Origin of the sequence: Flexivirga oryzae (genome assembly GCF_014190805.1) — a bacterium.
GTDB classification, from domain to species: domain Bacteria; phylum Actinomycetota; class Actinomycetes; order Actinomycetales; family Dermatophilaceae; genus Flexivirga; species Flexivirga oryzae.
In genome coordinates this window covers 458,779-572,012 of record NZ_JACHVQ010000001.1, presented here as the reverse complement: position 1 = coordinate 572,012, position 113,234 = coordinate 458,779, and the positions used below count along the sequence as shown (strand labels likewise).

The window sequence follows — 113,234 nt, the reverse complement described above, 5'->3', positions numbered from 1 at the left end:
TCCAGCGTGCGTGGGGCGGGGTGGCCGTAGTCGTTGCCGGCGCCGACGCTGATCACCGCGAGCGGCGCGTGCACGAACCGCTCCAGCGCCGGGTCCTGGTTGGCCGAGCCGTGGTGCGGCACCTTGAACACGTCGACCGACGGCGCGTTCGGCAGGGCCCGCAGCTGCCCCAACAGCGTTGCCGCTGCTTCCTTCTCGATGTCACCGGTCAGCAGGATCCGCAGTCCGTGGGTGCGCACGTCGAGGACCACGCTGTTGTTGTTCTGGACCGATCCGGCTCGGATCAGCCGGCTCGGGCCGAGCACCAGCGCGTGCACCTCGCCGAGGTCGAGGACGTCGCCGGTGGCAAGGGTCCGCACCGGCAGGTGGTGCTGGGCGGCGAGGCTGCGCACGAGTGGCTCCTCGGTCGCCTCGGCGTCGGTGTCGGTGGTCGTTCGCGCGGAGAGCGGCGTGACGTAGACCGGACCGACCTCGCGGCCGTCGAGCACCCCCGCGAGTCCGCCGACGTGGTCGGCGTGGAAGTGGGTGAGCACCACCGCGTCGACGACGCCGATCCGCAGCCGGGTCAAGCAGGCGTCCATCAGGCCGGGGTCGGGTCCGGCGTCGACGACCAGGGCGTGTCCGGGTGCGGTGGCCAGCACTCCCCCGTCGCCCTGGCCGACGTCGCAGGCGACATACACCCAGCCGGCCGGTGGCCACGCCGTGACGGGCGTCGGCGCCCAGGCGGCCGCTGCGAGCACGGCCCCGGCACCCGCGAGGTAGGGACGGACCCACAGGTGCCGCAGCAGCCACACCCCCGTGAACAGTGCGAGCAGGGTCAGCACCGCGAGCAGCAGCGCACCGGCAGCACCGTCCGGCCAGGGCAACGTGCCCATCGGTACACGTGCGCAGGTGTGCGCGATCCAGGCGATCCCCTCGGTGGGGATCGCCGCGAGCCAGGCGGGCACACGGGCGAGCGCCGTGCTCACCGGGGCGACGAGCACGGTTGCGACACCGCACATCGTCGCGGGTGCCACCAGGGGTGCTGCCAGCACGTTCGCCGGTATGCCGATCAGGCTGACCGAGCCCTGCAGCAGCACGATGACCGGCGCGCACATGGCCTGCGCGGCCATCGGTATGGCGACTGCCTCGGCCAGCGGGCTCAGCCGCCGGGGTAGCCAGCGGGCGATCCGGTCAGCCCACGGCCGGGCGAAGAAGAGCAGCCCGGCGGTGGCGAGGGTGGACAGAGCGAAACCGTAGGAGGCGGCCAGCCACGGGTCGATCGCCAGCAGCGCCAGGACCGCGGCGGCCAGCACCGGCGAACCCGCCGCGCGCCGGGAGGCCGACATGCCCACCAGCCCGATGAGGCCCATGACCGCGGCCCGGATCACCGACGGCTCCGGCCGGCACAGCAGGACGAACAGACCGAGCACGACGGCGGCAGCAACCAGCCGCCAGCGGCCCCGCAGATGCAGCCAACCGGCGAACCACATCGCCGACATCAGCACGAGCGTCACGTTGGAGCCGCTGACCGCGTTGAGGTGGGTCATACCGGTGGCGCGCATGTCGTCGTTGAGATCCGGCGGCAGCCGGGAGGTGTCGCCCATCACCAGGGCGGGCACGAGCCCGCGCGCATCCGCGGGCAGGCCGTCAGTGGCGACGCGGGTGTCGCGGCGGAACACCTCGACGCCGTCGAAGAGCGGTCCGGCGCCGCCGATCAGCCGCGGCGGCCCACGCACCGTCAGCACCGCCTCGACGTCGTCGCCCGGCTCGGCCGGTTGCAGCCGCCCGGTGAAGGCAACGCGCTGGTGCCAGCGCAGGGCCAGCCAGTCCTCGTCGGCGAGCACCAGCACCGGGGTGCGCGGCGTGCTGCGCATGCCCCGGCCGATGACCTGGCGGACCGACACCTTGGTGATCACCAGGCTCCGGTGGCCGGTCAGACCGGCGCCCACGACCCGTGGATCGGTGCTCAGCACCGCCTCGACCCGGACGATCGCGTGCTTCGCCGCGAGCTGGTCGACCGGGCCGGCCCGCCGCACCATCAGGTGGCCCGCAGTTGCCGCCGAGGCGAGGGCGACCGCCGCCCCGGCAAGGGCGCAGGTATCCAGGACCCGGACGCGCCGGTCCGGGTCGAGGTCCGGGTCGGCGTCAGCGCGCCGGCGCCACCGCGACCGCACCGGACCGAGCACGAGCACCAGCGCCGCCACCAGTCCGACAGCGGCGATCGTCCAGCACCAGCCGGCACGCAGCCGCAACGCGACGAGCGTGACCGGCCACGCCACGGCGGCCGCCGTGAACAGCCGCAGATCCACCGGCGCTCAGCCGACACTGACCAGCGGGCGCAACTGGGCGAGCGTCTTGTCACCGATGCCGCTCACCTCTGCCAACTCGTCGACGCTGCTGAACCGGCCGTTCTCGGTGCGCCATTGCAGGATGTGCTGCGCCGTGACCGGGCCGACCCCCGGCAAGGTCTCCAAGGTCTGTTCGTCGGCGGCGTTGAGGTCGACCACGGCCGCGGAGGTCGTGGCCACGGACCCGGCGGATCCCGCTGCACCGGCCGCTGCCGCCGGCGCGGTGGTCGGATGTTCGCCCGGTTTGGGCACGACGATCTGCTCTCCGTCGGCGACGACCCTGGCCAGGTTGATCGCTGCGAGGTCGGCCCCTGGCAGCGCCCCACCGGCGGCCGACACCGCGTCCTGGACCCGCGACCCCGCGTCGACGTGCACCACACCGGGACGGCGCACCTGTCCGACCACCTGCACCACGAGCGTCGTCGGCGACGCGGGCACGCTGGACGACGCCGCCCCGAACCCCTGGCGCGCGGCTGCTGCAGGAGTGCCCGCGACGCTCTGCGGCGCCACCAACGTACTCGCTGCTGACGGTGACACCGGGTGGGGCTGCGCCGCGGCACGCGCCCACAGGACACGCCCGCCAAAGACCAGTGCGGCAACGAGCACGAGGATGACGGCGCCGATCACCGCCAGCCGGCTGGGCGCGACCTGCGCACCGAGCAACGGCTCGGGCGGGCGCAGCAGCGGCTCGCGCGGCCGCAACTCCTCGTGCCGGCCGGACGCCGCGTGCCGTGCCTCCCGGCGCGTCCCGCTATCCCGCTCGGAGCGCCGGGTGGCGGCGACCCGACGCGGTAGGTCGGCCACCCTCGAGCGCGGCTCGTCGAGCACGGAGTCCTCGGTCGGCACCCAGCCCGGAGCACGCCGCACCGCCTCGAGCTCCTCGAGCACCGCGGCCAGCCGGTCGGGTGTCCCTGCCTCCCCACGTGAGCCTGCCATACGCGGAACGTTAAGCGCGGCAGGCGGGTTCGTGCAGGGCCGGCATACCCGCCTGTGGACAACGCGAGGGATGTGGACGAACAGCGGCGTTCGGGTGAGCGAGCCTCAGTCGAAGGAACCGACGATGCGGCTACGCCCGCGCAGACGCGGCGTGATCGCCACCGCCAGCGTCCCGGGACCGACATGCGCACCCACCGCGGCACCGAGCTCGACCAGCAGCATCCGGCGCGCCTCGGGCAGTTTGTCGGCCAGCTCCTCCAGCAGCTTCTCGGCCCGGTCCCGGGAGTCCAGGTGGTGCACCGCCACGTCGACACCGTCCAGTTCGTGCGCCCCGTGCATCTCGTCCACCGCGTCCACGGCGAGCTGGGCGAGCCGAGCCAATGCCTTGCTGGTGGTGCGCACCCGCTCCAACGGCTCGATGTGCCCGTCCCGCACGGTCAGCAGCGGTTTGATCGCGAGCGCCGAACCCATCATCGCCGACGCCCGGCCGATCCGGCCACCGCGCCGCAGGTGCTCCAGCGTGTCGACGTAGAAGACCGTGGTCGACGAGCTCGTATGACGCCGCGCCGCCTCCGCCACCTGCGCCGCGTCTCCGCCCGCTGCGGCGGTCTCGGCGGCCGCAATGACTCCGAAACCCATTGCCATGCCGATGGTTTCGCTGTCGATCAGCTCGACCGGGATCTGTGTTTCACGTGCCGCGAGCTGGGCGGACGACAGGGTCGCCGACATCTGCGAGGACACGTGGATCGAGACGATGGCGTCGTGCCCGGCCTCGGCGAGCGAGGCGTACAGGTCGGCGAAGACCGCCGGTGACGGCCGCGACGTCGACACCGGGACGAAGTCGCGCAAGGCGTCGGCGACCTCCTCCGCGGAGACACCGCGCCCTTCGTCATACGACACCCCACCGATGGCGAGACGCATCGGCACCACCGAGATGCCGTGGGTGGCGGCGATCTCCGGCGGCAGATATGCCGTCGAATCCGTCACCACCGCGACGCTCATTTCCGGGGCCCCCGCAAAGTATCGGAGCGACTCTGCGGGGTCCCCACGAAGTATTCGGAGGAGCGCAGCGGAGGAGAAACTTCGTGGGGTGCAAGGAGCGGAGAACTTTGTGGGGTGGACATGGAAATTATCCGACCACCAGGTTCACGAGTTTCGGGGCCCGCACGATCACCTTACGGATCTGCTTGTCCCCCACCGCGTTCCGGATCTTCTCGCTCTGGCGTGCCAGTGCCTCCAGCTCGTCGTCGGCGATGTCCGGCGGCACCTGCAGCCGGTCGCGGACCTTGCCCTGCACCTGCACGACGCAGGTGACGGCCTCGTCGACCAGCAGCGCCGGGTCCGCGGCGGGGAACGCCTCGAACGCCAGCGACGACTCGTGGCCCAGCCGCGACCACAGCTCCTCGGCGATGTGCGGCGCGACCGGCGCGGTCATCAGCACCAGTTGTTCGACGACCGCACGCGGTGAGCCGGCGCCCGCGGACTCCTTGGTCAGCGCGTTGTTCAACTCGATCAGCTTGGCGATCGCGGTGTTGAACTGCAGCGAGTCGTAGTCCTTGGCGACGCCGTCGGCGGCTTTGGCCAGCGCCCGGCTCAGCTCCGGCGACGGCTCGGCGTCGCTTACCCGCACCTCACCGGTGTCCTCGTCGATCACGTTGCGCCACAGGCGTTGCAGGAAGCGCTGGGCGCCGACGGCGGCCCGGGTCTCCCAGACGCGGGACTGGTCCAACGGACCCATGGACATCTCGTAGACCCGGAAGGTGTCCGCACCGAACGTCGCGCACATCTCGTCGGGCGTGACGACGTTCTTCAGCGACTTGCCCATCTTGCCGAACTCGCGCGAGACCGGCTGCCCCCGCCAGGTGAAGGTCATCGACTCACCGTCACCGTGCTCCTCGACCTCGGCGGCGGGCACCGGCTGGCCGCGGTGGTCGCGATAGGCGAAGGCCTGCACGTACCCCTGGTTGAACAGCCTGCGGAACGGCTCCTCGGAGCTGACGTAGCCCAGGTCGAACAGCACCTTGTGCCAGAAGCGTGAGTAGAGCAGGTGCAGCACCGCGTGTTCGACGCCACCGACATACAGGTCGACGCCACCGGTGTCGCCCGGTGTGGAGTTCGGGCCCATCCAGTAGCGCTCGCACTCGGCGTCCACGAATCGCTGCGTGTTCGCCGGGTCGGTGTAGCGGATCTCGTACCAGCACGAACCCGCCCAGTTGGGCATGGTGTTGGTCTCGCGGCGGTACTTGCGCGGGCCGTCACCCAGGTCCAGCTCGACCTCGACCCAGTCCTCGGCGCGGTCCAGCGGCGACTCCGGCATCGACTCGGCGTCGTCCGGCTCGTAGGTCTTCGGCGAGTAGTCCGCGACCTCGGGCAGCTCGACCGGCAGCATCGACTCCGGCAGCGCGTGCGCGACGCCGTTCTCGTCATACACGATCGGGAACGGCTCGCCCCAGTACCGCTGCCGGCTGAACAGCCAGTCACGCAGCTTGTAGGTGACGGTGCCGCGGCCGGCACCACGCTGCTCCAAGTAGTCGATGACGATCTGCTTGGCCTCGTCGATCTCCTTGCCGTCCAACGAGATCGAGTCGTTCGACGAGTTGATCTTGGCGCCGGCGCCGGTGTATGCCGTGTCCTCGTCGTGCTCCTCGGACGGTTGCACGGTGCGGATGTAGGGCAGGTCGTACTTCTTGGCGAAGTCCCAGTCGCGCGGGTCCTCTCCGGGGACCGCCATGACTGCGCCGGTGCCGTAACCCATCAGCACGTAGTCGGCGATGAAGACCGGGATGCGTTGTCCGGAAACCGGATTGGTCGCGAACGCACCCGTGAAGACACCGGTCTTGGCCTTGGCGTCCTCGGTCTGCCGCTCCAGCTCCGACTTGCGCGACGCTGCCAGCCGGTATGACGCCACGGCCTCACGCGGGTTCGCCGCACCTCCGGTCCACGCGGCCTCGGTGCCCTCCGGCCACGCCTCGGCGGCCAGCGCGTCGACCAGCGGATGCTCCGGGGCCAGCACCATGAAGGTGGTGCCGAAGATGGTGTCCGGCCGCGTGGTGAAGACCTCGATCCGCTCGTCGGCGCCCTCGACGGGGAACTGCACCGCGGCGCCCTGCGAGCGACCGATCCAGTTGCGCTGCATCGACTTGATCGACTCCGGCCAGTCCAGCCGGTCCAGGTCGTCGATCAGCCGGTCGGAGTAGGCGGTGATCCGCATCATCCACTGCGGCAGGTTGCGCTGGAAGACCGGCATGTCGCCACGCTCGGTCAGGCCCTCGTTGGTGACCTCCTCGTTGGCCACGACGGTGCCCAGGCCAGGCGCCCAGTTGACCGGCACTTCCTTCTTGTACGCCAGCCGGCGGTTGTCGACCGCGTCGCGGCGCTCGTCCTCGGTCAGCTGCGCCCACGGCCGGCCGTCCGGGGTCGCCACGTCGCCGGACTCGAAGCCGGCGACCAGCTCCGCGATCGGGCGGGCCTTGCCGGCACGCTCGTCATACCAGGCGTTGTAGATCTGCAGGAAGATCCACTGGGTCCACTTGTAGAACTCCGGGTCGATCGTCGCGAACGCCCGGCGCTTGTCGTGCGACAGGCCCAGCTGCCGCAGCTGCCGGGTGTAGGTCTGGATGTTGTCCTCGGTGGTCTTGCGCGGGTGCTGTCCGGTCTGCACGGCATACTGCTCGGCCGGCAGGCCGAACGCGTCGAAGCCCATCGTGTAGAGCACGTTGTTCCCGGACATCCGCCGGTAGCGGGCGTAGACGTCGGTCGCGATGAAGCCCAGCGGGTGACCGACGTGCAGGCCGGCCCCGCTCGGGTAGGGAAACATGTCCTGCAGGAAGAACTTCGGCCGGCCGCCGATCGCCTCCGGGTCGGCCCAGGGTCCGGCCGGGTTCGGCGCGTGGAAGACGCCCTGCTCCTCCCAGCGGTCCTGCCAGGCGCGCTCGATGTCGTTCGCCAGGGCCGCCGAATAGCGGTGCGCGGGCTGCTCGTCGTTCATTTCTCGTCGTCCTTTGCGTGCAAAGTGAGCAAGTGGTGCGCGTCGGACCCGCCACATGAAAAGACCCCTCGTCGCAGGGAGGGGTCAGCCGCGTCGAAGTCCGCCTGGCGTCAACGCGGCCGGCCAAGAAGAAGCAACTGCCGCACGACGCACAGGTTACCGCACGGCGCCGGGGCAACGACAAAGGTCCGGCACCGCCGCATGGGCGGGTGCCGGACCTTGTGCGTTGAGTGCCGAGACTCAGGCGTCGAGACCGTTCACGGCCTTCGCCAGCGCCGACTTCTTGTTGGCGGCCTGGTTCTTGTGGATGACGCCCTTGCTCACGGCCTTGTCCAGCTTCTTGGACGCGGTCGCGAGGAACTCGGTGGCCTTGGCCTTGTCGCCGGCCGCAACGGCCTCGCGGGTGTGCCGGATCCAGGTGCGGAGCTCGGACTTGTAGGCCTTGTTGCGCTCAGTGCGGATCGCGTTGGTCTTGATCCGCTTCATCTGCGACTTGATGTTTGCCACGTGTTACTTCCTTGGTCGAGTCTATAGGTCTGATGTCAATGAGGGTTGACGCACGCAACCGGCGGATGGAGCGTGGGGACACTCGGGCGATGCCGTCTGCGTGATGGTGCTTCGCATGCGCGCACGACCAGAGCGCGCACGCAGGATCCAAAGTTACCAGCGGCGCGTCATTCCGCCCAAATCGGCGGTCGCTACCCGTTGCGCTCGGCGGTGATGGTCATGATGGCGCGCTCGAGGGCGTAGACCGGGTCCCGGCCGCCGCCCTTGACGTCGAAGTCGGCTGCCGCCACTGCCTGTATGGCGCGACCCAGGCGCTCCCCGTCCCAGCCCTTCGCGTCACGCCGCGCCCGGTCGACCTGCCAGGGCGCCATACCCAGCTGTTTGGCCAGCTGCCCCGACCCGCCACGCCCGGCGGTGGCCACTCGCGCGATCTGCCGCAGCTGGCTGGCCAGCACCGCCACGATCGGCACCGGGTCCAGGCCGGACGCGAGCGCGTGCCGGGCCAGCCGGAGCGCCTCGGGCAGGTTGCCGGCGATCGCGGCGTCGGCGACCCGGAACCCGGTGGCCTCCACCTTGCCGCCGTGGTAGCGCTGCACCACGTCGGCGGTGATCATGCCCTCGGTGTCGTCGACCAGTTGCTTGCACGCCGAGGCGAGCTCGCGCAGGTCCTTGCCGACCGCCTCCAGCAGCGCCCGCACGGCGTCGGGCGCGATCTTGCGGCCGGCGCTGCGGAACTCATTGGTCACGAACGCCGACTTGTCCCGGTCGCTCTTGATCGCCGGGGCGTCGATGACGCGGGCACCGTTCTTCTTCAGCGCGTCCAGCGCCTTCTTGCCCCGCACGCCGCCCTTGTGCTGCACGATCAGCGTCGCGCCGTCCAGACCGGCGCCGACGACGTCGACCACGTCGGCGACCAGCTCCTCCCGCGCCTCGTCCAGGTCGCGGACCAGCACGATCTTGCTGCCGCCGAACAGGCTCGGGCTGGCGTGCAGTTGCAACTCGCCGCTCTCGTAGCTCGCCGCCTCCAGCCGGATCAGCTCCGCGTCGGGGTCGCTCTCGCGCAACAGCGCGATGGTGCTGGTCGCGGCACGCTCGGCCAGGATCTGCTCCGGGCCGCTGATCAGCACCAGGGGCGGGACGTCCGTCATACCCCTCACCGTAAAGTGCCGCCATGACAAATCCCCACCCGAGGGAGCCGCAGTCCTACGTCTTCACCGCGTCCTGCGACGACCGGCCGGGCATCATCGCGGCGATCAGCGCCGAGATCGTCCGGCACGACGCGAACATCGACGAGTGTCAGCAGTTCGGTGACGCCCAGACCGGCCGGTTCTTCATCCGGGCCCGCGTGCACGGGCCGGTCGAGGAGGACACGCTGCGTGCGTCACTCGCCCCGGTCGCCGACCGGTTCGGTATGACGTGGGGCCTGTTCCCCGCCGGCCAGCGCACCCGGGCGCTGGTGCTGGTGTCCAAGCTGGGGCACTGCCTCAACGACCTGCTCTACCGGCAGCAGGTCGGCGCACTGCCGATCGACATCGTGGCCGTCGGCTCCAACCACCTGAAGTTCCAGAAGCTGGTGTCGGGTCAGGACGTCCCGTTCCACCACATCCCGGTCACCAGCGGGACGAAGGACGCCGCCGAGGCCCGGCTGCTCGACCTGATCGACCAGACCGGCGCCGACCTGGTGGTGCTCGCCCGCTACATGCAGGTGCTGTCGGCGGACCTGTGCGAGCGTCTGGCGGGGCGCGCGATCAACATCCACCACTCGTTCCTGCCCAGCTTCCGCGGTGCCCGCCCCTATCACCAGGCGCACCAGCGCGGGGTGAAGCTGATCGGGGCGACCGCGCACTACGTGACCGCGGACCTGGACGAGGGGCCGATCATCGAGCAGGACGTCGAGCGGATCGACCACGGCTACTCCCCCGCCGACATGGTCGTCGCCGGCCGCGACGTCGAGGCGCAGGTGCTGGCCCGGGCGGTCACCTGGCACGCGGAGCACCGGGTCTTCCTGAACGGCTCCAGCACGGTGGTCCTCAGGTAGATCCGACGGCGACCCCGACGGTCGGATTCACGGTTGACGGCCGAATTCGGCCGTCAACGGTGAAACGGACCGTCAGACTCACCCCGCGACCGGATCCGAGTGACCCGTCAGCGGGACGCGGCGAGCAGTTCGTCCCCCAGCGCGGTGCGCCAGTACAGGACCTCCCGGCCCGACCTGCGCTTCGCCACCAGCCCGGCGTCGAGCAGCACCCGCAGGTGGTTGCCCACCGCGCCGACCGGCAGCCCGCTCGTCGCCGCCAGCCCCGAGGTCGTCTGCGGCACGTCGAGCCCGCCGAGCAGCCGGGCCCGGTTGGCGCCGATCAGCCGGTCGACGCCACCGGGCCGGCTCGCCCCCGTGTCGGCGAGCGCACCGCTGACCGGGTAGTAGACCGCGTAGCGGTCGAACCCGTCCCACCCCACCCAGCTGCCGTTGGCGTGCGACGGCACCAGGCTCAGCTGCGCCGACGGCGCCAGCTGACGCGTCGGCAGGTCGTGGTCGTTGACCCGCAGGTGCCCGTCGGACCATTCGCGCCGCTTGCCGAGGTCCTGCAGCACCCCGGCGAACCCGTGCTCGGCCAGCCGGTGCGTGCGCGTGACGATGTCGGCTCGCAGGATGCGCTCCCGGCGCGGCCAGTCGGTGGCGATGGTGTGTGTCCAGGTCCACTCCAGCAGGCCGAGGACGTCGGCCCTGACACCGGCCGACTCGAGGACGGGCGGGAGCACCGACGGCGTCGAGACCCGCAGCTGGGCGATCAGTTGCTGCTCGGACAGGGCGCTGATCTGACGCAGTTCGTCCTCGATCGTCGGGGACGTCGACGGCGGCGGGATCGACACGAAGTCGGCCAGCCAGCCCGGTCGTTGGTAGTGCTCGAACACCGCTCTGCGGCCCGGGTACTCGCGCAGCATGGCGTCGAATGCGGCACGGTGCCGTAGCGCGAACACCGGGTCGACGCCGGCACGCCCCGGCGCGAGGTTCTTCAGCGCACCGACCACCTCGGCCATCGGCGAGGTCGCGAACCGCAGCCGCGCCAGGACATCGCTCGGGATCGCCCACAGGCCCATGTTTCGCCTCCTCGCGAATCATTTGGTCCTCGATGCACAGCCTCGCACAGTGATCACCGTGACCACATATCGAAGCCTGTTCGCGTTGCGGGAGTTCCGCGTGCTGTTCGGCGCCCGGCTGTTCACGATGACCGGTGTCGTCGTCGGCGGTCTGGCGCTCGGGACCGTCATGTATGACGCAACCGGCTCGGCGGTGCTCACCGCGCTGGCGATGTTCGGCGGTCCGCTGATCCAGCTCGTCACGAGTCACTTCCTGCTGGCGTCCAGCGATCTGCTGCGCCCGCGCGCCGCCCTCGTGCTCGCCAGCAGCGCGGCCGCGATCACCGACCTCCTCCAACTCATCCCGCATCTGCCGTGGGGCGCCCGATTCGCCCTGTTGGCAGCCGAATACGTCATTCTCGCGGCGACCGGTGGCACCGTCACGGCCCTGCTGTCCGACACCGTGCCGGCCGAGTCGTTCGTGCTCGCCCGGGCCACCATGAACATCACCACGGGCGGCATCCAGGTGCTGGGGAACGCCGTGGGAGCGCTGCTGCTGTTGTCCTTCGCACCGGTCGACCTGTTCGCCATCTCCGCGGCGGCCCTGCTGTTCGCCGCCGCCATCCTGCGGATCAACCTGGCCGATCACCCGCCACGCGCGAAGGGACCGGTCGTCGCGCGGACCCGCGCCGTGAACCGGCTGCTGCTCGGCTCGCCGGTCGTGCGGCCGGTGCTGCTGATGGGCTGGATCCCCAACGGCCTCATCGTGGGCTGCGAATCGCTCTACATCCCCTTCGCGCCACGGCACGCGGGCTACCTGTTCGCCGCCGGCGCGGTGGGGATGCTCGCCGGCGACATCGTGGTCGGGAGGTTCCTGCCGGAAGCCGTCCGGCAGCGCCTCATCGTGCCGTTGCGGCTGCTGTTGGCGGTGCCGTTCCTCGTCATGTTCACCGATCCGCCCGTCGTCGTCGCCGCCCTCGCCGCGCTCGTCGGCGCGTTCGGTTACACCGCGTCGCTGCCGCTGCAGCAGCGGATCGTGCACCACGTCGACGACGGCCAGAAGGGTCAGGCGTTCGGCCTGCTCAGCAGCGGCATGATGGCCGGCCAGGCAGTGGGCGCGCTGACCGCGGGCTTTGTGGCACAGGCACTTTCGCCCGCAACCGGAATGGGCGTCATGGCTGTGCTGTCGATCGGCGCGACCTGTCTGCTTGCGCCGCCGCTGCGCAGGTCCGCGCTGCGTCCGGGGTCCCGGCATCGGCAGACCAGCACGGTATGACGGACCGGCGCGGCGCGCCGATCAGTCCTGCGTGCCGGCCTTCTGCCCGCGCGGCACCACCATCGGGATACCGGTACGCGGGTCGGCGACCATGTCCGCGTCGAGGCCGAACACCTCCTGCAGCAGGTCCGCGGTGAGGATCTGCACCGGATCCCCTTGCGCCGCGATCCGACCGCCGCGCATGACGACCAGATGGTCGCTGAACCGCACGGCCAGGTTGAGGTCGTGCAGCACCATCGCGACCGTCGCGCCGCGCTCCCGGTTGAGGCGGCAGACCAGGTCGAGCACGTCGACCTGGTGCGCGAGATCGAGGTAGGTCGTCGGCTCGTCGAGCAGCACCAGGTAGGTGTGCTGGGCGAGGGTCATGGCGATCCAGACCCGCTGCCGCTGGCCGCCGGACAGCGCGTCGACCGGGCGGTCGGCCAGGTCGAGGATGCCGGTCCAGCGCATCGCATCGGTCACGATGTCCTCGTCGCCGTGCGACCACTGCTGGAACCACCGCTGGTGCGGGTGCCGGCCACGCCCGACCAGATCCCGCACGAGCAGGCCCTCGGGCGCGATCGGGCTCTGCGGCAGCAACGCCAGGGTGCGGGCGAGCTGCTTGGCGGACCGGGACCCGATCGGCGCGCCGTCCAGCAGCACCGTGCCCGAACTCGGCGTCAGCAGGCGTGAAAGTGTCCTCAGTAGAGTCGATTTGCCGCATCCGTTGGGGCCGATGATCGTGGTCACCTTGCCGTCGGGGATCTGCAGCGAGACGTCGTGGACCACGGGGTCCTCGCCGTACCCGACGGTGACGTGATCGGCGTGCAGCCGACCGTTCGCCGACTGCTTCACCTCGTGTGCCTCCACAGTGGTCTGGGTCATGCGGGGTCCCCGCGAAGTATCCGGAGGAGCGTAGCGGGGGAGGAACTTCGTGGGGTTCTCATGCGGAATCCTTCTGGGTGCGGATCAACAAGTAGATGAAGTAGGGCGCGCCGACCAGGGAGGTGACGACACCGACGGCGAGTCCGGTGAACCACAGCCGGGTGATGACGTCGGCGGCCAGCACGAGTGCGGCGCCGGTGAGCGCCGAGGTGAGCAGCGGCGGGCGGGACGTGCCGGCCAGCCGCCGCGCGATCTGCGGGCAGACGAACGCGACGAAACCGATGGGCCCGACAGCGGAGACGGCGACCGCGGCCAGCAGCACGGCGCACAGCAGCGCGATCGCCTGCGCCCTGCCCGGGCGGACCCCGAGCGCGTGCGCGGTGTCGTCGCCGAGCTCGACGATGTTGAGCGACGAGCCCTGCCAGAGCGCGACCGGCGCGACGACGACGATCACCGTCAGCAGCCAGAGCGCGTTGGTGCCCGTCACGCCGTTCAGCGAGCCGGACAGCCAGACCTGCGCCGACGCGGCGGTCTGCAGGCGGGCGGCCACCAGTAACCACGAGGTACACGCGGTGAGCGCGGCCGCGATGCCGATGCCGACCAGCACCAGCCGCCGCCCGTCGAGCCCCCGGCGCCAGCCGGCGGCATACAGGAAGACGGTGGCGAGCAATGCTCCCCCGAAGGCTGCGAGGGGTATGGCGAGATCGGCCGAAACCCCTGACGGCGCAGCGGTGTCCGTCGCGGCGAAGAGCACGATGTAGCCGACCGCGCCCGCGGCGGCACCGGCGTTGACGCCGATCACGTCGGGGCTGGCCAGCGGGTTGCGGGCGATCGTCTGGATGAGGGCACCCGACAAGCCCAGGGCGAGGCCGGCGAGCAACGCGACCGCTGCCTCCGGCAGCCGCACGTCCCGCACGATGAACGCGTTCACCCCGGAGCTGTCGCCGAGCAGCGCTCGCACGACGTCGACGAACGGGATCTTCAGGTCGCCGTAGGCGAGGTCGACGACCAGCAGGACGGCGACCAGCACGGCGGCCACCACCGAGCACAGCACGGCCCGCGGGTGGAGCCGCCAGGAGGTGGGGCCGACGCGGACGGCGGGACGCAGCCCCTCAGTTCTGGCCGCGCTCATAGCTGGATCAGCCTTGCGCGCCGGACCAGGATGACGAACGCGGGACCGCCGACCAGCGCCATCACGATGCCGACCTGCACCTCCGCGCCACCGGCCATGACCCGGCCGAGGATGTCGGCGAGGGTGAGCACGATCGCACCGATGAGGCCCGAGTAGGGCACCACCCAGCGGTAGTCCGGGCCGCAGACGAAGCGCGCCACGTGCGGGGCGACCAGGCCGAGGAAGCCGATCGGACCGCAGGCGGCCACTGCCCCGCCGGTGAGCAGCATCACCGCGCAGACGCCGAGGAACTTGTGCAGGCCGGGGCGCACCCCGAGGGCTCGTGCGGCGTCGTCGCCGAGTTGCAGCAGGTTGATCGCCGGGGTGCAGATCGCGGTGAGGACCACGCCGACCGCGATGAACGGCAGCACCTGCCAGAAGACGTCCAGCCCGCGGCCGCTGGCCGAGCCGACCACCCAGAAGCGGTACTGGTCGAGGGTCGAGACGTTCGAGGTGATGATCGAGGTGATGATCGCCGAGGCCAGCGCGCTGACTGCGGCTCCGGCCAGTACCAGGGTCAGCGGTGACGGCCCGCCGCGCACCGCGCTGATGGTGAAGACCAGCCAGGCGGTGAGGCCGGCGCCGAGCAGGGCGAACCAGCCGTACGCCACCGGTGAGCTGATGTGCAGCCAGAAGATCGCGAGGACGACCGCGAGCGAGGCGCCTTCGGAGACACCGAGCAGGCCGGGGTCGGCCAGCGGGTTGCGCGACTGGCCCTGCATCAGCGCCCCGGAGAAGCCGAGCGCGAGGCCGACGACGAGGAGCAGCACGGTCCGTGGCAGGCGCAGGTTGTGGATGATCGCCGACGCCTGGGAGCCGTCGGAGGAGAAGAGGACCTGGATCGTCTTGGTGGACGTGATGCCGACGTTGCCGATCATCAGGCTGAGGATGCCGCAGACCAGGACCGCCACCAGCAGCACCAGCACGATCCGCCACGATCCGGTGCGGGCCTTCGAGCCCCTCGAATCCGCTTGCGCTGGAGGCGGATCCGCCGACTCGGTCTTCTCCAGGATTGTCACACGTTCTCCATCACAGGACGGTCGTTCTTCCGGGGTCGGTCGCGGGCACTTTCGGAGCAAGGTTAGCCTTACCAAAGCTTGGGCGCGAGCCCGGCCCGCCATACCCGAACTCTCAGGAGCATCATGAATCTCTCCCGCCGCGGTGTCCTCACCGGTTGCGGAGCCCTCGGCGTCGGTATGTTCCTCGCCGCCTGCAACAGTGGCTCCGAGTCCTCCCCGGCCGGCACGACCGGCGCCTCGAGCGGCGGCACCGACGGGTCGGCCTTCCCTGTCACGGTCAAGCACAAGTACGGGACCACGACCGTGAAGTCCGCGCCGAAGCGGGTGGTGTGCGTGGGGCTGTGCGAGCAGGACAGTCTGCTCGCGCTGGGCATCGTCCCGGTCGCGGTCACCGCCTGGCTGGAGGCCGCGAAGGGCGAGATCTACCCCTGGGCCATGCCGAAACTCGGTTCGGCACCGCTGCCGAAGGTGCTGTCCTCGGAGAAGCTCAACATCGAGCAGATCGCGGTCCTGAAACCCGACCTGATCGTCGCGATCTACTCCGGAATCACCCAGTCCGAGTACACCAAGCTCAGCCAGCTGGCACCGACCGTGGCTCCCGCCAAGGGCTACCCCGACTACGGCACGCCGTGGAGCACGTTGACCCAGATGGTCGCCGACGCCATCGGCAAGCACGACGAAGGGGCGACACTCGTCAAGAGCGTCCAGGCCAAGCTCACAGCGGCCAAGAAGGCGCATCCGCAGTTCGTCGGGAAGACCGCGATCGTCGCGACGACCTACGAGGGCGCCTACCTCTACGGCCCCGACGACCCGCGTTCGCAGATCCAGCACGCCCTCGGCTTCACCTACCCGGCGAAGTTCAAGGACATCGGCGGCACATCGTTCGGAGGCTCGATCAGCGCCGAGCGTGCCAAGGAGATCGATTTCGACGTGGTGGTCTGGCTGGCCAGCGAGGCCGACGTCAAGACCAAGCTCGGCGGGCTGTACGAGCAGACCAGGGCCTTCAAGCAGGGCCGGACCATCTACATCCCGAGCTCGATCAGCGACAGCAAGAAGAACAGCACCTACGCCTCCGCGTTCACCATGGTGACTCCGCTGTCGATCCCGTGGCTGCTCACGCGGTACGTGCCGCAACTGACGGCGGCCGTCGACGGCAATCCCGCCACGAAGGTGAAGGTCGTCGCCGAATGAGCACCGCGTCCCGCCGCTCCCTGCTCGGAGCGCTCGGTGGTGTCTCGGCCGCAGCGCTGCTCGCCGCGTGTGGTTCGGACGGCTCCGGATCCGGGTCACCCGGCTCCGGCGGCACCACGACGGCAACGGGTGCCTTCCCCGTCACCGTCGCGCACAAGTACGGCTCCACGACGGTGCGCTCGGCGCCGAAACGGGTCGTCTGTGTCGGACTGGTCGAGCAGGACACCCTGCTCGCGCTCGGCGTCGTCCCGGTCGCGATCACGCCGTGGTTGCCGACCGGCGACGAGGGCTACCCGTGGGAGCAGCCGAAGCTGCACGGCGGCAGCCTGAAACAGCTGCCGAGCACGCTCAACATCGAGAAGATCGCGGCCACCAGACCGGATCTGATCATCGCGATCTACTCCGGGATCTCCGCCGGCGACTACGCGCGGCTGAGCAAGATCGCGCCGACCATCGCGCAAGCGAAGGTGTATGCCGACTACGCCGTCCCCTGGGACGTGGCCAGCCGGACGGTCGCCGACGCGATCGGGCGGCATACCGCGGGCGGACAGCTCGTCACCAAGGTCAAGGGCACGCTGGCCGCGGCGAAGAAGTCCCACCCACAGTTCGCCGGCCGGACCGCGGTGGTGGGCACGGTCAACGGCGACGGCGGCCTCAACCTCTACACCCAGGACGACCCGCGCATCCAGATCCAGCGGGCCCTCGGGTTCCGGTATCCCACCGGTCTCCGGCCCAAGTCCGACGAGAGCTTCTTCACCACCCTGAGCCCGGAGCGGGCCCGCGAGGTCGATTTCGACGTCGTGGTGTGGCTGGCGAGCCAAAACCAGGTGCGCAAGGCGACGGGCGGGCTGTTCGAGCAGACCAAGGCGGCGCAGCAGGGACGGGTGATCTACATCCCGCAGACCGACCGCTCGGACGCCACCCCGCCGTACGCGGCCGGGTTCAGCTTCGTCACACCGCTGAGCATCCCGTGGACGCTCCATCGGTACGTGCCGCAACTGGTGGCGGCCGTCGACGGGAAGACCACCACCGAGGTCCCCGCGCCGACCACCTGATCCGTCAGCCGATCCCCAACTGCACCAAGCGGTTCCGTACGTCGTCGAGCGGTTTGTCGAGGTGCTCGGCGAGCTCTTCGGGGTCGAGGCCGAGGTCGGCGCCGTCGCGCAACTCCTCGTCGTCCTCCGGGCTCCAGCCGGGCGCCGGTGGTGCCGGTGTGACCTCGACAGGCTCGGCCGCCGCAGGGGGCTCGGCCACCGCGACAGGCTCCGGTGTGACCTCGACAGGCTCGGCCACCGCAGGGGGCTCGGCCACCGCAGGGGGCTCGGCCACCGCAGGGGGCTCGGCCACCGCAGGGGCCTCGGCCACCGCAGGGGGCTCGGCCACCGCAGCGGCGGTCTCGTCGAGCCGCTTCAGCGCCTTGAGCACCAGCGCTCGGTCGGTGGTGGGCCAGAACGGCGGCAGGGACTTCTGCAGGAAACCGGCGTAGCGGGCGGTGATCATCCGGGTGTCGAGGAAGGCGACGACACCGCGGTCGTCACTGCTGCGGACCAACCGGCCGGCGCCCTGCGCGAGCCGCAACGCCGCGTGGGTCGCGGACACGGACATGAAGCCGTTGCCGCCGCGCCGGGCGATCTCCTGCGAGCGGGCGGAGGCCAGCGGGTCGTCCGGCCGGGGGAACGGGATGCGGTCGATGATCACCAGCTGACAGGACGGCCCGGGCACGTCCACCCCCTGCCACAGCGTCAGCGTGCCGAACAGACAGGTGCGCGGGTCGGCCGCGAACTGCCCCACCAGGGTGCGGATCTGGTCGTCGCCCTGGCACAGGACGGGCAGCTCGTCACCGAAGCGCACCCGCATCTCCTCGGCCGCCGCCCGCGCCGCGCGCGTCGAGGAGAACAGGCCGAGGGTGCGACCACCGGCGGCGCGCACGAGGGTCTCGATCTCGTCCATGGCCGCTGTCGACATACCGTCCCTGCCGGGTGGCGGCAACTGGGAGGCGACGTACGCGATCGCCTGCCGCGGGTAGTCGAAGGGTGACCCGACGTCCAGGCCGGTCCACTGTGGTCCGCCCTCACCGCGCAGGCCGAGTGTCCCGGCGACCGAGTCGAAGGAACCACCGAGCTCGAGTGTCGCCGATGTCATGATCACCGTGCGGTCGCCGAAAACCTTCTCCCGCAACAACATTGCCACGCTCATCGGGGCGACGCGCAACACGGCGCCGCGGCGCGGATCCTGGGACACCCAGGCAACGTCGAGCTCGCGGCCCTCCAGGATGCGGTCACAGTTGTCGAAGATCTCGTCCACCGCAGCGCGCGCGACCTGCCGGGACGCGTCGTTGTCGTTGGGTGACGCGGGTTTCAGCTCGCTCTGCACCGAGCGGGCCGCGTCGCGCACTCGCGTCAGCGCGAGCCCCAGGTTGTCGGGTATGCCGAGCAGGCGACCCTCCTGCATGCCGCCGAGCAGCTCCTGCAGCATCTCACCTGCCTCGCGCATGGCCGACGCGTCCGCCATCCGCCCGCACCGCCGCGCGGCCGTGGAGATCATCCCGCCGGTGACCTCGTCAGTGATGGTCGAGGTGACCCGGTCGACCAGTTCGTGTGCCTCGTCGACGACCAGCAGGTCGTGCTCGGGCAGCATCTGCCGGCCCTCGAAGGAGTCGATCGCCATGAAGCTGTGGTTGGTGACGACGACGTCGACCTCCTTGGCCGCGGCCCGCGATCGCTCCACGAAGCACTCGGTCACCATCGGGCACTTGGAGCCGAGGCACTCCTCGGCGGACACCGACACCTGGCGCCAGGCGCGCTCGCTGACACCGGGAACCAGCTCGTCGCGCTCGCCGGACTCGGTCTCCTGGGCCCACTCGCGCAACCGGACGACCTCCTCCCCGATCCGGCCGGCCGCACGATCGACCTCACCGACCTCGAGCAGGGTGTCCTCGTCCTCGGGGTATCCGCCTTCGATCTTGTGCAGGCACAGGTAGTTCCGCCGGCCCTTGACCAGCCCGAAGGTCGGCCGCCGGCCGAGGATCGGCTCGACCGCATCGGCGATGCGGGGCAGGTCACGGTCGACGATCTGGGCCTGCAGGGCGAGAGTCGCCGTCGCGACGATCGCCGGTCGCCCGGCCTCCATCGCGTGCCGGATCGCCGGCACCAGGTAGGCCAGCGACTTGCCGGTGCCGGTGCCCGCCTGGACGAGCAGGTGGGTGCCGCTGCGTGCCGCCTGATCGACGGCGCGCGCCATCTTCTGCTGGCCGGGCCGTTCGGTGCCGCCGACTCCTCCGACGGCAGCTTCCATCAGTGCGTCGAGGTCGGCTGGCATCCCCCCAGCGTATGCGGTCGACCAGTCGAGGTTGCGGTGGTCCACAGGTCGGTGTCCCGCGACCGCAACGGCTACCGTGGGGTGAGCTCGGCGATCAGGACGAGAGGTGCCGTATGCCGCCGCCGGCGTGTCCGATCCACCCCGCGCTGCGCGCACTCGTCACGCGCGTGGCGCCCTACGACAGCACGCACCGGGTGGACGAGGTGCACGTGGGCCTGCCCGGCCCGTCCGCGACCTTGATCGGCTCCTTCGACGAGCCGCTCGACATCGGCCGGCTCGCCGAGCCCGCACGCCACGCACAGCACTGGCTGTCGGTCAGTGGGCTGGACACCCGCCCGGCACTGATCCGCACCAACGGTCGCCTGCACGGCATCCAGTTCGACCTGACACCGCTCGGCGTGCGTCGCCTGATCGGTGTGCCGATGGCTGCGATCGCCCGCGACATCGTGCCGCTGACGGGCGTCGCCCCGGCACCGTGGGCGCCCCGGTACGAGCAGCTGCTGGGCCTCGCGGACGATGTCGCGCGGACCCGGGAGGCACAGCGGCTGCTCGTCGCGCACCTGGACCGGGACCAGTCGCTGCCGGACGACCTGGACCACGCGTGGCGGCTGCTGCGGGCAGCCGGTGGCGACCGGACCGTCGCGTCCCTCGCCGACCATCTCGGGTGGAGCAGACGTCATCTGGTCACCCGCTTCACCGCCGAGTTCGGGCTCTCGCCCAAGGAGGCGGCCCGCCTGTTCCGCTTCGACCGGGCGCGATCTCTCGCGGCCCGGGGACGCCCGCTGGCGGCGGTCGCTGCTGACTGCGGCTTCGCCGACCAGCCGCACCTGACCCGCGAATGGCGCTCGATGGCCGGGCGCAGCCCGAAGCAGACGTTGCGCTCGGACTACACATTTCTTCAAGACGTCGAGTCGGCCGTCGACGGACACTCGGGGCATGAGTAATCGAACACTGTTTCACAGCCTGGGTTTTCGGGACGTCCCTGCCGCCGTGCGGTTCCTCGAGGCCGTCGGGTTCGTCGAAGCCGTCCGCTACACCGACCCGGACGACGACTCGCTCCTGGTGCATGCGCAGTACAACTGGCGCGACACCGGCGGCGTGATGTTCGGCCAGATCGCATCGCGCAACGACTCCGAGCGAGCGGTCGAGTCCGCCGGGCACGGCCAGTGCTACTGCGTCGTGGAGCAGGCGGCCGACGTCGACCGGATCCACGAGGCCGCACTCGGCGCCGGCGGTCGATCGGTCCGTGCTCCGCAGGAGCCGCCGTACGGCGGGAGGATCTGCGCCGTGCTCGACCCGGAGGGCAACCAGTGGAGCTTCGGCACCTACGCGGATGCCTGAGCGGACGGCGTCGGCCCGCTACTCGGTCGCCAGACCCCGGCAGATCAGGTAGGAGACCAGGGCCGTCCAGCCGGTCTGGTGCGTCGCACCCAGGCCGGAGCCGTCGTCGCCGTCGAAGTACTCGCTGAAGGTCGGATGTGCGTCCCACAGCTGCCCGCTCGGGTACCACCGGGGCGTGCCGGGCCGCCGTCCTGACTCGCCGGCCCGGAAGAGCTGCACCAGTCGTTGCATCAGGTCCGTGGTGATCTCGGCCAGGCCGCGCTCGCTCCCGGAGCCGGTCGGATACTCGATGCGGGCGTCCGGGTAGGCGTCGGCGTACGTCTGCAGCGCGTCGAGCAGCAGGAAGTTGACCGGGAACCACACCGGCCCGCGCCAGTTGGAGTTGCCGCCGAAGAGGTCGCTGTCGGACTCGGCCGGGTTGTAGCGCACCGAGAACTCGCCCCCGTCGACGTCGAGCGTCAACTGCTCGCGGTATGCCGCGGAGAGTGACCGAATCCCGTGCGGCGACAGGAATTCCGCCTCGTCGAGCATCCGGGTCAGCAGCCGGCGCCGGCGATCGTCGGGCACCAGCGCCATGGTGATGCGGGAGTCGTCGTGGCGTTCGTGGTGGCGCAGGACGTCGGCCAGCCCGGTGTCGCGGCGCTCCAGCCAGTGCACCTCGTCGAGCAGGTCAGGCAACTGCTCGACGACGATCGGGTGCACCGACTCGACCGCGACCAGCGGCAGCAGCCCGACGAGCGACCGGACCGGCAGCCGCTCGCTGGACCCGTCCGGATGCACGATCGCGTCGTAGTAGAAGCCGTCCTGCTCGTCCCAGAGCGAGATGCCGGTGCTGCCGAAGTCGGTCATCGCGCGGGCGAGCCGCAGGAAGTACTCGAAGAAGGTCCGGACCGTCGGACTCCAACTGTGCTCGTGCCGCGCCAGTTCGACCGCGATCCGCAGCATCGACAGCGAGTAGAACGCCATCCAGCTGGTCGCGTCCGACTGCTCCAGCCGCATCCCGTCCGGCAACGGTTTCGACCGGTCGAACGGACCGATGTTGTCCATGCCGAGGAACCCGCCCTCGAACAGGTAGGACCCGTCGGCGTCCTTGCGGTTGACCCACCACGAGAAGTTCATCAGCAGCTTGCTGAAGACACTGGCGAGGAACTCCAGATCCTGTTCTCCCGCAATCGAATAGACCAGCCAGGCGGCCCACGCGTGCACCGGCGGGTTCACGTCGTCGAAGTTCCACTCGTACGCCGGCAGCTGACCGTTCGGGTGCTGCGCCCACTCCCGCACCATCAGCGCGATCTGGTCCTTGGCGAACTCGGGATCGACCAGCGCCAGGGGCACCGTGTGGAAGGCCAGGTCCCAGGACGCGAACCACGGGTACTCCCACTCGTCGGGCATCGAGATCACGTCGGCCAGGTCCAGGTGGGCCCACCCGACGTTGCGCGCACCGGCCGCCCGCCGCTGCGGTGGCGGCGGCGGACCGGCCGGGTCACCCTCCAGCCATTCGCCCACGCCGTAGCGGAACAGTTGCTTGCCCCACAGCAGGCCGGCGAACGCACGACGGGCGATGTGCGCGTCCTCGGCGCCCGCCGAGGCCGGTATGACGGCGCGGTAGAACTCGTCGGCCTCGGCCGCTCGGGCGGTGACCGTCGTGTCGAAGTCGGTGAAACCGGCGGAGGACGCCGGGTCGACGTGGGCCGGTGACCGGTCGGTGCCGGGTGCGATGCCGGTCAGCCGCAAGCGCACCGTGCGGGTCTCCCCCGGGCCGACATCCGCGAGCTGCCACCAGAACGCCACCTTCGTGCCGTGGTCGGCGCGGGTGGCGGTGTCGTCGCCGTGCACGATCGCCCTGTCGATGCCGTTCTTCGGGCAGTCCGTCCGCGCTTCGGCACCCCAGAGTCCGACATTGTCGGTTTCGTTGTCGCAGAACAGGATCCGTGGATCGCCGTCGGCTTCGAGTCGATAGCTCCCTAGCCAGGCGTGCTCCAACCGGACGGTGCCGTCGACCAGCTTCATCGTCGGCGTCCGGTCGTCGCGGCCGAACGCCCAGGTGTTGCGGAACCACGCCTGCGGCACCAGGTGCAGGGTGCTCGCGTCGGGTCCGTGGTTTGTCACGTCGATGCGCATCAACAGGTCGGTCGGGGTCGCCTTCGCGTAGGTGACCGACACGTCGAAGAAGCGATCGTCGGCGAATACGCCCGTGTCGGTGAGCTCGAACTCCGAATCGGCCCGGGTCCGTGCGGCATTCGCCGCACGCAGCTCGTCATACGGGAACGCGGCCTGCGGGTAGCGGTAGAGCCAGCTCGCGTAGGAGTGCGTCGGCGTCGCGTCGGTCGGCCACCAGACCTCCTTGACGTCCTCGCCGTGGTTGCCCTGCGCGTTGGTGAGTCCGAAGTAGCGCTCCTTGAGCCGGTCGTCGTTGCCGTTCCACAGCGCGACGCCCAGGTTGAGGAAGCCGAAGCGGTCGCAGACCGCCGCCATACCGTCCTCGCCCCAGCGGTAGGCACGGCGATGTGCCTCGTCGAACGGCAAGTAGTCCCAGGCGTTTCCGTCCGCCGAGTAATCCTCACGGACGGTGCCCCACTGGCGCGCGGAGACGTACGGCCCCCACAGGCGCCACGGGTCGTCCGCGGTCGGCGAGGCTGCGATGCGTGCGTGTTCGGCGGTCGGTTGAGAGCTCACCCGCCCGATCGTGCCAGGTCAACCTGACTTCGTGGGGCGACCTATACGGCGAAGTCGGCCAGCTCGGCCTGCAGCGTCGGGGTGACCTTGGCGTGCACATGGGTGCCGTCGGCGGTGTGCTCGCTGGAGAGCACCTCGCCGTGATCGTGGATGCGCGAGAGCAGGTCGCCACGCTGGTAGGGCAGCAACAGCTCCATCCGGATCTCCGGGCGCGGCAGCTCCTCGGCGACCAGCTCGGCGAGTGCGTCGAACCCTTCACCCGTGCGCGCGGACACCGCGATCGAGTGCTTCTCGGCACGCAGGATGCGGTCGACCACCTCCGGGTCGGCAAGGTCCGCCTTGTTGACGACCACGACCTCCAGGACGTCGTGCGCGCCGACGTCGGCCAGCACCGTCCGGACGGCGGTGATCTGCGACTCGGGGTCGGGGTGCGATCCGTCGACGACGTGCAGCACCAGGTCGGCGTCGGCGACCTCCTCCAGGGTGGAGCGGAACGCCTCCACCAGCTGGTGCGGCAGCTCCCGGACGAAGCCGACCGTGTCGACCAGCGTGTAACCGCGGCCGTCGATCGTCTCGGCCCGCCGGACCGTCGGGTCGAGGGTGGCGAACAGCTGGTTCTGGACCAGCACCCCGGCACCGGTGAGCCGGTTGAGGATCGAGGACTTGCCGGCGTTTGTGTAACCGGCGATGGCGACCGACGGCACGTGACCGGCGCGACGCGAGCCGCGTTTGGTGTCACGCATCGTCTTCATACCCGTCAGCTCACGCCGCAGTTTGGCGATGCGGGAGTTGATGCGGCGCCGGTCCAGTTCGATCTTGGTCTCACCGGGACCACGCGAGCCCATGCCCTGGCCACCGGCGGCCTGGCCACCGGCCTGCCGGGACATCGACTCACCCCAACCACGCAGCCGCGGCAGCAGGTACTGCAGCTGGGCCAGCTCGACCTGCGCCTTGCCCTCCTTGGACTTGGCGTGCTGGGCGAAGATGTCCAGGATCAACGCGGTCCGGTCGATCACCTTGACCTTGACGACGTCCTCCAGGCCGCGGCGCTGGCTGGGTGTCAGCTCCGTGTCGGCGATGACGGTGTCGGCGCCCTCCTCGATGACGATGTCGCGCAGCTGGGCGGCCTTGCCGGAACCCATCCAGGTGCCCGGGTCCGGCTTGAGGCGGCGCTGCAGCACGCCGGCGAGCACGGTGGAGCCGGCGGTCTCGGCGAGCGCGGACAGCTCGCGCAGGGAGTTCTCCGCCTCCTGCGCGGTGCCCTCGCCCCAGACACCGGCCAGCACGACACGTTCCAGGCGCAGCTGGCGGTATTCGACCTCGGTGACGTCCTCCAGCTCGGTGGACAGCCCCGCGACGCGGCGCAGTGCGGCGCGGTCCTCGCGGTCGAACTGCTCGCCGTCATACGACTCCTCGATGAGGAAGCCGTCGGCGTCATACCTCGGGTCGTGGTCGGTGCCATCCGCCAGGGCTGCGGCGCGACCGTCGAGCACGTGTGAACGGGCGGTCATTGCGCCTCCGTCGGTGTTGCGTTCTGTCATGTTCCCCTTATCGTCTCAAGGTTCAACACACGGAGCGAACGCATTAATCCGCCGGCCCGTCGCCCAGCAGGCCCAGCAGCCGGAACGCGGCCTCGAACTGGTCCCGCACCTCGACCACCGTGCCGCCGTCCGGACCCTGCGCGGTGACCTGCTGGGCGTGCAACTGCGGCGTCAGGTGGTAGACGTGCGGCGACACCGGACCGGGCGACTCCGGGTACTCCTGCGCGGCGACGCCGACCATCCAGTTGAGCGCCTGCACCACGGGGGCGCCGACCAGCAGATGGACCAGCAGCAGATGACGGTTGGGTACGGCTACCAGCGCCCCCGCCTGCGGGAGGTGGGCACCGACCCGGGCGAGCAGGTCGGGCAGCACCAGCAGCCGGCTCGCGCCGAAGAAGTCCTCGCTGAGGAACACGTGGACGTCCCCGCCCGGCTCGTCACCCACGATGCGGTGTTCCGGCAGCGGCAGCGCCCGCAGGTTGCGCCGGGCCAGCGCCCACGGGTCCGGCACGTCGACCCGGCCCGGATCGAAGAACTCCACGACGATCTCCGGCCGGTCCTCGGCCAGCAGCGCCACCACGCCGGGTAACGGTTGCGGGGCGTCCTCGCGCCGCGCCTCCTCCGGCAGGTCGGCGACGATCCGCAGCTTGGCCAGCACCCGCTCGGGGTCCGCCTGGTCGTTCCCCTCCCGTTCGCGCTGCCAGTGACCCATCAGCAGGTCGAGGTGCCGGCCGACCAGGGCCGGCCACTCGGCATACGGCAGTCCGGAGGCCTGCACCGCCAGGTTGTGCAGGCCGAGTTGCCGGCCGTCCGCGAGCCGTAGCGTGCCGCGGTCGACCAGCGCCTCAGTGCCGCGATCGGCCAGTTGGTTTCGCACCATCCGGCCCAGCTCACGCGCCTGGTCGGCGCTGAGCGTCGGCAGATCCGCGTCCCGCGGCCCGCCGGCGTCCGGTTCGTCCTGCTTCTTCCCCCACCCGAAGATCCCCATGCCCGCCATCCTGCCGTATGGCGCTGGGGTAGCCTCCCGGACGGTGAGCGACCACTACTTCTCCGCGACGCCCGCGAGCGCCGACGAGCGCCGCACGATCAACGTGCCGCTGGCCGGCCGGACCCGTGCGGTGCAGGTCGCGCGAGGGGTCTTCTCCGCCGAACGGATCGACCAGGGCACCGGCGTGCTGCTGCAGCACGCGCCGCAGCCCCCGGCGGCCGGAACGTTCCTGGACCTCGGCTGCGGCTGGGGCCCGATCGCGCTGACGCTCGGGCTGCGCTCCCCGGACGCGCAGGTGTGGGCGGTCGACGTCAACGAACGCGCCCTCGATCTGACCCGCGCCAATGCCGAGTCGCTCGGCCTGACCAACCTCCACGCGGTCGTCGCGGACCAGTTGCCGGACGACGTGCGGTTCGACCTGATCTGGTCCAACCCACCGATCCGGGTGGGCAAGCAGGTGCTGCACGACCTGTTGCGCGAGTGGTTGCCGCGGCTGACCCCGGACGGTGTCGCCTACCTGGTGGTCCAGCGCAACCTCGGGTCGGACTCGCTGCAGCGGTGGCTGATCGACCAGGGCTTCCCCACAGAGCGTTTCACCAGTGTGAAGGGTTTCCGGGTGCTGCGGGTGTCGGCCGCCGGAGGGTGACCGGTCACCGTCGGCGCCGGCCGGACCGCTCGTTGCCGTGCTTGTAGTTGCCGGTCAACCGGGCCATCAACTCCTGCGCGTCGCCCGACTCGACGTCCTCCAGGAAGTCGGCGGCGCGGCGGCCGCGCAGCGTCGTCGCCGGCCGGCCGTGGTGGGTGATGAGCACCTCCGTGCCCCGGCGCTGATAGTCGAATCCCTGCGGTGTGCCCATGCAGGGACCGTATGTCGTGACCGGCCGCCCGTGCGCGCGATTATTCGGGGAGGTCGACGGTCCCGGTGGCCACGATCTCCGCGGGGCCGGACAACAGGACGTGCTCACCGTCCAGCCGCACGCCGAGTCGCCCACCCGGCACGTCGACCCGCCAGTCGAGCTGGCCGGCCGGCCGGCCGGCCCACCACCAGGTCGCGACGACCGCCGCGGCGGCGCCGGTGCCACAGCTCTGGGTCTCCCCCACGCCGCGCTCGTGGACCCGCATCGCGATGTGGCCGGGGCCGACGGCGCGGACGAACTCGACGTTGCTGCCGTGCTCGGGCACCGGGTCGACCCGCGGCGGGTGGGTGAGGTCCAGGGTGCTCAGGTCGAACTCGGGTGGCAGCGCCACCACGTTGTGCGGGTTGCCCATGTCGATGCTCAGTGCGGGAAGCGGGTCCGGCATGCCGACCGCCTGCACCACGCTGTCGGAGCCGCGGCCGGCCGCCTCCTGCTCGCGGGCGAGGCGCCATACCCCGAGGTCGACCTGGAAGCCGTTCTCCACCACCGTCATCCGCTTGACACCGTCACGGGTCGCGATGTCGAACGCGTCGCCGCCGGCGAGCTCGTGCTCGAGGAGGTACTTGGCGAACACCCGGGTGCCGTTGCCGCACATCTCGCCGACCGAGCCGTCCTGGTTGCGGTAGTCCATGAACCACTGCGCGTCGCCCGCACCGGCGCGGACCTCTTCCGGCGCGTGCTCCACCGGCACGACACGGATCACGCCGTCACCACCGACACCACCGCGGCGGTCGGCGAGGAAGACGACCTCGTCCGGCCCCAACTCGGGGGTGCCGTCCAGCGCCGGCACCAGCACGAAGTCGTTCTTCGTGCCGTGTCCCTTGGCGAATCCGATGGTTCTCACCCGACCATCCAAGACCATCGGCGGCCTCCGCGTCATCTCGTGTCAGGGCCTGGACGAGACGTCCGTTGCGCGCACGACCGCCAGCGACTGCTCGAACAGGTCCGGCGCGTCGTACTCCACCCAGTGGATGCGGGTGTCGGGACGGAACCACGACCGCTGACGCTTTGCGAACTTCCTTGTCAAAGCTGCTGTTTCGTCCTTCGCCTGTTGCTCGGTCAGGACACCGTCGAGCTGCTGCAAGGCCTGCGCGTAGCCGATCGCCCGGCTGGCGGTGCGTCCTTCGCGCAGCCCGTGCCGGTCGAGTTCACGCACCTCGTCGAGCAGCCCGGCCCGCCACATCCGGTCGATGCGGGTGGCGATCCGGGCGCGCAGCGTCGGCCGGTCGATCCGCAGCCCGAGCAGCACCGTCGGGGCAACGAACTCGCGCGTCGGCATGGTCGCGCTGAACGGCTGCCCGGTCAGCTCGATCACCTCGAGCGCGCGCACCACCCGCCGGCCGTTGGCGGAAGGGATCTGCGCGGCCGCCTTCGGGTCCATTGCGGTGAGTTCCCGGTGCAGCGCATCCGGTCCGAGCTGATCCAGCCGCTCCTCCCAGCGCGCGCGAACCGCTGCATCGGTCGGCGGGATCCGCAGGTCGTCCAGCGCCGCGCGCAGGTAGAGCCCGCTGCCGCCGACGAAGATCGGGACGTTGCCGCGTTCGCGGATCGCTGCGATCGCTGCCCGCGCATCCCGTTGGTATGCCGCGACGCTCGCCTCGTCGCGCACGTCGAGGACGTCCAGCAGGTGGTGCGGGACACCTTCCCGCTCGGCGACCGTCAGCTTCGCGGTGCCGATGTCCATCCCCCGGTAGAGCTGCGACGCGTCCGCATTCACGACCTCCCCACCCACGGCGTGCGCCAGCGCGACACCCAGGTCGGACTTGCCGGTCGCCGTCGGTCCCACGACGGCGACGATCGGGAGCGGAGTCGTCATACCGGCCAGTGTGGCAAAGCCGCCGGCGCTCCTACGATGGCCCGGTGACGTCCGAGCCCACGACCGACCTCCTGCGCGCGCGGCTGACCGGGCCCGCGCTGCACCGGGCCCTCGACTACTTCGCCGTGCAGGACCCGGACCGTGCGGACTTCCGCACCGCCGCCCGGCTCATCCGGCAGGACCCCGCCGCGCTGGCTCGGGTGCGCGACGTGGTGGCGCAGCTGCGAGCGGGCATGGGGCGCATCCTCACCATGCAGCAGGCGTTCCTCCCGGCGGTCTTCGACCCGCAGGATCCCCGCGAGCCGGTCGAAGCACGCTTCTTCTACCCGGTCGCGTTCGCGGCGACCCTGCCGGACGTGCTCGCGTTCCACCGCTCGCGCGCCGTCCCGGACTCCGCCTCCCGTGCCGTGCTGGCCGACCTGGGTCGCCACCTGCGGGTGTTCGAGCGCACCTTCGGGCACACCGGGCTGCACGTGCAGAACTGGTTCACGCTGCACCTGCGCGGCATGATCTACGACTTCGGTCGCCTGCAGGCGAACCTGCAAACGCTGGACTTCTCGCCCGAGCAGGTCCGCGCCGCCGGCGTCCCCGTCGTTCCGGGATCAGTGGTGGCCGGCATACACATCCCGGACAGCGGTCCGCTCGCTCCGTCCGCCGTGGACGCGTCGCTGGCCCGACTCCGCCCGTTCTTCGACCGGCACTTCCCGGACTTCGGGCCGCTCACCACGGCGGTCTGCAGCAGCTGGCTGCTCGACGAACAACTCCTGCAGCTGGCGCCGGACACCAACATCGCGCGGTTCTGCGCCCGGTGGGAGCCGATCGGCGAACCCACCGACGGCGACGAGTCGGTGCGCAATTTCGTCTTCCGCCGGCCGGATGCGGACCCGGCCGAACTCACGGCGACCACCAGCCTGGAGCGCGCCCTGCTGGCGCACTGGGCGTCCGGCGGGCGGATGCAGGTGCGGTCCGGTTGGCTGAAACTGCCGGCCCCGGTTCCATCCGACGGATGAGTGCGCGACAGTGGAGGTATGAGTACCGAATCCGACGACTACGACCTCGAGGAAGAAGAAGTGGCGACCGAGGAGGGCATGCCCCTCCTGCCGGACCGGGACGACTGGAACCGGCCGATCGAGGACTTCGAACCCGACGAGGACTGACCGTCCCACTGCGCGCCTGACCGACCGCCTCGGCCCGTGCGGTGATCGCACCTGCGATGTCGCCGACGCGTTGACCTTCAGCCTGGTTGAGGGTCCAGGCTCGGCGGTATGACGAACGCGTTACCCGGGCGGGCAGGCCGCCGATGAGCGTGCTGGTGCATCTGTGCCGTTCCTGCGGACACCATCAGGAATGGCATTCCCCACGCTGCGCGGGCTACACCTCGTGCCGGTGCTGCCGTGCGCAGACCTGCGATCCGCATCCGGAACCTGTTCTGCTGCAGACCTTCTCGTTCCCCGGGTGGCGCCCGGAACCCGTTGTCGAACCCGGTACCGTCCGCAACCCCCGCTCGATGCATGCCAGCGAGTGCTGTGCATGTGACGCCTGCGTGGCGGCATACGGCCGGTTGACCGCGGTCGCCGCATCGGCGTGACCCCGGCGATCACTGTCGGGAATTCAGTTGCCACAGCTGCATTTTGCGCACACTCTTGGGACGTGACCTCGTACCTCGCACCGACCCATACGCGTGCCGCCGCCCCTGCGCGCGGCGCGCGCTTCGCGCTGCCCAGTTGTCCGGACCGCGAGTGCACGAAGCGACCCGAGCGTGTCCTGGGCGAACAACGCCTGCAGGAGAACACCGCCTGACCGACCACAGACTTCACGATGCGGCGTCGGTCCCTGACCGACGCCGCATTTGTATGCTCAGCAAAGGATTTCATCATGGAGAAGATCAACAACCGGCTCTTCAACTGGGCCTCGCTGCTCGAGGACAACACTCGGCAGCAGGCCGAGACGACGGCGAGGATGCCGTTCATCCACCCGCACGTCGCGCTGATGCCGGACGCCCACCTCGGCCTCGGCGCCACCGTCGGTTCGGTCATTCCGACGCTCCGGGCGATCATCCCGGCAGCTGTCGGAGTGGACATCGGCTGCGGCATGATCGCCGTGCGGACCCAGTTCACGGCCGGCGACCTGCCGCAGGACCGGTCCGTGGTGCGGCGGAGCATCGAGCGGTCGGTCCCGCTGTCGGCCGGCGGTCACAACCAGCGGATCACCCGGGAGCACACGCAGCTCCGGCTGGCCGAGCTGGCCTCGATGGCGGAGCGGGCCGGTTTCGACCCGGCGTCATACACCGGGAAGTGGGACGTGCAGCTCGGTTCGCTCGGCTCGGGCAACCACTTCATCGAGATCAGCCTGGACGAGCAGGACCGGGTCTGGCTCTTCCTGCACTCCGGGTCGCGGGGTGTCGGCAACCGGATCGCCCAGCGGCACATCAAGGTGGCTCGGGAGCGGTGCGAGCAGTGGTGGATTCCACTGCCGCACAGGGACCTTGCCTACCTGGTGGAGGGCACACCGGAGTTCGACGCCTACCTGCGGGAGCTGCGGTGGGCCCAGCACTTCGCGCTGCTCAACCGGGAGGAGATGATGGACCGGGTCGTGCACGACGTGTCGCACTGGATCGGTGAGCCGGTGGTGGAGCAGGAGCGGATCAACTGCCACCACAACTACACCGAGCGGGAGCGGCACTTCGGCAAGGACGTCTGGCTGTCCCGGAAGGGCGCGATCAACGCCGAGGCCGGTCGGCCCGGGCTCATCCCGGGCTCGATGGGCACCGCGTCATACGTGGTGGTGGGCAAGGGCAACCCGCTCGCTCTCAACTCCTCGCCGCACGGTGCCGGCCGGGCGTACTCGCGGTCGGCCGCCCGGAAGACGTTCACCGTCGACCAGCTGCGGGCGGCAATGACGGGCATCGAGTACCGGGACACCGACGCGTTCCTGGACGAGATCCCGCAGGCGTACAAGGACATCGACGTGGTCATGCAGGACGCTGCCGACCTGGTCGAGGTGCGGCATACCCTGCGGCAGATCGTCAACGTCAAGGGCGACTGACCCCCTGACCGACAGGCTCACAAACCCACCGACAGGCTCAGTAGATCGGGCGATTTCTCGCGATTCGGACCCGATCTACTGAGCCTGTCGGCCATTGGTGGGCCTCTCGTCAGTAGGACATCCCGAGGCGCTGCTGTACGTCGGTGAGGGTGCGGTCGGCGAGTTCCGCCGCGCGCGAATTCCCCTGGTGCAGCACATCTTCCAGGTATGCCGGGTCGGCGACCAACTCGGCGCGTCGCTTCCGGTGCACGGCCAGCCCGTCGTTGACCGCGGTGGTGAGCGCGTCCTTGAGCCGCGCCGCTCCGCCGTCGCCGATGCGGTCCACGATGGTCTCGGGCGTCTCACCGGTGAACAGGCCGGTGGTGCGCAGCATGCTCGACACCTCCGGCCGGTGGTCCGGGTCGTAGCTGATGACGCGTTCGGAGTCGGTGCGGGCCTTGCGGATCCGGGTCGCCGTCTCGTCGGCCGTCATACCCAGCGCGATGCCGTTGCCGCGGCTGGTCGACATCTTGCGACCGTCGAGCCCGGGCAGCACCGGGACCTGGGTGAGCAGCGCGTCGGGCGTCCGGAAGTACTCCTCGCCACCGGCATACCGCTGGTTGAAGCGGCGCGCGATCGCCCGGGTCTGCTCCACGTGCGGCAACTGGTCACGCCCGACCGGCACCACGGTGCCGTGGACCGACAGGATATCCGCCGCCTGGTGCACCGGGTAGGTGAGCAGCAGGCCGGACAGCGGCCGCCCGTCGGTGGCGTCCAGCTCGTCCTTGACCGTCGGGTTGCGACGCAGCTCGCCGTCGGTCACCAGGGACAGGAAGGGCAGCATCAGTTGCCCGATCGCCGGCACGGCCGAGTGCGCGAAGATCGTCGACCGGCCGGGGTCGATCCCGGCCGCCAGATAGTCGGCGATCTGCCCCAGGGTCGCGGCCCGCAGATCTCCCGGCCGGTCACGGTCGGTGATGACCTGGTAGTCCGCGACGAGGATGAACGTGTCGATCCCCTTGTCCTGTATGGCGACCCGCGACTTCAAGGTCGCGAAGAGGTGCCCGATGTGCAGCGGGCCGGTCGGCCGATCACCGGTGAGGACCCGCAGCTTCTCCCGGCCCGGCGCGTGCGGGTCGTCGATCAGCCGGTGGATGGTGTCGCTGCGCGCGACGCTGGCGGCATACGACGCATCGGCGTGCGTGTCGATGGTCTCGAGTGTTGTCATGAGTAGTGCTCCTTCGGGTGGATGCCCGGCCGGAGCGCCATACGAGAAGAGCCGCCCGACCGGGCGGCTCTGTGCAGGAAAACGGGTTTCGTCAGTGGGCCGCCGGAGAGGGCGGCCACCACGCGGTGCTGACGGAACGCATGCGTCCAGGTTAACGCACGGTGCGCCGGGCCGCCCGCGCGACCAGCACGGCGACGACCAGTGCGACAACCAGAAAGGCCCCGATGTACGCAACCTCGGTGCCCCAGCCGCCACCGCTGAACGCCAGGCCGGCGCAGGCGCCCAGCACCGAGCTGCCCAGGTAGTAGGCGAAGAGGTAGAGCGAACTCGCCTCGGCGCGGTGCTCGCGGGCCAGTAACCCGACCCAGCCGCTGGCGATCGCGTGCGCCGCGAAGAAGCCCGCGGTGAACAGCAACACCCCCACCAGGACGACCGGGAGGTCCGACGGCAGCGTCAGCACCAGCCCCAGCAGCATGACCACTTCCGAGGCGAGCAGGACCCGCGACCGACCGAATCGCTCCGCGATCCGTCCGGCCACCGCAGCGGTGACCGTGCCGGAGAGGTACATCAGGAAGATGGCGCCCACCACCGCGTCGGGCAGGTTGAACGGTGCTGCGGACAGACGGAATCCGAGCATGTTGTAGAGGGAGACGAAGCTGCCCATGAGCAGCAGCGCGGTCGCGAAGAGGCCGAGCAGCGCGGGAGAGCGCAGGTGCTGGGCGATCGCCCGTGAGGTGGCGTGCAGACCGACCGGCTGCGGGCTGAAGTAGCGCGAGGGCGGGGCCAGCCGGACGAAGACCACGGTGAAGGCGAGCGCCACCAGCGCGGCGGCCTCCAACGCCCAGCGCCAGGTGCCGAGGTCGAGGGTGAAGGACGCGACCAGCCGGCCGGCGAGACCGCCGATCGTGGTGCCCGCGATGTAGCGCCCCATCGCCGCGCCGAGGTGCCGCCGGTCGACCTCCTCCGCGAGGTAGGCCATGGCGGTGGCCGGCACCCCGGCCAGGGCAACCCCTTGCAACGCGCGCAGCAGGACCAGTACGGCCATCGACGGCGACAACGGCAACACGAGACCGATGAGGGCCGACGCGACCGCCGAGACGGTCATGACGGTGGTGCGGCCGAAGCGTTCGGACAAGGCACTCGCCGGAATGATCGCGAGCGCGAGCAGTCCGGTGGTCGCGCTCACGGTCAACGCGGAACCGGCCGGCGACACGGCGAAGTCGGCCGAGATCGCGGGGAGCACCGCCTGCGCGCAGTACATCGCGACGAAGGTCGTCATACCCGCGGCGAAGAGCGCTGCCGTGATCCTGCGGTAGCCGGCATCGCCGCGGCGATAGCCGAGGTCCACCGGTGGCTGGAGGATCGTCCGTGCGGTCACCGATCCAGGATCACGCATCCCGCTTCAATTCGGAAATGTATGTTTCCACGTCTGCTTATGATCTAGATGCATAATAGAGGCATGCGCGACCTGGTCTGGTGGTTCGTGGTGCTCGCCGAGGAGGAGAACGTCACCGCGGCCGCCGAACGCCTGCACATCCCCCAGCCGACGCTCTCCCGCCGCCTCGCGCGGCTCGAAAAGCACTTGGGCACGACACTTTTCGATCGATCCGGCAAGCGGCTGCGGTTGAACGCCGCGGGCCGGGTGTATGCCGAACACCTCCGTCGCGCCCACACCGAGCTGGCCGCCGCCGAGCAGGCGGTGCACGAGCTCGCGGCGAGCGGACCGCGCGTGGTCCATCTCGGTTTCCTGCACTCGTTCGGCACCTGGCTGGTGCCGGAGCTCATCCAGCGGACGCGCTCGGTGGATCCGGGGCTGAGTTTCGACCTGGTGCAGGACGCCGCCGAGGTCATCACCGCCAAGGTGGTCTCCGGCGAGGTCGACCTCGGGATCGTGTCACCGCGTCCGCGCGACGTCCCGGTGAGTTGGCACCGGCTGCTGCGCCAGCAGGTCCACCTCGCGGTCCCCACCACGAACCCGTTGGCCCGGCGGCGCTCGGTCGCCTTCAGCGAACTTCGAGATGCCGAATTCGTCTCCATGGCAAAGCGGTTCGGGATGCGACGGCTGCTGGACGAGGCCTGCGAGGCCGTCGACTTCGAACCACACATCACTGTCGAGTGCCAGGAGCTGGACACCGTCGCCGGTCTGGTCGCCGCCGGCATCGGCGTCGCGCTGCTGCCCGACTCCCCCGACCGGCGGCTGCCCTCGGGGGTCACCACGCTCCGGGTCACCGGAGTCGACGCCGCGCGTGATGTCGGACTCATCTGGGCGCGTGGAGCCGGTCTCTCCGAACCGGCCAGACGGGTCCGAGAGCTCGCGACCAGCCGGTGACCGCACCGGGCCGAAATCCCGGTTGACAGCGCCACCCGACTATTGAGAGTGTTCTATCGATAGAACACTCTCAATGGAGCCCTGATGACCAATCGCCTGGACGACGTCGAACTCGATGCACGGGGCGCCCGAGCCCTGGCCCATCCGGTCCGGCTGGCCATCCTCGCCAGGCTGCGCTCGGGCGGCCCGTCGACGGCGAGCCGGCTGGCTCCGCACGTCGGCGCGAGCCCGTCGGTGACCAGCTGGCACCTGCGGCACCTGGCCGAGCACGGCCTCGTCGAGGACGACCCCGGCGACCACGGTGGCGGTCGCTCCCGATGGTGGCGAGCCGTCGGTGCCGGCTTCCGCTTCCAGGTCGACCCTGCGGACCCCGGCCCGGGTCTCGCGCTCAGTGACGCGATCGAGGCATCCGAGGCCGGGCTCGTCGAACGGTGGCGCAGCTCGCGTGCGCGGCTGCCCCAGGAGTGGCTCGCGGTCTCCGGTCGCTACAACACCCGCATCCGCGCGACACCGGAGGAGATCGCTGCGCTGGACGACGCGATCGAGGCACTGCTGGCCCCGCTGGCCACGCGCCCCGCGTCCGAGCGTCCCGCGGACGCGCGACCGGTGCGGATCCTTCGATACACCATGCCGGAGGCGGCTGACGATGACGATGACCAGCACGGATCAGACTGACACCACACGCATCTGGCACGACCGGGGGTTCCTCACCTACTGGACCGGTTACACGGTCTCCGCGCTCGGCGACCAGGTCTCCGCCCTTGCGCTGCCACTGGTCGCGGTTCTGGTGTTCGATGCCTCGGCGGCGCCGGTCAGCCTGCTGACGGCACTGCTCTGGCTGCCGTACCTCTTCTCCCTGTTCGTCGGCACCTGGGTCGACCACCACGGGCGCCAACAACGCCTGCTCATCGCCGCGGACCTGTGCCGCTGTCTCGGCGCGGTCGCCGTACCCACGGCATACGCACTGGGTGGTCTGACCCTCGCCACGCTCTACGGATGCGCCGTCGTCCTCGGGTCCGGCAGCGTGCTCGGCGGTTGCTCCGGGCAGAGCTTCTTCGTCCGCCTCGTGCCGAAGACGCAGTATGTCGAGGCACATTCGGTGCTGTCGAGCACCCTGTCGCTGGCGGCGCTCATCGGTCCGGCCGTGGGCGGCGTCCTGGTCCAGGCGATCGGCGCCGCGGACGCGATCACCGTCGACGCGGCGACGTTCCTGGTGTCGGCCGTCGCGATCAGCCGGGTCCGCACCCGGATGCCGGCCGCCGGGCCGTCAACGGCGGACGGGTCCTACGGCCGGCGGCTCGGCGAGGGCGTCCGCTACCTGGTGCACCATCCCTACCTGCGCGCCAGCCTGATGGCGTCGACCGCGATGAATCTCGGCGACTTCACCGCGCAGGGCGTGCTGATCCTCTTCGCGAGCCGCAACTTACAACTGTCGCCGGGCAGCATCGGTCTGGCACTGAGCGTCGGTGCCATCGGCGGGCTGACCGGCGCACTCACCGCCCGCCGGTTCGCCGCGCTGGTCGGCACCGGGCGCGCCATGGTCGTCGGCGGGGGCCTCAGCGTCCTCCCGTACGCCACGCTCGCGGTATCGCACGGCCCGACAACGGGTTTCGTGTGTCTGGCGGGCGGGGCGTTCGTGGCCGTGTGGGCAGTGATGCAGTTCGACATCAACAACAACTCGGTGCGTGCCACCGTCACCGACGACGCCATGCGCGGACGGGTCGCCGGCGCCTACTCGACGATCAACTACGGCTCGCGCCCGGTCGGCGCGCTGCTCGGCGGGCTCATCGCGACGGTGGTCGACATCCGCGCCGCGTTCGTCGTGGCTGCAGTATTCGGGCTCGTCTCGGTCGCGCTGATGCTGCGCTCCCCGATGGCACGGGTGCGGTCGGTCGAGTCGGCCGCCGAACTGGTCGGGTAGGTCAGTTGCACCCGCACGCGTCGGCGACCTGGACCGGCGCGGGTGCGCCGATCCTCGGCATACCCAGCGCGACGGCCGGTTTGCGGGTCGCGCCGTCGGCGGCCTGCTCCTGCAACGCCGCCCAGGCGTCACCGCCACGCGTCGGACGCACCTGCCACCCGCCGCCCTCGACCGCCGCGTCCGCGACGAGGTGATGCGGGGCGCCATACGTCACACCGACCGTGACCAGATCACCCGGGCGTGGCCGCTCGACGCCGTCCGGCACCGCGAAGTGCACCAGTCGGTTGTCGCGGGCGCGGCCCGACATCCGGTGGGTCTCGGCGTCCTTGCGGCCCTCCCCCGGCGACACGAGCACCTCGACGGTGCGCCCCTCGAGCTCCCGGTTGCCCGCCCAGGAGACCTCCTCCTGCAGCTCGATGAGCCGGTCGAAGCGTTCCTGGACCACGGCCTTGGGCAGTTGGTCGGGCAACTCGGCGGCCGGGGTGCCGGGGCGGATGGAGTACTGGAAGGTGAACGCCGACGAGAAGCGCGCCGCCCGGGTCACCCGCAGCGTCTCGGCGAAGTCCTCCTCGGTCTCGCCGGGGAAGCCGACGATGATGTCGGTGGTGATGGCGGCGTCCGGCATCCTGTCGCGCACCCGCTCCAGGATGCCGAGGAACTTGGCCGACCGGTAGGAGCGGCGCATCGCCTTCAGCACCCGGTCGGAGCCGGACTGCAGCGGCATGTGCAGCGACGGCATGACGTTGGGCGTCTCGGCCATCGCGTCGATCACGTCGTCGGTGAACGCTGCCGGGTGCGGGGAGGTGAAGCGGACCCGCTCCAGACCGTCGATCTCGCCGCAGGCGCGCAGCAGCTTGCCGAACGCGAGGCGGTCGCCGAACTCGACGCCGTAGGTGTTGACGTTCTGCCCGAGCAGGGTGATCTCGACGACGCCCTGCTCCACCAGCGCCCGGATCTCGGCGAGCACGTCGCCGGGGCGCCGGTCCTTCTCCTTGCCGCGCAGCGACGGGACGATGCAGAAGGTGCAGGTGTTGTTGCACCCGACTGAGATCGACACCCAGCCGCTGTATGCCGAGTCGCGTCGCGTCGGCAGCGTCGAGGGGAAGACCTCCAGCGACTCACGGATCTCGACCTGCGCCTCGGCGTTGTGCCGGGCGCGCTCCAGCAGCACCGGCAGCGATCCGACGTTGTGCGTGCCGAAGACCACGTCCACCCACGGCGCGCGCTGCACGATGTCGCCCTGGTCCTTCTGCGCGAGACAGCCGCCGACGGCGATCTGCATACCGGGATGTGCGTCCTTCGCCGGGCGCAACTGCCCGAGCTGGCCGTAGAGCTTGCCGGCGGCGTTCTCCCGCACCGCGCAGGTGTTGAAGACCACCACGTCGGGGTGCTCCGGACGGTCGGCGAACGCGACCGCTGCGCGGTCGACATACCCCGCCGTTTCCAGCAATCCGGCGATCCGCTCGGAGTCGTGGACGTTCATCTGGCACCCGTGGGTGCGCACTTCGTAGGTCTTCACCGTGGCAGTCATGACCTCCCAAGGGTACGATGCCCGCTCCCGCCGCCCGGAATCGCCGGTGTGCCGGGGGTTGCTCAACGGCCCGGCGGGCGCGGGTACGGCGGGCCGCTCGGGTAGCGCCGGCGCACCATGTCCTCGGGCCGCGGGCGTGGCGGCCGCTGCGGATATCCCATCGCCATGCAGCCGGCGACGATGCCGGCCGCCGCCAGTCCCAGCAGCACGATGCCGGTCGCCCCGATGACCAGCTCATCGACAAAGACCTCGGAGCAGGTCGCTCCCCCGACGACCGCAGCACCGGCGCTGCCGAAGATGAGCATCACCGGTCCGCTCCTGAGCCCGCTGAGCGACAGACCGAACCCGACGAACGCGTAGATGACGGCCAGCAGGCACGCACCCATGAGCAGCACGACGAGGAACTCCAGCATGATCATCATGTCGGCGTCGGCGTCCTTGTGGGCCTGGTAGTAGGCGTCGGAATTGATCCGGTGCAGCCAGTGGACGCCGCCCCAGACACCTGCCGCGAACGTCACGGCGCACAGCGCGTGCAACACCGCCGACGCGGTCCACCACCTGCGGCCGGGACGCACCGGCTCGACCATCGGCCGGACGGGCTGATTCATGACGCTGACGCTAGCGGCGCAGACCGCCTCGGAACAGGTTTTCCACAGGTAACGGTCGGGCGTCTTTCAGAAAACCTTGCCCGGGTTGAAGATGCCGTGCGGGTCCAGCGCCGCCTTGACCGCGCGCTGCATCGCCATGACCTCCGGCCCCAGTTCGCGCGCGGCGCCCGGCATCTTCAGCAGGCCGACGCCGTGTTCGCCGGTGACGGTGCCGCCGAGCTTCAGGCACTCGTCGATGATGCGGTCGAACGCCTGCTGCGCCCGGACCCGCTCGTCGTCGTCGTCGCGGCCGGCGACCATCAGCGGGTGCAGGTTGCCGTCACCGGCATGCGCGACGCTGGCGATGGTGATGCCGACGTCCTGCGAGATCTGCTCGATGCGACGCAGCATCTCCGGCACGTGCTCCTTGGCGACCACGATGTCCTCGGTGAGCAGCGGGCCCTTGCGCTCCATCGCCGGGTAGGCGAGCCGGCGCGCGGCCATCATGGCGTCCGCCTCCTCGGCGTCCGCGGTCTCCGCGACGAAGGTCGCTCCCCCGGTCTCGAAGGCGGCAACCATCTCGGCGGCGGCCGCGGCACCGGCCTCGCCGGGCTCGTCCACCTTGCCGATGAGCACCACGTTCGCCTCGGATGCCAGACCCATGTTGGTCATCTCGTCGACCGCTTCCAGGCAGATCCGGTCGACGATCTCCAGCGCCGCCGGCGTCAGCCCGCGCGCCGCGACGTCCCGCACGGCGACACCGGCGTCGACGATGCTGTCGAAGTAGCCGAGCACGGTGCGGCCCGGGTCGGGCAGCGGCCGGAGTTTGACGGTCACCTCGGTGACGATCCCGAGCGTGCCCTCGGAGCCCACGAAGAGCGCCGCGAGGTCGAGACCGGCCACGCCTTTGGCGGTCCGCCGCCCGAGCCGGACGATCTCACCGGTGCCGGTGACGACCTCGAGGCCGATCACGTAGTCGCGGGTGACGCCGTACTTCACGCAGCAGACGCCGCCGGCGTTGGTGGCGACGTTCCCGCCGATCGTCGACCACGGCGAGCTGGCCGGGTCCGGTGGGTACCACAGGCCGTCCGTCGCCACGGTGCTGCGCAGATCGTCGTTGACGACGCCGGGCTGCACGACCGCGATCCGCTCCAGCGGATTGACCTCGAGCACCGAGTTCATCTTCTCCAGGCTGACGACCACGCAGCCGGCGACGGCGTTCGCGCCGCCGGACAGGCCGGTGCCTGCTCCGCGCGGGACCAGCGGCACGCGGTGTTCCAGCGCCCATCGCACGGTTCGCTGTACGTCGTCGGTGCTCGTCGCGCGGACCACCGCCAGCGGCGCGCTGTATGGCGCCCACTCCGCCTCGTCGTGCACGTAGGACCCGACGACGTCGGTGTCGGTCAGCACCCGGGAGCGGTCGAGCAGGGCGATGAGTTCGTCGATGGCGGACACGCGGGGTCCTCGCGAAGTATCGGAGCGAGGTACGAGCGGAGAACGTCGTGGGGTGCTCATGGCCTCACGCTAGACCGCGAGCGGCTAGACCGCGAGCGAGGGCCCGGCTCCGCGCGGTATCAGACTGAGACCCGGCGCGCCCCGTCACATTCGCGGCCCGCCGCCCGTCGTCTCCGCGGAACCCGCACGACCGAGGAGCGATCGACGCCATGACGACCACCGACACCCTGCCCCGCAGAACCCGGAAGACCATCCCCCACCATCGGCGCCTGACCCTGGCCGTGATGTGTCTGGCGGCGTTCATCATCCAGCTCGACGTCACGATCGTGAACATCGCCCTGCCCCGCATCCAGTCCGGGCTGGGGCTGGCCGCGGGGACCTTGCTGTGGGTGGTGAGTGCCTACGCGCTGAGTCTGGCGGCGTTCGTGCCGGTCGCGGGGGCGCTCGGTGACCGGTTCGGCCACCGGCCGGTGTTCCTCGTCGGGGTCGGGGTGTTCGTCGCCGGCTCGGCGGCGTGCGCGCTGGCCCGCGACGGTGTCGAACTCGTGGTCGCCAGAGCGATCCAGGGGGCGGGCGGCGCGTCGATGCTCGCGCTGACCTTGTCGATCATCGCCACCGCTTTTCCTGCGCGGTCGCGGGCACGGGCCATCAGCACCTGGGCCGCGGTCGGTGGCACCGGTTTCGGTGTCGGGCCCGTGGCGGGTGGCCTGCTCCTGTCGACGGCCGGTTGGTCGGTGGTGTTCTGGGTGAATGTGCCGGTCGGGCTACTCGTGCTCGCCGGCGCCACGGTCACCGTGCCGCGGTCGCGGCGCAGCGAGCACCCGCTGGATCGGCTCGGTGCCGTCTTGTGCGCGGTGGGTCTGGTCGCCGTGACGTACGGGCTCAGCCGGTCGGGCGGACACCCGTGGACCGCACCGTCCGTCGCGGGTCCGTTGCTCCTCGGCCTGGTGGCGCTCGGCTGCTTCGCGGGGTGGGAGCGGCGGGCCGCCCACCCGATGGCACCACCGGCGCTGGTGCGCATGCCCGGCTTCGCCGCGGCCGCCACCGTCTACCTGATGGCGTATGCCGCCTTCGGCGGGATCCTCTACTTCGCCACGCTCTTCTGCCAGGACGTGGCCGGCTGGTCGGTGCTGCGCACCGGGCTGTCCTGGCTGTTCATGAACATCCCGTTCCTCGGCATGGCGCAGTTCGGGGGCGCCGTGCGCGAGCGCTTCGGCGCGCGCACGCTGGTCGCGGGTGGCTGCCTCCTCGCCGGATTCGGGGCCGCGCTGCTGACGCTGGCGAGCACGCCCGGCCCGTGGGCGGTCGTCGCCGTGGCGTTCGTCCTCTCCGGCGCCGGTTTCGGGGCGTTCGTGCCGGTGCTGACCCATGTGGCGATGGGTGCGGTGCCGCCGCCGCTCACCGGCATCGCGTCCGGCCTGCTCAACACGGCCCGCCAGGTGGGCACCGCCGTCGGTCTGGCCCTGCTGGGGTATGTCGCGGCCGACCGCACCCTGGCCGCGTGGCGGCGGCATACCTCGCCCGGCACCGCCGGCCAGGGCGCCGACGTCGTCGCCGGCCGGGTGAGCTCGGTCGGCCGCACGCTCGGTCCGGCATACCACCAGGCTGCGGTGACATCCTTCGAGCAGGGCTTCCACTGGGCGGTCGGGGTCGGCGCCGGCCTGCTGGCCGCCGGTGCGCTGGTCGCCTGGCGCACCTTCCCGCGACGTGACGGAGGAGCACGCGGATGAGCACGGACCAGGACTGGCTCGCGGAGCAGTTCGAGAGCAATCGTGCGTACCTGCGCGAGGTCGGCTACCGGTTGCTCGGCTCCCGGGCCGACGCCGAGGACGCCGTCCAGGAGGCCTGGCTGCGGCTGAGCCGGTCCGACACCGGGGCCATCGACAACCTGGCCGCCTGGCTGACGACCGTCGTGAGCCGCATCTGCCTGGACCGGTTGCGCGAACGCACCACGCGTCCCGAGCAATTGGTTGGTGTCGAGCTGCCCGAGTTGGTGCTGACATCGGCCGGCGAGGAGCGCGGGGAGCAGCCGGCCACCGGACGCCGGGCGGTGGACCCCGCCGAGGAAGCGGTGCTCGCCGACGCGGTCGGGCTCGCGCTCGTGGTCGTGCTCGACGCGCTGTCACCGACGGAGCGGGTGGCGCTCGTCCTGCACGACATGTTCGGTGTGCCGTTCGACCGGGTCGCGCACCTGCTGGACACCTCGCCAGCAGCCGCACGGCAACTCGCCAGCCGTGGCCGGCGACGCGTCCGGGCGGTCGAACCCAGCCGGGCGGCTCCGGCGCCGCGGGCGCAGCGGGCCGTCGTCGACGCCTTCTTCGCGGCCGCCCACGACGGCGACTTCGACGCGCTGCTCGGCCTGCTGCACCCGCATGCCGTCCTGCGCGCGGACGGTGGCGATGCCCGAAGCAGTGCCTCCGCGATCGTCCGCGGCCGGGACGCCGTCGCGCGGCGGGCGGCGATGTTCGACCGTCCGGGCGCGACGCTGCTGCCGGTGCTCGCCAACGGGCGGCCGGCGGTCGTCGTCGTCGAGGGCGGGGCCGCGGTGTCGGTGATGGTCTTCACCGTGGCGCTCAGCACCGCGACGGATCCTCGCATCCGGCAGGTGGACATCCTGCTCGATCCCGACCGGCTCACCCGGCTCGACCCGACGGCTGTTGTCCCGTCGATCGAGTCCTTTCCGGCGTCCGACGCCGGCCCGATCCGCATCTGATCGCGCGCACCCGCCTCGCTCTCAGCGCGGTATCAGGCTGAGGCCGATCGCGGTGAACAGTCCTCCCGCGACGCGGTCGATGGCGCGCTGCAGCCGCCGGTAGGCCGCGACGACCGGCCGGGACCCGGCGCACCAGCTCACGATCGCGAGCCAGCCGATGGCCATCAGGAGCATGGCAACCAGGACCGCACCGCGCATCACCGCGCTCTCGTGGTGTGGCATGAGTGTGGCGAACAGCGCGCCGAAGAAGACCAGGGCCTTGGGGTTGGCCAGGTTGGTGAAAACACCGAGCCGCCAGTACTTTCCGGACGTGGGCGGCTGCTGCGGTGCAATGTCCGCGGCCGCCGCACGGGAGGACCACAACACGTGCACGCCGTACCCGATCAGCAGGACGGCGCCCACGCCGCGCACGACGAGGTAGAGGTGCTCGTAACGCGCGAGCAACGCGCTGAGCCCGCACATGGCGAGAGTGGCCCAGCAGGCGATGCCACAGACGACTCCGAGACCGACGCGCAGGCCCGCGGAGCGGCCCTGGGCGGCCGAGGTGCGCAGCACGGCGAGGAAATCGGGCCCGGGACTGGCAACGGCGACCAGCCAGGCGAGCAACAGCGGAACGAAAGCAAACATGCGGATCACCCGATCACTGGGGAGGCGATGATGACCGTGAGCTCCGCGGGTGCGGACCCGGTCCGGTAGGAGTGCGCGACGTCACCGGGGAACGCCAGCAGGTCCCCCTGGCCCAGCTCGACGAGGCCGTCGGCGGGCCCGGCGGACAGCGTGCCGGAGGCGACCATGAGGTGCTCGAGGGTGCCGGTGGCATGCGGCACACCGTCGAAGCCGGTGTGCGGGGGCAGCCGTAGCCGCCAGATCTCGACCTGGTGTCCGCCACTGACCCGGCGCAGCAGCTCCCGCTGCGGCCCGTCGGCGACTGCTTCGGTCGCCCGCACGAGCTGCGGCCGCTGCAGGGTCGTCTCGACCAGCAGGTCGGCGAGCGGTATGCCGAGGGCGATCGCCACGGCGTCGAGCGTGTCGATGGTCGGATTGGACCGGCCGGACTCGAGCGACGACAGGGTGGCCTTCGACAGGTTGGACCGGCGGGCGAGCTCGGCCGCGGACATGCCGCGCTGCTCGCGGCGCAGCCGGATCTGGGCACCGACCGAGGCGGAGATGGTGGATCCGGCCGTCGTCATTCGTTCACTATATCGAACACAACGATCGATATGTCAAGGCACAGGTCAGTCCGGCTGGTGCTCCGGGGCGTCGGCGATCGCCTCGCGGATGACCGACCAGGCGGTCGACGACGAATAGCCCTTGCGGGCGAGCATCCCCGCCAACCGGCGGGCCTGCACGGTGGCGTCGAGACCGTGCATGGACCGCAGCTTCTTGTCGGCCAGTGCCCGCGCCCGGTCCCGCTCGCTCTCGTCGTCGATGGCGTCGAGCTGGTCGCGGATCACCTCGTCGTCGACGCCCTTGCGGCGCAGCTCCTGGGCGATGGCCCGCCGGGCGAGCCCGCGCTTCGCCTGCTGGGAACGCACCAGGGTGCTCGCGTAGGCCTCGTCGTCGACAAGGCCCACCTGCTCCAGCCGGTCGAGGACCGCCGTCGCGACGTCGTCGGCGCAGCCGCGTTCGCGCAGCTTGTCGGCGAGTTGTTTGCGGGTGCGGGGTGCCGCGGCGAGTTGCCGCAGCACGATGGTGCGCGCGACCTCGTGGGGGTCGGCATCCGGGCCGCCGCGGTCGGCGGGTGGTTCGCGATCGTTGCGGGCCTGCCGCGCGGTGCGACGTCCTCGCCCAGCGGCTGTTTCGGTGCTGTCGCCCGAGCCGGCCCACGGGCCGACGATGACGTCTGCCGGGTCGATGAAGTCCGGCAACGAATCGGATGCGCTGTCAAAGGGATTCATGGTGCTGGCGGATCACTTCGTCCTCGGTGGAGCTGCACGTCTCGAGGGACCGGACGCCCGAAGCGGACCTCGGGTGGCCGGTCCCCCGAGACGATGATCAGAAGTCGACCGCCGTGACGACGCCGCCGTCTTCGGTCGTCTCCTCGGTCTTCGGGCCGACCCCGAGCTTGTCCTTGATCTTCTTCTCCAGCTCGTCGGCCAGGTCGGGGTTGTCCTTCAGGAAGTTGCGGGCGTTCTCCTTGCCCTGGCCGAGCTGGTCGCCCTCGTAGGTGTACCAGGCGCCGGCCTTGCGCACGAAGCCCTGCTCGACACCCATGTCGATCAGGCCGCCCTCGCGGGAGATGCCCTGGCCGTAGAGGATGTCGAACTCCGCCTGCTTGAACGGCGGGGACACCTTGTTCTTGACGACCTTGACCCGGGTGCGGTTGCCGACCGCGTCGGTGCCGTCCTTGAGCGTCTCGATGCGCCGCACGTCCAGCCGGACGGAGGCGTAGAACTTCAGCGCCTTGCCACCGGTGGTCGTTTCGGGGCTGTTGTGCACCATCACGCCGTCGACGAAGTAGTTGTGCGTGCCGGCGACCTCGATGTCGAAGCGATGCATCGACCGGGTCGACGGCTTGAGGTGAACGTCGAGCACGGATGCGGGGATCAGCACCTCGTGAGGCTCGACGAACTCCGGCTGCACCGCGAACTGTTCCTGGAAACGCGGCAGCAGCTTGTAGGCCATCGACGGGTGCACATACGGAGCGACGATCTCCTGGAACCGGTCGGTGCCGGCACGCGACATCGTCAGCACGGCGACCTGCCGCTCGCCGCTGCGTCGTAGGCGGCAGTCCACGCCGTACACGTCACGCAGGTAGGCGGCGACTCGCTCGCGCGATGCCTCGCTGAACGCCTCGACGCAGATCTCGATGCGGCCACTGCCGCCGGCGGTGCGCTCCTGCAGGCCCTTGGACCGCAGGCTGAACGAGCCGTCATCCATGTACCAGACGGCAAGAGCGAGCGGCGTCAAGGCTTTGAGGAAGTCCTCGGTGAGGTGCTTCTTGCCATCGCCCCAATAGACGACCTCGCGCAGCTCCCCGAGCTCCGGAAGAGGTGAAAGGTCAACATGGACAGCACCGTTCGGCCGCTCGGACCGCGACTGCCCGATGTTCCCGAGCATCGTGCATTTCCAGTCCAGGTAGTCCGCCTGCTTGGAACCATGTCCCATGCGGAATCGGACACCGTGCCGACCACGGGTGTTGGGTGCCAGGTGCCCGTCACCCATCAGGCCACCGAGCACGACCTGCCACTGCTGATCGCTGAGCCGCGCCGTCTCGCTCACCATGACGCGGTCCCCGGAGATGATCTCGCCGGCCTCACGCCAGCCGCCGGGAGTGCGGATGAGGTGGTTCTCGGTTGCGGCGAATTGTGACCGGCCGTTACCACCGGACTTCTCGACCGTGAACTGCAGAAACTTGTCGGTGGGCCCGTTGTCGAACCATCCGGTGACCGGTCGGTTCACGATCCGATCGGTGTCCGGGTCGTAGGTGCGGACCTCGACCTCCAGCTTCTGGTTGACGATCTTGCCGATCTTCTCCGTTGTTCCGTCGGCCAGCGTCACCCGGGTGCCGTAGGAGAAGCAGCCGAACATGACTCCGATCTTCTCCCGGAGCTGGTTGATGAAGATCGCGGTCGTGCCGGTGTTGTTGAGCGCACCGGTGATCTTGCGCAGCGCCTGGGACATCAGCCGGGCCTGCAGACCGACGTGGCTGTCACCCATCTCGCCCTCGATCTCGGCGCGCGGCACGAGCGCGGCGACGGAGTCGACCACGATGATGTCGAGCGAGCCCGAGCGGATCAGCATGTCGGCGATCTCCAGCGCCTGCTCACCGGTGTCGGGCTGGCTGACCAGGAGCGCGTCGGTGTCGACGCCGAGCTTCTTGGCGTATTCGGGGTCGAGCGCGTGCTCGGCGTCGATGAACGCCGCGATGCCGCCGTTCTTCTGGGCGCTGGCCACCGCGTGCAACGCCACGGTGGTCTTTCCGCTGCTCTCCGGCCCGTATATCTCCACCACGCGCCCCCGTGGCAGGCCACCGATGCCGAGCGCGACATCGAGGGCGATGGCACCGGTGGGGATGACGTCGATCGGCGGCCGGACGTCGTCGCCCAGGCGCATGACCGCGCCCTTGCCGTGCGCCTTCTCGATCTGGGCGAGCACGGTGTCGAGTGACTTGAGCTTGTTGTCGGCGGCGCCGGTCGCGCTTGCCGTCTTTGCTGCCATGTGCGGCACTCCTTCAGGTTCGTGGTGGGTCGCGTCCACCGGCGACCGTCCGCGGCCCGCTGTGCGGTCGGGCTCTGGAACGCGTCAGACGCTAGGCCCCCGCACCGACAACCCGTCGGATGATGTCCACGCACCTGTGGACGACGGGCCGCCTTTCGGGGACTTGTGGACGAGCCTAGACCAGAACCCCGAACATCCGTACGAAGCATCTCGGCGTGGCGTGTCGGCGTTCGACACCCGGTCGGACGGGCGCTTCACGGGTGCAGATGGGTGCCCTTGACGACCTTGTCGACGGAGTTCTTCGGGCCGTGCACGGCGAAGCCGACGAGGTCCAACCGCTCGGCCGGGACATCGGCGGTCGCGGCACGATTGGCGGCGTCATACCCCGTCCCGAACATCTCCTGCGTGTAGATCGCGGCCCGCAACCCCCGGGTCGCGGCCCGGCCCCGCGCAGTGGCCAGCTCGCGAGCGCCGCCCTCGAAGACGAGCACCGGCATACCCAGCAACGGCAGGTAGTTTCCGCCGCTGCCGTCCCGGTAGGGCTCACCCACCAGCTCCGGGTTGGCGGCGGCGATGCCCGACGCGAGGAACGCGGTGACGTTCATCCGCTGCCAGGCGGCGAGATCGTCGCGCACGATGATCGCGATCTTGGTGGCGAACGGCGGGGTCAGCAGGTCAGGGGCTTCCATGCCCGTCATCGTGCGGCCGCCGGGCCGCCCCCGTCTTGTACGAAACTGACCGGCCACGCGCGAGGACGCCCAGGGGTCAGACGTCACGCATGGTGACGACGATCTTGCCGTGGTGTCGCTGCGTCGAGGTGAACGCGCCGACCGCGTCGTCGAGGCCGACCACCTCGCCGATGTTCGCCCGCAACCGCCCGTCCCGCACCCGCTGCACGATCTGGGTCAGTGCACCCCGGTCGGCCTCCACGACGAAGTCGATCGCACGGCCGTCGACCGGCCGTGCGTCGACCGGGCCCACGATCGACACCAGGGTGCCGTCGGGCCTGAGCAGGGCCGCGGACTCCCTCTGCACGTCGCCGCCGATGACGTCGAAGACCAGATCGACGCTCCCGACCTCCGTCAGCGCATCACGGTGCAGATCCACGAACTCATGGGCTCCGAGATCGAGGACCTGCTGCCGATCGGCGCCGCGCCCGGTGCCGATGACGTAGGCGCCGGCCTCCCGCGCGAGCTGGGTGACCAGCGCACCCACCGCGCCCGCTGCGCCGTGGGCGAGGACGGTCTGCCCCGCCTCGAGCCGGCCGTGCTGGAACAGCCCCTGCCATGCGGTCAGACCGGAGATCGGTAACGCGGCCGCGGTCGCGAAGTCGACGTCACCGGGCAGCGGCGCGAGGTTGCGCGACTCGATGGCGACATACTCGGCCAGGGTCCCGTCACGGTGCCAGTCGGCCAGACCGAACACGCGCTGCCCGACCGTGAGCCCGGTCGTGCCGTAGCCGAGTGCCGCGACGACGCCGGCCACCTCGTGGCCGGGGATCGACGGGGTCTTGTCGCGCCCGGCGCGGTCACGCCAGGTCGACGGCCAGTCCAGCTCGGTCGGGACGAAACCCGAGGCGTGCACCCGGACGACGACGTCGTTGATCGCCGCGGACGGCTCGGGCCGCTCGGTCAGCCTCATCCCGGCGAGTCCGTCAGCGGGGTCGGTCACCACGATCGCTTTCATGGCGTGCTCCTTCGTATGTCGAATGCATTTATTGGGCTGCTCAGCCCATTCAGTAGTGAAGCCGACAAGAAATGGGTTGTCAAGCCCATTTTTGCTACAGTGCTCCCATGCAGCGCACCGCACGAGCCCCCGAGCCCGGCGAACTCACCCCGAAGGGGCAGGCCACGCGCGCCCGCATCCTGCGGCACGCCGCCGACCTCATCTACGCCGACGGGGTCCATGCGACCAACAACGAGAAGCTGCGCCGGGTCGCCGGCGTCAGCGGCTCACAGATCAACCACTACTTCCCCACGAAGCAGGATCTCGTGCTGGCGGTGATCGGCTGGCAGGCCGAGAGCGTGCTGTCGTTCCACCGGCAGGAGCGGTTCGCCGGTTTCGAGAGCATCGACGCGTTCCGGGAGTGGGCCGACTTCTACATCGGTTACGAGCGGGCCTATCACGAGGGCTGCACGCTCGGCTCGCTCGCGAGCGAGATCATCAAGACCGACCTCGACGTGCACGGCGAGCTCGCGGACGCTTTCGACCAGTGGCGGTCGATCTTCCGCACCGGCCTGGAGCAGATGCAGCAGCGCGGGGAGCTCGGCGACGACGCCGACCCGGCACAGTTGGCGGACCTGCTGCTCGCGGCCTTCCAGGGCGGGATGCTCCTGGCCCAGGCGGCGGGCGAGATCGGCCCGCTGCGGCACGCGCTGCACGCAGCGGTCGACCAGGTGGCGACGTTCGCGACCTCGGGCGACTGACGCCGTCGGGCGGAGCCGGCTCAGGCGGCCACCCGGAAGCGACCCGGCGAGGTGCGCAACAAGCGGGTGAAATGGCGATGGAAGTGCGCCTGGTCGTAGAACCCGGTGGCCACCGCCACGTCGGCCGGCGAATCACCGTCGAGCAGTCGGCGGCGCGCCAGGTCGAGCCGCCGACCGGTCACATACCGGTGCGGGGGTATGGCGAACTCACGCGTGAACACGCGAATCAGGTGCGCCGCGCTGACCTCCAGCCGGTCCGCCAACTGCTGGACCGACGGCGCATCCACCGGATCCGCGTCCAGGATGTCCCGTGCCTGCGCGGCGAGCCGCGCACCGGCCCGGCGGTCGACCGGGGGAAGCTCCGGCCGGCCGTTCAGGTGCCACCGGAGCACGTCGGACACCAGCGCGAGGTGCGACGCTGCGGCGGCGCGATCGGCCACGGCGAGCGCCGTGTCCAACGCCGAAACCTGCTGCCGCAGCGCGGAATCCAGCACCAGGGGTGCATCCACGCAGCGACCGATCAGTCGCTCGGGCAGTGCGGACTCCTCCAGGTAGACCACGCGCTTTCGGAAGCCCTGGGACGTCAGCGGATGCCCGTCGTGCGTGACGTGCGGTGGCAACAGGGTCACGCCGACGCCGGCGTCCGCGCGGTCCCGGTGCCGGTCCACGTCATACCCGATGTAGCCGTCGTCGACGATCAGCAACGTCCACGCGTCGTGGGTGTGTGCCGGGTAGTGGTGGTCCGCCCACGACGCGTGCAGCACCTCGCGGATCCCCGGCACGCCGGGATCCCAGGCGCGCACCCGGTCCGGTTGAACGTGCGGCATGGCTCGAATCTACCGCCACGGTCCCGCCGATCTCGGCTGTGACCCTTGACACATCAGGTCATTAAGTGATCTAGTCACTTCTTGTGACCGCACAGACATCGCTGACCAGTCGCCTCGCCGACGAGATCGTCGACCTCATCGTCGAAGGAGGGCTGCGACCGGGAGACGCCCTCGAATCGTCCCGGGCACTCGCCCAGCGCTTCGAGGTCACGACCCCGACCGTCCGCGAGGCACTGCGCCGGCTCGAGGCAACCGACGTCGTGCAGTTCCGCCACGGCTCCGGCACGTATGTCGGGGCGGGTCTCGACCGGCGGATGGTCGTCAACCAGCACGCCGGCCGGGACTCCACCGAGGAGCTCATCGCCACGCGTCTGCTCCTCGAGCCACCGATCGCCGCGGAGGCCGCACGCAACCGGACCGACGCCCACCTCGAACTGCTCGAGAACGCGTTGTCGAACGCGCTCACCCCACAACGCGGCGACGAACGACCCGCCGTGCACTTCCACGTGGCGGTGGCCGCCGCAACCGGCAACCGGCTGGTCGCCGAGACCCTGGAAGCGTTGCTGCACCTGCGATCCCGCGAGCAGGTCCAGATCCGGCACCGCTACGACGACCGCGAACGCGACCACGCCGAGCACCAGCAGATCCTCGACGCGATCCGCGCCGGCGACGCCGAGGGGGCGGCGGCCGTCACCGCGTCCCACCTGCGGTCGATCCGCGCCGTGCTGGCCGACGACGCCGGACGGACGTCATGACGAGCACCCCGCGAACGGCCGCCGCGACATACCGCCTCGGTGAGCTGACGACACACGACGCGGCCGAGTCCGTCGCCCGCGGTGACGTCGTCGTGCTGCCCGCCGGCGCGTTCGAGCAACACGGGCCCGCGCTGCCGATGGCCACCGATCTGATCCGCGCCGAAGACATGGCCGATCGGGTCGCCGCGGCCGTCCCCGGCCGCGTCGTGATCGGACCGAGCCTGCCCGTCGGCGTCTCGCCCCACCACCTGGGCTTCGCCGGCACCGTCACCCTGCGTCCGGCGACGTTCCTGCGGGTCGCCCGTGAGTATGTCGACAGCCTCGCACTCCACGGCTGGCGACGGATCCTGGTGCTGACCGGGCACGCCGGGAACAACGCCACCCTCGGCGCCCTCGCGCAGGACCTGATGCACGACCGCCCCGACGTCGAATTCGCTTGGACGTCAATAGCTTCCCTCGCCGGGCCCGCGACCGCGCAGCTGAACCGCGCCGAGGTCACCGGGCACTGTGGCGAGTCGGAGACCGCACAGATGCTGCACGTCGCGCCGCAACTGGTGCGCACCGACCGGCTGGCACCGGGCACCACGTCCCTGGACCAGCTGGACCCCGTGTCGCGCATCGCGCGACGCACGGCCCCGGCACTCGCGCGCCGGTACGACGAGCTCAGCGCGAACGGCGTGCTGGGCGATCCCACGACCGCGACGGCCGATCAGGGCCGCGTGATCGTCGACACCGTCACCTCAGCACTCGTCGACTACGTCCAGGAGTGGCTCGCCGCCTGATCACCCACCCCGTCCCCGGTCGCCTCCACGAGCCGTCCGGTGGGTCGAGTGCGCCCTCGACCCGACCGAAAGGAACCCAGCATGAAGCAGATCCGGCAACGCACCGCCGTCCTCAGCACAACGCTGCTGGCCACCGCCGCAGTGGCTGGCCCGGCCGTCGCGCACAGCCTGCCACCGGAGGGCAGCCACTCGACAGCGAGCGCTGCGCACTCCTCCGCGACCGCATGCGCCAAGCGCACCGACCAGGAGTCCGGCGCGAGTGCGAAATACACGATCACCAGCGGCGGCCACGACCGCTCGTTCATCCTGCATCTGCCGAAAGGCTATGAACGACACAGTGACTGGCCGCTGATCGTCGCCTATCACGGACGCGGGAGCACCGGCACCGAGATCGAAGGATTCTCCGGCCTGTCGTCACTGCCCGCGGTCGTCGCCTACCCCAACGGCATGATCGGCACCGGCTCCGGTTATCGACAGGCGTGGCAGGGCGCGCCATACGCACCGCCCGGGGTCGACGACGTGCAGTTCACCTCCGACCTGCTCGACCAGCTGCAGTCGGACTACTGCGTCGACCCGACCCGCACCTACGCAACGGGCAAGTCCAACGGCGCCGGGTTCGTCGGGCTGCTCGCCTGCCGCCTGCCGGACCGGTTCGCTGCCTTCGCACCGAACTCCGGGGCGTTCTACCCTCAGGCACGGCAGGGCTGTGAGAACGCGAAACCCACTGCCGTCCTTGACATCCACGGCACCGGTGACTCCACCATCCCGTATGGCGGGGACCCGGACCGGGACCTGCCGGCGATCCGTTCCTACGTCGCCGACTGGGCGGCCCGCGACAGGTGTGCACCGAACCCGTCGATCCGTCGGATCGGCACCGACATCAACGTCTATCGCTGGAAGCACTGCGCCTCCGGGACCGAGGTCGAGCACGTCGCCGTCACCGGCGGCGGACACGTCTGGCCCGGGACCCACACCTACTCCGGTGGCGGACACGTCACCCACACGATCGCCGCACAGGACGTGATGTGGCGGTTCTTCAGCAAGCACCGCCTCGCCACCCCGACGGGAGCCACGTCATGACCACCTCCACACCCACCGCATCGAAGCAGGACGACGAGCAGGACCGGTTGCCGTTCATCATCCGCGCCATGGGCGTGGTCGAGAAGGCCGGCAACGCCCTGCCGAACCCGTTCTGGCTCTTCTGGATCCTGGCCGCCGTCCTCGGCATCCTCAGCGCGATCCTCGCCGGCGCCGGCGTGAGCGTCGTGTCGCCGAGCGACCACAAGACGGTTGCGGTGCGCAACCTGTTCAGCGGCGACGGGCTCGCGATGGCGCTGTCGAGCGCCGTCGACAACTTCGCGACCTTCCCGCCCATGGCGACCATCGTCGTGGTGATCATGGGCGTGGCCGTCGCCGAACGCACCGGGTTCCTCGCCGCGGTGATGAAGATCGGTGTGTCCCGGGTCCCCGCTTCCGCCGTGGTGTTCGCGGTCGCGTTCCTCGGGACCGTGTCGCACGTGGCGTCCGCCGCGGCATACATCATCCTTGTTCCGTTGGGCGGCTTGGCATTTCGTGCGGTCGGAAGGTCACCGATCCTCGGCATCGTGGTCGCGTACACCTCGATCGCCTCGGGGTATGACGCGAGCCCGATCCCCACACCGAACGACACGATCTTCGCCGGCATCACCACCTCGGCCGCGCGGCTGATCGACAAGGACGTCACGGTGTCGGCGGTGAGCAACTGGTTCTTCAACATCGCATCGTCACTGCTGCTCGCGACGGTGATCACCCTGATGACCCGCTGGGTGCTGGCCAAGCGACCGGACCTCGACCCCGACCCGGACGTCGACCTGGACCAGATCGGCGACCTGCACCTGTCCGACCGCGAGCGGTCCGCCGTGCGCGCCGCCTGCCTGACCCTGCTCGGTCTGCTGGTCGTCGTCGCCGCGATCGTCATACCGCCCGGGTCGCCGCTGCGCGGTGAGGGCGGCAGCATCGCCGAGTCACCGTTCCTGGACGGCATCGCCTTCGTGATCGCCGTGCTGTTCGGCGCGACCGGCATGGTCTACGGCCTGCGCACCGGTGCGCTCAAGGGCATCGGTGACACGCCGCGGCTGATGGCCGAGGGCATCAAGCAGATGGCGCCGGTGCTGGTGCTGTTCTTCGCGATCGCGCAGTTCCTCGCCTACTTCGACTGGACCAACCTGGGCGACGTCATGTCGGTCAAGTCCGCCGACCTGCTCGACCAGGCGAACGTCCCCGCGCCCATCATCTTCCTGATGGTGCTCGCGCTGTTGAGCATCGTGAACGTCCTGGTGACGAGCGGTTCGGCGATGTGGTCCATCGCGGCGCCCGTGCTGGTGCCGACGCTGATGCTGCTGTCGGTGCCGCCGGAGACCACCCAGGCGATCTTCCGGATCGCCGACTCCGGGTCCACCGCGATCACCCCGATGAGCCCGTACTTCATCATGGCGCTCGGTTTCCTGCAGCGGTATCGCAAGAAGGCCGGCATCGGGACGCTCGCGTCATACACGTTGCCACTCGCCATCGCGATGACGGTCACCTGGACGCTGCTGTTCTTCCTCTGGTGGGCGCTCGGCATCCCGCTCGGCCCCGGCGCGCCGGTGCGGTGACCCGCGGACGCCGGCTGCGAAATGAGGACCCAGCGCCACAGCCGGCGTCCGTCACACGTCGCGACGCTCCTTGATGGGTATGTCGCGGCCCAGCCGGCGCTCCTCGGGCACCTGCAGGTCCTCGCAGACCGCGAACCACACCTCACGCGGCTTGACCCCGTCGGCGAGCGCCTCGTCCGGGGTGCGGTTGCCCAGCTTCTGCAGGACGTGGCTGCCGCCGAGGACCCCGGCGTACGCCGTGCCGAACTCGTCGGCCATCAGCCGCCTGTACTCCGAATGCTTCACCGCACCAGCGTAAGCGTCATGCCGCTGCGCTTTCCTGCCGAGAGGTATGACGCACACGGCGAGCCGGTATGTCGGACCCGGGTGCGAAGCTAGCCCTGGAATGACGAACGACGTCCTGCAGCGCTTCTCCCCCGCCACCCGCGCGTGGTTCGAGGGGTCGTTCAGCGCGCCCACCCCCGCCCAGGCCGGCGCCTGGGATGCCATCAGCAACGGCGACCACACGCTCGTCGTGGCGCCCACCGGCTCCGGCAAGACGCTGTCGGCGTTCCTCTGGGCGATCGACGCGATGATCCGCGAGCCGGTGCCGGAGGACCCGAGGGCCCGGTGCCGGGTGCTCTACATCTCGCCGATGAAGGCGCTGGCCGTGGACGTCGAGCGCAACCTGCGCTCGCCGCTGGTCGGCATCCAGCACGCCGCCGACCGGCTGCGCATCGACCGGCCAGAGGTGTCGGTGTCGGTGCGGTCCGGCGACACCCCCGCGAACGAGCGACGCGCCTTCGCCCGCCGGCCCACCGACATCCTGATCACGACACCGGAGTCGCTCTTCCTGCTGCTCACCTCGGCGGCGCGGGAGGCGCTGGCCGGTGTCGAGACCGTCATCGTCGACGAGGTCCACGCGGTCGCCGGCACCAAACGCGGGGCGCACCTCGCCCTCTCGCTGGAGCGGCTCGACGCACTCCTGCCGCGACCGGCGCAGCGCATCGGGCTGTCGGCGACCGTCCGACCCGTCGAGGAGGTCGGCCGGTTCCTCACCGGCGGGCGGCCGGTGACGACCGTGCAGCCACCGGCCGAGAAGCACTGGCAGCTGGACGTCGTCGTGCCCGTTCCCGACCTGACCGAGCTGGGTCAGGTCGCCGCCGACGTCGATGGACCATCGGGTGATCCCGTTGAGCGAGCGTCGATCTGGCCGCACGTCGAAGAACGCATCGTCGACCTGATCGCGACACACACGTCGACCATCGTCTTCGCCAACTCCCGCCGCCTCGCCGAGCGGCTCACCGCGCGGCTCAACGAGATCTGGGCCGACCGGTCCGGTGACCAGCTCGCTCACTCGAGCGGGCCGCCGGCGCAGGTGATGGCGCAATCCGGCCAATCCAAAGGTGCACCAGGCGTTCTCGCACGTGCACACCACGGGTCCGTCGCCAAGGAGCAGCGCGCCGAGATCGAGGACGCGCTCAAGTCCGGCCGGCTGCCGGCCGTCGTCGCGACCAGCTCCCTGGAGCTCGGCATCGACATGGGCGAGGTCGACCTCGTCGTGCAGGTCGAGTCCCCGCCGAGCGTGGCGAGCGGGCTGCAGCGCGTCGGCCGTGCCGGCCACCAGGTCGGCGCAGTCTCCCACGGCGTCTTCTTCCCGAAGTTCCGCGGCGATCTGGTGCAGTCCGCCGTCGTGGTGTCCGGCATGCGTGCGGGAATGATCGAATCCCTCGCCATACCGAAGAATCCCGTCGATGTGCTGGCCCAGCAGATCGTCGCGATGTGCGCGATGGACGACTGGTCGGTCGATGAGCTGCAGCAGCTGGTGAGCCGCACCGCGTCGTTCGCGACACTCCCCCGGACGGTCACCGAGTCGGTGCTCGACATGCTGGCCGGTCGCTATCCGTCCGACGAGTTCGCCGAGCTGCGGCCCCGCATCGTGTGGGACCGCATCACCGACACGCTGAGCGGTCGTCCGGGCGCCCTGCGGCTCGCGGTGACCAGCGGCGGCACCATCCCCGACCGCGGCCTCTACGGCGTGTTCCTCGCCGGCGGCGAGGGACCCGGTCGCCGTGTCGGTGAGCTCGACGAGGAGATGGTTTACGAGTCCCGCGTCGGCGACGTCTTCACCCTCGGCACCACGAGCTGGCGGATCGAGGACATCACCCACGACCAGGTGCTCGTCACGCCCGCTCCCGGCCAGCCCGGCCGTCTGCCCTTCTGGAAGGGTGACGCGCCCGGCCGCCCGGCCGAACTAGGCGCTGCCCTGGGCGAATTCGTCCGTGAGCTGGTTACCCTCGACGATACGGCGGCTCGGGCGGCGGTCGCCGACACCGGGCTCGACGAGTGGGCGACCGACAACCTGCTCGCCTACCTGCGCGAGCAGCAGGAGGCGACCGGCCAGGTCCCGCACGACAAGGCGATCGTCGTCGAACGCTTCCGTGACGAGCTCGGCGACTGGCGCGTCGTCATCCATTCGCCGTATGGCGCGCCGGTCCACGCGCCGTGGGCGCTGGCGATCGCGGCGCGGATCCGCGAACGCCTCGGCATCGAGGTGCAGACCATGCACGGCGACGACGGCATCGTGCTGCGGCTGCCCGACATCGACCCGGACAGCGACGCGGCCGACCCGGCTCGACTCCTGGAGATGGTGCTGCTCGACCCGCAGACGATCAGCGCGATCGTCACCGATGAGATCGGTGGATCCGCTTTGTTCGCAGCGCGTTTCCGGGAGTGCGCGGCGCGGGCACTGTTGCTGCCGCGCCGCACCCCGGGTCGTCGGCAGGCGCTCTGGCAGCAGCGGCAACGGTCCGCCCAACTGCTCGAGGTGGCCGCGCGCTATCCGTCGTTCCCGATCGTGCTGGAAGCCGTGCGCGAGTGTCTGCAGGACGTCTTCGACGTGCCCGGCCTGGAGACCCTGATGGGCGACGTCGCCGCCCGGCGGGTGCGGGTCGTGCAGGTGGACACCGACGCACCGTCGCCGTTCGCCGCCAGCCTGCTGTTCGGTTACGTCGCGCAGTTCCTCTACGAGGGCGACTCACCGCTCGCGGAGCGCCGTGCCGCGGCCCTGGCGCTCGACCCGTCACTGCTGGCCGACCTGCTCGGCACCGGCGAGGGAGCGTCGCTGCGCGACCTGCTCGACGCGACCGTCGTCCGCGACACCGAGCTGGCCCTGCAGCGCCTCACCCCCGAGCGCGCCTGCCGGCACGCCGAGGATCTCGCCGACCTCGTGCGAGTGCTCGGCCCGCTCACCGGCGAGCAGATCGCCGCCCGCACCAGATCCGAGGTCCGCGGCGAGATCAGCTCGTGGATCACCGGATTGACCTCGGCGCGCCGTGTCATCGAGGTGCGCTGGGGTGACGCCGTCCGCTACGCAGCGATCGAGGACGCGGCCCGACTGCGCGACGCGCTCGGGGTGGCACTCCCCCCGGGTCTTCCCGCGGCGTTCCTCGAGCCGGTTGCCGACCCGCTCGGCGACCTCGTGGCCCGGCACGCCCGCACGCACGGGCCGTTCCCCGACGTCGAGGTCGCCGAGGCGCTGGGGATCGGGCGCACCGTCGCGCACGACGCGCTGCGCCGGCTGACCTCGGCGGGTCGGCTGGTCGAGGGCGAGCTACGACCCACCGAGCTCGGCGGCGGGGTGCACGGCGTCGACTACTGCGACCCGGAGGTGTTGCGCACCATCAAGCGGCGCTCCCTCGCGGCACTGCGGGCCGAGGTGGAGCCGGTCCCGGCCGAGGACCTGGCCCGGTTCCTGCCGGCGTGGCAGGGAGTCGGCGGCACACTGCGCGGCGTCGACGGGGTCATGCGGGTGGTCGAGCAGTTGGCCGGCGCCCGGGTGCCCGCAAGTGCCCTGGAGACGCTGATCCTGCCGGCCCGGGTGGCGTCATACCACCCGGGAATGCTCGACGAGCTGATGGCCGGTGGCGACGTCGTCTGGCAGGGGCACGCATCGCTGCCGGGCGACGACGGCTGGGTGTCCTTGCACCCGGCGGAGACCTCGCCGCTGACGCTGGCACCGCCGGACGAGACCGTCGACCTCACCGAACTGCACCGGCAGCTGCTCGGTCTGCTGGAGAGCGGTGGCGCCTACTTCTTCCGGGCACTCGCCGACTCGGTCACCGATCCGGACACGCACATGGGCGACGCCGAGGTGCTCGCGGCCCTGTGGGATCTGGTGTGGGGCGGGCGGATCAGCGGTGACACGTTCGCTCCGGTGCGGGCGTTGCTGGCTGGCGGCCGCACCGCGCACAAGTCGCGCCCGCAAGGGCCGCGCCGATCACGCTACGGACGGCCCGGGGCGCTCGGTGGGATGCGACCACGCGGATCGCGGACGACGGCGCGTGGGGGTCCGCCCACCGCAACCGGTCGGTGGTCGGCGCTGCCGCAGCTCGCGACCGACGTCACGGCTCGCACGTTCGCCGAAGCCGAGGTGTTGCTCGACCGCCACGGCATCGTGACACGTGGCGCCGTGCAGGCGGAGGGCGTGCCCGGCGGGTTCGCCGGCGTCTACCGGGTGCTCGCTGCCGCGGAAGACTCCGGGCGAGTGCGGCGCGGCTACTTCGTCGAGGGTCTCGGGGCGGCCCAGTTCGGTGGCGCCGGCGCCGTCGACCGGTTGCGTGCCAGTGGCAAAAGGGTTGAGCAACAACGCAATCCGTGGGATGTCGTGCCGGCCTCCGAGGTCGACACCATCGTCTTGGCGGCGGCCGACCCGGCCAATCCGTTCGGGGCGGCGCTGCCCTGGCCGAAGCGCGACGACGCCCCCGTCGAGCACCGGCCCAGCCGCCGCGCCGGCGCCATGGTCGTGCTGGCCGACGGCGAGCCCGCACTGTTCGTCGAGCGCGGTGGTCGCACGGTGCTCACCTTCACCGACGCCGCCGACCAGTTGCAGGCGGCCGCCGCGGCGCTCGCCGCACTCGTCGTGCTGCCACCCGATGCGCACGGCGCGCCGCGGCTGCGCGGGCTGACCGTCGAATCGATCGACGGCGAGCCCGCGCTGCGGACCGAGCACCCGTTGGCACGGGCGCTCCTCGATGCCGGATTCCACACCGCGCCGAAGGGTTTGCGCCTGCGCCGGTGACGCTAGCTGCTGACGTCGCGGCGCCGCAGCAGCGTCGATACCACGACGAGCGCCGCGACGCCATACAGGACCAGGCGCAGTGTCAGTGCGATCCCGGTGACGGTCGCGGTCTCGGGGGCGACGACATACCGCAGCAGCAGCCCGGGGAACCACTCGCCGCCCAGACTGAGCCTGTCACCCAGGACGTTCTCGATCGGGCCGGCCCACAGGATGCCGATGCCGAGACCGATCGGCACCGAGCGGGTGACGATGCCGAGCAGCGTGCCGAGCACCGCCCAACCGGCGATGAAGCCCATCGTCCGCAGATAGTCCTCGCCGGCCATCCGCAGTGATGTCGCATCGAGCCACGAACCGGTGTCCACCCCCTGCCCCGGCGCGACAAGGTATGCCGTGATCAGCCCGGCAAGGAACAAGACGACCACGACGACAGCGCTGATCGCGATGCGGGCGCCGAACGTGCCCGCCGCCAGCGTGAGCCGCCTCGGCTGCTGCAGCAACGACGCGCGCCACGTCCCCCGGGCGAAGGAGCCGGCGCTCATCCCGACGAACAGCGCGAGGATCAGTACCGAGGTGAAGGCGACCGCGGTGCGTACCGCGAGCGTGCCACCCCCGGACTGCCCGAGCGCCTGCAGGCTCACGCCGCCGTTCGCGCGGACCGGCGCGGTGTCGATCATCACCACGGTCAGGATCGCGGAGTACAGGATGGTGAAAGGTATGGCGATGAGCCAGGTTCGCTTGGTGGACAACCGAATCCACTCAGCGACGAACGTGTTCTTCAGGGCCGCGCCGTTCGTGCGCGGTGCCCGCGAAATAGCTGTCATGATCTGCTCCCTGTGCCGACCAGGTCGAGCACCCGGTCCTCGAGTGACTGTTTCTGATGGTGGAGCTCGACGAGCTCGACACCCTGGCCGATGGCGTGGCGGCTCAGTTCACCGGCGAGCCGTTCCGGCTCGTCGTCGCCGACGTCCACCGCGAAGCCGTCGGCGCGGCGTTCCACCGTGCGCCCTTGCGCGGTGAGCAACCGGTGCAGCGCGCTGTCGTCCTCCGGGGACAACCCGCGCAGCAGGATGACCTCGGCCCGCGAGCTGGGCAGCTCGTGCAACGGCCCGCTGTAGCGCAACCCGCCCTGATCCAGCACGATGACCCGGTCGCACACGTGCTCCAGCTCGGCCAGCAGGTGCGACGAGATGAGCACGGTGCGCCCGTCTGCCGCGATCCGCCGCACCATGGCCCGGATGTCACGCATCCCTGCCGGATCGACGCCGTTGGTCGGCTCGTCGAGGATCACCAGGTCCGGGTCGCCCAACAGCGCGACCCCGATGCCGAGTCGCTGTTTCATGCCGAGCGAGTACGACGAGTACGAATCTCCTTCTCGCCCTTGCAATCCGACGAGGTCGAGCACTTCGGGTATGCCGGCCAGGTCGTGTCCTCCGAGGCGAGCGAAGTACTGCAGGTTGGCCCGCCCCGACAGGTTGCCGAAGAACGCGGGGCCCTCAATGAGCGCACCGACACGCGAAAGGTAGTCGGCCGGCCGGGTGAGGTCGTGGCCCAGCACGGTGCCGCGACCTGCGGTCGGCCGGACCAGGCCCAGCAACATGGACATGATGGTGGTCTTGCCGGCACCGTTGGGGCCGATGAGGCCGGTGATCGAACCGGCCGCCAGGTGTAGGTCGACCCCGTCGACGACGGTGCGGCGACCGTACCGCTTGGTGAGCCCGGTGACCGCGACCACCTCGAGACCGTCCGTCCCGGGGCGTCCCGGCCCCGGCCGGGAATCCTGAATCTTCTCGAACACTGCTTGTTCACTCATGATTCAAGCGTGTCGTCGCTCGCGCGAATGCACATCGGTCGTGCGTCGAGATCGGCATACGTCAGATGTTGAGCCCCCCAGCCCGACAGGCCCACATAACGCCCAGAGGCTCAGCAATTCGCCCGTCCAACCACTCCGAAATGCCGGGTTTACTGAGCCCGTCGGGATTTGCTGAGCCTCTCGGTGGTGGGGTGGCGTCAGGTGGCGGGTGCGGGGTGGCGTCAGGTGGCGGGTGCGGGGTGGCGTCAGGTGGCGGGTGGGGTGGCCAGGCCGTGCTGGTAGGCGATGACGACCAGCTGTGCCCGGTCGCGCGCGTGCAGCTTGGTCATCGCCCGGCTGACGTGCGTGCGCACGGTCGCCTGACTCACGAACCACTGGGTGGCGATCTCGTCGTTGGACAACCCCTGGCCGACGAGCCCGACCACCTCGCGTTCGCGCTCGGTGAGCAGCGCCGCGAGCGGCGACGGCCCGCTCCGCCCCTGCGACGGTATGACGTCCTCGTGCTCCGTCGCGAAACGGGCGATCAGCCGCCGGGTCACCGTCGGCGACAACAAGGCGTCACCCGCGGCGACGACACGCAGCGCACGCACGAGTTCGTCCGGGTCGGTGTGCTTGACCAGAAATCCGCTCGCGCCGAATCGCAAAGCCTGGAACACGTATTCGTCCAGGTCGAAGGTGGTCAGCATCACCACGTGCACGCCGCCGAGCTGCGGGTCCGAGGTGATCTGCCGGGTCGCCTCGAGCCCGTCCAGGTCGGGCATCCGGATGTCCATCAACAGCACGTCGGGCCGGTGCTCCTTCGCAGCTGCGACGGCTTCGTGCCCGGTGGTCGCCTCCGCGACCACGTCGATGTCCGGTTCGAGCCCGACGAGCGTGGCGAAGCCGCGGCGGACCAGCGCCTGATCATCGGCGACTACCACTCGGATCACGGTGTCTCCCAACGTGCTTCGACGAAGTATCCACCGTCGGGACGTGGCCCGTGCCGCAGCACGCCGCCGGTCGCGCGGACACGTTCCGCCATACCGACCAGGCCGTGCCCGCCGCCCGAGGGCTGTGCGATGCTCCCCTCCGCCGGACCGTCGTCCACCAACTCGACGCGGAACGCGGACCGCTCCGCGGTCATGGACAGCGCGAGTCGCCCGCCCGGCGCGTAACGCACGGCATTCGTCAGCCCCTCCTGGACGACCCGGTATGCCGCAGCCTGCACGTCGGCGGCGATCCCGTCCAGCGCACCGCTGTCCACCTCGACCCGCAGTCCGGCTTCGCGTGCACCCGCCACCAGGCCGTCGATCTCGTCGAGCCCGTGCTGCGGCCGGGTCGGCGCGGCGCCCGGCTCGCGCAGCGACCCGACGATCGCGCCCAGGTCCGCGAGCGCGTCACGGCCGGCGATGCGCGCGGCCCGCGCCGCCTCGATCGCCTGCTCGGGGTGGTCCTTGGCCAGTCGCTCGGCGAGCGCAGCCTGCACCGTGATCGCGGTCAACGCGTGGGCGACACTGTCGTGCAGGTCCCTCGCCAGCTCCAGCTGTTGCTCCACTTGTGCACGTATTTGCTGCTGTTGCAAGGCCTTTCGACGCTCAATCGCCCTGTCGGCGATGGTTCGCAACCACTCGGCGAGGATGAGCGCAGCGATGCCCCAGCTCAGCACGATCGAGACCCGCAGAATGGTGTCCTGCCCGCCGGCGACATACGCACACGCGGCCACGACGAGCACCGCGACCGGTCCGAGCCGCCGTGCCGGACCTCGCCGTGCGTAGAAACCGAAGCAGAAGACGCCGAGCGGCAGCAAGAAGTAGGCCGGCCCGTTCGGGTAGTGCAGCAGCAGGTAGGCACCGACCGCGGCGCACGGCACCACCAGGCTGGCCAGCGGCGAGACCCGCCGGGCGACCACGGCCGCCATACCCACCAGGCCGAGCGCGATGGCGAGCGCGTCGATGCCGCGCTCGGATCCGTGGACGTGCAGGTGGCTCGCCGACCCGATGACGGCGAGCGCACCGAAGGCGGCCAGGACGTCGAGCAGGTGCCGCTGCCACCACGGCGGGATCACACGGGCTGGGTCGGTCATGCGGGCCAGCCTAGGGACCGCCGACGCACCGATCGTCATACCAGTGTTGAGATGATGCGAGACATGCCCGAAGGCGACGCTGTATGGCGCACCGCACGGCGTCTCGACGACGCCCTGCGGGGTGCGCCACTGGTCGGGTGCGAGCTGAGGTGGCCCAGCCTCGCCGGCACGCACCTGCACGGGATGACCACCGTCGAGGTGGTCCCCCGCGGCAAACACCTGCTGCACCGGCTCGACTCGGGTCTGACGTTGCACAGCCATCTGCGGATGGACGGCAGTTGGCGGGTCCGCCCTACCGGCTCGATGACGCCGGGTTCGGTGCGCAATCCGGCGATCCGCGCACTGCTCGCCACGACCGGCCGGACCGCGATCGGCGAGCGGCTCGGCATGCTCGACCTGGTGGACACCCGTGACGAGCACCGGCTGGTCGGCCACCTCGGCCCGGACCTGCTGGGCGCCGACTGGGACCCCGGCGCGGCGGCGCAACGGCTGCGGCGACGGCCGGACCGCACGATCGGCGCGGCCCTGCTGGACCAGCGCAACCTGGCCGGGCTCGGCACGATCTGGACGACCGAGACGCTCTTCGCCCGACGGCTCAGCCCGTGGTCGACCGTGGGGCAGCTGACCGACGACGGACTGGGCGCGCTGCTGGAGACGGCGCACCGCCTGTTGCACCGGTCGATCGAACGCACCGAATGGGCTGACGCCGCAACGGCATACGGGCATGTCGGTGAGCCCTGCCCACGGTGCGGGAGATTGTTGCGCAACGGTCCGATCGCAGATGCAGCGACGCAGCGGACGCTGGTGTTCTGTCCCGGCTGTCAGCCGGGAGGGTGAATCAGGCCGCGGAGGAGACGACGGAGGCGGCCTCCGGGACCGGGAGCGGCACCGGCGCGGCGACCTGCTCGGCAGCTGCCAAGCGCTGGGAGACCGAGAGCAGTGCTTCCGACATACGCACACCCAGGGCGTCGCAGACGGCGGCGAGCAACTCGGACGAGGCTTCCTTCTCACCACGCTCGATCTCGGAGAGATAGCCGAGCGACAGCTGTGCCGCCTGCGCGACTTCGCGCAGGGTGCGGCCCTGCTCACGACGCACACTGCGCAGCACGTCGCCGAGCTCACGGCGGAGCAGGATCATGGCGCCTCCCTCGGCATCGACAGCAGTGCGAACAAGATCAGCTTAGCGGGCGGCACCGACCGATGTCGGACACGCCACCCAGGACGGGATGTTACGGACTGGTCAACCATCGTGCCCACCGCCGGCATTCCCGCCCGTGACACAGTCGCCGAGCAGGTCGAGCACGGCACGGACGGTCTGCTCGCGGATCGCCGCACGGTCGCCGTTCAGGTCCAGCATGCGCACCTCGTCGACCGGCACCCCGGGCGCGTCGTCCCAGGCCACCGCGATAAACACGCGCCCGACCGGCACGTCGTCCTGGGGGTCGGGCCCGGCGACGCCCGTCGTCGCGAGACCGTGCGTCGCGCCCAGCAGCCGGCGCACACCGTGCGCCATCTGCCGTGCCACCTCGGCCTGGACCGGCCCACCGGCGCGCAGCAGGCGCTCACCCACGCCGAGCACGCTCGCCTTCGTGTCGGTCGCGTATGACGTGACGCTCCCGCGCACCACCGCACTCGCGCCGGGCACCGCGGTCAGTGCCGCGCACACCAGGCCGCCGGTGAGCGACTCCGCGGCGGCGACGGTGTCCCCGCTGCGCACCAGCGTCACGATGAGCTCGTCGTCGTCCATCGTCACCGCCCCCGTTGCGCCCTGCGCGCCCGTCGTGCCCGGGACCGCTCGCTGTTCTGCCGCAGCTTGACCGCCCGGAAGACGTAGTCGACACCGGTCGCGACGGTGATCGCGAGCGCGGCCAGCATCACCACCCAGGCGACGATGTCGAACCACCCGGAGATCGGCAGCAGGAACAGCCCGATCGCCACCGCCTGCAGGAAGGTCTTCAGCTTGCCGCCGCGGCTGGCCGGCAGCACGCCGTGCCGGATCACCGACAGCCGCAGCAGGGTGATGCCGACCTCGCGGATCAGGATGATCCCCGTCACCCACCAGGGCAGTCGCCCGATGATCGACAGGCCGATGAGCGCCATACCCATCAGCGCCTTGTCGGCGATGGGATCCATCATCTTGCCGAAATCGGTGACCAGTCCACGGGATCGGGCCAGGTCACCGTCGATGCGGTCGGTGACGGACGCGATCACGAAGAGCACCACGGCGACGATCCGGTATGGCGTGTCGTGTCCGCCGTGGGTCAGCAGCGCCCAGCCGAAGAACGGCACGAGCACGATGCGGAACATCGTGAGCGCGTTGGCGATGTTCCAGGTGCTCACGCCGGTGCTGGGTGTCGACGCCGGGTCGGGCAGCGGCGGTGCGATCAGCGGCTCCCCGGCCGCGCGGCGCCGCTCGAACTCGGCCCTGCGCCGCTCCAGCTCCTCGCGCGCGATGGCACGGGGCTCTCGGCGTTCGGCCGCACTCACGCGATCAGCTCCGTCGGCGTCGCGATCAGGTCGATGCCGAGCGTGTCGGTCACCCGGGCGGTGACGACGTCGCCGATCGCCACGCTGCCGGGCTCGACGGCGAGGATCGTCTCACCGTCGACGTCCGGCCCCTGCTGCCCCGCGCGACCGCGCACCTGCACGTCGTCGTCCTCGGCCGTGCCGTCGGATTCGACCAGCACCTCGACGGTTTCGCCGATCCGCTCGGTCGCCCGCTGCTCGTTGAGCTGCTCGGCCATCGTGCGGAAGTGCTCCAGCCGTGCCGCGACCTCGTGGGCGGGAAGCTTGGCGTCATACGACTCGGCCTCGGTGCCGTCCTCGTCGGAGTAGCCGAACACGCCGACGACGTCGAGCCGTGCGTTGACGAGGAAGTCCTCGAGCTCGGCCAGGTCGTCGTCGGTCTCCCCGGGGAACCCGACGATGACATTGCTGCGGATGCCGGCGTATGGCGCGCGCGCCCGCACACCGTCCAGCAGTTCGAGGAAGGCGTCCTTGTTGCCGAACCGCCGCATCCGCCGCAACAGCGGCCCGCTCGCATGCTGGAACGAGATGTCGAAGTACGGGACGACGCCCGGGGTCGCGGTCATCACGTCGAGCAGGTCGGGCCGCAGCTCCGCCGGTTGCAGGTAGGACACCCGGACCCGCGAAATCCCCTCAACCTGTGTGAGTTCCGGCAGCATCGTGTCGAGCAGCCGCAGATCGCCGAGGTCCTTGCCGTAGGACGTGGAGTTCTCCGAGACCAAGAAGATCTCCCGCACGTCGTGCTGTCCGAGCCAGCGTGCCTCGGCGAGCACGTCGGCGGGCCGGCGCGACACGAAGGCGCCACGGAAGCTCGGGATCGCGCAGAACGAGCACCGCCGGTCGCACCCGGAGGCGATCTTCAGCGGCGCCCAGGGACGCCCGTCGAGCCGGGCCCGGATGACGCGGGGCGAGGATGCCGGGGACGCGACATCGACGGCATCCGGCCGGCGAACGTCACCGTGACCGGGGTGCGCGACCTCCGCGCCCTGCCGGTCGACGGGACTGATCGGCAACAGCTTGCGCCGGTCGGACGGGGTGTGCGAGGCGGGGGCGTGCCCGGCCAGCACGGACGTGAGATGCGCCGACATGTCGACATACGAATCGAATCCGAGGACGGCGTCGGCCTCCGGCAGCTGTGCCGCGAGCTGCGCGCCATACCGCTCGGCGAGGCAACCGACGGCGACCACCGCCTGGGTGCGGCCGTGCTCCTTGAGGTCGTTCGCCTCCAGCAGCGCGTCGATCGAGTCCTTCTTGGCCTGCTCGACGAACCCGCAGGTGTTGATGACCGCGACGTCCGCGTCGGCAGCGTCGTCGACGAGCGTCCACCCCTCGCTCGCGAGCCGGCCCGCCAGCTCCTCGGAGTCGACCTCGTTGCGAGCGCAGCCCAGAGTGACCAGCGCGACGCTGCGGGATTCCATGGGCTCAACTGTATGGGACGTCCGGCGCGAGAGATCGCACGCGTGATGTGATGGCGGGTATGGCGAACACCGACTCCTCCCCCACTCTTGACCGCGTCCGTGCCGTTCTCGCGAAGCATCCGCTGATCGACGGTCACAACGACCTGGCGTGGGAGGCCCGGGACCAGGTGGGTTACGACTTCGACAAGCTCGACGTGGAGGGCGGCACCGACGGGCGCACGCACACCGACGTGCCGCGGCTGCGCGAAGGCTGCGTCGGCGGACAGTTCTGGTCGGTCTACGTTCCGTCCAACCTGCCCGGCAGCGAGGCGGTCACCCAGACGCTGGAGCAGATCGATGCGGTGCACCAGATGATCGGGAGATGGCCGGAGACGTTCGGCCTCGCGCGCACCGCCGACGAGGTGGAGGCGGTCTTCGCCTCCGGCCGGATCGCGTCGCTGCTCGGCGCCGAGGGCGGTCAGTCGATCGACAGCTCGCTCGCCGCGTTGCGGATGCTCTACGTGCTGGGGGTGCGCTACATGACGCTCACCCACAACGACAACAACCCGTGGGCGGACTCGGCGACCGACGAGCCGGTGCACGGCGGGCTGAGCCGTTTCGGGGTCGAGGTCGTCCGGGAGATGAACCGCATCGGCATGCTCGTCGACCTGTCCCACGTCAGCGCCGACACCATGCGGGCGGCGCTGGCCGCGTCCGAGGCGCCGGTCATCTTCAGCCACTCCTCCGCGCGCGCCGTCGCCGACTCGCCCCGCAACGCCCCCGACGACGTGCTGGAGACGTTGCGCGACAACAACGGCGTCATCATGTCGACGTTCGTGCCGGGCTTCGTGTCGTCGGCCTGCGCGCAGTGGCGCACGGACGCGGGCGACGCTGCACGGGAGTCGGGCGTGGCGCCGACGGACGTGGGCGCGTTCCAACAGTTCTGCGAGCAGTGGGCGGTCCAGCACCCGATGCCGGTCGCGACACTGGATGACGTGGTCGCGCACTTCGTGCACATCCGCGAGGTCGCCGGGATCGACCACCTCGGTGTCGGCGGTGACTTCGACGGCGTGTCGGTGCTGCCCGAAGGGCTGGGCGACGTGTCGGCATACCCGAAGGTCTTCGCCGCCCTCGCCGACCTCGGCTGGTCCGACGAGGACCTCGCCAAGGTGGCCGGCGGCAACGTGCTGCGCGTGATGCGCGACGCGGAGGCGGTAGCGCGCGACCTGCAGGCGACGCGTGGCCCGAGCGTCGCCACTATCGAGCAGCTCGACGGCTGACGCCCAGCCAACCGAGTTGTGGTCTGCACGGAGTGCGGTATGGCGCACTCTCTACGGACCGCAAGAGCCCGAACCGTCACCTGCGCGAAGTGCGTCATAGGTATGACGGACCTGCCGCATGAATCTCTCCGGGGTGAGGCGGAGGCCGATGACGGGGATCCGCAGGACGCGTTCGCCGGCAGCCACCCGGTCGTTCTGCCGCAATGCGTCGTCGATCGGGTTGAGCGCGAGCGCGTGATGCCCGCCGTCGACCTCGACGACGAGTCCGACCTCATCCCAGGACACGTCGAGGTAGACCCGTCCGCCGGGACCGTCGCGAAGCGCCTGACGCGTCGGCGTGGGTAGCCCGGCCTTGCGCGCCAGCCGCGCGAAGTCGAGTTCGCCAAGCGAGTGCGCACCGTCGGTCACGTCCGCGATGACGGAGTCGAGCAAGGTGCGGCGTGGCGACCGGAGCACGCTGCGCCAGGCCAGCTGCACTCGCGGCGGAGTGGTCAGCCGTTGCTGCAGCGGCAGGCAAATGAGCAACGCTGCCTGTCGGTCGCTCACCGCCCACTGCGCCGCATGGATCGTTGCGACCTCGGCAGCGACCCGCCGGATGCCGGCGCCGACGACGGGAGCGAGCCGGTGTGGGAAATGCGTTCGCACACCCGGAACGGCGTGCACCCGACTGGATTTCGGCATTGACACGTCGATGACTGGCGGCTCGAAGCCCGTCAAACCCGCGGCGAGCAGTGCGCTGGTCCCGTCGAGGCGCGCTCCGGATCCGCTCTCCCAGACCGCGCGCCACCACTGCGCGACGACGCCGAGCTCCGGGGAGTCCACCGCGACCGTGTGTCGCCCCACCGTGAACCACCGCCCGGCCGCGACCTCGTTGCGCACCCCGAAACGATCGATACCGTGCTGTGCGAGGGTGAGTCGGTGCACCACACCGCCGTGCTCAGCCGCGAGTTCGCGCGCGATGGCGCGCCGGGCGGCGCCATACCGGAGCGGGGCTCCGACGACCATCTCCAGCGACTGTTGCGGCATCCGAGGAGTCTGCGCGGCGATGACGCAGATGCCGGGGCATCTTCGGCGCGCTGTGGACAACATCGTCATCCAGACGGGGATGGGTATTCCTGCAGTTGAGTTGTGGTCCGCACAGAGTGCGGTATGGCGCACTCTCTACGGACCGCAAGCGCGCGGGGCGGCGCGGCGGCGCTTACACCCCGCAGAAGGTGCGGTATGGCGCACTGTCCGCGGACCGCAAGCGCGCGGAGCAGAGCCGGACTACGCGTCGTCGCGCCAGAACCGGTCGGCGCCGAACACCACGCCGGCGTCACCGCTGGCGTCCGCGGGGTCCGGGTGACCGGCCGCGTCGTACTTCTCGGCGAAGGTGCGCACCTCGGTCTTCCCGGAGTCGTAGTGCAGCCGGATCCGGCCACCGGCCTCGACCTGGTAGGTGCCCTTCTTGTCCGGCGGGTAGTCCGACGCCCAGCCGAAGCTACCGGACCCGCTGAAGCTGCTGATGCTGCCGGAGGTGAGCACGAAGTGACCGTCGTCGGTCATCGCCAGTGATGTCGACCAGGTGGAGCAACCGCCGTAGAGACCGCACATCCCGGAGTAACCGCGGTTCATCAGGTTGACCGCCACGCGGGTGCCTGCTGCCGGCAACAGCGTCGGGCTGAAGGACCAGTCCCCGACCTCCAGCTCGCCGTTGCGGTAGCTGCCGCTGTGTCCGCCCACCGTGAGCGCGCCGCTGCTCGCGTCGTAGCTGTAGCGCACGCAGCCCCAACCATCACCCGGCTGCGACCCGATCGAACCGGTCACTGCGGTGCACCGGGGCGCCCCGGACGTCGGCCGTCCCCAGTACGCCCACTCGTCGCCGAGGAACCAGACGCCGTAGTAGTTACCGTCCGAGCCGTTCATGTTGAATGTGCCGGCGCCGACGAAGTAGTGCCCCGTCAACGCCGACGTGCTGTGCGGCGACCGGGTCGTCGGCTGCGCCGTCGTCGTCGGCTGCGGGGCCTGCGTCGTCGTCGGGGCGGATGGTCCGCCGGACGACGGCACCTGGGCGCCGCCACCGGTCAGCAGATAGCTGCCCGTCCCCAGCCGGAAGCCGTGCCCGTCACCGTCGATGCAGGTGATCCCCTCCCGGCTGACGCACTGCAACGCACCGACGGTGATCCGTGTCCCGTCGCCGAGCACCGGTCCGCCGCTCTCGACGTCGCCCATGCAGGCGAATTCCGGTGCCTTGTGGTCGGCCATCGTGACCGCGCGTCCGCTGCCCATCCCGTGGCAGTCCTTCGGCGGGGTGAACGTCGCACCCTCGTGTGCCTGGCAGGTGATCGCGTCGTCCTCGATGCCGCAGGTGACGACCTTGTCCGGCGACTCGAAACCGACACTGGTGACCAGCCCCTTGTAGTCGGCAACGTCGACGTCGGTGGCTCCGTCGAACGCCTGCTGCAACTGGCTGTATGACGAACCGCCCGTCACCCCAGTGGTTTTCCCGTCCGCGGTATCCGTCGGGTTCGCGGCGGCCGTGACGGTGACCGTCGTGGTGCCGCCCACCGGAAGTGTCCCCTGATCGGCCGGTCCGCATGCGGCCAGACCCCCGACGAGCAGCACGGCACCGGCCACCTGGATCCATCGTGACATGACCACCTCCACGTCCACCGACCCGCGCCCGTCGTGCGCTTATCGTCTGATCAGTGTCGGACGCCCGCAGGGTACCGACGGTTCCGGGCCGGCGGCCGCTCTCAGCGAGCAGCGGGCTTGCGACGCATCGCGTGCGTGATCACCAACGCCAGGGCGGCGATCCAGCCGTAGAGCACACCCCAGACCATCCCGCCGGACACATATTCCGCCAGATACCCGGACGGAAGGTGCCCAGACATCCAGATCGCCGCAGTAGCAGGGGCGGCTGCGGCACCGGCGAGGACCACGGTCATCCACGCACCCAGGAACAGCCCGAAACCACCCGTGCCGGCGCGGGTCGACATGGCCGCAGCCGTCATCAGCAACAGCGCCACCACCAGCACGATCACCACTCCCGCGAGGAAGGCGGTCGTCTGGTCGCCGTTGCCCACACCGAGCCACGGCAGCAGGGCCAGTCGGCTGGTGAAGAAACCGGTGAAGGTCCGGCCGTCGTGGCTCACGTCGTGCAAAGTCGTCTGATACCCGGCGAACGACGTGGCGACGGCGACCAATGCCGCGACGACGGCGCCGACCAGCGCCGCCGGGAAACCGCCGGAACCCCGGTCGGCCGGCAGCATCGGGGCGCCATACGGGGCAGTCGACTGTGGGGGCTGCTGGTAGCCGGGCCCCGGCCGATACCCGGGCTGGGCCGGCTGCGCAGGCCGCTGGTAGCCGCCCTGGGCGGGGCCCTGCGGGCGCTGCGGTGGCGCCGCGGGCGCACCGAACGGCGGGGTGTTGCCGGTCCGCTGACCGGGCCGGTCGCTCGACTGCGCACGACCGGTGTCCCGGCGGATCTCCTGGGTGCGGTCTTCGTCGTCGGTCATTGCTCGCTCTCCCCGCGGTCGGCTGCTTCCCGTGTGTGCTGGAACCGTGCCAGTGTGAGGCCCATCAGCCGCGCCACCACGAGTGCAACATAGTTCAACCCGGCCAACTGCTCCAGCATCATCACCGACCGGGCATGCCCGCCGCCCGGCACGATGTCCGACAGTCCGGTGTTGGTCATCGTCGTGAACGACAGGAAGAGCAACTCGACCCAGTTCAGCTCGCCGTGCTGCCCGGAGGCGAACTGGCCTGTGCCCCAGATGAGTTGGACGATGTCGTAGGTGTAGGCGAAACCCCACGCGACGACCGTGAAACACGCTCCGGTGGCGAAGAGCTCGTCCCGGCTGACATGGGTGTCGGCGAACATGTACCGGATGAGCGCATACGCCGTGTAGAAGTAGAACAACGCGTGCGTGACGTCGGACGCGAGTGCCAGCGGGTCGTTGTCGGGCACCAACGCCGTCAGGACGGTGAGTATGACGGCAGGCGACCCGATGCACACCGAGATCCAGGTGAGCGCGGGCGTCAGCCGCACCGCTGCGACGGCGACGCCGAGCACGACGAGCTGGAAGAGCGAGAAGAACGTTCGCCCGGCAGAGGATTCGGTGGTGAACGGGTAGACCAGGATGCCGAGCAGCTGCACGGCCAGCAGTACGGCGGACGGCAGCGCGCGGACCCGCTGCAGCAGGTTGCCGCGCGGCGCCGGCGTCAGTCCCTGCGATCGGTGAGTTGCCACGCGTCTTCGCTGTCGCCGGCGTCCCCGGTGTCGGCGGCGGCGTCATACGGCTGCTCGGCGCCGGGCGGGTCCTCACCGCGCAGCAGCGCCAGGGTCGTCGGCAGGTCGTCGGGCTTGACCAGCACGTCGCGTGCCTTCGAACCCTCCGACGGGCCGACGATGCCGCGGCTCTCCATCAGGTCCATCAGCCGGCCGGCCTTGGCGAAGCCGACCCGCAGCTTGCGCTGCAGCATCGACGTCGAACCGAACTGGCTGTTGACCACGAGCTCGGCGGCCTGCAGCAGCAGGTCGAGGTCGTCGCCGATGTCCTCGTCGATCTCCTTCTTGGGCGCCGAGACCTGCACGTCGTCGCGGTAGACCGGCTTGAGCTGCTCGCGGACGTGCGAAACCACCTCTTGCACTTCGGTTTCGGTGACCCAGGCACCCTGGACGCGCATCGGTTTGGAGGCGCCCATCGGCAGGAACAGCGCGTCACCCTGACCGATCAGCTTCTCGGCACCCGGCTGGTCGAGCACGACCCGCGAGTCGGCCAGCGACGAGGTGGCGAACGCCATCCGGCTGGGCACATTGGCCTTGATCAGACCGGTGACCACGTCCACCGACGGCCGCTGGGTGGCCAGCACCAGGTGGATGCCGGCGGCACGCGCCAGCTGGGTGATGCGGACGATCGACTCCTCGACGTCACGCGGCGCGACCATCATCAGGTCGGCGAGTTCGTCGACGATGACCAGCAGGTAGGGGTAGGTCTGCATCACCCGCTGCGACCCCGGCGGCGGCGTCACCTTGCCGGCCCGCACCGCCTTGTTGAAGTCGTCGATGTGCTTGTAGCCGAACGCGGCGAGATCGTCATACCGCGTGTCCATCTCGCGCACGACCCACTGCAGCGCCTCGGCGGCCTTCTTGGGGCTGGTGATGATCGGGGTGATCAGGTGCGGAATGCCTTCGTATGCCGTCAGTTCGACGCGTTTGGGGTCGACCAGGACCATCCGGACCTCGTCCGGGGTCGCGCGCATCATGATCGAGGTGATCATCGAGTTGACGAACGACGACTTACCGGCGCCGGTGGCACCGGCGACCAGCAGGTGCGGCATCTTCGCGAGGTTGGCGATCACGTAACCGCCCTCGACGTCCTTGCCGACGCCCATCACCATCGGGTGCGGGTTGCCGCGGGCGGCGCCGCTGCGCAGCACGTCGCCGAGGCTGACCTTCTCGCGGTCGGTGTTGGGGATCTCGATGCCGATCGCGGACTTGCCCGGGATCGGCGACAGGATGCGGACGTCGGCGGACGCGACGGCATACGCGATGTTCTTGGAGAGGGCGGTGACGCGTTCGACCTTGGTGCCCTGGCCGAGCTCGACCTCGTAGCGGGTGACGGTCGGGCCACGGCTGAAGCCGGTGACCTGGGCGTCGACACCGAACGAGTCCAGTGTCTGGGTCAGCGCCTCGACCACGCGGTCGTTGGCGGCCGAGCGTGCCTTCGGCGTGGTGCCGGGCTTCAGCACTTCGTTCGAGGGCAGCGTGTAGGTGACGTCGCCGGCGAGCTGGAGTTGCTCGACCCGCTGCGGCAGCGGGGTGGTCGGGGGTGCCTGCAGCGGTGCCACGGCGACCGACTCCGGCGGTGCGCCCTTGGTGCCGGGCAGCGGCACCGCACGTGCGTCGGCGGCCGGCCGGGCCTCCGGAGTCGTGCTGGGCGGGGTGTCGCAGTCGACGTCGAAGACCTCGCTGTCGCCGGGGTCCTTCTCGCCGGGGCGCAGCACCCGGCCGCTCTTGGTGCGTCGCGGGACGACGGTCGCCGCCTGCTCGAACGGTTCGTCGCCGTCGAGACCGGGGTCGTCCGACTCGTCCTTCTTCGGCTTGCGCCGACGCTTGCGCTTCCCGCCGTCGATCTGGTCGCCGTGCAGGTCCTGGGCGACGGCGTCGACCGGCTCGTCGTCGTCCGAGCCCGGCCCGCCGTGCTCGAAGAGGCGCGCGCGCAGCATCATCAGTCGGGCCGGGATCATCGAGACCGGTGTCGCCGTCATCACCAGCACGCTGAAGATCAACAGGATCGCCAGCAGCGCCATCGCGCCGACCGTGTGCACCGCCGCGACCAACGGACTGCTGGCCATGAAACCGACGATGCCGCCGGCCCCGCGCAGCGCCTTGGTCTGGCTCGGCTGGGGGATGTCCTTGGCGATGCTGGTGATGCCGCACACCGCGATCGCGAAGAGCGCGAGGCCGACCATCACCCGGTTGGTGCCCTGGTCACCGCGCGGTGAGCGCATGAGGTGCACGCCGATCAGGACCAGCACCAGCGGCAGCACGAGCGCGCCGAGCCCGAAGGTCCCGGCGACGATCGCGTGTATGACGTCGCCGACCGCTCCGGTCAGCCCCCACCACTCGCGCGCGGCGATGATGATGGCGGCCGCGACCAGCGCGAAGCCGAGGCCGTCGCGCCGCAACTCCGGCTCGAGGTCGCGCGCGGAGTGCCCGACCCGACGGGCCGCGCCCCCTGCGACGTGCGCGACACCCATCCAGGTGCCCTTCGCGGCGCGCAACGGCAGCGGCAGGCCACCGCTCGCGGGCTTGCCGCCGGACCGTGCCTTGGCCGGCGACTTCTTCGCAGGTGGGCGCGTGGAACTGCGTCCGGACGACGGCCGGGAACGCGAGCCGGACCCGCTGGACCCGGATTTGCTCCGGGTCGCACGCGTGGTCGCCTGCGACGATGACGAACGAGTAGGCACCCAAACACCGTACGCGAGAGTCCCACCAGCCTCATACGAAACACGCCGCTCGGTCGGGCGGCGCCTTCCCCGGGCATACGTCGCCCCAGTGGGGACTCCCGCACGCCCCGGGCCGGTTTCCCGGTCATAGCTCGCCCCAGGGGCGACTCCGGCACGCCCCTCGCCGCATTTCCGGTCATAACTCCCCCCAGTGGCGACTCCCGCACGCCCCGGGCCACCACACCCGGGCATACGTCGCCCCAGTGGGGACTCCGGCACGCCCCGGGCCGCCATACCCGGCCATACGTCGCCCCAGTGGCGACTCCGGCACGCCCCCGGGTTGACGCCGACCACCCGGGTTCGGCTACATTTGCCACCAGGTCACGAGTCTCAGCGTCAAGCCCCGGCTAGCTGAGCGGCAACCCTCCAACCGCGGTGGGGTGCTCCGGGTGACGACCGGGCCGACGTGCAGACACGCCGGCAAGCGCGGATCGGCCCTGCACTTGCGCCATCGTCGATCCCTGGATCGACGAAGGAGCAGCACCTTGAGCATCACCATCGACCCCCGGCAGGACACTGCCCAGCACCGGTTCGGCATCCCGGAGACCACCGCACCCGCCCCGAAGCGCTCCGGCGAGGGCCTGCCGCAGACCATCTCCGCCGACCTCGGCGTCCCGACGGTGCACCGGACCGTCACCGACTACGCCAACTTCGACCACGGTGCGACCACCCCGGCGCTGCTGCAGGTGGCCGACGCGGTCACCAAGGTCCAGCGACGCTACGGCTCGGTGCATCGCGGTGCGGGCTACGCCAGCCGCGTCACGACCGGCTGGTTCGAGGCGGCCCGGGCCGAGGTGGCCGACTTCGTCGGGGCACGCGCCGACGACCAGGTCGTCTTCACCCGCAACACCACCGACGCGCTGCGGTTGCTCGCGCACTGCGTCCCGCAGGACGCACAGGTCTTCGCCTGGGAGTCCGCACACCACGCCGCCGTGCTCCCCTGGCCGGGGTCGCGCACCACCCGGCTGCCGGTGCCGACCAGCACCCCGCACGCCGCGCAGCTGCTGCGCGAAGCACTGCAGCACTCCCCCTCGACCACCAACCTGGTCGTCATCACCGGTGCCTGCAACGTCACCGGTGAGATCTGGCCGGTGGCCGAACTCGTCGCAGTGGCACAGGAGTTCGGCGCCCGGACGGTGCTCGATGCCGCGCAGTACGCACCCCACGTCGCGCTCGACATCGCCGCCCTGGGCGTCGACTGGGTGGCCTTCTCCGGTCACAAGCTCTATGCCCCGTATGGCGCAGGCGTGCTCGCCGGCCGCACCGACTGGCTGGACGCCGCGGACCCCTACCTGCCGGCCGGTGGCGCGACCGCCCGGGTCCACCGCGACCACACCCAGTGGCACCGCGGTCCGGCCCGGCACGAGGGCGGCACCCCGAACGCGGTCGGCGCCGTCGCGATCGCGGCCGCCTGCGCCACCCTGCGCTCGAACCGCACGACCATCGCCGCGCACGAGGCGCAGCTGTACGCACGCCTGCACGCGGGCCTCGCCGCCATCCCCGGCGTGCGGATCCTGGCGGCGCTGGGCGACCGGCCCAACGTCGGTGTCGTGACGTTCACCGTCGACGGTTACGAACCGTCACTGGTCTCCCAGGTGCTCGCGGACGAGCACGCCATCGCCGTGCGGGACGGCCGGTTCTGCGCCCACCTGCTGTGTGACGCGATCGCCGGCGACGATGCCACCGCGATCCGCGCCAGCCTCGGCCTGGCGACCACCGGCGAACACGTCGACCGGTTGGTGTCGGCCGTGCGCCGGCTGGTCGAGCACGGACCCGCGCTGTCCTACGTGCACACCGGCGACGGCTGGTCCGCACCGGCAGACCCCCGGGATCTGGCCGAACCACTGCCCTGGTGACGCGCCGGGGCGGCATACCCGGCGGTGGGCGCCGTGACGAATGTGACGCACGCGACACGATTTCCTGTGACCTTCGCAACACTTCCCAAAAAAGTCACGAAATGGTCACGACTGAACTTGGAAATCGTCGCCGGACCACGTAGCTTCGAACATCGGTGGTTCAAACCTCGTCCCCTGGCGAAGGTCAGATCCATCCCCGGAGCCGTGCAACCCGGCACAGTTCCGGTCTTGGCCTGTGGCCCGCTGCGCACAACCTCGTCGAGCGGCCATCGAAGCCCGGGACGGTCCCGGAGGCCCGACGAGGACGGGGAACCCAACTTCGGCCGTGCCACGGCCTTGGGGTGAGAGCAGGCCTCCTGGCCTGCCGGGCACCTGACAGCCCGACCCGACAGCTAACCCCGCAAGCGCACGTCAGGAGAGGAATCAATGGACCTCAGCACGAACATCAGCCGCAAGACCCGCGTCGCCGGCATCGGGGTTGCCGCCGCCGCAGCCCTCGCCGCAGCCGGCGTCGCCACCGCGAGTGACGCGCACGCCGCCTCGTGGAGCACCTGGGACGCCGTCGCCGCCTGTGAGAGCGGTGGCAACTGGGCCATCAACACCGGCAACGGTTTCTACGGTGGCCTGCAGTTCACGCACCAGACCTGGATCGGCTACGGCGGCGGCGCTTACGCGTACAACGCCAACCTGGCCAGCAAGTCGGCGCAGATCGCCATCGCCGAGAAGGTGCTCGCTTCGCAGGGCCCCGGCGCCTGGCCGGTCTGCTCGGTGCGCGCGGGCCTGACCCGTGGCGGTGCGCCCGCCACGACGCCGGCACCGGCACCGAAGGCGTCGACGCCCACCTACACGGCGCCCAAGAAGACCTATACCGCGCCGAAGAGGACCTACACCGCGCCGAAGGTGTCGCGCTCCAACACGCGCCCCACCGTCACCGCGCCGAAGCAGAGCTACACCCTTCCCAAGGTGACGCTCTCCGGGAAGTCGGTCACCGTGAAGTCCGGCGACACGCTGAGCGAGCTGGCGCACAGCCACCACATCAAGGGTGGCTGGCTGGCCCTCTACGCCGCCAACAAGAGCACCGTGAACGACCCCAACCTGATCTTCGTCGGGCAGCACCTCAACCTGCCGGCCTGATCCGATCGGACGTCGCCGCCCCCGCGGTGACACCGGCGAAGGCCCCGTCCCACCATGCGGTGGGCCGGGGCCTTCGTCATACCTCAGCGGATCGTCGCTCCTGGGCGGATCCCCTCACGCGAGAGTGCAGTTGTGGTCGTTCCGGGTATGCCGCAACGACCACAACTGCACTCTCGGCGCAGCGCGGCAGCGGCGGCTACGCGTCGATGACTATCGGGATGATCATCGGGCGGCGGCGCAGCTTCCCGCCGACGTAGCTGCCGACGGTGCGCCGGATGACCTGCTGCAGCTGGTAGGTGTCGCTGATGCCCTTCTCCCGGGCCTCCTCCAGCGCAGCCTCCAGCTTGGGCCGCACCTTGTCGAAGACCTCGTCGTCCTCGGCGAAGCCGCGGGTCTGGATCTCCGGGCCGCTGACGATCTTCCCGTTGTCGGCATCACGGACCACGATGATCGTCACGAAACCCTCGTCGCGCAGGATCCGGCGGTCCTTGAGCATGGTCTCGTCGGTGGTGCCGACCAGCGAGCCGTCGACATACACGTAACCGCACGGCACCGCGCCGACGATCCGCGCGCGCCCGTCGAGCAGGTCGACCACGACGCCGTCCTCGGCGAGCAGCACCCGCTCGGCGGGCACCCCGGTCGCCTCGGCCAGCTCGCCGTTGGCGACCAGGTGCCGCCATTCGCCGTGGATCGGCATGACGTTGCGCGGCCGCACGATGTTGTAGACGTAGAGCAGCTCCCCCGCGCTGGCGTGGCCGGAGACGTGCACCAGCGCGTTCCCCTTGTGTATGACGCTGGCGCCGCGTCGCATCAGGCCGTTGATCACGCGGTAGACGGCGTTCTCGTTGCCGGGGATCAGCGACGACGCCATCAGCACCGTGTCGCCGGGGCCGATGTCGATGGTGTTGTGGTCACCGTTCGCCATCCGCGACAGCGCCGCCATCGGCTCACCCTGGGACCCGGTGGACACCAGCACGATCTGGTTGTCGGCGAACTGGTCGATCCGCTTCAGGTCGACCAGCACCCCGTCGGGCACGTGCAGGTAGCCCAGGTCGGCGGCGATGCCCATGTTGCGGACCATCGACCGGCCGACGAACGCCACCTTGCGGCCGTACGCCTGCGCGGCGTCCAGCACCTGCTGCACGCGGTGCACGTGCGAGGAGAAGCAGGCCACGATGATCCGCCGCTGCGCCCTGTGGAAGACCCGCTCGATGGCCGGCGCGATGTTGCGCTCGGGGGTGGTGAAACCGGGCACCTCGGCGTTGGTGGAGTCGGTGAGGAAGAGGTCGACACCCTCCTCGCCCGCCTTCGCGAACGCCCGCAGGTCGGTGATGCGGTTGTCCAGCGGCAGCTGGTCCATCTTGAAGTCGCCGGTGATCAGCAGGTTGCCGCCGCCGGTGCGGATGAAGACCGCGAGCGCGTCCGGGATGGAGTGGTTGACGGCGATGAAGTCGCAGTCGAAGCCGCCGAGCCTCTCGTTGCCACCCTCCTTGACCGCCAGGGTGTATGGCGTGATCCGGTGCTCCTTGAGCTTGGCCTCGACCAGCGCCAGCGTCAGCGTGGACCCCACCAGTGGGATGTCCGGCTTGAGCCGCAACAGGTAGGGCACGGCGCCGATGTGGTCCTCGTGGCCGTGGGTCAGCACGATGGCGTCGATGTCGTCGAGCCGGTCGGTGATGTATTCGAAGTCCGGCAGGATCAGGTCGACCCCGGGGTGGTCCTCGGGGAAGAGAACGCCGCAGTCGACGACGAGAAGCCTGCCGTCATACTCCACGACCGTCATGTTGCGGCCGACCTCGCCGAGCCCGCCGAGCGGGACGACGCGGACGCCGCCCTTCGGTAACGGTCCGGGTAGTTCCAGCTCCGGATGCGGGTGACTCATGAAAGGTGTGACTCCTCGAGTGCTCGACGCACGATCTCGTGCTGCTCCGGGGTGGCCGGCAGCAGCGGCAGGCGGCAGAAGTCGGACTCGATGACACCGAGTTGCTTCAGCGCGGCCTTGGCCATGATCGCTCCTTGGGTGATCGTCATGATGGCGTCCATCGCGGGGATGAGCTGCCGGTGTATGTCGCGGGCGGTGGCCAGGTCCCCGGCGTCCACCGCCTTGATCATCGCGGCGAACTGGTCGCCGGCGACGTGCCCGGTGACGGCGACGTGCCCGACCGCACCGATGGACAGCCACGGCAGCGCCAGCACGTCGTCGCCGGAGAACCACAGCAGGTCGGTCTGGGCCATCACCTTGCTGGAGGTGTAGAGGTCGGCCTTGGCGTCCTTGACGGCCCGGACCTGCGGGATCTCCGCGAGCCGCAGCAGCGTATCGGGCGCCAGGGCGGTGCCGGTGCGGCCGGGTATGTCGTAGAGCATGACCGGCACGTCGGCGGCCTCGGCGACGGCGCGGACGTGCTCGACGATGCCGGCCTGCGGCGGCTTGTTGTAGTAGGGGGTGACGACGAGGGCGGCGCGTGCCCCGGCGGCGACCATGGCCTTGGCCGCGGCGACCGAGTGGGCGGTGTCGTTGGTGCCGACGCCGGCCATGACCGGGACGCGGTCCCCGACCGCCTCGACGACGGCGCGGACGGTGGCGACGTTCTCCTCGTCGGTGGTGGTGGCCGACTCGCCGGTGGTGCCGTTGACCAGGATGCCGTCGTGGCCGTGCTGGACGAGGTGGTCCGCAAGCTTCTGGGCGCCGTCCAGGTCGAGTGAGCCGTCGTCGTGCATGGGCGTGACCATGGCGGTGAGCATGCGTCCGAAGGGGTTCGTCATGGCCTCAAGGCTAGCGAGGTGGGGCGGCCGCGTGCGGCGGCCTCCCGCGTGCCGGGAAAGTCCCGAAATGACTGATCGCGTCGTCACCCGCTCGGGGGTCCGGGTGACGACGCGATCAACGGTTACATCGGCGCCCCCGCAAAAGTGTTACAAGCGTCCAATGTGATCTGTGTCACAAAGTGTAACGACCGTCCACGTTGTATCTCGCACGGCCTTCGCACCGCGGTCGCGGGCCGCCGTCGTCGGTGCCCGCTGATAGCGTCTGACCTCGTGAAGCAGTACCTCGACCTGCTCGACCGGGTCATCTCAGACGGCACCCGCAAGGACGATCGCACCGGCACCGGCACCCTGTCGGTCTTCGGGCACCAGATGCGCTTCGACCTGACCGAAGGCTTCCCGGTGCTCACCACCAAGAAGCTGCACCTGCGCTCGATCATCGGAGAGTTGCTGTGGTTCCTGCGCGGTGACACCAACGTGCAGTGGCTGCACGACCGCAAGATCTCGATCTGGGACGAGTGGGCCGACGAGCACGGCGACCTCGGCCCGGTCTACGGCCACCAGTGGCGGTCCTGGCCGACGCCCGACGGGGGCACGATCGACCAGATCGCCCGGCTCGTCGACGGCCTGCGCAGCAACCCCGACTCTCGCCGGCACATCGTGTCCGCCTGGAACGTCGCGGACGTCGAGGACATGGCGCTGCCGCCGTGTCACACGATGTTCCAGTTCTACGTCGGCGCGGAGACCGAGGACGGCCGCCGGTCGTTGTCCTGCCAGCTCTACCAGCGATCCGCCGACATCTTCCTCGGCGTGCCGTTCAACATCGCGTCCTACGCGCTGCTCACCGCGATGGTCGCCCAGGTCACCGACCTGGTCCCGGGCGAGTTCGTGCACACCCTCGGCGATGCGCACCTCTACCTCAACCACCTCGATCAGGCGCGGCTGCAGCTCACCCGCGAGCCGGGGCCGTTGCCGACGCTGCGGCTCAACCCGCAGATCCGGGAGATCGACGCGTTCGACCTGCCCGACATCGGCCTCGAGGGTTACGTCGCGGCGCCGACGATCAAGGCCCCGATCGCGGTATGAGCGACGACGCGACAACGTCATGACGATCAGCTTCATCGCCGCCGTCGCACGCAACGGTGTGGTCGGCCGGGACGGGTCGATGCCGTGGCGGGTGCCCGGGGAGCAGCGGGGCTTCAAGGCCGCCACCATGGGTCACCCGATGGTGATGGGCCGGCGCACCTTCGAGTCGCACGGGCTGCTGCCGGGCCGGCGCCACATCGTGCTGACCCGCGACCCGGACTGGACCGCAGAGGGCGTCGAGGTGGCGCACTCGGTCGACGAGGCACTGTTCCTGGTCGGTGACGAGGACTTCTTCGTCACCGGCGGGGCGCAGATCTGGGCGCTGTTCGCGGCATACGCCGACCGCATGCTGCTGTCGGAGATCCCGCTGGAGCCGGAGGGCGACACGGTCTTCCCGGGCTGGCCGTTCACCGACTCCCCCGTATGGCGCGAGGCGTCCCGCGAGCCGCACGACGGCTGGACGGTCGTGACCTATGAGCGGCGCAAGCCGCGCGCGCAGGTGGAGGTCGGCCCGCGGATCGCGGCGTCGGCGGAGGCCGGCGCGACCCAGATCAAGGCGGGCGCCACCTGTGCGATCGGCGACGGCGACCGGCTGCTGCTGACCCGGCGCGAGGACAACGGGTTGTGGTGCCTGCCGGGAGGCGGCGCGGAGATCGGCGAGACCTGGTCCGAGACCGCTGTCCGGGAGGCGCGGGAGGAGACCGGTCTGCGGGTCGCCGTTGATTCGGTGCTGGCGGCATACAGCAGACCGGACGTGGTGATCGTCTACCCGGACGGGCGGCGCCGCACGATCTTCGGGGTGTGCTTCCGGGCGCACGTCGTCGATGGGTCGGCCGGCACCTCGAACGAAGTCACCGAGTCCAGGTGGTTCACGGCGGCGGAGGCGGCCCGGCTGCCGATCATCCCCGCGCACCGACCGCTGGTGCGGGCTTTCTTCGAATCCGAGCCGGGCACAACGATTTTCGACTGAGGATGCAAGTCACCCGCTGAGGGCGACGGGTCCGACGCCGTCCGGGACCCGACCGACCGGGGCGGAGTGCGGCAGGAGTTCGTTGTCGCCGCTCCACTGCAGCCCGAAGTCGCCCGAGGACCTGACGTGCTCGGTCAGCAACGTGCGCGCGGTGCCCTTGGCCGTCGGTGCGACCAGCACGCTGAGCCCGGCCGCCCCGCTCTTGGGCGTGGCGAAGAATGCCAGCTGCGACCCGTCCGGGGAGTAGGCGGCGGCCGCCAGCCGGAGACCGGGCGTGCCGGTCACGGCGGTGACCGCCCCGGAGCCCAGATCGACCTGGGCGGGTGGTGCGACGGTGAATTTGACCGGGTCGTCGATGATCAGGGCCGCGTGCCTGCCGTCGGCGGACAGTGCGACGGGCGCGGCGCGGGAGCTCGTGCCGACCAGTGCACCGGTCAGCTCGACCTGCGACACCTTCTTCGTGTCGAGGTCGAAGACGAGTAGCCGGGATTTCGGCTCGTGTGCCCGGTAGGCGCCGAACACGACCTTGTGTCCGGCTGCGACCATCGTGCCGTCCGCAGCGATGTCCCCCTCCGCGACGACGCCGAGGTCTTCGGGCTTCGCGGAGCCGACGTCGATCCGCACGAGATGGTCGCTGATCGCGGACGTGCCGGGCACGTCCACCAACGCCAGCGGGGCGCCGCCCGCCGGCCAGACGACGGTCCGATAGATGGTGGCCTTCTTGCGCTCCGCGCTGACGCCGGCGGGCACCGACACCTGGCGGACGGAGCCGTCCTCGGTGGCGATCAGCCACATCCGCCCGGTGAAGTCTCGGGCGACGTCCTCGACGACGACCGCCGTGGCCCCGTCCGGGGAGAACACGACGGCCCCGACGGGCGCCTTGAGTTTCGGGCAGATCCTCCCCGTGCCGTCGGATGCGGCGACGGTCACGATGCAGATCGACGAACCTCCTTGCACCGCAGCCTTCTTGCCGTCCGGTGAGTAGGCGATCGCACCGTCGACCGCTTTCACCGCGCGAGCTTTCATCGCCCGGACCGGGACCGTCGTGTATGACGCGGCAGCGTTCGTCGGCTGCTGCACCGGCCCCGCGCCGGACGAGCAGGCCGCGACCGCGCACGCAACGACGGCACCGCCCATCGCCGCGACTACCCGTGATCTTCTCCCCGCACCCCTCATGGAAGGCACAGTAGCGCCGACCGGACCGGGAACTACTGGAAGAACTCCTCGTGGTGCACGTGCGCCTGGTCGACGCCCTGGGCACCGAGCGTCTCGCGCAGGTTCTCGACCATCCGGATCGGGCCGCAGAGGAACCACGCGTCGACGTCCGTGACCGACACCCCGGTGCGGTGCAGGATGCGCAGCAGCCGGTCGCCGTCGATGCGGCCGGCCAGCAACGGGTCCTGCACCGGCACCCGGGAGAAGACCTCGACCAGGTCGAGGCGATCGGCATGCCGGTCGACGAGCGCACCGAGCTCGCCGGAGAACATCGTGCTCTCCGGCGACCGGTTGCCGAAGACGAGCGTGACCCGGGACGCCGGCTCCTCCTCCAGCACCGAACGCACCAGCGAGATCACCGGGGTGATGCCCGAGCCCGCGGCAACGGCGACGATCCGGCGGGCCGCGGCCGGATCGGTCGGGCAGACGAACTCACCGAGGGGCGCGAGCACGCCGATGGTGTCCCCCACGGACACCTCGTGGTTCAGCCAGGTCGACATGGCGCCGCCGTCGACCTCGTTGGAGGCGATGCGCAGTTGGCCGCTCGCGGCGGCCTGCGCACTCGACAGGCAGATCGAGTAGGAGCGGCGCACGTCGGCGCCGTCGATCGGCGCCCGCAGCGTGAGGTGCTGGCCCGGCTGGAACCGGAACGCCTCGCGCAACTCCTCCGGGATGTCGAACGTCACCGCGACGGCCCGGTCGGTGAGCCGTTCCACCGCCGCGACCCGCAACGGGTGGAACTGCGGACGGCGGTGCCGCACCCCGGACGACTGCAACAGACCCACCACCGAAGTTTCTCAGACCGGTCGCGCGGGACGCGCAGCACCACCGCGCGACGGGGCCGATCCGAGGAGTGAAAAACTGGCCGAATGAGTGACACCGGTGTCCGGACCGCACGAGCCGCCGACGTGCCCGCGGTCGCGCACGTACAGGCCGCCGTATGGCGCAACGCGTACGGCGACCTGGTCGACGCCGAGGTGCGCGACGCGTTCACCCCGGAGGCGTTCGAGCCGGCCTGGCGTGAGTCGCTGCAGTCCCCGCCGTCACCGCTGCATCGCCTGCTGGTGGCGACCGAGGGCGAGACGGTGGTCGGTTTCGCGGCCATCGGTCCGGCGGTCGGCGACGAGCCGGATCCCGGGACCGGCGAGATCTACGCGCTCGGGGTCGCCCCCGACAGCCGGGGTCACGGCAACGGCTCGCGGCTGCTCAACGCCGCGGTCGACACGCTGCACGCCGGCGACTTCGCGAGCGTCAGCATGTGGGTGCTGAACGATGCGGAGCAGGCCCGCGCCTTCCTGGCCTCGGCCGGCCTGGAGCCGGACGGCGCCTGGCGGGACCGGGTGGTCGCCGCGGACGGCCGGACGGCACGGGAGGTCCGCCTCACCGCCGCACTGTCGGAACCCCCCGGGCCCGACGAACCGTGAGCGCCATACCCCCGGAAGCAGTTGCCGCGACACCGAAATCCGTTGCCCGTAAAGGGATCTGGGTCGGTGTCGCCACCGGTGCGTACGGCATCAGCTACGGCGCGCTCGCGGTCGCTGCCGGCCTGAACCTCTGGCAGGCCGTGCTGCTGTCGCTGCTGCTGTTCAGCGGCGGCTCGCAGTTCGCCCTCGTCGGGGTCATCGGCGCGGGCGGCTCGGGCGCGAGCGCAGTCGGCACCTCCACGCTGCTCGGCCTGCGCAACGGTTTCTACGGGCTGCAGGTCAGCAAACTGCTGCAGGAGACCGGGTGGCGCCGGGTGCTGGCCGCGCAGTTGACGATCGACGAGTCGACCGCGGTGTCCATCACCCAACCCGACCGCACCCTCTCCCGGGTCGGCTTCTGGTGGACCGGCCTGTCCGTCTACGTCCTGTGGGGTTCGATGTCCGCGGTCGGCGCCGTCCTCGGCAACGCCATGGGCGACCCGGCGCGCTTCGGGCTGGATGCCGCCGCGCCGGCCGCGTTCTGCGCCCTCGTCTGGTCCCGCCTGAACAACCGGCGGGCGCAACTGGTCGCGGTCGCCGCCGGCCTGATCGCGCTGCTCGTCTCACCGCACACCGCGTCCGGCATACCCGTGCTCGTCGCCGCCCTCGCCGCGGTCGTCGCGGGCTTCCTGCCCGACCGCTCGATCACCTCGGCGGACACCATATGAGCCTCTGGACCACCGTGCTGCTGGCGAGCGCGCTGTCGTTCGTCACCAAGTTCGCCGGGTATGTCGTGCCGCAGGCCGTGCTCGACCACCCGCTGACCGACAGGGTCATGCACTACCTGCCGGTCGCGCTGCTGTCGGCGCTCATCGCGGTGCAGACCTTCACCTCCGGCAGCGGATCGTTCGCGTTCGACGCCCGTGCGGCCGGGCTCGCCGTCGCCATCGTGTGCCTGCTGTTGCGCGCGCCCTTCCTCGTCGTCGTCGTCGCTGCCGCTGCGACCGCGGCGCTCCTGCGTGCGGCCGGCATCGGCTGACGTTCTACGGTGGAACGGTGACGACTCACCCCTCCTGGATCGAGCTCGACGGTGTCGTGAACATGCGCGACCTCGGTGGACTGCCGACGTCGGACGGGCACCGGGTGCAGCCCGGCCGGCTGCTGCGCTCGGACAACCTGCAGGATCTCACCGCCGCCGACATACGAGCCCTGGTGACCGAGCGCGGTGTCACCGACATCGTCGACCTGCGCAGCGACGTCGAGCTGAAGATCACCGGGCCGGGACCGCTGCAGCAGGTCGGCACGGTCACGCACCACCACCTGTCGCTGTTCCCGGACGACAAGGACATCGACGCCCGCGACGTGCTCGTGCTGCCCTGGCACAAGGCGGAGGAGCCGAAGCGGGACGAGAACGCCCGCGCCAGCCACTACCTCGGCTACCTGGAGCGGCGCCCCGACTCGGTCGCGGCGGCGCTGGATGTCATCGGCACGAGCGACGGCGCGACGGTCGTGCACTGCGCGGCTGGCAAGGACCGCACCGGGACCATCGTGGCGATGGCCCTGTCGGTCGCCGGCGTGCCGCGGGAGGAGATCGTCGCCGACTACGTCGCCAGCACCGAGCGCACCGAGCGGATCGTCCGCCGGCTGGAGACCCTGCCGGGCTACGCCGACAACCTGCGGGACGTCCCGATGACCGCGCACCACTCGCGGCCGGAGACGATCAGCCGGGTGCTCGAGGCGATCGACGAGCGCTTCGGGTCCGTGCCGGGCTGGCTGACATCGGCCGGGTGGACCGAGCCGCAGATCGACCGGTTGCGTGCCAAACTCATTGGGTGACGGTCGAATTCACGGTTGACGGTCGAATTCGGCCGTCAGCGGTGAATCGGACCGTCAGACTCGCGCACGGACGACGGCGAGGAACCGCTCGAAGAAGGCGTGCCAGGTGTCCTCGAGCTCCTCGGCGTGCTCCTGGGCGGTCTGCTTGACCACGGCCGGGTCGAAGCCGAGGTCCCGCAGCTTGTCCTCCTCCCACCCGGCCACCCGCTCGGCGCTCGACTCGGGGTGCCACTGGGTGGCCCACGCGACGTCACCGAGCCGGAACGCCTGGTTGCGGCATCGGTCGCTGGACATCAGCAGCCGGGCCGTCGCCGGCAGCCGGGTGATCTGGTCGCGGTGACTCTCAACGCCCCGGGCCGGTCCGGAGAACGACTGGAACAGAACGTCATCCACTGCGTCGGGCTGCGGTGTCAGCTCGGTGACGCCCTTCTCCGGCAGGCCGTGGTCACCCTCGACCTGGCCACCGCCGACGTGCGCGAGCAGCTGCGCGCCGAGACAGATCCCGAGCACCGGCACCCGCGTGTCGAGGCAGTCCTGGACGAGCGCGCGCTCGGCGGGCAGCCACGGGTGCTCCTCGTCGGCGTCCGGCAGGAAGCCGCCACCGAGCAGGATGAGGGCATCGAGTCCCGCTGCGGCGGAAGGGATCTGGTCACCCTCGTCGGCCTTGCGCAGCTCGACGGCGACGCCCGCCGCGTCGGCCCAGTCCAGGATGCGGCCGGGGCCGCTGCCCTTGTCGTTGCGGATGACGGTGAGGATCAGCGGTGCGGTCGGAGTCGCCATACCGCCAAGCCAAGCACAGCGCACCCCGACCGCCCACGGGCACCGCTCAGCTGACCGACCCGATGACCGCGCCCTGGACCAGCACCGCGCCCTCCTCCGCAGCGTGGGTCAGCGTGCCGCTGCACGGTGCCAGCACCTCCATGTCGACCTTGTCGACGGCGACCTCAGCGAGCAGGTCGCCCTCGGTCACGGCGCTGCCGTCGTCCGCGAACCAGGTGGCCAGCGTGCCCTGTGCCTCCGGGTCCTTCTGCGAGATCTGTGGAAACAGAACGTCGGTCATCGCCCCACCGCTTCGAGGATCGCTGCCTTGATCCGGGCAGGGGTCGGCAGTGCGGCGTATTCCAGCGATCGCGAGTACGGGATGGGCACGTCCGGCACGGCCACCCGGCGGATCGGCGCGCGGAGCAGGCTCGGGTCGTGCTCGGCGATCCGTGCGGCGATCTCACCGGACAGCCCGAACGACTGGTAGTCCTCGTCGACGATGACGAGGCGCCCGGTGCGGGACACCGACTCGATGATCGCCTCGGTGTCCAGCGGCACGATGCTGCGCAGGTCGAGCACCTCCACGTCGACGCCGTCACCGGCCAGCTCGTCCGCCACGTCGAGCGCGTGGTGCACCGACAGCGACAGGGTGACGACGGTGACGTCCGAACCGGAGCGTGGTGTCGCCGCCTTGCCGATCTCGACGACGTGCTCACCGGTCGGCACCGGGCCGATCGAGCGCGGGTTCTTCTTCATCCACGGCAGGCCCATCACGCCCTTGTGGAACATGAAGACCACCGGGTTGTCGTCGCGGATGGCGGCGGTCATCAGGCCCGCCGCGTCCGCCGGGTTGCTCGGCACGACGACCTTCATGCCGGGCAGGTGCGCGAAGGTGCCCCACAGGCACTGCGAGTGCTGCGCGCCGTCGGAGTAGCCGCCGCCGACGGCCGTCATGAGCACCATCGGCACCTTGACGTTGCCGCCGGACTCGAAGTGGATCTTGGCCATGTGGTTGTAGATCTGGTCCATGCAGACGCCGAAGAAGTCGACGAACATCAGCTCGACGATGGGTCGCATGCCTTCGGTCGCGGCGCCGATCGCGGCCCCGATGAAGCCGGTCTCCGAGATCGGGGTGTCCATCACCCGCTCGGGGCCGAACCGGTCCAGCAGGCCCGTCGTGGACGAGAAGATCCCGCCATACGCCCCGACGTCCTCACCGAGGACGAAGACGTTGTCGTCGCGCTCCATCTCGGTAGCGATCGCCTCGACCATCGCCTTGGCTGTGTTGAGCCGACGAGTCGGCTGCTCGGTCATGGTTGTCATCACGAAATCCTCTCCGTCTCAGGCGAATACGTAGTCACGGACGGAGCCGGCGTCGGGCTCGGCACTCGCCTTGGCGAACGCGATCGCGGTCTCCACCGCGTCCTGCGCGCTCTTGTGGGCGGCTTCGACGGCGGCGTCGTCGAGGGCGCCCTGCTCACGCAGCAGCGCCTCGTACGCCGGGATCGGGTCCTTGGCAGGCACCGTCTCCAGGTCGGGCCGGTAGCCCTGGGCGTCGCCCTCGAAGTGCCCCCAGAGGCGCAGCGTGTGCACCTCCAGCAGCGTCGGGCCGCCACCCGCGCGGGCGCGCGCGACGGCCTCGCCGGCCGCGTCATACACGGCCTCGACGTCGTTGTCCTCGACGCGAACACCTGGGATGCCGTATGCCGCAGCGCGATCGGCGTTCGAGTCGACCGGCGTCGACGCCGCGCGCGGCACCGAGATGCCCCAGTCGTTGTCCTCCACCACGAAGACGACCGGCAGCTTCCACAACGCGGCGAGGTTGACTGCCTCGTGGAACCCGCCGGCGTTGGTGGCACCCTCACCGGTCACGGCCACCGCGACCTGGTCGGTCCCGCGTTTCTTGAAGGCGAGCGCCTGGCCGGCGGCCGCGGGGTAGCCCTCGGCGATGATGCCCGAGCAGGAGAAGTGGGTGGCGGGATCGAAGAGGTGCATGTGCCCGCCGCGGCCCTTCCCGAGCCCGTCGACCCGGCCGAAGATCTCGGCGGTCATCGCGTCGAGGTCGACACCGTGCGCGATGGCGAAGTGGTGCGGGCGGTGGGTCGCGGTGACCGCGTCGTCGGTGGTGAGGTGGGCGCACACGCCGGCCGCGACCGGCTCCTGCCCCGCGGACAGGTGCATCTCACCCGGGATGAGCCCGGCTCCGATGTCGAAGGCGGGTGACTTGTCGGCGTGATATTCACGCAGGATCGCTTCTTCGAAGGTGCGGATCAGCACCATCTGGTCGAACAGTGCTCGCTGGTCGCTGGCTTCCATGGAATCCTCCTTGGCCGAGAACTCCATCGTGCTCCGGAACGGCCGCCCGCCGACAGACCGGATTTTTCAAATGGTGATCTAGCTCACAGCGACGGCCCAGCCCAACCGCCGGGCCGCCCGGCGCAACGCCGCGGAGTGCGAGGCGTCCACCGGTCGGCGGGACGGCAGGGACACCGCGACGGCGCCGACGACGTCCCCGGACCGGATCGGTGCCGCCAGACAGGAGGTGCCGAGCAGGTACTCCTCGCTGTCCGCCCAGATCTCGCTCGGGTGCTCCAGGCTGCGTGCCAGGACCCGCCGGTCGGTGATGGTGTTCGGTGTCAGGTCGTAGAGCTGGTGCCGACCGATGTAGTCGTCGCGCTCCGGGGTCGGCAGCGCGGCGAGGATGCACTTGCCGAAAGCTGTTGCGTGGCCGGAGTCCTGGATGCCGACCCACAGGTCGACGCACGGTGCGTCGGGGCCGTCCGCGATGTCGACCAGCCGGATCTCGCCCTCGCTGTAGATCGACAGGTAGGTCGCACCGCGGACCTCGTCACGCAACGACTTGAGCACCGGGCGCACCCGCGGCAGCAGGGCCTGTTTCGCCGTCCCGCCGGTGATCGCGGCGAGCGGGCCGAGCGCATACCCCTCGGTCAGCTTGCGTAGATAGCCCTCGTGCACCAGGGTGCGCAGCAGGTGGTAGGTGGTGGGCAGCGGCAGCCCGACCATCCTGGCCAGGCTCTTGGCGGACACCGGATCCTCGCTCGCGGCAACGGCTTCCAGCAATCGCAGGGCGCGCTGCACTGAGCCGATGAGAGTGGGTTCGGCCATCGGAGGCTCCTGTCCCGTCCGTGCGCGCGACACGGACCTCTCCCGAGGATACGTCGCCCCGTGCGGTCAGCCGAGACCGAGGAAGTGCTCCAGGCCCACCGTCAACCCCGGGTGCTCGGGCACCGCACGCACCCCGGCGAGCACACCGGGCATGAAGCTGACCCGGTCGAAGGAGTCGTGCCGGATCGTGAGGGCCTCGCCCTCGGCACCGAACGAGATCTCCTGGTGCGCCACGCGGCCCCGCAGCCGCTGTGAGTGCACCCGGATGCCGTCGACGTCCCCGCCGCGGGCGCCCAACGGGTCGGACTCCGTGGCGTCGGGCACCGGTCCGACGCCGGCCTCGGCGCGGGCCCGGGCGATCAGCTCGGCGGTGCGTGCTGCGGTCCCGGACGGCGCGTCGACCTTGCCCGGGTGGTGCGTCTCGACGATCTCGACGGACTCGTAGAACCGGGCGGCCTGCTGGGCGAACGACATCATCAGCAGCGCACCGACCGCGAAGTTGGGGGCGATCAGGACGCCGACCGACGCGTGGTCGGCAAGTAGTTCACGCAGCGTGTCCAGCCGGTCGGTGGACCAGCCGGTCGTGCCGACGACCGCGTGGACGCCGTGCTCCACACAGTGGCGCACGTTGGCGGGCGACGCGTCCGGAACGGTGAAGTCGACCGCCACCTCCGCACCACCGAGGTCCCCGAGGTCGTCGCCGGCGTCATACCGGCCGACCAGGGTGAGGTCCGACGCCCCCTCCACGGCGGCGCACGCGGCGCTGCCCATCCGTCCGGCGGCTCCGATCACGGCAACAGACAGTGAAGTGGTCACGCGGTCAGGGTAATCGGCCGACCGCACACCCGGCCGGTGCCGTCCACGGACCGACTCGCGCGCGGGCGCCGGGGCCATCCCACAGCGCACGTTGCAGTTCCTCGGGGATAATTCGACGGTGAACGATCTGGCACCGGGACCACTCACCACCGCGGGTTGGTTCACCTCGTGGCGTTTCGACGTCGTCGGGGTGGTGCTCGCACTCCTCCTGCTCGTCCCCTACCTGTGGCTGCTGGTCCAGGCGCGCCGGCGCGGGGTGCGCTGGCCGTGGTGGCGGATCGCGGCCTACCTGGTGCTGGGGGTGGGGACACTCCTCTACGTCACGTGCGGGGTGGTCGGCGTCTACCGGCAGACCTTCCTGTGGATGTTCGCGGCCCAGGTCGGGGTGATCGGCACCGTGACCCCGGTCGGACTCGCGGTCGGTGATCCGCTGCGGCTGCTCGCCGCCGCGCGCGGCACCAAGGACACGGTGGTGCACCGGGCACTGCAGTCCCGGCTCGGGCGGCTGCTCACCTTTCCCGCGGTCAGTTTCCTGCTCGACCTGGCCGGGATCCTCGCGATCTTCTTCACCCCGTACGGCGATCACGCGGTCCGCTCGTCGGTGATCGGGACGCTGCTCATCCTGCAACTGCTGGTCGTCGGCCTGCTCTACGTGCTGCCGACCCTCGGTGACGACCTGCTGCCGGAGTGGGCCACTCCGCCGATCCGCACCTTCCTGGCGTTCCTCGACGGTGTGGCTGACGCAGTGCCCGGCATCCTGGTCATGACGGCCAATTCCTTTCTGCTGCCGCACTTCCCGGGATTCTCGCATGCTGCCGACGCGCTGCGGGGCGGGCTGAGCCACACGATGGACCAGAAGTATGCCGGCGGCGCCCTGCTCGCAGTCGCCGAGTCGATCGGGGTGCCGATGATCGCCGCGGTCTTCATCGAGTGGATGCGCACCGACGCCGAGGAGGCACGCGCGGCGGATGCGGAGCTGGACCGGGCCGAGACCGAGCGGGCGGTCACCGCCGCCACCCCGTCCGCCGCGGTCGACGCGACCGACGGACTGGACGACGACGAGCCGGCGACCGATCAGCCGTGGTGGCTCACCGATCCGCGGCTGGCGGATCGCTTCGGCAAGCGGGACGATTGACCGAATGGCGCACAACGACCTGCTCGATTCCTGGGTTTCCAACCTGATCGGGCTCACCCCCGCGGTCGAGCCGGCGTCCACGTTGCGCGCCGGCGAGACACTGCTCGCGCGGTGGACGGAGCCGCACCGGCACTACCACACGCTGCAGCACCTGACCGAGATGCTGGCCGCGCTCGACACGTTGTCGGCAGCTGCCTGCCTGGACCCGCGGGAGCTGCACCTCGCACGCGTCGCCGCCTGGCTGCACGACGCCGTCTACGAGGTGCACGCCCCTGCCGGGGACAGCGAGCGGGCGAGTGCGCAGCTGGCCCGGAACCTGTTGGTGTCGCTTCGTGTCGGGCGATCCGACGTGGACGTGGTCGAGGCCCTGATCCTGCTCACGATCGACCACGGCACCGGTCTTCCGGGTGCGCTGGCGGATGTCTTCACCGATGCCGATCTGTGGATCCTCGCGGCGTCCCCGGACAGGTTCGACGCATACTGCTCGCAGGTGCGGGCGGAGTACGCGAGTGTGCCGGAGGCGTCATACAACCAGGCGCGCAGCGCGATCCTCGCCTCCCTCGTCGATCGCCACGAGGTCTACCGGACGTCCTTCGGGCGCGCCGAGTGGACGGTGACCGCACGGGAGAATGTCGCCCGCGAGATCGACCGCCTCGGTCACCCTCACGGGATCAGGTAGTAGGCGGTCACCCCGAGGACCTTCGGTTTGCCGTGGTCGGGGATCTGCACGAGCACCGCGATCGCGTTGCGCCGCACGAGGTGTGAGGTCGCCTTGCCGTTGTTGCCCTCCACCTTGGCGACCGACTTGGACAGCTGGATCGTCTTGCCGGAGGTGGTGCCGTCGAAGACGATGCTGGCGTCGAGCGTCATCATGCCGAGCGTGACCGATCCGACCCGGGTCAGCCGCAATGCCGGGGTGCCGACGGTGACCGCGGTGTTCGCGTCGGTGCCCTTCTTGGTGCCCCACGGCCGCGGCGTGACGTCGATCTGGAAGCCGGAAACGTTCTTGTGCAACGCTTTCCGGTAGCTGGTGATCGGCCCCGGGTTGGTGACCTTGCTGGTTTCCCCGAGCTGCAGGGCGTCCACGACCGCGGGCACGGAGTTGGCGGCCGCCTGGCGTTGCGCCTTCGTGAGGGTCGGGACGGTCGAGGCAGCGGCCGGCAACAGGGCGGTGTCCGCACCGACATCGGCCCACTCGCGCCAGCCGTCGGCGGTGCGGACCAGTGCCGACACGTAGCTGCCGGGCTTGCCGCCGGTCGACCGCTCGGTGCCTGCGAGCAACACAATCGGTGCCTGCCCGTCGGAGCTGCGGGTCAGGCTCCCGTAGACCTTCGACACCCGGTGCGTGTAACGGTATCCCTTCGGGACCTTGGACTTCTCCAGCGCCGAGATCCGGGTGTCGTGGGTGTCCGTCGCCCGGACCGGGCCGATGTCGACGGCCGACCAGGCATGCTCGTCGTAGGGCGCGGCCTCCGCCTTCTGGATCGCGGCATTGTTGTCGGTGTCGTACCGGGCCATGATCGAGCGACCCTGTGCGAGAGTCACGGATCGGTCGACCGGCGCGGTGCTGCTGGAGCGGACCGGCGGCGAGCTGGACGCTGGGGGTGACGCCGACCCGACCGGTGACGTCGGTGACGCCGCCCCGGTCGACACACTGACGCTCGAGCCGCTGCACGCGGTGAGCGCGGTCAGCCCCACGACCGCCAGCGCAGCGGTGCCGGTCCGTCCCCTGGACAACCTGAATCGCATCGTTCCGTCCTCCCACAACCGTCGCGATGATCAACCCACTGTGGCACAGCGGAGCCCGCGTGTGTGTTCCGCGGGGAGGTCGATCAGCGATAGCCGAGTGCAGCGGCCGTTGCGGACCAGACGGGTCCGGCGAGGTCGTCGTCCGAGTGCCAACCGAATCCGCTCACGATCGGGTCGTCCTGCTTGGCCGGCAGCCATGACAGGTCGCCCGCGTGCGTGGCCCGCACCGACGCGACCAGGTCCGCGAAGAACTCCTCGTGGGAGCTGAACCAGGCGATCTCCTGGTAGTCGACGGAGATCGTCGCGTCGTCGGGGGCGTCACCGATCAGCTGCGCGAACTCGGCATACAGCTCCCGCTGCTCCGGCAGCTGCTCGCCGATCAGCCCCGTGAAGCGGGCAATCGGACCGCGCGCCTCACCCACCGTGGTGACGACGGTGGTCAGCCCTTCGGGCGGATTCGCGTCCTGCGCTGCACGTTCCCAGGCCGCGCGGTGACGCTCCAGGGTGTCCGGGCTGAACAGCGAGCGCCAGTAGAGGGCTTCGGAGTCGCTGGTCTCCAGCTGCGGCCCCGACGACATGATCAGGTAGGAGTTGTTGCTCATCGCTGTCCCCTTCGCGCGTGCGACCTCATCGCCCACCGTACCTGCGGCTCAGCCGCGGATGCGGTCACGGTCGCGGTCCCGTCGCCAACCGATCGCAGCGAGGACGGACGCCGCCAGGGCCCACGCGACGATGATCGCAATGTCCTGCAACGGCTGCCCGGCGGACCGGACACCGAAGTCTGCGGCCTGACTCGGGCTCGCGATGGCACCCCAGGCGAGGTTGCCCCAGTGCGAGGTGGGCAGGTATGGCGAGAGGGCCGCGACCGGTCCGGGCAGCGCGTCGACAGGGGTCATGAAACCGGAGGTGTAGGACAGCGGCAGGAACAGCAGGTTGCCGACGACGTTCGCCGCACCCGGCCGCACCCAGTAGGCGAGGGCGAACCCGAAGGGCGCCAGGCACAGCGTCCCGAGCAGTATGACGAGCCACAGTCGCACCAGACTTGCCACCGGCACGCCCGCGCCGACGACTGTGGCGATCACCGCGTTGCCTGCGAGCACCGTTGTCGCGGCTGCACATCCGAGCAACACCTTGCCGCCGAAGAAGGACCAGAGCGGCATCGCGGACGCACGGAGCCGCCGGATCCAGCCGGCGCCGCGCTGCTCCGCCGCGGCAACCCCGATGGCGAAGATCGCCAGGTTGACCACCCCGAAGCAGGTGAACGACGCCATCAGCATGGCCGCGACCGGCAGGCCGCCGTCCAGGTCGCCGCGGATGGTCGTCCCGAAGAGCACGAAGAGCAGCATCGGCATGGTCACCAGCGCGATGAACCAGCCGCTGCGGAAGCCCCCGCGCCATTCGGCACGGAAGATGGCCAGCGCCGCGGAGACGCCCATCGGCATACGGAAAGAAGTTGCAGTGCTTCTGCGGGGTCCCCGCGAAGTATCGGAGCGAGGAACGAGCGGAGAACTTCGTGGGGTGCTCATGCTGCGGCTCCATCCTCGGTCAAGGCGACGAACGCGGACTCCAGGTCGGCGTCCGCGACGGTCAGGTCGGTCACGTGGTGCCCGTCGGCGAACAGTCCCGCGAGCAAACCCTCCGGGTCACGTGCGAGCAACTCGACCCGGCCGTCGGGTGTGATCGAAACGCTCTGCACCCCTGGGTGATTCGCGATCCGAAGGACGTCGAGGTCGGTGCGTAAATGTACCCGGCGGACACCGACCTGGCCCACGACCTCGGCGGTGTCACCGTCGGCGATCTTGCGGCCGTGGTGCAGCACGACCACCCGATCGGCGATCTCCTGGGCCTCGCGCAGGTCGTGCGTCGCCAGCACGATCGCCCGGTCGTCGACGGCCAGTTCGCGGATCGACCGCAACAGCCCCCGGCGCCCGGCGACGTCGAGCGCCGCCGTCGGTTCGTCGAGCACGAGCAACTCCGGCGACCCGGTCAGGGCGAGCGCCAGCGAAAGCCGTTGGCGCTCACCGCCGGACAGCTCTCCGACCCGCCGATCCGCCTTGTCCGACAGGCCGGCGATGTCGAGCAGTTCGGACACCGGGGCCGGGCGCGGGTAGAGGTGCTGGGTGAGCCGGACCGTTTCGGCGACCGTCAGCCCGGGCGGGCCGGTGGTGTCCTGCAGCATCGCACCCATGCGGCCGCGCGCCCGGCGCACGGTGGGCGGCATACCGAAGACACGCACCGAGCCGGCCTGCGGGTCGCGCAGCCCGAGCAGCATGTCCAGCAGGGTCGATTTTCCGGCGCCGTTGGGGCCGAGCAACGCGACGATCTCGCCCGGGTACAGGCTCAGGTCGACGGCGTCGACCGCCAGCTGACCGCGGAAGCTGCGGCTCACGCCGCGCATGACTGCCATGGGTTCCATGACACGGAACGATGCCGTGGAAGCCGCGCCGCCGGCAGTGCCGACCGGCACCACCCGCACCCATGACCTTCGGCACCCCCTTGCCGAGAGGACAACAAACGCATCGAGCGGACACGAAATCCGGCGGCCAGTGCCCGGGTTTTCGTGTCCGCTCGGTGTGTTTTGTGTCCTGTCGGTGAAAGGAATCGTGGCCGGCGGGAGGAGCGGCGGCGGGGGTCGGATCAGACGACGCCGAGCGCCACCATGGCGTCCGCGACCTTGATGTATGCCGCCAGGTTGGCGCCGATGACGTAGTCCCCGGGGTGACCGACGGCCTCGGCCTGGGTGATGCACGTCGTGTGGATGGTGCGCATGATGTCCTGCAGCCGTTCCTCGGTGCGCTCGAACGTCCAGGAGTCCCGGCTGGCGTTCTGCTGCATCTCGAGCGCGCTGGTCGCGACGCCACCGGCGTTGGCCGCCTTGCCGGGCGCGAAGAGCACACCGGCGTCGCGCAGGATGTCGGCCGCGGCCGGGGTCGTCGGCATGTTCGCGCCCTCGGCGACCAGCCGAACACCGTTCGCCACCAGGGTCTTCGCGTCTGCCTCGTCGAGCTCGTTCTGGGTCGCGCACGGCAGCGCCACCTGGCACGGCACCTCCCAGATGGAGCCGTCGGCCACGAAGCGAGCCCGACCCCCGACCTGGTCGACATACTCCGAGACCCGGCCGCGGCGGACCTCCTTGAGCTCCTTTAGGACCTCCAGGTCGATGCCCTGCTCGTCGACGACGTAGCCGCTGGAGTCGGAGACCGCGATCACCGTGGCGCCCAGTTGCTGGGCCTTCTCCACCGCGTAGATGGCGACGTTGCCGCTGCCGGACACGACGGTCGTCATACCGTCCAGCGAACCACCGCCGGCCGCGAGCATCTCCTGGGCGAAGAAGACCGTGCCGTAGCCGGTGGCTTCGGTGCGCACCTGCGAGCCGCCCCAGGTGAGGCCCTTGCCGGTGAGCACACCGGACTCGTAGCGGTTGGTGATCCGCTTGTACTGACCGAACAGGTAGCCGATCTCGCGGCCGCCGACGCCGATGTCGCCGGCGGGCACATCGGTGTATTCGCCGACGTGCCGGTAGAGCTCGGTCATGAACGACTGGCAGAAGCGCATCACCTCGGCGTCGCTGCAGCCCTTCGGGTCGAAGTCGGAGCCGCCCTTGCCGCCGCCGATCGGCATACCGGTGAGGGCGTTCTTGAAGATCTGCTCGAACCCGAGGAACTTCACGATCGACAGGTTGACACTCGGGTGGAAGCGCAGGCCGCCCTTGTAGGGCCCGAGTGCGGAGTTGAACTCGACGCGGAAGCCCCGGTTGACCCGCACCTCGCCGCTGTCGTCGACCCACGGCACGCGGAAGATGATCTGGCGCTCCGGCTCGCAGATGCGCTGCAGGATCGACCATTGCGCGTATTCGGAGTGCTTGTCGGCCAGCGGGGTGAGGCTCTCCATGACTTCGTGGACAGCCTGCTGGAACTCCGGCTCGCCCGGGTTGCGGGTCAGCACATCGTCGAACATCGGTCGGAAGGTCTCGTGCAAGGAACTCACGGACCGCACTCTAGAACTTCTCAGGAAAGTGTGCTTCCGGTGTCCACGTGGCGTCGTCGTGACCTTCGGCACGGGCACGCCGGCGCGCGGCGGCCTAGGGTCGAAGTCATGCGGATGCTGGACCGGTTGCAGTTCGTCAACGGACTCATCGCCATTGCGATCTTCACTCTCGCGCCGATCCCGCTCGGCGGTCTGCCCGACCTCGCGCTCCCGCTGCGCATCGTCTACTGGTCCTGCGTGGCGCTGATCGTGGCGATCTTCACGCTGATCGCCGGCACCCGGATCGTCTTCCCGAGGAACGCCCGCACCTGGACGATCGTCGGCCTCTTCGTGGTGCTGTGCTACCTCGGCGCGGCGTTGGGTTCGACCTACGGCTTCAGTGTCATGTTGCTCGCGGTCGTCACCGCGGTCTGGGCGAACTTCGTGCCGCTGCGTGTCTCGGCGCTCACCATTCTCGTGCTGTTGCCCGCCAGCACGGCACTGATGGCGCTCGTCAACAGCCAGGCGTCACTCATGGCCTGCACCTGGTATGCCGTGCTGACGCTCATCGTCGACGTCTTCGTGCTGGTCGGCGTCGAGCAGACCGCCGTCATCGAACGCGCCCGGCAAGAGGCCGAGCAGGCGAACCAGGCGCTCCGTGAGGCGCAGGCGCAGTTGCGCGAGCACAGCGCGGCCGAGGAGCGGTTGCGGATCGCCCGGGAACTGCACGACGTCGTCGGTCACCAGTTGGCCGGTCTCACGCTGACCCTGGAGACCGCACGCCACCTGCCCCCGGAGGAGGCCGCAAGCTATCTGGACAGCGCGCAACTGGCCAGCAAGGAGCTGTTGGCCCAGGTGCGCAGCGTGGTGACGGAGCTGCGCGAGGCACCCCCGGAGGCCGAGTCGCTGCAGGCCCTCAGCAGCGCGTGGCCCGGGCTCCAGGTGCACCTGAGCGAGGCCGATCTCGCCACCCTGTTGCCCGCGGCCCTGCAGCACGCGACGATCCGGCTGGTGCAGGAGTCGTTGACCAACGCCGTCCGGCACGGGAGTGCGTCACAGGCGTGGGTTGCGTTGGAGGTCAGCGACGGAACCTTCTCCGTTGTCGTCCGGGACGACGGTTGTGGAGCCGTCACCGCGGTCGAGGGCAACGGATTGCGCGGTATGCGTGAGCGATTCGCGGCCGTGGGCGGTTCGGTCGTCTGGCGCGGGGTGCCCGGCGGAGGATTTGTGGTGCAGGCGTCGGCACCGATGGGCGAGAATGCAGCATCCACGGAGCAGCCGCTGAAGGAGCAGGTATGACGCAGGGCGCGCCCATCCGGGTGCTGGTCGTCGACGACCAGACGCTCGTGCGTGACGGCATCGTCGGGCTGTTGCGGTTGAGCGACCGGATCGAGGTCATCGGATCCGCACCCGACGGCCGAAAGGCGCTCGAGCTGGTGCAGATCGAGCGGCCTGACGTCATACTCCTCGACCTGCGGATGCCGGTGCTCGACGGGATCGCGGTGCTGCACGAGCTGGCCGGCCGCGAGGATCCGCCGCCCTGCCTGGTGCTGACCACCTTCCAGGACGACGAACAGGTGCTGGAGTCGCTGCGTGCCGGGGCGCGCGGCTATCTGCTCAAGGACGTGTCGCTCGACGATCTCGTCGCCGCCGTCGAAACCGTCGCATCCGGCGGATCGATGGTTTCGTCAGCGGTCACCCAGCGACTGCTGAACCGGCTGGGCGAATCCAGTGCGACGACAACGCAACCGACCGACCTTCCGGTGCACATCGAGCTGACCACCCGCGAGCAGGAGGTGCTGCGGATGCTGGTCGGCGGTTTCTCGAACAAGGAGATCGCGTCCGCGATGCACCTTGCACCCGGCACCGTCAAGAATCACGTGTCGACCGTGCTCGCCAAACTCGGCGTCCGGGACCGCACCCGGGCCGTGTTACGCGCCCTCGAACTCGACCTGGTGTGACGAGTGACTGCCGTTCGCTCGTCGCCCGACGTCGACCTCGTGGAGGATGTCGCCCGCTCGGCCGCAGACTGGCTTCTCACGACCGGGGTCTCCGACGCGACTGATCCCTCTCTCTACCACGGCATTTCGGGCATTCTGCTCGCCCTGCACGAGGCACGGGCACACTTCGGCATTAGCTCGTACGACGGCGCGATCGCGCGCGGACTCGACCGGGTCAGCGAGTTCGCCGAAGCCGGCGACAACGCGTCGCTCTACTTCGGGCTCGCCGGCATGGCTCTCGTCCTGCACCGGCTCGGGCGTGCCGCGGCGGCACAGCGGGCCCTGGCGAGGGTGCGTGATCTGTTCGACGGGGAGCGCTGGAACCCGATGTTCGAGCTGTTCATGGGCAACGCCGGCGTCGGCCTCGGCGCGCTGTGCGCCGGAGATCTCGATCTCGCCGTCGAGGCCGTGCTCCCGTATGTCGAGCAGGCGGACCGCACCGCGCACGGGGTCAACTGGGCGGTTCGTCCGACGCCCCCACGGTCGCACCACATGGCGCACGGGACGCTCGGGATCGCGTACGCCCTGGCGTCGGTCGGATCGGCGTCGGGTCGTGCTGAGCTGGTGGAGTTGTCCGTCCTCGCGACAGAGGACGTGATTGCCCGGAACACCGCGGGTCCCAACGGGTTTCTCGTGCCGCACTCGGATCCACCGCACCGCCCGGACATCATCGAACGGTGGAGCTACGGTTGGTGCAACGGGCCCGCTGGCGACGCGCAGCTGTTCCGGCTGCTCACCCAAGTCACCGGCGAGCGACGCTGGATCGAGCTGCAGGACCGGTGCTGGGCGACCGTCGTGGGTTCCGGACTGCCGGCCCGGCTCCGACCCGGCTTCTGGGACAACAACGCCCGGTGCTGCGGAACCGCGGGTGTCCTCGCAACGGCCTGTGACCGCATCGTCGAACGCGGCGACGACTTCGGCTTCGCGGACACGCTCGTGACGGACTTGCTGGAGCGGGTGATCGGCGACGACGCCGGCGCGCGCTGGTCCAACACCGAGCATCGCGCCGATCCCCCGGACCTCCCGCCACAGCCGGGCTGGGCGATGGGCAACGCCGGGATCCTCCGCGAACTGCTGCGCTACGTCCGGCTGCGTCGTGGCGCCGGCTGCGCCCGCGGCGGGACGGACCACGACAGCGGACAGGCCGGCTACGCCATACAGTGGCCCGACCAGCCTCCGGCACTTGCGTAGCCGGTCGGTCAGAGGAGGCGGTCCAGCTCGTGCCGCAGGTTCTCCGCCCAGCGCGCCCGGAGCGCGGGCATCGTCGGCAGCCCGGGTGGCGCCGCATCGGCGGAACGCGCCGCGAACGTCATCGCCGCGGATGCCATGAGTGACACGAGGTCCGCCGGATCCCGGTCGGCGAGGGCGGGATCGGTGCGGAAGAACTCCAGCGCCGAGACCTCGCTGCCGCTCAGCACGCAATCCATCGCGAGGATCGCGTGGTCCATCCAGGGGGCACCGCGACGCACCTGTCCCCAGTCGATCAGCACGTCGCGGTGCTCGCCGAAGATGAGGTTGTCGGCACGAACATCCCAGTGCAGCAACGCATCACCGTCGATGAGGCCGACCGCACGCGCGGCGTATCCCGCCAACTCGTCGTGTCGTTCCACCCACCACGGGTCCACCTGGTCCAACCGCTCGGCGAGCAGTCGCCACCCGTCGGTGAAGATCGGCGCGGCATCGCGGGCCCGCGGCACCCATTCGCGGACGTGCGAGGGTGCTTCAGCGAAGCCGATCCGCACTCCCCTGGCGTGTTGGTGACGGGTCATCGTCCTCTCTTCTTCTGGCGGCGGCTGCGCCGCACGATGTATGCCGTGGGCGTGACTCCGTTGTAGCGGATGACCCGCTCCCCTGCGATCTTCAAACCTCTTGCTTTTGCAACGGATTCGGCGAAGACCCGCTTGTCGTCGGACAGCAGGACGCACCGGCCGTCGGCGGTCAGCACTCTTTCGACCTCCCGCAGGATCGCCGGATAGAGCGTGCGGTTCTGCTCGTTACTGCCGATGCGCTTGCCGAACGGCAGGTCGCTCACCACCCTGTCGACCGTGCCGGCCGCGAGGGGGAGGTCGGACGCGTCGGCGTCGAGCACTTCGACCCGGCCGGCGAGATCGTGGGAGACGACGTTGCGTCCGGCCGCAGCCACGGACGCTGTGTCGTTGTCGACGGTGATCGACCGCCCTGCGCGCAACAGCCCGTCGAGCACGGGCACGGTGCCGACTCCCCCACACACGTCCAGCAGCGTCTGGCCGTCCTGCAGTTTGGCCAGTCGCAGCAGGCCGGCGGCGACCGGTCCGGGCGTTGTCGCCGGCAACCGTTCGAACAACCCGAAACGTGCCGCCCACGCCCACGGGCCCAGTTCGGCGCGGATAGTGCCGGCTGTCATGGCCTCCTCCGAGACGTCGAGGTTGACACTCCAGTGGGACGGGTCGTTCCGCCACCCGAGCGCAGCAGAAACAGCCTGCGTGAGTTCGTCCCGCCTCGCGCGAGAGCTTTCGCCGGGCAGGTGCACCCGGAAGGGCACCTCATCCTCGAGTCCGTAGCTGCGCCAGTCGATTTCCCGCAGCACGGCCGTAACCTGCGCCGGCGACAGGTCGTTGTCGGGCACACCCAGCGGCACCGCGACACGGTCCACCATGGCCGGCAGCCGGTCGCGTGACACCGGACTCTCACACCGGATCGTGCCCAGCGAGACCAGCGTCGAGTGCACGTCGTGCCGATCACGCAGATCGCCCCGTACGAGATCCTCCAACCCCACCGGACAGGTCAGCAGCAGCGGAGTCGTCATACCGGCGAGCCTAACCAGGAAATGGCACAAAGAACGGCCCGGCCGGCGCACAACGCGCCGGCCGGGCCGCCTCCATGTGGCGTATGCCGGACTCAGTCCTCCACGGCGACGGGCTCGGCGTCGGCGTCCACCGACTCCTCGCCGGCGTCAGCGCCGTCGGAGTTGTCCTTGCCGCGACCACGACCACCGCGACGGCGGTTGCGCTTACGCGGCTCGCGACCCGCCTTGTCCTCGTCCGACGGGGCGTCCGCGGCGGCAGCGTCGTCCGATGAGTCGGCGGCGGCCGGGGCGTCGTCCGACGCGGCGGCGTCGTCGACGGCCTCCTGCACGACCGCGAGCGACAGCTTGCCGCGCGGGTCGATCTCCTTGAGCTCGACCTGGACCTTCTGGCCGATCTTCAGCACGTCCTCGACCGCGTCGATCCGCTTGCCGCCGACCAGCTTTCGCACCTCGGAGATGTGCAGCAGACCGTCCTTGCCGGGCAGCAGCGACACGAACGCACCGAAGGTCGTCGTCTTCACGACGGTGCCCAGGAAGCGTTCGCCCACCTCGGGCATCTGCGGGTTGGCGATGGCGTTGACCGCGGCACGCGCAGCCTCGGCGGACGGACCGTCGGTGGCACCGATGTAGACGGTGCCGTCGTCCTCGATGGACAGGTCGGCGCCGGTGTCCTCCTGGATCTGGTTGATCATCTTGCCCTTCGGGCCGATGACCTCACCGATCTTGTCGACCGGGATCTTCACCGCGATGACGCGCGGGGCGTACGGCGACATCTCGTCGGGAGCGTCGATCGCCTCGTGCATCACGTCCAGGATGTGCAGACGCGCGTCGCGGGCCTGGGTCAGCGCACCGGCCAGCACGTCGGCGGGGATGCCGTCGAGCTTGGTGTCCAGCTGGATCGCGGTGACGAACTCACGGGTGCCGGCGACCTTGAAGTCCATGTCTCCGAAGGCGTCCTCGGCACCGAGGATGTCTGTCATCGCAGCGTATTCGGTCTTCCCATCGACCTCGGCCGACACCAGACCCATCGCGATGCCGGCGACCGGCGCGCGCAGCGGCACACCGGCGTTGAGCAGTGCCAGCGTCGAAGCGCAGACCGAGCCCATCGACGTGGAGCCGTTGGAGCTCAGCGCCTCCGACACCTGGCGGATCGCGTAGGGGAACTCCTCGCGGGTCGGCAGCACCGGCACCAGCGCGCGCTCGGCGAGCGCACCGTGGCCGATCTCGCGGCGCTTCGGCGAACCGACGCGGCCGGTCTCACCGGTGGAGTAAGGCGGGAAGTTGTAGTTGTGCATGTAGCGCTTGCGCGACACCGGCGACAGCGTGTCCAGCTGCTGCTCCATGCGCAGCATGTTCAGCGTGGTGACGCCCAGGATCTGGGTCTCCCCGCGCTCGAACAGCGCCGAACCGTGCACCCGCGGCAGCACCTCGACCTCGGCCGACAGCGCACGGATGTCCGCCAGACCACGGCCGTCGATGCGGACCTTGTCGCGCAGGATGCGCTCGCGCACCAGCTTCTTCTGGACCGCACGGTATGCCGCGGAGACTTCCTTCTCGCGGCCTTCCAGCGCCTTGCCCTCACCGGCGAGCTCGGCCTTCAGCTCCGACTTGAACTCGTCCAGCTGGGACTCGCGGTCCTGCTTGTCCGCGATGGACAGCAGCTCACGCAGCTTGTCGGCCGAGGCGGCCTCGACGGCGGAGTAGGCGTCGTCCTCGTAGTCGAGGAAGAGCGGGAACTCCTGGACCGGCTTCGCGGCCTCCTGCGCCAGCGTGCTCTGCGCCTCGCACAGCACGCGGATGAACGACTTCGCGGCCTCCAGACCCTGTGCCACCGACTCCTCGGTCGGCGCGGCCTTGCCCTGGTTCTTGACCAGGTCCCAGGTCGACTCGTTGGACTCCGCCTCGACCATCATGATCGCGACGTCATCGCCGACCACACGGCCGGCGACGACCATGTCGAAGACCGAGTTCTCCAGGTCGGAGTAGTTGGGGAACGCAACCCACTGACCGTCGATCAGCGACACCCGGGTGGCGCCGATCGGGCCGGAGAACGGCAGACCCGAGATCTGGGTGGACGCCGAGGCGGCGTTGATCGCGAGCACGTCGTACTGGTGGTCCGGGTTCTGTGCCAGGACGGTGATGACGACCTGGACCTCGTTGCGCAGACCCTTGACGAAGGCCGGGCGCAGCGGGCGGTCGATCAGCCGACAGGTGAGGATCGCGTCGGTCGACGGGCGACCTTCACGACGGAAGAAGCTGCCCGGGATCTTGCCCGCGGCATACATCCGCTCCTCGACGTCGACGGTGAGCGGGAAGAAGTCGAACTGGTCCTTGGGCTGCTTGCCCGCGGCGGTGGTCGACAGGACCGTGGTCTCGTCGTCCAGGTAGGCGACGACCGCCCCTGCGGCCTGCTTCGCCAGACGCCCGGTCTCGAAACGGACCGTGCGCGTGCCGAACTTGCCGTTGTCGATCACGGCTTCGGCGAAAGTGATTTCTGGACCCTCCATTGGGCCCTCCTGTTCTTTTTCGTTCAAGGCCACGCATCGTCGTTGTGCGTGGTTCTTCCAACATGACGGGTCGTATGACGGGCGCGGCCGCATCCTTGTCGGGCCGCTCGCGCCATTACCCGCTCACGCAGACAAGGCGGCTACCGACAGGGGTAGCCGCCTCGCTGGCGTAAGTCATTGTGACGATCAGCGACGCAGACCCAGTCGCTTGATCAGGGAGCGGTAACGCTCGATGTCGACCTCTTCGAGGTAACGCAGCATGCGCTTGCGCTTGCCGACCAGCAGCAGCAGCCCGCGGCGGCTGTGGTGGTCGTGCGGGTGCTGACGGGCGTGCTCGGTGAGGTCCTTGATGCGCTGCGTCAGCATCGCGATCTGCACCTCGGGCGAACCGGTGTCGCCCTCTTTGGTGCCGTATTCGGACATGATCTGGGCCTTGACGCTTGTCTCCAGAGGCATGAGTGGGCGATCTCCGTTCTCGTGTGGTTGCGCGGTGCTCCTGGGCATTTCCACCAGGGCGCTCTTGATCCGCGGCCGGTTTCACGGCGAGCACAGGCTATCAGTCTTCGGCGTGTCGCCCCTAATCGGCGGTGGCCACCGTCGGTGCGCCGGGACGCGGCGGGCGCCATACGTTCTAATGGGGCGTCATGGACATGTCTGCGAGATCCGAGCGGAGCCGGTACGAGACCGAGGTGGCGGCGTATGTCGCTGCCGGCGGCGACGAACAGGTCCAGCGTGTCATCACCGCCGTGCACGGGCTGGCCCGGCGGCTCTCGCAGTGGTACAGCCAGCAGCTGTCCGACCTGGACATCACCCCCGGCGAATGGGCTGTCATCCGTTATCTGGCCGCGGAAGCGGACGACAACATCTCCACGCCGTCGCAACTCGCCGACGCCACCGCCGTGGCGCCGTCGTCGATGACCCACCGCCTGGACCGGATGGCCGAGCGTGGCCTGATCGACCGCACCCCCGACGAGGAGAACCGCACCCGGATCCTGGTGCAGCTCACCCATGACGGGTGGGAGATGTTCCGTCAGGTCGTCCGGCAGGACAACATGGTCGAGTCCGACGTCCTCGCCCAGGTGCCGCAGTCCCAGCGTGCCAAGCTGGCGCAGCTGCTCGAGCTCGCGATCGCCGGCCTCGACGACGCGCTGAAGTAACCCCTTGCCGAGAGGCTCACAAACACACCGACAGGCCCAGAATGCCGCCGCGATTTGCCGCGGACTTCTGGGCCTCTCGGTCGTAGGTGAGCCTCTCGGTGTGAGGGGTCGTGGCTGGTGGAGAGGTGGTGGGGCGGTCGGTGTCAGCTGTGGGAGCGCATCCGGCGTCAGCTGTGGGAGCGCATCCGGCGTCAGCTGTGGGAGCGCATCCGGCGACGCAGCCCCGCGCCCGCAAGTGCCGCGCCGCCCAGCAGCGCCGCGCCGCCGAACAGCACTCCGCGGTTACCGCCGGGCTGCGGGCCGTCGGTGACGATCGGCGGGCCGGTCGTGGTCGACGTGGCCGTGGTCGAGGTGGCCGTCGAGGTCGGGCTGGTGGTGGAGGTCGGGCTGGCCGTCGCGCAGGACAGTGCCGGAGCAGTCGCCGCACCGCCTGCGGTGATCGTCAGGTAAGGCTGCTGGGTGAAGGCGAACAGACCCTGGGTGGTGGCGCGGTCCTCCGTGGCACTGGCCACGGCCTTGCCACCCTGCTTGGTCAGCGAGTCGAAGGTGGCCCGGTCGTAGGCGATCCCGCCCTGCAGGGCCGCCGGTGCGTCGCAGCCGAACTGCAAGCTCTGCACGAAGCTCTTGGCCCTGTTCGCCGCTGCGGTCTTGCCGGCGAGTGCGAACGCGACGGCCGCCAGGCCGGTGCTGTTCGTGTTGGGTGCGGGCTGGGCGGCCGGCTCGACGACGCCGCCGTTCGCCTGCTGCTTGCCCGCGAGGAAGTTGACCGCCTTGGTGACCGCAGCATCATGGCCACCGGCGGCGACCAGTGCCTGCACCGCGAACGAGGTCGCGTCGGGGTCGCCGGTGCAGGCGCCGGTGAAGGAGACCCGGAAACCGCCGTCGCTGCACTGCTGCTTCGCCAGGAAATCGGCGGCCGTGGCGTCCGGCTGCTCCGCCCGCACCAGACCGATGATCGCGAACGACTGGCCGAGCGTGTTGGCGTAGTTCGGGGAGAGTGGCTTGCCCGTCGAGGTGTCCGTGTCGGCGAACTCGCCGTTACTCTGCCTCAGCGACTGCAGTTGCTTGACTGTCTCGGCGGTGGGCAGACCCTGGGCCTCGGTGAACACCAGCAGCTTGGCCGTCGACGCGGAGTAGACGTCGTCGCCGTACTTGTTGTAGTTGTCGGCGTTCTTCACCACATACGCCGCAGCCTTCGCGGCCTCGGTCTGACCGGCCTGGAGCGTGTCGAGGCCAAGGACACCGTCGATCGTCAGGCCGTAGTCGGGGTACCCGCTGGAGACGAAGTGGTCGCCGCTGGCCGCGAGCTGGCTCTGGAGGAAGTAGCCCGCGGTGGTGCCGTCCGGGGTCGCGGCGTGCGCCGGCGCGGCGGTCGCCAGCCCGGTGAGACCCGCGCAGCTGAGGGTGAGCACACCCGCGAAACCCGCACGGGTGAGGAGAGAAGTGGTCAATGTTCTGCCTTCCACGAGTCGCGCGGCCCGTGGCGGTCAACGGCTGAGGATCTCGCAGGCCGCGACGAGATCGCCGATGGACGCGCAGGTGCTCCGGCTCACCGCCGGGCGGGCAGCCCGGTCGGCACACGGTTGCGGGTCAGCGCCGGATTCGCACCGGCTTCCCCTGAGTTCGCGTCCTGTGCGGAGCTTACCGCCCGGACGCTCCGGCCGAAGGGCGGCCCAACAGGCACAGGTGAGCCGGACACTGCAGCGAGGAACGAGCTCAGTGTCCGGCGAACCAGATCCCGATCTCGCGCTCGGCGGACTCCGGGGAGTCCGAACCGTGCACGATGTTCTGCTGCACGGGCAGACCCCAGTCACGGCCGAGGTCGCCGCGGATACTGCCGGGCGCGGCGGCGGTCGGGTCGGTGGCGCCGGCGAGCGCACGGAATCCCTCGATGACGCGTTCGCCGGTGACGATCGCGAAGGTCGCCGGGCCGCTCGCCATGAAGTCGACCAGCGGCTGGTAGAACGGCTTGCCCTCGTGCTCGGCGTAGTGCTGCGCCAACCGCTCGCGGTCGGCCGTCATGATCTGCAGCGTGTCGAGCGTGTAGCCCTTGGCCTCGATGCGGCGCAGGACCTCACCGGTGAGGCCGCGGGCGAATCCATCGGGCTTGACGATGACCAGGGTGCGTTCCATGTGTCACATTCAATCGGACGGGCCGTATGACGGGCGCGCTGGGGCCGAGGTCAGGCCGCGACCTTGCCGAGGATGAGCACGCCGAAGAGGAACACCGCCAGGCCGATCCGGTAGTAGACGAACGGCCGGAAGTTGTGGTGCGAGATGTAGCGCATGAACCACGCGATCACGGCATACCCGACGACGAACGCGAGCACGGTGGCGATGGCGATCTGGCCCCACCCGTCGCCGTCGCTGCCGTGCAGATCCTTCAGCTCGAACAGCCCGGACAGCACGACGGCGGGTATGGCGAGCAGGAACGAGTAGCGTGCTGCCGCACTGCGCGTGTACCCCATGAACAGACCACCGGAGATCGTGCCACCCGAACGGGAGACGCCGGGGATCAACGCGAGCGCCTGCCAGAGGCCGAACCGGATGCCGTCCTTGACGTTGAGGTCGTCGAGGGTCTTGCCGTGCTCCTCGGTGTGGTCGGCGGCATGTCCCCGGTCGTCGACCGTGGCGTCGGCGACCGCGATGACGATCGCGAAGATCAGCAGCATGCTGGCGGTCACCCACAGGTTGCGCAGCGGCCCCTCGATGAAGCTCTTGAACACCAGGCCGAGGATGCCGATCGGGATGGTGCCGACGATGACCAGCCAGCCCATCCGGGCGTCGGGATCGGTGCGCGGCACCTTGCCGGCGACCGAGAGCGCCCACTGTTTGATGATGCGCACGATGTCACGCCAGAAGTAGACGATCACCGCGGACTCGGTGCCCAGCTGGTTGACGGCGGTGAACGCCGAGCCACCACCGTCGTTGTCCCAGAAGAGCCGCCCGACGATCAACTGGTGTGCGGAGGAGGAGATCGGCAGGAACTCGGTGAGTCCTTGCACGATCCCCAGAACGATCGCTTCGAGCCAGGTCATCTACCCGTCCTGTTCCTGGTGCCTCGCGGTCAGAGCATCCATCTTGCGGCCCTGGACGAGGGCGGTGACCCACAACGCCAGGAACATCACACCGACGACGAACATCATCGGCAACACGAAACCTGCGAGCACCGTAGCGATCTCGACGACCCAACCCAACGTGACACCCCACGGACGGCGCAAAGTGCCCGAGGCCACGATGCACAGCACCGCGAGCACCAGGCCCACGACGAGGTATGACGTGTGGGCGGCGTTGTGCTGCGACTTCGCGATGGCCCACGCCACCAGCGCGCCGAGGAACACCACGAGGGTCTGGGAGCCGACGACGATGCCGGCGAAGCGGCGCGTCATACGCTCGCCCACCCCGTGGACGAGGAGATTTCCCAGCATCAGCTGTCGGTCACCCCGAGCAGGGCACGCACATCGGCTGCGGTGCTGATCGAGCCGGTGGCGAGCACCCCGCCGGAGACCCCGCCTTCGTCGGCGAGCTCGGCGGCGCGATCGATGGCGTCGGCCAGATCGGGCACGACGTCGACCCGGTCCTCACCGAAGATCTCGATCGCGAGCTCACCGAGATCCTGTGGGGCCATACTGCGCTTGTTCGAATTGCGGGTGACCACCACGTGATCCAGCACCGGCTCCAGGGTCGAGAGCATGTCCTCGGCGTCCTTGTCGGCGAAGATCGCCAGCACGCCGACCAGGCGGCTGAAGGTGAAGGAGTCGTTCATCGCGTCACGCAGGGCACGGATGCCGGCGGCGTTGTGGGCCGCGTCGACCAGCACCGTGGGTGAGCGCCGCACGATCTCCAACCGGCCCGGTGAATCCAGCTCGGCCAGCGCCGAGCGGAGCAGGTCGATGTCGAGCGCCCGCTCGCCGCCGCCGAGGAACGCCTCCGCGGCAGCGATCGCGGTCGCGACGTTGTGCGCCTGGTGTTCGCCGAAGAGCGGGAGGTAGATATCGGGGTAGACCGCCGCGAGGCCCTGCACGGTGAGCTGCTGCCCGCCGACCGCCTGGTCGCGTTCCAGCACCTCGAAGTCGATGGTCTCGCGTTTCACCGCGCCCCCGACCTCGGCGATGCGCTCGGCGATCAGCTGGTCGACGCCGGGGTCCTGCTCGCCGACGACGGTGATCGCGCCGGCTTTGATGATGTCGCGCTTCTCCAGCGTGATCTCCTCGACGGTCGAGCCGAGCAACCGCGTGTGGTCCAACGAGATCGGGGTGATGACCGCGACGTCGCCGTCGGCCACGTTGGTGGCGTCCCATCGGCCGCCGAGGCCGACCTCGACGATCGCGACGTCGACCGGTGCGTCCGCGAACGCCGCGTAGGCCATCACGACGAGAAACTCGAAGTAGGTGGTGGTCGGCTCCCCCGCCTCGCGCGCCTCGTTGTCGATCAGCTCGACGTAGGGCAACACGTCGTCGTAGGTGGCGATGAAGCGCTCGGGGTCGATCGCCTTGCCGTTCAACGCGATCCGCT

General features: G+C 70.2%; 104 protein-coding genes, 1 pseudogene and 1 riboswitch (2 of these 106 only partly in view). Of the genes and pseudogenes, 38 read left to right on the top strand and 67 right to left on the bottom strand.

The genetic code is table 11. The features are described 5' to 3' along the window. From FHU39_RS02670 to holA, 6 genes are all read right to left on the bottom strand, one after another. Window positions 1-2,291 carry the 5' portion of a ComEC/Rec2 family competence protein gene (locus FHU39_RS02670; protein WP_183318732.1) on the bottom strand. It extends 100 nt beyond the left edge of the window, so the window shows 2,291 of its 2,391 coding nt (coding positions 1-2,291); its start codon is at window positions 2,289-2,291; its stop codon lies off the left edge, out of view. A gap of 6 nt (window positions 2,292-2,297) precedes the next feature. After that, window positions 2,298-3,266 carry a helix-hairpin-helix domain-containing protein gene (locus FHU39_RS02665; protein WP_183318730.1) on the bottom strand — a complete coding sequence of 323 codons (969 nt, stop codon included), beginning with the start codon at window positions 3,264-3,266 and terminating at the stop codon, window positions 2,298-2,300. A 105-nt stretch (window positions 3,267-3,371) separates the two neighbouring features. After that, on the bottom strand, window positions 3,372-4,253 hold the full coding sequence (locus FHU39_RS02660; RefSeq protein WP_343065708.1) for a DegV family protein: 882 nt from the start codon (window positions 4,251-4,253) through the stop codon (window positions 3,372-3,374). Between the two features lie 142 nt (window positions 4,254-4,395). Next, on the bottom strand, window positions 4,396-7,254 hold the full coding sequence (gene leuS, locus FHU39_RS02655; protein ID WP_183318726.1) for a leucine--tRNA ligase: 2,859 nt from the start codon (window positions 7,252-7,254) through the stop codon (window positions 4,396-4,398). A 240-nt stretch (window positions 7,255-7,494) separates the two neighbouring features. Beyond that, window positions 7,495-7,761: a 30S ribosomal protein S20 gene (gene rpsT, locus FHU39_RS02650; protein WP_183318723.1), complete on the bottom strand. Its 267-nt coding sequence runs from the start codon at window positions 7,759-7,761 to the stop codon at window positions 7,495-7,497. Window positions 7,762-7,952: 191 nt separating this feature from the next. Continuing rightward, window positions 7,953-8,909 (bottom strand): DNA polymerase III subunit delta, encoded by a 957-nt coding sequence (gene holA / locus FHU39_RS02645; protein ID WP_183318721.1) that lies wholly within the window; start codon window positions 8,907-8,909, stop codon window positions 7,953-7,955. Window positions 8,910-8,932: 23 nt separating this feature from the next. On the opposite strand from holA, the gene purU reads away from it, so the two are divergent. Further along, a complete protein-coding gene (purU, locus tag FHU39_RS02640) occupies window positions 8,933-9,799 on the top strand; it encodes a formyltetrahydrofolate deformylase (RefSeq protein ID WP_183318719.1) in 867 nt (288 codons plus the stop codon). Between the two features lie 107 nt (window positions 9,800-9,906). Here the strand turns inward: purU and FHU39_RS02635 are convergent, their stop codons facing one another. After that, the gene (locus tag FHU39_RS02635) at window positions 9,907-10,860 is read right to left on the bottom strand and encodes an ArsR/SmtB family transcription factor (RefSeq protein ID WP_183318717.1); all 954 of its coding nucleotides are present in this window, start codon (window positions 10,858-10,860) and stop codon (window positions 9,907-9,909) included. Window positions 10,861-10,918: 58 nt separating this feature from the next. On the opposite strand from FHU39_RS02635, the gene FHU39_RS02630 reads away from it, so the two are divergent. Further along, window positions 10,919-12,115, top strand: a complete 1,197-nt coding sequence (locus FHU39_RS02630) for an MFS transporter (RefSeq protein ID WP_183318715.1) — start codon at window positions 10,919-10,921, stop codon at window positions 12,113-12,115. Window positions 12,116-12,136: 21 nt separating this feature from the next. On the opposite strand, the gene FHU39_RS02625 is transcribed toward FHU39_RS02630, so the two are convergent. From FHU39_RS02625 to FHU39_RS02615, 3 genes are read right to left on the bottom strand one after another with little or no spacing between them, the layout of a single operon-like run. Then, window positions 12,137-12,979, bottom strand: coding sequence for an ABC transporter ATP-binding protein (locus tag FHU39_RS02625; RefSeq protein WP_183318713.1), 843 nt, complete (start codon window positions 12,977-12,979; stop codon window positions 12,137-12,139). A 58-nt stretch (window positions 12,980-13,037) separates the two neighbouring features. Next, window positions 13,038-14,111, bottom strand: a complete 1,074-nt coding sequence (locus tag FHU39_RS02620) for a FecCD family ABC transporter permease (RefSeq protein ID WP_183318711.1) — start codon at window positions 14,109-14,111, stop codon at window positions 13,038-13,040. Continuing rightward, a complete protein-coding gene (locus FHU39_RS02615) occupies window positions 14,108-15,169 on the bottom strand; it encodes an iron chelate uptake ABC transporter family permease subunit (RefSeq protein WP_183318709.1) in 1,062 nt (353 codons plus the stop codon). The genes FHU39_RS02620 and FHU39_RS02615 overlap by 4 nt, the downstream gene beginning before the upstream one ends. A gap of 123 nt (window positions 15,170-15,292) precedes the next feature. On the opposite strand from FHU39_RS02615, the gene FHU39_RS02610 reads away from it, so the two are divergent. Further along, a complete protein-coding gene (locus FHU39_RS02610) occupies window positions 15,293-16,360 on the top strand; it encodes an ABC transporter substrate-binding protein (RefSeq protein WP_183318707.1) in 1,068 nt (355 codons plus the stop codon). Next, window positions 16,357-17,415 carry an ABC transporter substrate-binding protein gene (locus FHU39_RS02605; RefSeq protein ID WP_183318705.1) on the top strand — a complete coding sequence of 353 codons (1,059 nt, stop codon included), beginning with the start codon at window positions 16,357-16,359 and terminating at the stop codon, window positions 17,413-17,415. The genes FHU39_RS02610 and FHU39_RS02605 overlap by 4 nt, the downstream gene beginning before the upstream one ends. Window positions 17,416-17,419: 4 nt before the next feature. Here the strand turns inward: FHU39_RS02605 and FHU39_RS02600 are convergent, their stop codons facing one another. Continuing rightward, a complete protein-coding gene (locus tag FHU39_RS02600) occupies window positions 17,420-19,678 on the bottom strand; it encodes an ATP-dependent DNA helicase (RefSeq protein WP_183318703.1) in 2,259 nt (752 codons plus the stop codon). Between the two features lie 113 nt (window positions 19,679-19,791). On the opposite strand from FHU39_RS02600, the gene FHU39_RS02595 reads away from it, so the two are divergent. Together FHU39_RS02595 and FHU39_RS02590 are read left to right on the top strand one after the other, a co-directional pair. Continuing rightward, complete coding sequence (locus FHU39_RS02595; RefSeq protein WP_183318701.1) at window positions 19,792-20,622, top strand: helix-turn-helix domain-containing protein; 831 nt, start codon at window positions 19,792-19,794, stop codon at window positions 20,620-20,622. After that, window positions 20,615-21,019 (top strand): VOC family protein, encoded by a 405-nt coding sequence (locus FHU39_RS02590; RefSeq protein ID WP_183318699.1) that lies wholly within the window; start codon window positions 20,615-20,617, stop codon window positions 21,017-21,019. The genes FHU39_RS02595 and FHU39_RS02590 overlap by 8 nt, the downstream gene beginning before the upstream one ends. Window positions 21,020-21,037: 18 nt before the next feature. On the opposite strand, the gene FHU39_RS02585 is transcribed toward FHU39_RS02590, so the two are convergent. From FHU39_RS02585 to FHU39_RS02575, 3 genes are all read right to left on the bottom strand, one after another. Then, on the bottom strand, window positions 21,038-23,695 hold the full coding sequence (locus FHU39_RS02585) for an MGH1-like glycoside hydrolase domain-containing protein (protein WP_183318697.1): 2,658 nt from the start codon (window positions 23,693-23,695) through the stop codon (window positions 21,038-21,040). A 41-nt stretch (window positions 23,696-23,736) separates the two neighbouring features. Then, window positions 23,737-25,206 (bottom strand): GTPase HflX, encoded by a 1,470-nt coding sequence (gene hflX, locus FHU39_RS02580; protein ID WP_183318695.1) that lies wholly within the window; start codon window positions 25,204-25,206, stop codon window positions 23,737-23,739. A 73-nt stretch (window positions 25,207-25,279) separates the two neighbouring features. After that, window positions 25,280-26,224: a DUF1444 domain-containing protein gene (locus FHU39_RS02575; protein WP_183318693.1), complete on the bottom strand. Its 945-nt coding sequence runs from the start codon at window positions 26,222-26,224 to the stop codon at window positions 25,280-25,282. Here FHU39_RS02575 and FHU39_RS02570 point away from each other — a divergent pair. After that, on the top strand, window positions 26,223-26,870 hold the full coding sequence (locus FHU39_RS02570) for a class I SAM-dependent methyltransferase (protein ID WP_183318691.1): 648 nt from the start codon (window positions 26,223-26,225) through the stop codon (window positions 26,868-26,870). The two genes, FHU39_RS02575 and FHU39_RS02570, sit on opposite strands and share 2 nt — an antisense overlap. 4 nt (window positions 26,871-26,874) lie before the next feature. On the opposite strand, the gene FHU39_RS02565 is transcribed toward FHU39_RS02570, so the two are convergent. From FHU39_RS02565 to miaA, 3 genes are read right to left on the bottom strand one after another with little or no spacing between them, the layout of a single operon-like run. Then, window positions 26,875-27,081, bottom strand: a complete 207-nt coding sequence (locus FHU39_RS02565; RefSeq protein ID WP_183318689.1) for a hypothetical protein — start codon at window positions 27,079-27,081, stop codon at window positions 26,875-26,877. Between the two features lie 40 nt (window positions 27,082-27,121). Continuing rightward, complete coding sequence (gene dapF / locus FHU39_RS02560; protein ID WP_343065707.1) at window positions 27,122-27,985, bottom strand: diaminopimelate epimerase; 864 nt, start codon at window positions 27,983-27,985, stop codon at window positions 27,122-27,124. Window positions 27,986-28,027: 42 nt separating this feature from the next. Beyond that, entirely contained in the window at window positions 28,028-28,957 is a 930-nt protein-coding gene (gene miaA / locus FHU39_RS02555; RefSeq protein ID WP_183318685.1) for a tRNA (adenosine(37)-N6)-dimethylallyltransferase MiaA, read from the bottom strand. 44 nt (window positions 28,958-29,001) lie between these two features. Between miaA and FHU39_RS02550 the strand changes: the two genes are divergently transcribed. From FHU39_RS02550 to FHU39_RS02540, 4 genes are all read left to right on the top strand, one after another. Continuing rightward, entirely contained in the window at window positions 29,002-29,967 is a 966-nt protein-coding gene (locus FHU39_RS02550; RefSeq protein ID WP_183318683.1) for an acyltransferase domain-containing protein, read from the top strand. Window positions 29,968-29,985: 18 nt separating this feature from the next. Beyond that, a complete protein-coding gene (locus FHU39_RS24590; protein WP_281379555.1) occupies window positions 29,986-30,114 on the top strand; it encodes a hypothetical protein in 129 nt (42 codons plus the stop codon). 493 nt (window positions 30,115-30,607) lie between these two features. Next, the gene (locus tag FHU39_RS02545; protein ID WP_183318681.1) at window positions 30,608-30,757 is read left to right on the top strand and encodes a hypothetical protein; all 150 of its coding nucleotides are present in this window, start codon (window positions 30,608-30,610) and stop codon (window positions 30,755-30,757) included. A gap of 75 nt (window positions 30,758-30,832) precedes the next feature. Beyond that, window positions 30,833-32,002 carry an RtcB family protein gene (locus FHU39_RS02540; protein WP_183318679.1) on the top strand — a complete coding sequence of 390 codons (1,170 nt, stop codon included), beginning with the start codon at window positions 30,833-30,835 and terminating at the stop codon, window positions 32,000-32,002. Between the two features lie 109 nt (window positions 32,003-32,111). Here FHU39_RS02540 and trpS read toward each other — a convergent pair whose 3' ends face one another. After that, the gene (trpS, locus tag FHU39_RS02535) at window positions 32,112-33,209 is read right to left on the bottom strand and encodes a tryptophan--tRNA ligase (protein ID WP_183318677.1); all 1,098 of its coding nucleotides are present in this window, start codon (window positions 33,207-33,209) and stop codon (window positions 32,112-32,114) included. Window positions 33,210-33,360: 151 nt separating this feature from the next. Then, window positions 33,361-34,587 (bottom strand): MFS transporter, encoded by a 1,227-nt coding sequence (locus FHU39_RS02530; RefSeq protein ID WP_343065706.1) that lies wholly within the window; start codon window positions 34,585-34,587, stop codon window positions 33,361-33,363. 81 nt (window positions 34,588-34,668) lie between these two features. Between FHU39_RS02530 and FHU39_RS02525 the strand changes: the two genes are divergently transcribed. The 3 genes from FHU39_RS02525 to FHU39_RS02515 all read left to right on the top strand — a co-directional run bounded on the left by FHU39_RS02525 (window position 34,669) and on the right by FHU39_RS02515 (window position 37,459). After that, a complete protein-coding gene (locus FHU39_RS02525; RefSeq protein WP_183318673.1) occupies window positions 34,669-35,538 on the top strand; it encodes a LysR family transcriptional regulator in 870 nt (289 codons plus the stop codon). A gap of 84 nt (window positions 35,539-35,622) precedes the next feature. Then, window positions 35,623-36,213 carry an ArsR/SmtB family transcription factor gene (locus FHU39_RS02520; protein WP_183318671.1) on the top strand — a complete coding sequence of 197 codons (591 nt, stop codon included), beginning with the start codon at window positions 35,623-35,625 and terminating at the stop codon, window positions 36,211-36,213. Next, window positions 36,185-37,459: an MFS transporter gene (locus tag FHU39_RS02515; RefSeq protein ID WP_183318669.1), complete on the top strand. Its 1,275-nt coding sequence runs from the start codon at window positions 36,185-36,187 to the stop codon at window positions 37,457-37,459. The genes FHU39_RS02520 and FHU39_RS02515 overlap by 29 nt, the downstream gene beginning before the upstream one ends. Before the next feature lies 1 nt (window position 37,460). Here FHU39_RS02515 and miaB read toward each other — a convergent pair whose 3' ends face one another. From miaB to FHU39_RS02500, 3 genes are all read right to left on the bottom strand, one after another. After that, on the bottom strand, window positions 37,461-38,990 hold the full coding sequence (gene miaB / locus FHU39_RS02510) for a tRNA (N6-isopentenyl adenosine(37)-C2)-methylthiotransferase MiaB (RefSeq protein ID WP_183318667.1): 1,530 nt from the start codon (window positions 38,988-38,990) through the stop codon (window positions 37,461-37,463). A gap of 62 nt (window positions 38,991-39,052) precedes the next feature. Continuing rightward, window positions 39,053-39,598, bottom strand: a complete 546-nt coding sequence (locus FHU39_RS02505; RefSeq protein WP_183318665.1) for a hypothetical protein — start codon at window positions 39,596-39,598, stop codon at window positions 39,053-39,055. 66 nt (window positions 39,599-39,664) lie between these two features. After that, window positions 39,665-41,032, bottom strand: coding sequence for an FAD-binding oxidoreductase (locus FHU39_RS02500; protein ID WP_343065705.1), 1,368 nt, complete (start codon window positions 41,030-41,032; stop codon window positions 39,665-39,667). A gap of 209 nt (window positions 41,033-41,241) precedes the next feature. Between FHU39_RS02500 and FHU39_RS02495 the strand changes: the two genes are divergently transcribed. Beyond that, on the top strand, window positions 41,242-42,762 hold the full coding sequence (locus FHU39_RS02495) for an MFS transporter (RefSeq protein ID WP_183318661.1): 1,521 nt from the start codon (window positions 41,242-41,244) through the stop codon (window positions 42,760-42,762). After that, a complete protein-coding gene (locus tag FHU39_RS02490) occupies window positions 42,759-43,745 on the top strand; it encodes a sigma-70 family RNA polymerase sigma factor (RefSeq protein WP_183318659.1) in 987 nt (328 codons plus the stop codon). The genes FHU39_RS02495 and FHU39_RS02490 overlap by 4 nt, the downstream gene beginning before the upstream one ends. 21 nt (window positions 43,746-43,766) lie before the next feature. Here FHU39_RS02490 and FHU39_RS02485 read toward each other — a convergent pair whose 3' ends face one another. From FHU39_RS02485 to FHU39_RS02460, 6 genes and pseudogenes are all read right to left on the bottom strand, one after another. Continuing rightward, on the bottom strand, window positions 43,767-44,372 hold the full coding sequence (locus tag FHU39_RS02485) for a LysE family translocator (RefSeq protein ID WP_183318658.1): 606 nt from the start codon (window positions 44,370-44,372) through the stop codon (window positions 43,767-43,769). Window positions 44,373-44,377: 5 nt separating this feature from the next. Beyond that, entirely contained in the window at window positions 44,378-44,935 is a 558-nt protein-coding gene (locus FHU39_RS02480; protein WP_183318656.1) for a helix-turn-helix domain-containing protein, read from the bottom strand. A gap of 45 nt (window positions 44,936-44,980) precedes the next feature. Continuing rightward, window positions 44,981-45,643: a regulatory protein RecX gene (locus tag FHU39_RS02475; protein WP_183318654.1), complete on the bottom strand. Its 663-nt coding sequence runs from the start codon at window positions 45,641-45,643 to the stop codon at window positions 44,981-44,983. A 127-nt stretch (window positions 45,644-45,770) separates the two neighbouring features. Continuing rightward, window positions 45,771-47,906 (bottom strand): annotated as a pseudogene (recA, locus tag FHU39_RS25165) (intein-containing recombinase RecA); the annotation flags it as partial. Window positions 47,907-48,160: 254 nt separating this feature from the next. Continuing rightward, a complete protein-coding gene (locus tag FHU39_RS02465) occupies window positions 48,161-48,595 on the bottom strand; it encodes a DUF2000 domain-containing protein (RefSeq protein ID WP_183318650.1) in 435 nt (144 codons plus the stop codon). Window positions 48,596-48,671: 76 nt separating this feature from the next. Then, window positions 48,672-49,592 carry an NADP-dependent oxidoreductase gene (locus tag FHU39_RS02460; protein WP_183318647.1) on the bottom strand — a complete coding sequence of 307 codons (921 nt, stop codon included), beginning with the start codon at window positions 49,590-49,592 and terminating at the stop codon, window positions 48,672-48,674. 107 nt (window positions 49,593-49,699) lie between these two features. Between FHU39_RS02460 and FHU39_RS02455 the strand changes: the two genes are divergently transcribed. Beyond that, complete coding sequence (locus tag FHU39_RS02455) at window positions 49,700-50,332, top strand: TetR/AcrR family transcriptional regulator (RefSeq protein WP_183318645.1); 633 nt, start codon at window positions 49,700-49,702, stop codon at window positions 50,330-50,332. Between the two features lie 20 nt (window positions 50,333-50,352). Here FHU39_RS02455 and FHU39_RS02450 read toward each other — a convergent pair whose 3' ends face one another. Next, window positions 50,353-51,159, bottom strand: coding sequence for an AraC family transcriptional regulator (locus tag FHU39_RS02450; RefSeq protein ID WP_183318643.1), 807 nt, complete (start codon window positions 51,157-51,159; stop codon window positions 50,353-50,355). A gap of 83 nt (window positions 51,160-51,242) precedes the next feature. Between FHU39_RS02450 and FHU39_RS02445 the strand changes: the two genes are divergently transcribed. From FHU39_RS02445 to FHU39_RS02430, 4 genes are all read left to right on the top strand, one after another. After that, window positions 51,243-51,914 (top strand): FCD domain-containing protein, encoded by a 672-nt coding sequence (locus tag FHU39_RS02445; protein WP_183318641.1) that lies wholly within the window; start codon window positions 51,243-51,245, stop codon window positions 51,912-51,914. Further along, window positions 51,911-52,696 (top strand): creatininase family protein, encoded by a 786-nt coding sequence (locus FHU39_RS02440; protein ID WP_183318639.1) that lies wholly within the window; start codon window positions 51,911-51,913, stop codon window positions 52,694-52,696. The genes FHU39_RS02445 and FHU39_RS02440 overlap by 4 nt, the downstream gene beginning before the upstream one ends. Window positions 52,697-52,777: 81 nt before the next feature. Then, window positions 52,778-53,776, top strand: a complete 999-nt coding sequence (locus tag FHU39_RS02435; protein ID WP_183318636.1) for a CE1 family esterase — start codon at window positions 52,778-52,780, stop codon at window positions 53,774-53,776. Then, entirely contained in the window at window positions 53,773-55,329 is a 1,557-nt protein-coding gene (locus tag FHU39_RS02430; RefSeq protein WP_183318634.1) for an AbgT family transporter, read from the top strand. The genes FHU39_RS02435 and FHU39_RS02430 overlap by 4 nt, the downstream gene beginning before the upstream one ends. 51 nt (window positions 55,330-55,380) lie before the next feature. On the opposite strand, the gene FHU39_RS23960 is transcribed toward FHU39_RS02430, so the two are convergent. Next, window positions 55,381-55,614 (bottom strand): DUF3046 domain-containing protein, encoded by a 234-nt coding sequence (locus tag FHU39_RS23960; protein ID WP_183318632.1) that lies wholly within the window; start codon window positions 55,612-55,614, stop codon window positions 55,381-55,383. A 100-nt stretch (window positions 55,615-55,714) separates the two neighbouring features. Here FHU39_RS23960 and FHU39_RS02420 point away from each other — a divergent pair, with 100 nt between their 5' ends. Then, window positions 55,715-60,388 (top strand): ATP-dependent helicase, encoded by a 4,674-nt coding sequence (locus FHU39_RS02420; RefSeq protein ID WP_183318630.1) that lies wholly within the window; start codon window positions 55,715-55,717, stop codon window positions 60,386-60,388. Window positions 60,389-60,390: 2 nt separating this feature from the next. On the opposite strand, the gene FHU39_RS02415 is transcribed toward FHU39_RS02420, so the two are convergent. The 4 genes from FHU39_RS02415 to FHU39_RS02400 form a co-directional block, all read right to left on the bottom strand. Further along, on the bottom strand, window positions 60,391-61,209 hold the full coding sequence (locus FHU39_RS02415; RefSeq protein WP_183318628.1) for an ABC transporter permease: 819 nt from the start codon (window positions 61,207-61,209) through the stop codon (window positions 60,391-60,393). After that, window positions 61,206-62,198, bottom strand: a complete 993-nt coding sequence (locus FHU39_RS02410) for an ABC transporter ATP-binding protein (protein WP_183318626.1) — start codon at window positions 62,196-62,198, stop codon at window positions 61,206-61,208. The genes FHU39_RS02415 and FHU39_RS02410 overlap by 4 nt, the downstream gene beginning before the upstream one ends. Before the next feature lie 245 nt (window positions 62,199-62,443). Continuing rightward, complete coding sequence (locus FHU39_RS02405; protein ID WP_183318624.1) at window positions 62,444-63,127, bottom strand: response regulator; 684 nt, start codon at window positions 63,125-63,127, stop codon at window positions 62,444-62,446. Then, window positions 63,124-64,260: a sensor histidine kinase gene (locus FHU39_RS02400; RefSeq protein ID WP_183318622.1), complete on the bottom strand. Its 1,137-nt coding sequence runs from the start codon at window positions 64,258-64,260 to the stop codon at window positions 63,124-63,126. Before FHU39_RS02400 ends, FHU39_RS02405 begins: the two co-directional genes overlap by 4 nt. Before the next feature lie 63 nt (window positions 64,261-64,323). On the opposite strand from FHU39_RS02400, the gene FHU39_RS02395 reads away from it, so the two are divergent. Then, window positions 64,324-65,097, top strand: a complete 774-nt coding sequence (locus FHU39_RS02395) for an Fpg/Nei family DNA glycosylase (protein WP_183318620.1) — start codon at window positions 64,324-64,326, stop codon at window positions 65,095-65,097. Between the two features lies 1 nt (window position 65,098). On the opposite strand, the gene FHU39_RS02390 is transcribed toward FHU39_RS02395, so the two are convergent. The 4 genes from FHU39_RS02390 to rimO all read right to left on the bottom strand — a co-directional run bounded on the left by FHU39_RS02390 (window position 65,099) and on the right by rimO (window position 68,204). Next, window positions 65,099-65,398 (bottom strand): helix-turn-helix domain-containing protein, encoded by a 300-nt coding sequence (locus FHU39_RS02390; RefSeq protein ID WP_183318617.1) that lies wholly within the window; start codon window positions 65,396-65,398, stop codon window positions 65,099-65,101. Window positions 65,399-65,500: 102 nt separating this feature from the next. Continuing rightward, complete coding sequence (locus tag FHU39_RS02385; protein WP_183318615.1) at window positions 65,501-66,007, bottom strand: CinA family protein; 507 nt, start codon at window positions 66,005-66,007, stop codon at window positions 65,501-65,503. A 2-nt stretch (window positions 66,008-66,009) separates the two neighbouring features. Next, on the bottom strand, window positions 66,010-66,747 hold the full coding sequence (gene pgsA, locus FHU39_RS02380) for a CDP-diacylglycerol--glycerol-3-phosphate 3-phosphatidyltransferase (protein ID WP_425484751.1): 738 nt from the start codon (window positions 66,745-66,747) through the stop codon (window positions 66,010-66,012). Beyond that, window positions 66,744-68,204 carry a 30S ribosomal protein S12 methylthiotransferase RimO gene (rimO, locus tag FHU39_RS02375; protein ID WP_183318614.1) on the bottom strand — a complete coding sequence of 487 codons (1,461 nt, stop codon included), beginning with the start codon at window positions 68,202-68,204 and terminating at the stop codon, window positions 66,744-66,746. Before rimO ends, pgsA begins: the two co-directional genes overlap by 4 nt. A gap of 59 nt (window positions 68,205-68,263) precedes the next feature. Here rimO and FHU39_RS02370 point away from each other — a divergent pair, with 59 nt between their 5' ends. Then, window positions 68,264-69,463 carry a dipeptidase gene (locus FHU39_RS02370; RefSeq protein WP_183318612.1) on the top strand — a complete coding sequence of 400 codons (1,200 nt, stop codon included), beginning with the start codon at window positions 68,264-68,266 and terminating at the stop codon, window positions 69,461-69,463. Between the two features lie 51 nt (window positions 69,464-69,514). Here FHU39_RS02370 and FHU39_RS02365 read toward each other — a convergent pair whose 3' ends face one another. The 5 genes from FHU39_RS02365 to FHU39_RS02345 all read right to left on the bottom strand — a co-directional run bounded on the left by FHU39_RS02365 (window position 69,515) and on the right by FHU39_RS02345 (window position 76,207). Further along, the gene (locus FHU39_RS02365) at window positions 69,515-70,489 is read right to left on the bottom strand and encodes a PDDEXK family nuclease (RefSeq protein WP_246336144.1); all 975 of its coding nucleotides are present in this window, start codon (window positions 70,487-70,489) and stop codon (window positions 69,515-69,517) included. Between the two features lie 240 nt (window positions 70,490-70,729). Beyond that, window positions 70,730-72,097 (bottom strand): hypothetical protein, encoded by a 1,368-nt coding sequence (locus tag FHU39_RS02360; RefSeq protein WP_183318610.1) that lies wholly within the window; start codon window positions 72,095-72,097, stop codon window positions 70,730-70,732. Window positions 72,098-72,198: 101 nt separating this feature from the next. Continuing rightward, window positions 72,199-72,960, bottom strand: coding sequence for a hypothetical protein (locus FHU39_RS02355; RefSeq protein WP_183318608.1), 762 nt, complete (start codon window positions 72,958-72,960; stop codon window positions 72,199-72,201). Beyond that, a complete protein-coding gene (locus FHU39_RS02350; protein WP_343065704.1) occupies window positions 72,957-73,694 on the bottom strand; it encodes an ion channel in 738 nt (245 codons plus the stop codon). The genes FHU39_RS02355 and FHU39_RS02350 overlap by 4 nt, the downstream gene beginning before the upstream one ends. Then, the gene (locus tag FHU39_RS02345) at window positions 73,667-76,207 is read right to left on the bottom strand and encodes an FtsK/SpoIIIE family DNA translocase (protein WP_246336291.1); all 2,541 of its coding nucleotides are present in this window, start codon (window positions 76,205-76,207) and stop codon (window positions 73,667-73,669) included. Before FHU39_RS02345 ends, FHU39_RS02350 begins: the two co-directional genes overlap by 28 nt. A 568-nt stretch (window positions 76,208-76,775) precedes the next feature. Next, window positions 76,776-76,889: riboswitch (SAM riboswitch) on the top strand. Window positions 76,890-76,941: 52 nt separating this feature from the next. On the opposite strand from FHU39_RS02345, the gene FHU39_RS02340 reads away from it, so the two are divergent. Together FHU39_RS02340 and FHU39_RS02335 are read left to right on the top strand one after the other, a co-directional pair. Further along, window positions 76,942-78,312, top strand: a complete 1,371-nt coding sequence (locus tag FHU39_RS02340; protein ID WP_246336143.1) for an aminotransferase class V-fold PLP-dependent enzyme — start codon at window positions 76,942-76,944, stop codon at window positions 78,310-78,312. Window positions 78,313-78,738: 426 nt separating this feature from the next. Continuing rightward, on the top strand, window positions 78,739-79,446 hold the full coding sequence (locus tag FHU39_RS02335; RefSeq protein WP_183318603.1) for a LysM peptidoglycan-binding domain-containing protein: 708 nt from the start codon (window positions 78,739-78,741) through the stop codon (window positions 79,444-79,446). Between the two features lie 196 nt (window positions 79,447-79,642). Here the strand turns inward: FHU39_RS02335 and FHU39_RS02330 are convergent, their stop codons facing one another. Together FHU39_RS02330 and dapA are read right to left on the bottom strand one after the other, a co-directional pair. Then, window positions 79,643-81,328 carry a ribonuclease J gene (locus FHU39_RS02330; protein ID WP_183318601.1) on the bottom strand — a complete coding sequence of 562 codons (1,686 nt, stop codon included), beginning with the start codon at window positions 81,326-81,328 and terminating at the stop codon, window positions 79,643-79,645. Beyond that, a complete protein-coding gene (gene dapA / locus FHU39_RS02325) occupies window positions 81,325-82,209 on the bottom strand; it encodes a 4-hydroxy-tetrahydrodipicolinate synthase (protein ID WP_183318600.1) in 885 nt (294 codons plus the stop codon). The genes FHU39_RS02330 and dapA overlap by 4 nt, the downstream gene beginning before the upstream one ends. A 270-nt stretch (window positions 82,210-82,479) precedes the next feature. On the opposite strand from dapA, the gene FHU39_RS02320 reads away from it, so the two are divergent. Together FHU39_RS02320 and FHU39_RS02315 are read left to right on the top strand one after the other, a co-directional pair. Continuing rightward, on the top strand, window positions 82,480-83,292 hold the full coding sequence (locus FHU39_RS02320) for a thymidylate synthase (protein ID WP_183318597.1): 813 nt from the start codon (window positions 82,480-82,482) through the stop codon (window positions 83,290-83,292). 19 nt (window positions 83,293-83,311) lie between these two features. Continuing rightward, window positions 83,312-84,262, top strand: a complete 951-nt coding sequence (locus FHU39_RS02315) for a dihydrofolate reductase (protein WP_183318595.1) — start codon at window positions 83,312-83,314, stop codon at window positions 84,260-84,262. 9 nt (window positions 84,263-84,271) lie between these two features. Here FHU39_RS02315 and FHU39_RS02310 read toward each other — a convergent pair whose 3' ends face one another. Continuing rightward, window positions 84,272-85,438, bottom strand: a complete 1,167-nt coding sequence (locus FHU39_RS02310) for a PD40 domain-containing protein (protein WP_183318593.1) — start codon at window positions 85,436-85,438, stop codon at window positions 84,272-84,274. A gap of 32 nt (window positions 85,439-85,470) precedes the next feature. Further along, window positions 85,471-86,262 carry an FAD-binding oxidoreductase gene (locus FHU39_RS02305; RefSeq protein WP_183318591.1) on the bottom strand — a complete coding sequence of 264 codons (792 nt, stop codon included), beginning with the start codon at window positions 86,260-86,262 and terminating at the stop codon, window positions 85,471-85,473. Window positions 86,263-86,346: 84 nt separating this feature from the next. Between FHU39_RS02305 and FHU39_RS02300 the strand changes: the two genes are divergently transcribed. Genes FHU39_RS02300 through FHU39_RS02285 form a run of 4 tightly spaced genes read left to right on the top strand, consistent with a single transcriptional unit; the run spans window position 86,347 to window position 88,716 of the window. Next, window positions 86,347-86,901, top strand: a complete 555-nt coding sequence (locus FHU39_RS02300; protein ID WP_183318589.1) for a GNAT family N-acetyltransferase — start codon at window positions 86,347-86,349, stop codon at window positions 86,899-86,901. After that, window positions 86,898-87,608, top strand: a complete 711-nt coding sequence (locus tag FHU39_RS02295) for an AzlC family ABC transporter permease (protein ID WP_343065703.1) — start codon at window positions 86,898-86,900, stop codon at window positions 87,606-87,608. The genes FHU39_RS02300 and FHU39_RS02295 overlap by 4 nt, the downstream gene beginning before the upstream one ends. Then, window positions 87,605-87,919 (top strand): AzlD domain-containing protein, encoded by a 315-nt coding sequence (locus FHU39_RS02290; protein WP_183318587.1) that lies wholly within the window; start codon window positions 87,605-87,607, stop codon window positions 87,917-87,919. The genes FHU39_RS02295 and FHU39_RS02290 overlap by 4 nt, the downstream gene beginning before the upstream one ends. A gap of 17 nt (window positions 87,920-87,936) precedes the next feature. Then, entirely contained in the window at window positions 87,937-88,716 is a 780-nt protein-coding gene (locus tag FHU39_RS02285; RefSeq protein ID WP_343065702.1) for a tyrosine-protein phosphatase, read from the top strand. 54 nt (window positions 88,717-88,770) lie between these two features. Here the strand turns inward: FHU39_RS02285 and FHU39_RS02280 are convergent, their stop codons facing one another. The 6 genes from FHU39_RS02280 to dapB form a co-directional block, all read right to left on the bottom strand. Beyond that, on the bottom strand, window positions 88,771-89,496 hold the full coding sequence (locus FHU39_RS02280; RefSeq protein WP_183318585.1) for a type 1 glutamine amidotransferase: 726 nt from the start codon (window positions 89,494-89,496) through the stop codon (window positions 88,771-88,773). 46 nt (window positions 89,497-89,542) lie between these two features. Then, window positions 89,543-89,776, bottom strand: coding sequence for a biotin/lipoyl-containing protein (locus FHU39_RS02275; RefSeq protein WP_183318583.1), 234 nt, complete (start codon window positions 89,774-89,776; stop codon window positions 89,543-89,545). After that, entirely contained in the window at window positions 89,773-90,801 is a 1,029-nt protein-coding gene (locus FHU39_RS02270; RefSeq protein WP_183318581.1) for an alpha-ketoacid dehydrogenase subunit beta, read from the bottom strand. Before FHU39_RS02270 ends, FHU39_RS02275 begins: the two co-directional genes overlap by 4 nt. A gap of 18 nt (window positions 90,802-90,819) precedes the next feature. Further along, the gene (locus tag FHU39_RS02265; RefSeq protein WP_183318579.1) at window positions 90,820-91,794 is read right to left on the bottom strand and encodes a thiamine pyrophosphate-dependent dehydrogenase E1 component subunit alpha; all 975 of its coding nucleotides are present in this window, start codon (window positions 91,792-91,794) and stop codon (window positions 90,820-90,822) included. A gap of 78 nt (window positions 91,795-91,872) precedes the next feature. Beyond that, window positions 91,873-92,604 carry an IclR family transcriptional regulator gene (locus FHU39_RS02260; protein WP_183318576.1) on the bottom strand — a complete coding sequence of 244 codons (732 nt, stop codon included), beginning with the start codon at window positions 92,602-92,604 and terminating at the stop codon, window positions 91,873-91,875. 66 nt (window positions 92,605-92,670) lie between these two features. Then, the gene (dapB, locus tag FHU39_RS02255) at window positions 92,671-93,420 is read right to left on the bottom strand and encodes a 4-hydroxy-tetrahydrodipicolinate reductase (protein WP_343065701.1); all 750 of its coding nucleotides are present in this window, start codon (window positions 93,418-93,420) and stop codon (window positions 92,671-92,673) included. Window positions 93,421-93,538: 118 nt separating this feature from the next. Here dapB and FHU39_RS02250 point away from each other — a divergent pair, with 118 nt between their 5' ends. Further along, window positions 93,539-94,555, top strand: coding sequence for a cytochrome c oxidase assembly protein (locus FHU39_RS02250; protein WP_183318573.1), 1,017 nt, complete (start codon window positions 93,539-93,541; stop codon window positions 94,553-94,555). A gap of 4 nt (window positions 94,556-94,559) precedes the next feature. After that, window positions 94,560-95,234, top strand: coding sequence for an HD domain-containing protein (locus FHU39_RS02245; RefSeq protein WP_183318571.1), 675 nt, complete (start codon window positions 94,560-94,562; stop codon window positions 95,232-95,234). Here FHU39_RS02245 and FHU39_RS02240 read toward each other — a convergent pair. From FHU39_RS02240 to gdhA, 5 genes are all read right to left on the bottom strand, one after another. Beyond that, window positions 95,219-96,304 (bottom strand): hypothetical protein, encoded by a 1,086-nt coding sequence (locus FHU39_RS02240; protein ID WP_183318569.1) that lies wholly within the window; start codon window positions 96,302-96,304, stop codon window positions 95,219-95,221. The two genes, FHU39_RS02245 and FHU39_RS02240, sit on opposite strands and share 16 nt — an antisense overlap. 83 nt (window positions 96,305-96,387) lie before the next feature. Then, on the bottom strand, window positions 96,388-96,906 hold the full coding sequence (locus FHU39_RS02235) for a hypothetical protein (protein WP_183318567.1): 519 nt from the start codon (window positions 96,904-96,906) through the stop codon (window positions 96,388-96,390). A gap of 48 nt (window positions 96,907-96,954) precedes the next feature. Next, the gene (locus tag FHU39_RS02230) at window positions 96,955-97,740 is read right to left on the bottom strand and encodes an ABC transporter permease (protein WP_183318565.1); all 786 of its coding nucleotides are present in this window, start codon (window positions 97,738-97,740) and stop codon (window positions 96,955-96,957) included. Between the two features lie 86 nt (window positions 97,741-97,826). Continuing rightward, window positions 97,827-98,711 (bottom strand): ABC transporter ATP-binding protein, encoded by an 885-nt coding sequence (locus FHU39_RS02225; protein ID WP_221185095.1) that lies wholly within the window; start codon window positions 98,709-98,711, stop codon window positions 97,827-97,829. A gap of 230 nt (window positions 98,712-98,941) precedes the next feature. Further along, window positions 98,942-100,282, bottom strand: a complete 1,341-nt coding sequence (gene gdhA / locus FHU39_RS02220; RefSeq protein ID WP_183320838.1) for an NADP-specific glutamate dehydrogenase — start codon at window positions 100,280-100,282, stop codon at window positions 98,942-98,944. 117 nt (window positions 100,283-100,399) lie between these two features. Between gdhA and FHU39_RS02215 the strand changes: the two genes are divergently transcribed. The 3 genes from FHU39_RS02215 to FHU39_RS02205 are packed head-to-tail and all read left to right on the top strand — an operon-like array spanning window position 100,400 to window position 103,461. After that, window positions 100,400-101,569, top strand: coding sequence for a sensor histidine kinase (locus FHU39_RS02215; RefSeq protein WP_183318561.1), 1,170 nt, complete (start codon window positions 100,400-100,402; stop codon window positions 101,567-101,569). Beyond that, window positions 101,566-102,231 carry a response regulator gene (locus tag FHU39_RS02210; RefSeq protein WP_183318559.1) on the top strand — a complete coding sequence of 222 codons (666 nt, stop codon included), beginning with the start codon at window positions 101,566-101,568 and terminating at the stop codon, window positions 102,229-102,231. Before FHU39_RS02215 ends, FHU39_RS02210 begins: the two co-directional genes overlap by 4 nt. 3 nt (window positions 102,232-102,234) lie before the next feature. Then, on the top strand, window positions 102,235-103,461 hold the full coding sequence (locus FHU39_RS02205) for a lanthionine synthetase LanC family protein (RefSeq protein ID WP_183318557.1): 1,227 nt from the start codon (window positions 102,235-102,237) through the stop codon (window positions 103,459-103,461). An 8-nt stretch (window positions 103,462-103,469) separates the two neighbouring features. On the opposite strand, the gene FHU39_RS02200 is transcribed toward FHU39_RS02205, so the two are convergent. The 4 genes from FHU39_RS02200 to rpsO form a co-directional block, all read right to left on the bottom strand. Next, window positions 103,470-104,039, bottom strand: coding sequence for a phosphotransferase family protein (locus tag FHU39_RS02200; RefSeq protein ID WP_183318555.1), 570 nt, complete (start codon window positions 104,037-104,039; stop codon window positions 103,470-103,472). After that, complete coding sequence (locus FHU39_RS02195; protein ID WP_183318553.1) at window positions 104,036-105,055, bottom strand: methyltransferase domain-containing protein; 1,020 nt, start codon at window positions 105,053-105,055, stop codon at window positions 104,036-104,038. Before FHU39_RS02195 ends, FHU39_RS02200 begins: the two co-directional genes overlap by 4 nt. Before the next feature lie 92 nt (window positions 105,056-105,147). Next, the gene (locus tag FHU39_RS02190; protein ID WP_183318551.1) at window positions 105,148-107,562 is read right to left on the bottom strand and encodes a polyribonucleotide nucleotidyltransferase; all 2,415 of its coding nucleotides are present in this window, start codon (window positions 107,560-107,562) and stop codon (window positions 105,148-105,150) included. A gap of 186 nt (window positions 107,563-107,748) precedes the next feature. Continuing rightward, window positions 107,749-108,018: a 30S ribosomal protein S15 gene (gene rpsO / locus FHU39_RS02185; RefSeq protein WP_183318549.1), complete on the bottom strand. Its 270-nt coding sequence runs from the start codon at window positions 108,016-108,018 to the stop codon at window positions 107,749-107,751. A 194-nt stretch (window positions 108,019-108,212) separates the two neighbouring features. Here rpsO and FHU39_RS02180 point away from each other — a divergent pair, with 194 nt between their 5' ends. Then, entirely contained in the window at window positions 108,213-108,719 is a 507-nt protein-coding gene (locus FHU39_RS02180; protein WP_183318547.1) for a MarR family winged helix-turn-helix transcriptional regulator, read from the top strand. Window positions 108,720-108,910: 191 nt separating this feature from the next. Here the strand turns inward: FHU39_RS02180 and FHU39_RS02175 are convergent, their stop codons facing one another. The 5 genes from FHU39_RS02175 to FHU39_RS02155 all read right to left on the bottom strand — a co-directional run. Next, the gene (locus FHU39_RS02175; protein ID WP_183318545.1) at window positions 108,911-110,170 is read right to left on the bottom strand and encodes a prenyltransferase/squalene oxidase repeat-containing protein; all 1,260 of its coding nucleotides are present in this window, start codon (window positions 110,168-110,170) and stop codon (window positions 108,911-108,913) included. 265 nt (window positions 110,171-110,435) lie between these two features. After that, window positions 110,436-110,852 (bottom strand): nucleoside-diphosphate kinase, encoded by a 417-nt coding sequence (gene ndk, locus FHU39_RS02170; RefSeq protein ID WP_183318543.1) that lies wholly within the window; start codon window positions 110,850-110,852, stop codon window positions 110,436-110,438. A 50-nt stretch (window positions 110,853-110,902) separates the two neighbouring features. After that, complete coding sequence (locus FHU39_RS02165; protein WP_183318541.1) at window positions 110,903-111,757, bottom strand: undecaprenyl-diphosphate phosphatase; 855 nt, start codon at window positions 111,755-111,757, stop codon at window positions 110,903-110,905. Beyond that, window positions 111,758-112,147, bottom strand: coding sequence for a DUF4233 domain-containing protein (locus tag FHU39_RS02160; protein WP_246336142.1), 390 nt, complete (start codon window positions 112,145-112,147; stop codon window positions 111,758-111,760). Next, window positions 112,147-113,234 carry the 3' portion of a bifunctional folylpolyglutamate synthase/dihydrofolate synthase gene (locus FHU39_RS02155; RefSeq protein WP_183318539.1) on the bottom strand. 364 nt of this gene lie beyond the right edge of the window, so only the last 1,088 of its 1,452 coding nucleotides appear in the window; the start codon falls outside the window, past its right edge; its stop codon occupies window positions 112,147-112,149. The genes FHU39_RS02160 and FHU39_RS02155 overlap by 1 nt, the downstream gene beginning before the upstream one ends.

Bases quoted from the DNA above. Each gene is read 5' to 3' on its own strand.
- FHU39_RS02300 (WP_183318589.1), top strand. From the start codon at position 86,347: ATGAGTGACACCGGTGTCCGGACCGCACGAGCCGCCGACGTGCCCGCG.
- FHU39_RS02490 (WP_183318659.1), top strand. From the start codon at position 42,759: ATGAGCACGGACCAGGACTGGCTCGCGGAGCAGTTCGAGAGCAATCGT.
- FHU39_RS02180 (WP_183318547.1), top strand. From the start codon at position 108,213: ATGTCTGCGAGATCCGAGCGGAGCCGGTACGAGACCGAGGTGGCGGCG.
- FHU39_RS02280 (WP_183318585.1), bottom strand. From the start codon at position 89,496: ATGGCGACTCCGACCGCACCGCTGATCCTCACCGTCATCCGCAACGAC.
- FHU39_RS02460 (WP_183318647.1), bottom strand. From the start codon at position 49,592: ATGAAAGCGATCGTGGTGACCGACCCCGCTGACGGACTCGCCGGGATG.
- FHU39_RS02195 (WP_183318553.1), bottom strand. From the start codon at position 105,055: ATGACGACTCCGCTGCTGCTGACCTGTCCGGTGGGGTTGGAGGATCTC.
- leuS (WP_183318726.1), bottom strand. From the start codon at position 7,254: ATGAACGACGAGCAGCCCGCGCACCGCTATTCGGCGGCCCTGGCGAAC.
- FHU39_RS02290 (WP_183318587.1), top strand. From the start codon at position 87,605: ATGAGCCTCTGGACCACCGTGCTGCTGGCGAGCGCGCTGTCGTTCGTC.
- FHU39_RS02225 (WP_221185095.1), bottom strand. From the start codon at position 98,711: ATGGCAGTCATGCGCGGCGTGAGCCGCAGCTTCCGCGGTCAGCTGGCG.
- ndk (WP_183318543.1), bottom strand. From the start codon at position 110,852: ATGGAACGCACCCTGGTCATCGTCAAGCCCGATGGATTCGCCCGCGGC.
- FHU39_RS02420 (WP_183318630.1), top strand. From the start codon at position 55,715: ATGACGAACGACGTCCTGCAGCGCTTCTCCCCCGCCACCCGCGCGTGG.
- FHU39_RS02210 (WP_183318559.1), top strand. From the start codon at position 101,566: ATGACGCAGGGCGCGCCCATCCGGGTGCTGGTCGTCGACGACCAGACG.
- FHU39_RS02495 (WP_183318661.1), top strand. From the start codon at position 41,242: ATGACGACCACCGACACCCTGCCCCGCAGAACCCGGAAGACCATCCCC.
- FHU39_RS02415 (WP_183318628.1), bottom strand. From the start codon at position 61,209: ATGACAGCTATTTCGCGGGCACCGCGCACGAACGGCGCGGCCCTGAAG.
- FHU39_RS02595 (WP_183318701.1), top strand. From the start codon at position 19,792: ATGCCGCCGCCGGCGTGTCCGATCCACCCCGCGCTGCGCGCACTCGTC.
- FHU39_RS02435 (WP_183318636.1), top strand. From the start codon at position 52,778: ATGAAGCAGATCCGGCAACGCACCGCCGTCCTCAGCACAACGCTGCTG.
- FHU39_RS02385 (WP_183318615.1), bottom strand. From the start codon at position 66,007: ATGGACGACGACGAGCTCATCGTGACGCTGGTGCGCAGCGGGGACACC.
- rpsO (WP_183318549.1), bottom strand. From the start codon at position 108,018: ATGCCTCTGGAGACAAGCGTCAAGGCCCAGATCATGTCCGAATACGGC.
- FHU39_RS02190 (WP_183318551.1), bottom strand. From the start codon at position 107,562: ATGGAGGGTCCAGAAATCACTTTCGCCGAAGCCGTGATCGACAACGGC.
- FHU39_RS02365 (WP_246336144.1), bottom strand. From the start codon at position 70,489: ATGCCGCAACAGTCGCTGGAGATGGTCGTCGGAGCCCCGCTCCGGTAT.
- FHU39_RS02260 (WP_183318576.1), bottom strand. From the start codon at position 92,604: ATGGCCGAACCCACTCTCATCGGCTCAGTGCAGCGCGCCCTGCGATTG.
- FHU39_RS02455 (WP_183318645.1), top strand. From the start codon at position 49,700: ATGCAGCGCACCGCACGAGCCCCCGAGCCCGGCGAACTCACCCCGAAG.
- FHU39_RS24590 (WP_281379555.1), top strand. From the start codon at position 29,986: ATGAGTACCGAATCCGACGACTACGACCTCGAGGAAGAAGAAGTGGCG.
- FHU39_RS02370 (WP_183318612.1), top strand. From the start codon at position 68,264: ATGGCGAACACCGACTCCTCCCCCACTCTTGACCGCGTCCGTGCCGTT.
- miaB (WP_183318667.1), bottom strand. From the start codon at position 38,990: ATGACTGCCACGGTGAAGACCTACGAAGTGCGCACCCACGGGTGCCAG.
- FHU39_RS02440 (WP_183318639.1), top strand. From the start codon at position 51,911: ATGACGAGCACCCCGCGAACGGCCGCCGCGACATACCGCCTCGGTGAG.
- FHU39_RS02200 (WP_183318555.1), bottom strand. From the start codon at position 104,039: ATGACCCGTCACCAACACGCCAGGGGAGTGCGGATCGGCTTCGCTGAA.
- FHU39_RS02315 (WP_183318595.1), top strand. From the start codon at position 83,312: ATGACGATCAGCTTCATCGCCGCCGTCGCACGCAACGGTGTGGTCGGC.
- FHU39_RS02540 (WP_183318679.1), top strand. From the start codon at position 30,833: ATGGAGAAGATCAACAACCGGCTCTTCAACTGGGCCTCGCTGCTCGAG.
- FHU39_RS02520 (WP_183318671.1), top strand. From the start codon at position 35,623: ATGACCAATCGCCTGGACGACGTCGAACTCGATGCACGGGGCGCCCGA.
- rimO (WP_183318614.1), bottom strand. From the start codon at position 68,204: ATGGAATCCCGCAGCGTCGCGCTGGTCACTCTGGGCTGCGCTCGCAAC.
- holA (WP_183318721.1), bottom strand. From the start codon at position 8,909: ATGACGGACGTCCCGCCCCTGGTGCTGATCAGCGGCCCGGAGCAGATC.
- FHU39_RS02275 (WP_183318583.1), bottom strand. From the start codon at position 89,776: ATGACCGACGTTCTGTTTCCACAGATCTCGCAGAAGGACCCGGAGGCA.
- FHU39_RS02400 (WP_183318622.1), bottom strand. From the start codon at position 64,260: ATGACCGACCCAGCCCGTGTGATCCCGCCGTGGTGGCAGCGGCACCTG.
- FHU39_RS02450 (WP_183318643.1), bottom strand. From the start codon at position 51,159: ATGCCGCACGTTCAACCGGACCGGGTGCGCGCCTGGGATCCCGGCGTG.
- FHU39_RS02410 (WP_183318626.1), bottom strand. From the start codon at position 62,198: ATGAGTGAACAAGCAGTGTTCGAGAAGATTCAGGATTCCCGGCCGGGG.
- FHU39_RS02485 (WP_183318658.1), bottom strand. From the start codon at position 44,372: ATGTTTGCTTTCGTTCCGCTGTTGCTCGCCTGGCTGGTCGCCGTTGCC.
- FHU39_RS02465 (WP_183318650.1), bottom strand. From the start codon at position 48,595: ATGGAAGCCCCTGACCTGCTGACCCCGCCGTTCGCCACCAAGATCGCG.
- FHU39_RS02230 (WP_183318565.1), bottom strand. From the start codon at position 97,740: ATGGGCGTCTCCGCGGCGCTGGCCATCTTCCGTGCCGAATGGCGCGGG.
- FHU39_RS02625 (WP_183318713.1), bottom strand. From the start codon at position 12,979: ATGACCCAGACCACTGTGGAGGCACACGAGGTGAAGCAGTCGGCGAAC.
- FHU39_RS02310 (WP_183318593.1), bottom strand. From the start codon at position 85,438: ATGAGGGGTGCGGGGAGAAGATCACGGGTAGTCGCGGCGATGGGCGGT.
- FHU39_RS02270 (WP_183318581.1), bottom strand. From the start codon at position 90,801: ATGACAACCATGACCGAGCAGCCGACTCGTCGGCTCAACACAGCCAAG.
- FHU39_RS02590 (WP_183318699.1), top strand. From the start codon at position 20,615: ATGAGTAATCGAACACTGTTTCACAGCCTGGGTTTTCGGGACGTCCCT.
- FHU39_RS02610 (WP_183318707.1), top strand. From the start codon at position 15,293: ATGAATCTCTCCCGCCGCGGTGTCCTCACCGGTTGCGGAGCCCTCGGC.
- FHU39_RS02265 (WP_183318579.1), bottom strand. From the start codon at position 91,794: ATGGAAGCCAGCGACCAGCGAGCACTGTTCGACCAGATGGTGCTGATC.
- FHU39_RS02165 (WP_183318541.1), bottom strand. From the start codon at position 111,757: ATGACCTGGCTCGAAGCGATCGTTCTGGGGATCGTGCAAGGACTCACC.
- FHU39_RS02475 (WP_183318654.1), bottom strand. From the start codon at position 45,643: ATGAATCCCTTTGACAGCGCATCCGATTCGTTGCCGGACTTCATCGAC.
- FHU39_RS02515 (WP_183318669.1), top strand. From the start codon at position 36,185: ATGACGATGACCAGCACGGATCAGACTGACACCACACGCATCTGGCAC.
- FHU39_RS02525 (WP_183318673.1), top strand. From the start codon at position 34,669: ATGCGCGACCTGGTCTGGTGGTTCGTGGTGCTCGCCGAGGAGGAGAAC.
- FHU39_RS02330 (WP_183318601.1), bottom strand. From the start codon at position 81,328: ATGAGTCACCCGCATCCGGAGCTGGAACTACCCGGACCGTTACCGAAG.
- FHU39_RS02345 (WP_246336291.1), bottom strand. From the start codon at position 76,207: ATGGGTGTCGCGCACGTCGCAGGGGGCGCGGCCCGTCGGGTCGGGCAC.
- FHU39_RS02620 (WP_183318711.1), bottom strand. From the start codon at position 14,111: ATGAGCGCGGCCAGAACTGAGGGGCTGCGTCCCGCCGTCCGCGTCGGC.
- purU (WP_183318719.1), top strand. From the start codon at position 8,933: ATGACAAATCCCCACCCGAGGGAGCCGCAGTCCTACGTCTTCACCGCG.
- FHU39_RS02570 (WP_183318691.1), top strand. From the start codon at position 26,223: ATGCCCGCCATCCTGCCGTATGGCGCTGGGGTAGCCTCCCGGACGGTG.
- FHU39_RS02565 (WP_183318689.1), bottom strand. From the start codon at position 27,081: ATGGGCACACCGCAGGGATTCGACTATCAGCGCCGGGGCACGGAGGTG.
- FHU39_RS02505 (WP_183318665.1), bottom strand. From the start codon at position 39,598: ATGAATCAGCCCGTCCGGCCGATGGTCGAGCCGGTGCGTCCCGGCCGC.
- FHU39_RS02245 (WP_183318571.1), top strand. From the start codon at position 94,560: ATGGCGCACAACGACCTGCTCGATTCCTGGGTTTCCAACCTGATCGGG.
- FHU39_RS02360 (WP_183318610.1), bottom strand. From the start codon at position 72,097: ATGTCACGATGGATCCAGGTGGCCGGTGCCGTGCTGCTCGTCGGGGGT.
- FHU39_RS02160 (WP_246336142.1), bottom strand. From the start codon at position 112,147: ATGCTGGGAAATCTCCTCGTCCACGGGGTGGGCGAGCGTATGACGCGC.
- FHU39_RS02395 (WP_183318620.1), top strand. From the start codon at position 64,324: ATGCCCGAAGGCGACGCTGTATGGCGCACCGCACGGCGTCTCGACGAC.
- trpS (WP_183318677.1), bottom strand. From the start codon at position 33,209: ATGACAACACTCGAGACCATCGACACGCACGCCGATGCGTCGTATGCC.
- FHU39_RS02665 (WP_183318730.1), bottom strand. From the start codon at position 3,266: ATGGCAGGCTCACGTGGGGAGGCAGGGACACCCGACCGGCTGGCCGCG.
- FHU39_RS02480 (WP_183318656.1), bottom strand. From the start codon at position 44,935: ATGACGACGGCCGGATCCACCATCTCCGCCTCGGTCGGTGCCCAGATC.
- dapA (WP_183318600.1), bottom strand. From the start codon at position 82,209: ATGACGAACCCCTTCGGACGCATGCTCACCGCCATGGTCACGCCCATG.
- FHU39_RS02215 (WP_183318561.1), top strand. From the start codon at position 100,400: ATGCGGATGCTGGACCGGTTGCAGTTCGTCAACGGACTCATCGCCATT.
- FHU39_RS02600 (WP_183318703.1), bottom strand. From the start codon at position 19,678: ATGCCAGCCGACCTCGACGCACTGATGGAAGCTGCCGTCGGAGGAGTC.
- FHU39_RS02240 (WP_183318569.1), bottom strand. From the start codon at position 96,304: ATGCGATTCAGGTTGTCCAGGGGACGGACCGGCACCGCTGCGCTGGCG.
- hflX (WP_183318695.1), bottom strand. From the start codon at position 25,206: ATGACCGCCCGTTCACACGTGCTCGACGGTCGCGCCGCAGCCCTGGCG.
- miaA (WP_183318685.1), bottom strand. From the start codon at position 28,957: ATGACGACTCCGCTCCCGATCGTCGCCGTCGTGGGACCGACGGCGACC.
- FHU39_RS02635 (WP_183318717.1), bottom strand. From the start codon at position 10,860: ATGGGCCTGTGGGCGATCCCGAGCGATGTCCTGGCGCGGCTGCGGTTC.
- FHU39_RS02235 (WP_183318567.1), bottom strand. From the start codon at position 96,906: ATGAGCAACAACTCCTACCTGATCATGTCGTCGGGGCCGCAGCTGGAG.
- FHU39_RS02355 (WP_183318608.1), bottom strand. From the start codon at position 72,960: ATGACCGACGACGAAGACCGCACCCAGGAGATCCGCCGGGACACCGGT.
- FHU39_RS02575 (WP_183318693.1), bottom strand. From the start codon at position 26,224: ATGGGGATCTTCGGGTGGGGGAAGAAGCAGGACGAACCGGACGCCGGC.
- FHU39_RS02390 (WP_183318617.1), bottom strand. From the start codon at position 65,398: ATGATCCTGCTCCGCCGTGAGCTCGGCGACGTGCTGCGCAGTGTGCGT.
- FHU39_RS02335 (WP_183318603.1), top strand. From the start codon at position 78,739: ATGGACCTCAGCACGAACATCAGCCGCAAGACCCGCGTCGCCGGCATC.
- FHU39_RS02605 (WP_183318705.1), top strand. From the start codon at position 16,357: ATGAGCACCGCGTCCCGCCGCTCCCTGCTCGGAGCGCTCGGTGGTGTC.
- FHU39_RS02430 (WP_183318634.1), top strand. From the start codon at position 53,773: ATGACCACCTCCACACCCACCGCATCGAAGCAGGACGACGAGCAGGAC.